This is a genomic window from Flavobacterium sp. LM4, from assembly GCF_002017935.1.
In the GTDB taxonomy this organism is placed as follows: domain Bacteria; phylum Bacteroidota; class Bacteroidia; order Flavobacteriales; family Flavobacteriaceae; genus Flavobacterium; species Flavobacterium chungangense.
This window is the reverse complement of the sequence record NZ_MUFW01000002.1, coordinates 576,716-692,058: the sequence shown is the minus strand read 5'-3', so window position 1 is coordinate 692,058 and position 115,343 is coordinate 576,716. Positions and strand designations below refer to the sequence as shown.

The 115,343-nt window shown below is 32.4% G+C and carries 90 protein-coding genes and 1 tRNA gene (1 of these 91 cut by a window edge); 78 read left to right on the top strand and 13 right to left on the bottom strand.

Annotated features, from left to right (window positions below):
* The first annotated feature begins 37 nt into the window (after positions 1-37).
* From BXU10_RS16800 to BXU10_RS16770, 7 genes are all read left to right on the top strand, one after another.
* Positions 38-1,408, top strand: a complete 1,371-nt coding sequence (locus BXU10_RS16800; protein WP_078228658.1) for a heme-binding protein — start codon at positions 38-40, stop codon at positions 1,406-1,408.
* 84 nt (positions 1,409-1,492) lie between these two features.
* The gene (locus tag BXU10_RS16795; RefSeq protein ID WP_078228656.1) at positions 1,493-3,211 is read left to right on the top strand and encodes an alpha-keto acid decarboxylase family protein; all 1,719 of its coding nucleotides are present in this window, start codon (positions 1,493-1,495) and stop codon (positions 3,209-3,211) included.
* A gap of 46 nt (positions 3,212-3,257) precedes the next feature.
* Positions 3,258-5,252, top strand: coding sequence for a hypothetical protein (locus BXU10_RS16790; protein WP_078228654.1), 1,995 nt, complete (start codon positions 3,258-3,260; stop codon positions 5,250-5,252).
* Between the two features lie 20 nt (positions 5,253-5,272).
* Complete coding sequence (locus tag BXU10_RS16785; RefSeq protein WP_078228652.1) at positions 5,273-6,787, top strand: ferritin-like domain-containing protein; 1,515 nt, start codon at positions 5,273-5,275, stop codon at positions 6,785-6,787.
* Between the two features lie 16 nt (positions 6,788-6,803).
* The gene (locus BXU10_RS16780; RefSeq protein WP_078228650.1) at positions 6,804-7,391 is read left to right on the top strand and encodes a hypothetical protein; all 588 of its coding nucleotides are present in this window, start codon (positions 6,804-6,806) and stop codon (positions 7,389-7,391) included.
* Positions 7,381-8,295 (top strand): DUF692 domain-containing protein, encoded by a 915-nt coding sequence (locus tag BXU10_RS16775; protein WP_078228648.1) that lies wholly within the window; start codon positions 7,381-7,383, stop codon positions 8,293-8,295. Before BXU10_RS16780 ends, BXU10_RS16775 begins: the two co-directional genes overlap by 11 nt.
* Positions 8,296-8,305: 10 nt before the next feature.
* Positions 8,306-9,145, top strand: a complete 840-nt coding sequence (locus BXU10_RS16770; RefSeq protein ID WP_078228646.1) for a DNA-binding domain-containing protein — start codon at positions 8,306-8,308, stop codon at positions 9,143-9,145.
* Between the two features lie 395 nt (positions 9,146-9,540).
* On the opposite strand, the gene BXU10_RS16765 is transcribed toward BXU10_RS16770, so the two are convergent.
* Both BXU10_RS16765 and BXU10_RS16760 read right to left on the bottom strand, forming a co-directional pair.
* Entirely contained in the window at positions 9,541-10,269 is a 729-nt protein-coding gene (locus BXU10_RS16765; RefSeq protein ID WP_031453289.1) for a LytTR family DNA-binding domain-containing protein, read from the bottom strand.
* A 10-nt stretch (positions 10,270-10,279) separates the two neighbouring features.
* A complete protein-coding gene (locus BXU10_RS16760) occupies positions 10,280-10,609 on the bottom strand; it encodes a hypothetical protein (protein ID WP_031453290.1) in 330 nt (109 codons plus the stop codon).
* Between the two features lie 466 nt (positions 10,610-11,075).
* Between BXU10_RS16760 and BXU10_RS16755 the strand changes: the two genes are divergently transcribed.
* Entirely contained in the window at positions 11,076-11,492 is a 417-nt protein-coding gene (locus tag BXU10_RS16755) for an adenylyltransferase/cytidyltransferase family protein (RefSeq protein WP_078228643.1), read from the top strand.
* 261 nt (positions 11,493-11,753) lie between these two features.
* On the opposite strand, the gene BXU10_RS16750 is transcribed toward BXU10_RS16755, so the two are convergent.
* Together BXU10_RS16750 and BXU10_RS16745 are read right to left on the bottom strand one after the other, a co-directional pair.
* Positions 11,754-12,956, bottom strand: coding sequence for an ATP-binding protein (locus tag BXU10_RS16750; RefSeq protein WP_078228641.1), 1,203 nt, complete (start codon positions 12,954-12,956; stop codon positions 11,754-11,756).
* Between the two features lie 265 nt (positions 12,957-13,221).
* Positions 13,222-13,611, bottom strand: coding sequence for a response regulator transcription factor (locus BXU10_RS16745; RefSeq protein ID WP_078228639.1), 390 nt, complete (start codon positions 13,609-13,611; stop codon positions 13,222-13,224).
* Between the two features lie 2,440 nt (positions 13,612-16,051).
* Here BXU10_RS16745 and BXU10_RS16740 point away from each other — a divergent pair.
* From BXU10_RS16740 to BXU10_RS16575, 33 genes are all read left to right on the top strand, one after another.
* Positions 16,052-16,465 carry a response regulator gene (locus tag BXU10_RS16740; protein WP_031453294.1) on the top strand — a complete coding sequence of 138 codons (414 nt, stop codon included), beginning with the start codon at positions 16,052-16,054 and terminating at the stop codon, positions 16,463-16,465.
* A gap of 9 nt (positions 16,466-16,474) precedes the next feature.
* Complete coding sequence (locus tag BXU10_RS16735) at positions 16,475-17,014, top strand: heme NO-binding domain-containing protein (RefSeq protein WP_078228637.1); 540 nt, start codon at positions 16,475-16,477, stop codon at positions 17,012-17,014.
* A gap of 5 nt (positions 17,015-17,019) precedes the next feature.
* Positions 17,020-18,939 carry a PAS domain S-box protein gene (locus tag BXU10_RS16730; protein WP_078228635.1) on the top strand — a complete coding sequence of 640 codons (1,920 nt, stop codon included), beginning with the start codon at positions 17,020-17,022 and terminating at the stop codon, positions 18,937-18,939.
* 4 nt (positions 18,940-18,943) lie between these two features.
* A complete protein-coding gene (locus tag BXU10_RS16725; RefSeq protein ID WP_078228633.1) occupies positions 18,944-20,077 on the top strand; it encodes an FIST signal transduction protein in 1,134 nt (377 codons plus the stop codon).
* Positions 20,077-21,132, top strand: coding sequence for an ATP-binding protein (locus tag BXU10_RS16720; protein ID WP_078228631.1), 1,056 nt, complete (start codon positions 20,077-20,079; stop codon positions 21,130-21,132). Before BXU10_RS16725 ends, BXU10_RS16720 begins: the two co-directional genes overlap by 1 nt.
* A gap of 737 nt (positions 21,133-21,869) precedes the next feature.
* Positions 21,870-23,954, top strand: coding sequence for an LruC domain-containing protein (locus BXU10_RS16715; protein WP_078228629.1), 2,085 nt, complete (start codon positions 21,870-21,872; stop codon positions 23,952-23,954).
* A gap of 329 nt (positions 23,955-24,283) precedes the next feature.
* On the top strand, positions 24,284-24,601 hold the full coding sequence (locus tag BXU10_RS16710; protein ID WP_078228627.1) for a histidine kinase: 318 nt from the start codon (positions 24,284-24,286) through the stop codon (positions 24,599-24,601).
* Positions 24,602-25,558: 957 nt separating this feature from the next.
* Positions 25,559-26,902 (top strand): UDP-glucose/GDP-mannose dehydrogenase family protein, encoded by a 1,344-nt coding sequence (locus BXU10_RS16700; RefSeq protein ID WP_078228623.1) that lies wholly within the window; start codon positions 25,559-25,561, stop codon positions 26,900-26,902.
* A gap of 7 nt (positions 26,903-26,909) precedes the next feature.
* Entirely contained in the window at positions 26,910-27,848 is a 939-nt protein-coding gene (locus BXU10_RS16695) for a UDP-glucuronic acid decarboxylase family protein (RefSeq protein ID WP_078228621.1), read from the top strand.
* A gap of 49 nt (positions 27,849-27,897) precedes the next feature.
* A complete protein-coding gene (locus tag BXU10_RS16690; RefSeq protein ID WP_078228618.1) occupies positions 27,898-28,284 on the top strand; it encodes a PleD family two-component system response regulator in 387 nt (128 codons plus the stop codon).
* 49 nt (positions 28,285-28,333) lie between these two features.
* On the top strand, positions 28,334-29,533 hold the full coding sequence (locus BXU10_RS25700) for a sugar transferase (RefSeq protein ID WP_078228616.1): 1,200 nt from the start codon (positions 28,334-28,336) through the stop codon (positions 29,531-29,533).
* A gap of 28 nt (positions 29,534-29,561) precedes the next feature.
* Complete coding sequence (locus tag BXU10_RS16680; RefSeq protein ID WP_078228614.1) at positions 29,562-30,311, top strand: TolC family protein; 750 nt, start codon at positions 29,562-29,564, stop codon at positions 30,309-30,311.
* A gap of 4 nt (positions 30,312-30,315) precedes the next feature.
* The gene (locus BXU10_RS16675) at positions 30,316-32,694 is read left to right on the top strand and encodes a hypothetical protein (RefSeq protein WP_078228612.1); all 2,379 of its coding nucleotides are present in this window, start codon (positions 30,316-30,318) and stop codon (positions 32,692-32,694) included.
* Between the two features lie 11 nt (positions 32,695-32,705).
* Positions 32,706-34,070 (top strand): lipopolysaccharide biosynthesis protein, encoded by a 1,365-nt coding sequence (locus tag BXU10_RS16670; RefSeq protein WP_078228610.1) that lies wholly within the window; start codon positions 32,706-32,708, stop codon positions 34,068-34,070.
* Positions 34,071-34,090: 20 nt separating this feature from the next.
* A complete protein-coding gene (locus tag BXU10_RS16665) occupies positions 34,091-35,572 on the top strand; it encodes an O-antigen ligase (RefSeq protein ID WP_078228608.1) in 1,482 nt (493 codons plus the stop codon).
* Between the two features lie 61 nt (positions 35,573-35,633).
* The gene (locus BXU10_RS16660) at positions 35,634-36,572 is read left to right on the top strand and encodes a phosphoribosyltransferase family protein (RefSeq protein WP_078228606.1); all 939 of its coding nucleotides are present in this window, start codon (positions 35,634-35,636) and stop codon (positions 36,570-36,572) included.
* Positions 36,573-36,623: 51 nt separating this feature from the next.
* The gene (locus tag BXU10_RS16655) at positions 36,624-37,820 is read left to right on the top strand and encodes a glycosyltransferase family 2 protein (RefSeq protein WP_078228604.1); all 1,197 of its coding nucleotides are present in this window, start codon (positions 36,624-36,626) and stop codon (positions 37,818-37,820) included.
* Positions 37,821-37,928: 108 nt separating this feature from the next.
* Positions 37,929-39,098: a glycosyltransferase family 1 protein gene (locus BXU10_RS16650; RefSeq protein ID WP_078228602.1), complete on the top strand. Its 1,170-nt coding sequence runs from the start codon at positions 37,929-37,931 to the stop codon at positions 39,096-39,098.
* Positions 39,095-40,309: a glycosyltransferase gene (locus BXU10_RS16645; RefSeq protein ID WP_078228600.1), complete on the top strand. Its 1,215-nt coding sequence runs from the start codon at positions 39,095-39,097 to the stop codon at positions 40,307-40,309. The genes BXU10_RS16650 and BXU10_RS16645 overlap by 4 nt, the downstream gene beginning before the upstream one ends.
* On the top strand, positions 40,300-40,914 hold the full coding sequence (locus tag BXU10_RS16640; RefSeq protein ID WP_078228598.1) for a DapH/DapD/GlmU-related protein: 615 nt from the start codon (positions 40,300-40,302) through the stop codon (positions 40,912-40,914). The genes BXU10_RS16645 and BXU10_RS16640 overlap by 10 nt, the downstream gene beginning before the upstream one ends.
* A 40-nt stretch (positions 40,915-40,954) precedes the next feature.
* The gene (locus BXU10_RS16635) at positions 40,955-41,962 is read left to right on the top strand and encodes an acyltransferase family protein (protein WP_078228596.1); all 1,008 of its coding nucleotides are present in this window, start codon (positions 40,955-40,957) and stop codon (positions 41,960-41,962) included.
* A 36-nt stretch (positions 41,963-41,998) separates the two neighbouring features.
* Entirely contained in the window at positions 41,999-43,189 is a 1,191-nt protein-coding gene (locus BXU10_RS16630; protein WP_078228594.1) for a glycosyltransferase family 2 protein, read from the top strand.
* 42 nt (positions 43,190-43,231) lie between these two features.
* Positions 43,232-43,807 carry a gluconate 2-dehydrogenase subunit 3 family protein gene (locus tag BXU10_RS16625; protein ID WP_078228592.1) on the top strand — a complete coding sequence of 192 codons (576 nt, stop codon included), beginning with the start codon at positions 43,232-43,234 and terminating at the stop codon, positions 43,805-43,807.
* A gap of 7 nt (positions 43,808-43,814) precedes the next feature.
* Positions 43,815-45,500, top strand: coding sequence for a GMC oxidoreductase (locus tag BXU10_RS16620; RefSeq protein ID WP_078228590.1), 1,686 nt, complete (start codon positions 43,815-43,817; stop codon positions 45,498-45,500).
* A complete protein-coding gene (locus tag BXU10_RS16615; protein WP_078228588.1) occupies positions 45,497-46,543 on the top strand; it encodes a beta-propeller fold lactonase family protein in 1,047 nt (348 codons plus the stop codon). The genes BXU10_RS16620 and BXU10_RS16615 overlap by 4 nt, the downstream gene beginning before the upstream one ends.
* 15 nt (positions 46,544-46,558) lie before the next feature.
* Entirely contained in the window at positions 46,559-47,599 is a 1,041-nt protein-coding gene (locus BXU10_RS16610) for a hypothetical protein (protein ID WP_223255488.1), read from the top strand.
* A 35-nt stretch (positions 47,600-47,634) separates the two neighbouring features.
* Positions 47,635-48,015: a glycosyltransferase gene (locus tag BXU10_RS16605; protein WP_078228584.1), complete on the top strand. Its 381-nt coding sequence runs from the start codon at positions 47,635-47,637 to the stop codon at positions 48,013-48,015.
* A complete protein-coding gene (locus BXU10_RS16600; RefSeq protein WP_078228582.1) occupies positions 48,005-48,586 on the top strand; it encodes a glycosyltransferase family 2 protein in 582 nt (193 codons plus the stop codon). The genes BXU10_RS16605 and BXU10_RS16600 overlap by 11 nt, the downstream gene beginning before the upstream one ends.
* A gap of 896 nt (positions 48,587-49,482) precedes the next feature.
* Positions 49,483-49,980 carry a hypothetical protein gene (locus BXU10_RS16595; protein WP_078228580.1) on the top strand — a complete coding sequence of 166 codons (498 nt, stop codon included), beginning with the start codon at positions 49,483-49,485 and terminating at the stop codon, positions 49,978-49,980.
* Between the two features lie 83 nt (positions 49,981-50,063).
* Positions 50,064-51,803, top strand: coding sequence for an ATP-binding protein (locus tag BXU10_RS16590; protein WP_078228578.1), 1,740 nt, complete (start codon positions 50,064-50,066; stop codon positions 51,801-51,803).
* Positions 51,790-52,536 (top strand): LytTR family DNA-binding domain-containing protein, encoded by a 747-nt coding sequence (locus BXU10_RS16585; protein ID WP_078228576.1) that lies wholly within the window; start codon positions 51,790-51,792, stop codon positions 52,534-52,536. Before BXU10_RS16590 ends, BXU10_RS16585 begins: the two co-directional genes overlap by 14 nt.
* A 217-nt stretch (positions 52,537-52,753) precedes the next feature.
* Positions 52,754-54,082, top strand: coding sequence for a beta-1,3-glucanase family protein (locus BXU10_RS16580; protein WP_078228575.1), 1,329 nt, complete (start codon positions 52,754-52,756; stop codon positions 54,080-54,082).
* Between the two features lie 431 nt (positions 54,083-54,513).
* Positions 54,514-55,338, top strand: coding sequence for a hypothetical protein (locus BXU10_RS16575; RefSeq protein ID WP_078228573.1), 825 nt, complete (start codon positions 54,514-54,516; stop codon positions 55,336-55,338).
* Positions 55,339-56,441: 1,103 nt separating this feature from the next.
* Here BXU10_RS16575 and BXU10_RS16565 read toward each other — a convergent pair.
* A protein-coding gene (locus BXU10_RS16565) for an IS3 family transposase (RefSeq protein WP_223255388.1) occupies positions 56,442-57,616 on the bottom strand; the annotation gives its coding sequence in 2 pieces (ribosomal slippage) (positions 56,442-57,361 and positions 57,361-57,616; 1,176 coding nt in all).
* A 464-nt stretch (positions 57,617-58,080) separates the two neighbouring features.
* Here BXU10_RS16565 and BXU10_RS16555 point away from each other — a divergent pair.
* From BXU10_RS16555 to BXU10_RS16510, 10 genes are all read left to right on the top strand, one after another.
* Complete coding sequence (locus BXU10_RS16555; protein ID WP_123922038.1) at positions 58,081-60,069, top strand: fibronectin type III domain-containing protein; 1,989 nt, start codon at positions 58,081-58,083, stop codon at positions 60,067-60,069.
* 4 nt (positions 60,070-60,073) lie between these two features.
* Positions 60,074-62,917: a SprB repeat-containing protein gene (locus tag BXU10_RS16550; RefSeq protein ID WP_078228567.1), complete on the top strand. Its 2,844-nt coding sequence runs from the start codon at positions 60,074-60,076 to the stop codon at positions 62,915-62,917.
* Between the two features lie 17 nt (positions 62,918-62,934).
* Positions 62,935-65,139: a T9SS type A sorting domain-containing protein gene (locus BXU10_RS16545; RefSeq protein WP_078228565.1), complete on the top strand. Its 2,205-nt coding sequence runs from the start codon at positions 62,935-62,937 to the stop codon at positions 65,137-65,139.
* A gap of 4 nt (positions 65,140-65,143) precedes the next feature.
* Positions 65,144-68,362 carry a deaminase domain-containing protein gene (locus BXU10_RS16540; protein WP_078228562.1) on the top strand — a complete coding sequence of 1,073 codons (3,219 nt, stop codon included), beginning with the start codon at positions 65,144-65,146 and terminating at the stop codon, positions 68,360-68,362.
* Positions 68,349-68,588: a hypothetical protein gene (locus BXU10_RS16535; RefSeq protein ID WP_078228559.1), complete on the top strand. Its 240-nt coding sequence runs from the start codon at positions 68,349-68,351 to the stop codon at positions 68,586-68,588. Before BXU10_RS16540 ends, BXU10_RS16535 begins: the two co-directional genes overlap by 14 nt.
* Before the next feature lie 206 nt (positions 68,589-68,794).
* Complete coding sequence (locus BXU10_RS16530) at positions 68,795-69,169, top strand: hypothetical protein (RefSeq protein WP_078228557.1); 375 nt, start codon at positions 68,795-68,797, stop codon at positions 69,167-69,169.
* 1 nt (position 69,170) lies between these two features.
* On the top strand, positions 69,171-69,419 hold the full coding sequence (locus BXU10_RS16525; RefSeq protein ID WP_078228555.1) for a hypothetical protein: 249 nt from the start codon (positions 69,171-69,173) through the stop codon (positions 69,417-69,419).
* Between the two features lie 121 nt (positions 69,420-69,540).
* A complete protein-coding gene (locus BXU10_RS16520; protein ID WP_078228553.1) occupies positions 69,541-69,867 on the top strand; it encodes a hypothetical protein in 327 nt (108 codons plus the stop codon).
* 251 nt (positions 69,868-70,118) lie between these two features.
* Positions 70,119-70,703 (top strand): hypothetical protein, encoded by a 585-nt coding sequence (locus BXU10_RS16515; RefSeq protein ID WP_078228551.1) that lies wholly within the window; start codon positions 70,119-70,121, stop codon positions 70,701-70,703.
* Between the two features lie 146 nt (positions 70,704-70,849).
* A complete protein-coding gene (locus tag BXU10_RS16510) occupies positions 70,850-72,196 on the top strand; it encodes a hypothetical protein (RefSeq protein WP_078228549.1) in 1,347 nt (448 codons plus the stop codon).
* 8 nt (positions 72,197-72,204) lie between these two features.
* Here BXU10_RS16510 and BXU10_RS16505 read toward each other — a convergent pair.
* A protein-coding gene (locus BXU10_RS16505) for an IS3 family transposase (protein WP_223255423.1) occupies positions 72,205-73,379 on the bottom strand; the annotation gives its coding sequence in 2 pieces (ribosomal slippage) (positions 72,205-73,124 and positions 73,124-73,379; 1,176 coding nt in all).
* A gap of 106 nt (positions 73,380-73,485) precedes the next feature.
* Between BXU10_RS16505 and BXU10_RS16495 the strand changes: the two genes are divergently transcribed.
* The 22 genes from BXU10_RS16495 to BXU10_RS25045 all read left to right on the top strand — a co-directional run bounded on the left by BXU10_RS16495 (position 73,486) and on the right by BXU10_RS25045 (position 100,832).
* Positions 73,486-74,508, top strand: a complete 1,023-nt coding sequence (locus BXU10_RS16495; RefSeq protein ID WP_078228547.1) for a hypothetical protein — start codon at positions 73,486-73,488, stop codon at positions 74,506-74,508.
* Between the two features lie 5 nt (positions 74,509-74,513).
* On the top strand, positions 74,514-74,909 hold the full coding sequence (locus BXU10_RS16490; protein ID WP_078228546.1) for a hypothetical protein: 396 nt from the start codon (positions 74,514-74,516) through the stop codon (positions 74,907-74,909).
* Positions 74,910-75,174: 265 nt separating this feature from the next.
* The gene (locus BXU10_RS16485; RefSeq protein WP_078228545.1) at positions 75,175-75,375 is read left to right on the top strand and encodes a hypothetical protein; all 201 of its coding nucleotides are present in this window, start codon (positions 75,175-75,177) and stop codon (positions 75,373-75,375) included.
* 337 nt (positions 75,376-75,712) lie between these two features.
* Positions 75,713-76,108 (top strand): hypothetical protein, encoded by a 396-nt coding sequence (locus tag BXU10_RS16480; RefSeq protein WP_078228543.1) that lies wholly within the window; start codon positions 75,713-75,715, stop codon positions 76,106-76,108.
* Positions 76,109-76,124: 16 nt separating this feature from the next.
* The gene (locus BXU10_RS16475) at positions 76,125-76,577 is read left to right on the top strand and encodes a hypothetical protein (RefSeq protein WP_123922037.1); all 453 of its coding nucleotides are present in this window, start codon (positions 76,125-76,127) and stop codon (positions 76,575-76,577) included.
* Positions 76,578-76,579: 2 nt separating this feature from the next.
* Positions 76,580-77,176 (top strand): hypothetical protein, encoded by a 597-nt coding sequence (locus BXU10_RS16470; RefSeq protein WP_078228540.1) that lies wholly within the window; start codon positions 76,580-76,582, stop codon positions 77,174-77,176.
* Positions 77,177-77,264: 88 nt separating this feature from the next.
* Positions 77,265-77,459 carry a hypothetical protein gene (locus BXU10_RS16465; protein WP_078228538.1) on the top strand — a complete coding sequence of 65 codons (195 nt, stop codon included), beginning with the start codon at positions 77,265-77,267 and terminating at the stop codon, positions 77,457-77,459.
* Between the two features lie 659 nt (positions 77,460-78,118).
* Positions 78,119-78,403 carry a hypothetical protein gene (locus BXU10_RS16460; RefSeq protein ID WP_078228536.1) on the top strand — a complete coding sequence of 95 codons (285 nt, stop codon included), beginning with the start codon at positions 78,119-78,121 and terminating at the stop codon, positions 78,401-78,403.
* Positions 78,404-79,148: 745 nt separating this feature from the next.
* Positions 79,149-79,586, top strand: coding sequence for a lipocalin family protein (locus tag BXU10_RS16450; RefSeq protein ID WP_189328107.1), 438 nt, complete (start codon positions 79,149-79,151; stop codon positions 79,584-79,586).
* 95 nt (positions 79,587-79,681) lie between these two features.
* Entirely contained in the window at positions 79,682-80,518 is an 837-nt protein-coding gene (locus tag BXU10_RS16445) for a hypothetical protein (RefSeq protein WP_123922036.1), read from the top strand.
* Positions 80,519-80,555: 37 nt separating this feature from the next.
* A complete protein-coding gene (locus BXU10_RS16440; RefSeq protein ID WP_078228528.1) occupies positions 80,556-81,854 on the top strand; it encodes an IPT/TIG domain-containing protein in 1,299 nt (432 codons plus the stop codon).
* 81 nt (positions 81,855-81,935) lie between these two features.
* Positions 81,936-83,279 (top strand): PKD domain-containing protein, encoded by a 1,344-nt coding sequence (locus tag BXU10_RS16435; protein ID WP_078228526.1) that lies wholly within the window; start codon positions 81,936-81,938, stop codon positions 83,277-83,279.
* Between the two features lie 7 nt (positions 83,280-83,286).
* Complete coding sequence (locus BXU10_RS16430) at positions 83,287-85,743, top strand: hypothetical protein (RefSeq protein ID WP_189328106.1); 2,457 nt, start codon at positions 83,287-83,289, stop codon at positions 85,741-85,743.
* Between the two features lie 82 nt (positions 85,744-85,825).
* Positions 85,826-90,499: a hypothetical protein gene (locus tag BXU10_RS16425; RefSeq protein ID WP_223255487.1), complete on the top strand. Its 4,674-nt coding sequence runs from the start codon at positions 85,826-85,828 to the stop codon at positions 90,497-90,499.
* 1,147 nt (positions 90,500-91,646) lie between these two features.
* Complete coding sequence (locus tag BXU10_RS16420) at positions 91,647-92,984, top strand: hypothetical protein (RefSeq protein WP_078228524.1); 1,338 nt, start codon at positions 91,647-91,649, stop codon at positions 92,982-92,984.
* 2 nt (positions 92,985-92,986) lie between these two features.
* A complete protein-coding gene (locus BXU10_RS16415; RefSeq protein WP_223255486.1) occupies positions 92,987-94,558 on the top strand; it encodes a DndE family protein in 1,572 nt (523 codons plus the stop codon).
* Positions 94,559-94,628: 70 nt separating this feature from the next.
* Entirely contained in the window at positions 94,629-95,249 is a 621-nt protein-coding gene (locus tag BXU10_RS16410) for a hypothetical protein (protein ID WP_078228522.1), read from the top strand.
* Between the two features lie 245 nt (positions 95,250-95,494).
* Positions 95,495-96,262 (top strand): ABC transporter ATP-binding protein, encoded by a 768-nt coding sequence (locus BXU10_RS16405; RefSeq protein WP_078228520.1) that lies wholly within the window; start codon positions 95,495-95,497, stop codon positions 96,260-96,262.
* A gap of 172 nt (positions 96,263-96,434) precedes the next feature.
* Positions 96,435-96,692 carry a helix-turn-helix domain-containing protein gene (locus BXU10_RS16400; protein WP_078228518.1) on the top strand — a complete coding sequence of 86 codons (258 nt, stop codon included), beginning with the start codon at positions 96,435-96,437 and terminating at the stop codon, positions 96,690-96,692.
* Positions 96,693-97,597: 905 nt separating this feature from the next.
* A complete protein-coding gene (locus tag BXU10_RS16395; protein WP_078228517.1) occupies positions 97,598-99,943 on the top strand; it encodes a phospholipase D-like domain-containing protein in 2,346 nt (781 codons plus the stop codon).
* Between the two features lie 271 nt (positions 99,944-100,214).
* Complete coding sequence (locus BXU10_RS16390) at positions 100,215-100,556, top strand: hypothetical protein (RefSeq protein WP_078228515.1); 342 nt, start codon at positions 100,215-100,217, stop codon at positions 100,554-100,556.
* Between the two features lie 120 nt (positions 100,557-100,676).
* Positions 100,677-100,832: a hypothetical protein gene (locus tag BXU10_RS25045; protein ID WP_189328105.1), complete on the top strand. Its 156-nt coding sequence runs from the start codon at positions 100,677-100,679 to the stop codon at positions 100,830-100,832.
* Positions 100,833-101,101: 269 nt separating this feature from the next.
* Here the strand turns inward: BXU10_RS25045 and BXU10_RS16380 are convergent, their stop codons facing one another.
* Positions 101,102-101,818 carry a hypothetical protein gene (locus BXU10_RS16380; protein ID WP_078228513.1) on the bottom strand — a complete coding sequence of 239 codons (717 nt, stop codon included), beginning with the start codon at positions 101,816-101,818 and terminating at the stop codon, positions 101,102-101,104.
* A gap of 202 nt (positions 101,819-102,020) precedes the next feature.
* Between BXU10_RS16380 and BXU10_RS16375 the strand changes: the two genes are divergently transcribed.
* Together BXU10_RS16375 and BXU10_RS16370 are read left to right on the top strand one after the other, a co-directional pair.
* Positions 102,021-102,203: a hypothetical protein gene (locus BXU10_RS16375; RefSeq protein ID WP_123922035.1), complete on the top strand. Its 183-nt coding sequence runs from the start codon at positions 102,021-102,023 to the stop codon at positions 102,201-102,203.
* Entirely contained in the window at positions 102,200-103,522 is a 1,323-nt protein-coding gene (locus tag BXU10_RS16370) for a recombinase family protein (RefSeq protein WP_123922034.1), read from the top strand. The genes BXU10_RS16375 and BXU10_RS16370 overlap by 4 nt, the downstream gene beginning before the upstream one ends.
* A gap of 196 nt (positions 103,523-103,718) precedes the next feature.
* On the opposite strand, the gene BXU10_RS16365 is transcribed toward BXU10_RS16370, so the two are convergent.
* The 6 genes from BXU10_RS16365 to BXU10_RS16340 form a co-directional block, all read right to left on the bottom strand.
* Positions 103,719-103,791 (bottom strand) — tRNA-Met (locus BXU10_RS16365).
* Positions 103,792-103,926: 135 nt separating this feature from the next.
* The gene (locus tag BXU10_RS16360) at positions 103,927-105,042 is read right to left on the bottom strand and encodes a PepSY domain-containing protein (protein WP_078228509.1); all 1,116 of its coding nucleotides are present in this window, start codon (positions 105,040-105,042) and stop codon (positions 103,927-103,929) included.
* A 457-nt stretch (positions 105,043-105,499) separates the two neighbouring features.
* Positions 105,500-106,459 carry an HTTM domain-containing protein gene (locus BXU10_RS16355; protein ID WP_078228507.1) on the bottom strand — a complete coding sequence of 320 codons (960 nt, stop codon included), beginning with the start codon at positions 106,457-106,459 and terminating at the stop codon, positions 105,500-105,502.
* An 8-nt stretch (positions 106,460-106,467) separates the two neighbouring features.
* The gene (locus tag BXU10_RS16350; protein WP_078228505.1) at positions 106,468-107,040 is read right to left on the bottom strand and encodes a hypothetical protein; all 573 of its coding nucleotides are present in this window, start codon (positions 107,038-107,040) and stop codon (positions 106,468-106,470) included.
* 76 nt (positions 107,041-107,116) lie between these two features.
* Positions 107,117-107,764, bottom strand: a complete 648-nt coding sequence (locus BXU10_RS16345) for a hypothetical protein (protein WP_123922033.1) — start codon at positions 107,762-107,764, stop codon at positions 107,117-107,119.
* A 390-nt stretch (positions 107,765-108,154) separates the two neighbouring features.
* Positions 108,155-109,210, bottom strand: a complete 1,056-nt coding sequence (locus tag BXU10_RS16340) for a glycoside hydrolase family 130 protein (RefSeq protein ID WP_078228501.1) — start codon at positions 109,208-109,210, stop codon at positions 108,155-108,157.
* Between the two features lie 466 nt (positions 109,211-109,676).
* Between BXU10_RS16340 and katG the strand changes: the two genes are divergently transcribed.
* The 3 genes from katG to BXU10_RS16320 all read left to right on the top strand — a co-directional run.
* Complete coding sequence (gene katG / locus BXU10_RS16335; RefSeq protein WP_078228499.1) at positions 109,677-111,950, top strand: catalase/peroxidase HPI; 2,274 nt, start codon at positions 109,677-109,679, stop codon at positions 111,948-111,950.
* A gap of 430 nt (positions 111,951-112,380) precedes the next feature.
* Complete coding sequence (locus BXU10_RS16325) at positions 112,381-113,415, top strand: LacI family DNA-binding transcriptional regulator (RefSeq protein WP_078228495.1); 1,035 nt, start codon at positions 112,381-112,383, stop codon at positions 113,413-113,415.
* Between the two features lie 217 nt (positions 113,416-113,632).
* A protein-coding gene (locus BXU10_RS16320; protein ID WP_369803417.1) for a GH92 family glycosyl hydrolase crosses the window boundary here: on the top strand, positions 113,633-115,343 show its 5' portion. The gene runs 581 nt beyond the window's last position; the window shows 1,711 of its 2,292 coding nt (coding positions 1-1,711); the start codon lies at positions 113,633-113,635; its stop codon lies off the right edge, out of view.

Here is a 115,343-nt window from a genome sequence, read left to right as displayed (position 1 = left end):
GTAACTAACCTGAAAAGGACCAAAATACATAAAAAAAATGGAAAATTCAAACGGCTTACAACAGCAAACATGCCCGTATCACGCTCAACAAGCAGCTGCAGCAGCGGTAACAGCACCATCAGCGGTAATTCCAGACATTACAACTCCGCTTGTATCAACAACGAATCAGCCGCCGGTTATTGGTACTTCTAATCTGGGACTTTTAAATAATTTTATTGGTACGTGGAATAGTCCTACGGGAGCAAATGCTACAGGTTACAATGTTATGCCTTTACCTCAAACAGATGCTCCAAATGGTTACATCACTAAAAACTTTCCTTATTTTGAAGAAATCTCATTTTCGGCTATAGCCGGCGGGGCACCAAATAGGGAAGGGCAATATACACAGGCAAGCAGTGTACTATTTTATGAACAAAGAGTGTACATTGCCAACAATGCCGATCCAAACGGAGCACAGCCCATTCAAAATACTTTAATTCATGCAGAGAACGGAACATGGCTTTATCACGTAATACAAAACCAGGTTGAAGGCCCTTATGGTCCTGGTTTTGTTCCAGATTCAAATCCAATTCCGGTACAAAATCCGGCAACGCAGTACAACAAACAAATTTCGGTTCCTCATGGAGTTTCGGTTTTAATGACGGGAGGACCAGTTGCTTCGGGAACAGGAAATCCGGTTTTTCCAAGCGCAGACAAAACTAAATTACCGTTTACAGATCCTGCTATAATTGATCCGTCAACGTATTTGACACAGCAATTGAATGCATTAAACAGCCAGGGGATTACTGTTGACAGTTACTCAAGTATTACAGTAAGTACTAGTAATGAAGGAGGTGCAGTAAGCAATATAAATTTTGAAAATTCCTTTGGAAAAGTGCTTTCCATGAACACCACTTGGTATGTTGAAAATTTAAGTAACGGAACGACTCAGTTACAATACATTCAAAATATTGTTTTACAATTTTTCATTAATAATATGCCAACTCAGTTTCTGCATATTGATGCGAATACGCTGCAGCTGGTAGAAACTTTTGTTCCGGTTAATGCAAATCAGACATGGCAGAATACGGGAGTTGCAGTACAGCCAGGTAATACAATAACAGTAAGTTACGAATCGGGTCTATGGACGGCAGATCCTCAAACGAATAATGGTAACCTGTATGACGCAAACGGATGCCCGGACATTATTGTAACACAATCAGGATATCCTGTTCAAAATGTAAATATGGGTGCCCTTATAGGACAAGTTGGAAATAACGCTCCATTTTTTATTGGAAATGGACCCGTTACAACTCCTGCTGGTCAAAGCGGACTATTGAAGTTATGCATCAACGATGATTTAAATGCTGAATACGGAGCCGGATTAGCGGATAATACTGGTAGTCTTCAGGTACGTATAAAAATTTAAAAGACTAACATAAATCTCTTCAGTTTTATTACTGAAGGGATTTATTACCGAAAACAAAATACTCCTAATTCTAATAACCAAAAAATGAAACCTGCCAAAGAATTTACGGTCGCAGATTATCTGCTAACCCGACTCAAACAATTAAATGTCACCGAGGTTTTTCAAATTCCGGGAGATTATGTAAAACATTTTACACAGGCTCTGGAATACTTTGACGGAATTGAAACCATTGGGACTTCAAATGAACTAGATGCTTCTTATGCGGCAGATGCTTACGCACGTACCAGAGGTTTAGCTGCCGTATCTTTACAATATGGAGTAAGTACTTTCAGTGCATTAAATGCTATTGCAGGAGCTTATGTAGAGCGCAGTCCTGTTGTTGTAATTAGTGCTACACCCGGAGCCGATGCGCGACAAATAGGTAGTATGTACAATGTTCTTTATCATCACTCTACAGGTAATCTCAATGCAGATCAGGAAGTGTATGAAAGAGTTACTGTTGCTGCCGAGACATTGAGTACTTCTGCAGGCGCTCCTGAAAAAATCGATAAATTACTTATCGCAGCGCTTACACATCAAAGACCAGTGTACATAGCATGTTATAAAGAAGTATGGGGCGAACCTTGTCCAAAACCTTCTAATAAAAAACTGGAGGCTGAAATCATAAAAAGCGAACCAGCAGCGCTTGAAAATGCGGTTTCTCAGGCGTGGTCACAAATTAGCCAGGCCAAAACACCTGTAATTTTTGCAGGTGTAGAGCTTTTGAGACATAAACTAACCAAGCAATTAGAAGAACTTATTAAAGCAAGCGGAATGTTGTACACTACAACTTCACTCGGAAAAACGGTTCTGGATGAAAAAGGGGATAAATTTATTGGTACTTATTCTGATCAGGCTTCAATACCAGAAGTTATTAAGATAGTCGAAGCTTCAGACTGTATTTTATCCTTAGGAACTATTATTACGGATGATTATTTATGGCTGGTAGAAAATAAATTTTCGGATATGATTCAGGTAACAACTCAGGAAACGAGAGTTGGTTATTTTACCTATTCGGGAGTAACTTTAAAAGACTTCATCGAAGCCTTGACAGAACGATTTAAAAAAGCTTCAGGATATCCTTTAAAAGCAATAGCTCCGGCTCAGCCAAAATTCCCGGAACCATGGCGATCTAACTCAGATCCTAAATACGATGTAACTCCGGAAGTAATAACGTTTAACCGCTTTTTTGAGCATGCTACATCTTTTCTGCAAAAGCAAAAAATGCTGGACGATATTGTAATGACTTTTGGTGTAAGTTCATCAATGTATGTGGCTACCAATATTTACGGATTATCTCAAAACGCCTATATTTCTTCGGCTGCGTGGCAGTGTATTGGTTTTGAAACCGGTGCAGCTTCAGGAGCCCAGCTCGGAAGTGGCAAACAGGCCTGGACTGTAGCCGGTGACGGTGGTTTTATGATGATCGCACAATCACTTTCGACTCTTGTAAAATACAACATCAACTCCGTAATTTTTGTGATGAGCAATGGAGTATATGCTATAGAACAGGTTTATGTAGACATGGACTCGTTTAAAGCAGGACCGGATCATAAATTTGACGAATTTGATATTCTTCCAAAATGGGATTATCAGGCACTTGCCAAAGCATTTGGTGCAAACAGCTATCGTGCTGAAACCGTTTCAGAGTTAGATGAAGTACTTTTAAAACTTAAGAAAAAAACAAATCTTCCAACCTTGGTAGAAATTGTGATTCCTCAAAAAGATCTGGCACAGCAAATGGCAAGACTGGGAAATGAATAAAACCATTATCTATAAAAACTACTAAAAATTTAAAAACCATACTATCATGAGCAAAAAAACATACTCTATTTTTGGAGCAGGTGCAGCCGGACTCTATACCGCGTGGAGATTACTTGATGGGAAATCTAAACTCAACAAAAACGAAAAAATGCTCGTTAAGGGCGATGTATTAGAACTTTACGACTGGGGGAAATACGATTTTTCTAAAAAAAATCCGGGAACAAGAGAACCTGGTGCACGTGTTTGTACATGGCATTATAAAGATGACAAAGACAATTCGTACCTTGAATTAGGAGGTATGAGATATTTATATTGGGATGGCACTCCTGAAGGACCGGGACATCGTTTAGTGACTAAAACCATAGAAGAATTGGATTTAAAGAAAGATTCAGTTCCGTTTAATGAATCAGCAGACCCATTGATGTCTTTGCGTTCTAAAAACATGTATATCTCAGATATTAATTCTAACCAGCCAGCTCCCTATTTCGCAAACAATTACGCTCAGGATGCTCCGCCAGATGATGGTTTTACAACGATACAATCTGTAGCGATCACGCAAACATCTGGGCCGACTACGCGAAGAGAATGGTGCAAATTTTATGAAGAAGGAAGAATCAATATTGACATGCCCGATAGTTCGATCTTTCAAAAAGGAGACTTATTAAAAGAAATTGGATATTGGAACCTTGGTTATGATATGCTTGGACAAGAAGGATTTGGTTATTTATCTGATGGTAATGGCTATAGTTCAAACGTAGTAAACAGTAATAGTGCTCAGTCATTTAATGTCAATGACGAGTTTCTTCCGGGAACAGAATATAAAACTTTAATAAAAGGATATTCCAGCTTATTTGACAGCTTATTTGAAGAAGTTGAAAAATTGGCAAAACAAAAAGGAATCACACTAAATTATTATCCAAATGTTAGGCTGCGTTCTATTGTGCACACTAAATCTGGAGTGAATTTTACAACTGCAACACGAAAAGATCCGGATGCACTTGCAGAAAGAAAAAAATGTGATGCCGCATTTCTTGCTATGCCTAGAGCAGCAATTGATTTAGTGGCGCAGGCAAGCAGATACAGTGATGATGAAGGAACGGATGTATTAAATCATGAAAAAGTGCAGCTGTATTTAGAGTCTGTATTAATGGAGCCTTCATACAAAATAGGGATGTTTTTCGATACACCTTGGTGGAGAACAACCGAGGCAGGAAGCCCAACTTATCCTGCAAAACTTACAAGTTATTTCTTAACACAAGAAGGAATTGAGAAATTAAAAAAAGAGAATTTCCCATCTAAATATCTTAAAGAAATAGAAAAGGCTAAAAACCCAGTTATTATAGCAAATACCTTTAATGATAAAGCCAGTTTTATAGCCGCTGTAGAAAACGCCATTCAGGAGCGTTTAACTTTTAAAGAAGAAAAACAAATTGCAGCTATTGCTGAATTAGATACTATTGGCCCAAGTATTACAGATATGCCTATTCGTCAAGTAGTTTATTTTGGTGATAACGCCAGAGACGGAAAAGGAAAAAAAGTGTACGGTATTTTGGCCAGTTATGATGATATTCTATACGCAACTTTCTGGAAAGCTCTAGAACTTGGACCAGATACAACGCGTGAAATTCCTGAGTCAAGAGATATACAACCGCTTGAAGGGCCAAGAGAAGCTACTCCTGTAATGGTAAAAATGCTTCGTTCACAGTTGGCATCATTGCATTTTGGACCGCAGGCTGATTATTCGTATGTGCCTGAACCTTTAGAAACAAAATATATGGACTGGTCGCTTCCTCCTTTTAATGCAGGATATCATGCCTATAAATCGCATTATAATTTAGGTGATGTGCAAAGAAAAATTAGAAAACCATCTCAGCTCGTTCCAAATACAGACTGTGAAATTTTTATTGTAGGAGAAACCTATTCAAATGATCAGGCTTGGGTTGAAGGTGCATTTTGTACTGCCGAATCTGTTTTGAATGATTTCTTTGGAATCGAACCTATTATTGACGAAAAATACTATCCATTTATCAGTCCGGAATAATCTATTTTAACCAAAAACAAATGAAAACCAAAAAACTTTTTAACTTTTCTAACTCGGTAACAAAAGAGAATATCAAAGAGGTAATGCAGCAGGCAATTGCACTGGAGCTTGCTACAATTCCCACGTATTTATCGACCTATTATTCGATAAACAGAGCACAGGATCAGGATAAACTGTATGCTAAACTTCATGCGCAGCTTTCACAATCCGGTGAACGTACCGCTGCCGAAATTGACGAACTGGCGCAAGAACTGAAGGTTGATATATTAGTTTATTCGAATAAATCGGCTGCCTTAATTATGAGCGTTGTGATCGAAGAAATGCTGCACCTGGCACTTGCCTGTAATGTAAAACAGGCGGTTTGTCAGACAGCACCAGATTTGTTAGGGATTGGAAAAGTACTAACATTTCCAACACAATTAGACGGACATATTCCTGAATTTCAAATTAATGCAGCAAAATTGTCATTGAAGCAGCTGACTACATTTTTACAAATTGAAAGCCCTGAACCATTTAAAGATCCTTATGCAAATGCACAATTGCTGGATACGGTTGAATATCAAACAATCGGTCGTTTGTATGAAATGATTATCAAATGTATAAAGGAGGATTTCCCGGGACCTTATAATTACAGACCCCAATTGCTTCCTCCGGATAATCCAAATCGTCCGAGACCGTATTATTCTCAAAATTCAATGAATACGGTACATTATGACAGAGAGCACAACCCTCAATTTGCTAATGCAGATGATAGCGGCGGACTTGTTGGAGTACATGACGCTCATTCGGCAATTGATGCGATAGAACGTATCATTGATCAGGGAGAAGGGAAAAGTAAATACAAGCAGCATACCTTAATTTGGGGCGAAAATAAAATGCCGGTACCAATGGATATTGTCGATGGCAAGGTAGAATTTTGGGAAGGCGATTATGATGATTCCGGGAAAGAACCTGCTCATTTTGCCAAATTTCTTGAAGCCTATACACTTGGCGGGCATTATCAGCAAAAGTTTCGTAACATTCAGGGCTTAGATGATTTCTTCAGCTATTTTGTATATGACACCGATGCTAATCCTAAAACAGCTGATTATAAAGCTTCGGGCAATCAGGCATTGGCATTATGTTCACAATTAGGGAATGCAGTTTTTGCTTATATTCTTTTAATGATTGAAGCCTGTTATTATAAAGACGAAAGTACACAATACGATTTATTCATTTTTGGTATTCATAAATCAATGATCTGGCTTTTGAGTGGAGTTGGTAACCAAATTAATCAATACACTTATACTAAAGGCAATCAGGCTTATAAAGGCGCTTTAACATTTGAACCCTTTTCGTTTGAACAAAGTTTCTTAAGACCAAAAGCACAAATCATGAGTTTAGTGGATCAATTGGCAAAAGCCGATCCTGTTAATTGGGGCTGGGCCATAAAAAGCGAAAACTATTTCCCGTCTTTACCAGACGTAGGATTGGATTACAGTATTGAAGCCGATATTCCTAAAGTACCAGGTACACCTTTTAGATACAATCATTAATATAAAAATATACAACATGTCAGAATTAGTAACAAAAGAACTTCATGTATGCATGGGGCTTAATTCATGCAAAAATGCGGGATATTCAGGAAATAATGATTGTGCAGGTCAGGGCGATTGCTCAACAGCAGTTGGTCATCCTTGCCACACGTTAAATGCTTGTAAAGGGCAGGGAGGCTGCGGGATTTTTGGAACTACAGAAGAACTTTGCCATCCCGGTGAAAATGATTGTCGTTATCAAGGCAGCTGCGGTGTGCCTATTTTGTCTTCTCGTTTTATGGCGCAAGGCCCTAATAAAGGACTTAGCGTTTGGCAATTGGCCAGAATACGCTTTGAAGAAAAAAGAAAAGAAAACGGAGAATCTTTTGGCGAAGCTCCACAGCAATACGGACCAAGCGATGAGTACGTAAACTCAATTCGTGGTACTTCGGGTGTAGATTATTCTTCTTGCGGACAAAGCGGTTCAAGATCTTGTTCCTACATCAGTAACCCTGCTGAAAGAAAAATTGCGGCAGCACAAAGAGTTTTGAAAATGGAAGAAGAAAGCGCTAAAAAATTACCAGAGAGTCTTTCAAATTGTCAACCCAAAAATAATGGACACTAGACTTGGATTACCCAATTTAGGATTGGGATTAGGACTCAGAAGCCAACATTTTGAACATATTCTGGAGAAAAACCCTGCCGTAGACTGGTTTGAGGTAATTTCTGAGAATTTTATGGATTCACATGGACGTCCGAGATATATTTTACAACAAATAGCAGAAAAATATCCCGTGGTAATGCACGGGGTATCGCTTTCTATAGGAAGCACTGATCCTTTAAATTTTGATTATTTAAATAGTTTAAAGCAACTGGCAAGTGAAGTCAGGCCAGCCTGGATCAGCGATCATTTATGCTGGACAGGAGTTTTAACGACCAATTCGCACGATTTACTTCCGCTTCCGCTAAATGAAGATTCATTAAAACATGTTTGTAACCGAATTAGACAAGTTCAGGATTATTTAGAACGACCGCTGATTGTAGAAAACCCAAGTACCTACGCATCTTTCAATAATTCAACTCTTTCGGAATGGGAGTTTTTACGAATCATGACCGAAGAAACAGCTTGTGGATTACTCCTTGATGTAAACAATGTATATGTATCTTCTTTTAATAATGATTTTGATCCCGTAGAATACATCAACGGAATTCCACATGATAAAATAGTTCAAATGCATTTGGCAGGTCATCAAAATTGTGGCAATTATATTATTGATACACACGATAGAGAAGTAAATAATCAGGTTTGGAAATTATTTCAACTAGCTTATCAATTAGCAGATCAGGCATCAATTTTATTAGAATGGGATGGTAATATTCCAGCTTTTGATGTGTACCATTCAGAATTACTGAAATCAAAACAATATATGGATGCAGCATTTGTTGGAGTTGAAAAAGAAATTTTTTCTATTGATAAAGAACAGGTTTCAAACCCATTGAATCTATTTGCGGTGAATAAATTTTTATAATACTCCAAAGATGCAGAAAACGGTAAAAATACCATTAAAAGACTTTCAGCAATGGATGCAGCAGCTTTTGGTCGATCCCTATCAGCAAACAGGAGTAAATCCTGATGATTTGCTTTCGAATGCCACAAATGCAGCTTCAATTGAAGATGTAATTTGTCATTCAGAAAAACTTACGGCTCAGGAACATTTAGCTATTTACCAGCGAAGTTATATTGCACGATTACGAAATTGTATGTCACAGCAGTTTAGTGCATTGGAATATGCTTTAGGAGAAGCGATTTTTTGTGCTTTCGCTGATGACTATCTTGCTTCAAACCCCTCAAATAATTACAATTTATCTTTTTTGGGAGCCCATTTTGCAGAATATCTGGAAAACAACAGACCCGATGCCAATGAAGATATCAAAGAAGACTGGATTGATTTTATGATTGAACTGGCCCGTTTTGAATATGCGATTGGTGTTCTTTTTGAAGAGAAAGCAGAAGAAAATTACCAGCTGGCAGCAATCGATACATCCGAAGAGCAACTAAAGTTGGTGCCTGTATTTACTTTATTTAAGTTTCAGTTTCCAGTCCGAAAGTACTATTATGAATTCAAAAATGGGAAAAATCCCGCTCTTCCTTTTGGAAAAGAAAGTTATTGTGTGGTGTTAAGGCACAAATTTAAACTGTCCATTTACGATCTGCACAAAGAGCAGTATGATTTTCTGTGTTTTTTAAAAGAGAATAAAAATATGATTGAGACAAAAGAATGGTTTAATATTCATTATAAAGAGAATACAGTCCAATTCGAACAGGTATGGAGCAGTTGGAAAGAACGCTGGCTGGATGCTCATTTTTTTAGAGTGTAACGAGATTTTATCAGCTAAATCCTAAAATCGACAGAAAATAAAAAAGCAAAATTCAATAATGCGAAGCATGCTTTTCTTTTTATTATAAGCTGGCGGATATAGAGTTAATAAAATTGTTAGAATGGGGTAAATAAAAAAGGGACAAAGAAGAAAATTTCTTCTTTGTCCCAAGTAGTAGCGGGAAGTATTCAATTATCTAACCAATTTTTTGAAGATTATTATAGTATTATAGCATGTGCTTCTTAATTTTAATTTTGGGATATTATGATAACTAGTTTGAAGAATAAAAAGTGAACACTCACTTTGAAGTATCAAACTATTAAAAGAATAGATTGACATATAATAAAGATTCGATAATGAATTTACTGTTTAAGTTGTTGTAAATCAATATGTATTTAAAGCATGTTAAGTCGCTTCATAAGCTCTGGTCTATTTGATCTACTCACCGGAATTACATCTTTTGCAATTAAAACACTATTATCTTCGATATCAATTATTTTTTTTATATTAATTATATAAGTTCGATGAACTTTTAAAAAAGAAGATACTGGAAGCTTATCTTCTATTTTTTTTAAAGTAGAATGTACAGTATAATTTTTATTTTCGGTTTTTATCAAAATATAATCTCCTTTGGCTTCAATTAAATTGATAGATGAAATGTTTATTTTTATAAGTCTTCTATGTATGTTTACATAAAAATCAGTAGTAGTATCACTAGGCTGGATTAAATTAGTATCTGACATTCCATTGGAAGAAGGGAGTATTAGTTTTTTGGCTTCTATTTTATTAATTGCTTTTAAAAATCGCTCTTCAGTAATTGGTTTTACCAAATAATCGACAATACATTTATATTCAAAAGCTTCGATGGCGAAATTTCTATCTGAGGTGATTAAAATAACTAAAGGTGGATTTTTAATGGTCTGGATAAAGTCAAAACCTGTAAATCCAGGCATATGAATATCTAAAAAAATAATGTCTATTGGAATAGTACTTTGATTAAGAAACTTTAAAGCTTCCATTGCATTTTGAAATTCATCTATAAAATTTAAAGCAGGATGTTTTGTAATCATCTGACCTATAATTGCCCTTGCAAATGCTTCATCATCTATTAAAATACAATTCATTTAGGTAAGTTTATAATGAATCGACAAAATCTTGCATTGTACTAAGTATTTCATCAAACTCTACTTTTAATACTTCTTTAAAAGCTACAGATTGTTTTTTTAAGCTAATTTCAAACTCTTCAGCAAGATAATAACTTTTTTCCATTCCCATAATGCTTATTTTATGTTTTATCTTATGAATAATTTCTGCAGTACCTGTAAAACAATTATTTTCAATTTTACTATGATATTCGTTTATTTCTAAAGGTAGCTCTTTTTTTAGGGTACTAATGATTAATTGCTTAAAAGCCATATCATCTCCCGAAAGATTATTTATATAGTTAAGATTTGGCTGTTCCATTAGTATTAAGAATTAAGAAAAATGGGATTATTTTATTTAAATTACTATCTATTCAAATTTGATTATAAAAAAAAGAGATTTATTCAAATTACATACGTGTCATGTATGGCTCTTAGTAAAAGTAGTAATTTTTTTTCAAAATAGATATTGTATATCTTTAATTTCCCTCTATTTTATGATAAAATACGTGGTAAATTCTCTTTTTTAAAATTATTTAAGCATAGAATTTGATTTCCAAATTGTTATTTGTATTGTACTACATTCTAAACTGTGATAGTAATATATCTATAGAAAACTACCACTGGCCGACATACTAATTCCATTTATCTAAAAACATAATGAGACATTTGTAATAGAAATATATTTGTATCAGAATTGAAACTTAAATTAAAGATTACAAGAGTTTTATGATTATTTTTTAAAATAACTTAACAAATTTTAACAATGAAATCAGGAAAGAAAAAAAATTGGAATTACATTTAGTTCATTCGATTTATTGCACGCGGGGCATGTTCGTATGCTTGAAGAGGCAAAAATGCATTGTGATTACTTGATTGTTGGATTACAGACTGATCCCACTATAGACCGACCAGAAAAAAACAAACCTATACAAACAGTAGTAGAGCGTTATATCCAGTTAAAAGCCTGCAAGTTTGTAGACGAAATTATTCCATATACAACGGAAATTGATCTGGAAGATATTCTTCAGGCACTACCTATTGATGTTCGTATTTTAGGAGATGAATATAAAAATGTGGATTTTACAGGTCGAAAATATTGCGAAAAAATGGAAATTCAGTTGGTTTTTAACAAGCGCAATCATCGATTTTCAAGTAGCGGGCTTAGAAAAGAAGTATATCTATGCGAAGCTATAAAATTGTAATAAAATTTCGAATTGGTAAATGAATAATTTTAAAAGCTGGTATTAATAGGAAGATTTTTTTTTGATTCTTTAACAGTTCGATTAAGAGTTTGTAAATTCTCGATATGCTAAACTTATAAAGCACTAGCTAGTTAAGTGTATAATCTTAATTTTAAACCATGAGAGAAAATCATAAAAATATGACTGAATTTTTAAATGGAAAGAAGTTCAATTGTTTTCTATACAGACTAATAACTAAATACATGTAAATTAAATCTTACTTTATTTTGGTAAAACAAAACAAAAACAAACACCTTTTTCATGATTCTCTCTATTCTTCAAGTAGATACTACCATTCATGCGATCTAATATTGCTTTAATTGTTGCTAAACCAATGCCAGCATTCTTAGCATATTTTGAATTTACAGTTTCAAACAATTCAAAAACTTTTTCCCAATATTCTTGTGGTATACCAGGGCCATCGTCTTCATAGAGAAAAGAAAAGTCAGTTTCATTTTCTGTTAATGTTATCCAAACATTACATTCTTTTTTATCGGTATGTTTTATCGTATTAGATAAAAGATTTTGAATAATTTGTACAAAACCTATTTTGGAATGTCTTATAACTGCATCACAATTAATGCAATTTACATGAATTGGAGTATGTAAAGCACCATTATTCAGTATATATTGAACTATATTTTCTACGTTAAAATCTTCAAAATAAATTTCATCATTATTAACCTTCGTATATTCTAAAATGCCATTAATTAAAAAGTCCATGTATTCATTACGAGAATAAATTAAATCAATCCATTCTTCGAGTTCAGTATCCTTAATAAGTGTTTTATAATCTTCCTTTATAAACATGATTAAGGAGTTTATACCACTAATCGGAACTTTTAAATCATGAGTAAGTCGATGAGCAAACTGATTCAACTGTGTATTTTTTCTAAAAATTTCATTGTTTAATTCTTCCAAAAATCTATTTTTTTTTCGGAGTTCAAGTTGTGAAATTACTTGATTTGCCAGTGCCTTTAAGGATTCCTTCTGGCTCTCTGTAAGATCTTCTCTTGGTTTTGTATCAATAACACAAAGAGTTCCTAAAGCATAACCATCCTTAGTATTTAAAGGGGCACCAGCATAAAATATTACATGAGGATCATTAGTACTCAATGGATTGTCAAAAAACCTTTCATCTTTAGTCGCATCCGGAACAATAAACAATTCATTAGGGGTATTAATTGCATGCGCACAAAAAGAAAAATCCCTGGGTGTTTGAGTTGCATCTAAGCCATGGTGCGATTTAAACCATTGCCTGTTGTGATCTATTAAACTGACCAATGCGATAGGTGTGCCACAAATTGCAGCTGCTATTTTCGTCAGGGCATCATATTCTTCTTCGGATATTGTATCTAGTATATTATAATCTTTTAAGGACTTTAAACGAAGGTTTTCGTTATTAGGAATTTCAGGTTTGTACATACAACGGAATTTTATATAATCGATTAAAATAAATCTTAGATATTCACGGAAATACACCATTTCATAAATCAAAAATACTAAATATTATTACTAATTTTCATATTTTCATAAAGTTAAATTTATCTCTAAAATAGGACAAAATAGGAAGGAAGCATAACTTAAGAGTTTTTTACGTTTAATTTCTGTTTAGGCCTGAAATTAAGATGCAAAAAAAATGCCTTAATGCTATTGTGTTAAGGATCATAGTATTTAAATCATGAGTTTGTTAATCGTTTTTTTGGGCAGTAATTAAACGTTTTATTCTAAGTAATAACTCATTTGGATTAAATGGTTTATACACAAAATCATCGGCTCCTAAATTGAAAGCTTTTAATATGATTCTTTCTTCTTCTACACCTAAACAAGAGAGTACGATTATTGGAATGTGTTCAAAATTTTCTTTTGAATAGTCAATGATTTCTAATCCTGAACGGAAAGGCAGAATTATATCTGTAATAATCAGATTAGGTAAAAACTCCGCAATTTTTTCTATTGCAATTATACCATTTGGGCATGATGTTACCTCATATCCATCTTTTTCTAAGATATACTCCAGAATTTTTGTTGTTAATACATCGTCTTCGGCTATTAATATTTTTAAGTTTGAATTTTTCATTTTAATTAAATTATTTAGTAATAGTTAAATAAATTTTTGAGTTATACGCTTAAGTAATTTTATAAATAATTCATTATTAGTTATTTTTATTAATTGTTATTTTAATGTCAATGTTTATAGTTGTTTATAACATTAGATGGAAAAACTAAATACAATTAGTTGATTATCAAAAAACAAATAAGTGTGTAACTCAATAAATTTTAATATTTGATTCTCTTTCATTTTTAAATCAGTTCTATTAGACTAAGGTTATGGTATATTGGGCTGGCTTTACAATCATTAAGTCTTTTTCAGTTTTTATTAATAGATCTATTTAAAAACGAACAACCGTAATTCATTCATTTCTTAATAAATTTTAGGCATTAATTATTTTAAATATCAAGGGTTAAACTTTTATAATTTTAATTTTTTAGTATTGATTTTGGCGTAAATCTGTTTTTATAAATATTATAGAACTGTTTTGTAAATCTTTTTTAATAATCTCATTAACAATTGGTAATTTATTTTTTTTATGCAATTAAATTGTAATGAACAAGGTTAAGTAAAGAATATTTAATTATTTTTTTTACAGAATTTAATTACAATTAATAATTTCGTAATAAGAAATATTAAAAGCTCCCTGGGGCGAGGAGCTTTTAAATTAACTAAAATTGTTTTGGATAATAATTTTATCGTTGGGGGACAATGTAATTATTACATTACAAATGTCGATTACTTTTTAGGCTTTTCTTTAACTATTAGATGATTAGCTTTTTGCTGTAGACCAATTGCGTTTGAAAATCGTTAAAAAGCATAATAGCGTATTTGTTTATTTTACAAGTGATCTAGTTTTTGTTAAAATCGAGTATGAGATTTCATTTTGTAAAAACAATAAAAAAGCTCCTTGTGGCGAGGAGCTTTTAAATTAGATTAAAATTGTTTTTGGATGATAATTTTATCGTTGGGGGGCAATGTAATTATTACATTACAAATGTCGATTACTTTTCAGGCTTTTCTTTAACTATTAGATGATTAGCTTTTTGCTGTAGACCAATGGCTTTTGAAAATCGTTAACAAGCATAATAGCGTATTGGTTTATTTTACAAGTGATCTAGTTTTTGTTAAAATCGAGTATGAGGTTTCATTTTGTAAAAACAATAAAAAAGCTCCCTGGGGCGAGGAGCTTTTAAATTAACTAAAATTGTTTTGGATAATAATTTTATCGTTGGGGGACAATGTAATTATTACATTACAAATGTCGATTACTTTTTAGGCTTTTCTTTAACTATTAGATGATTAGCTTTTTGCTGTAGACCAATTGCTTTTGAAAATCGTTAAAAAGCATAATAGCGTATTTGTTTATTTTACAAGTGATCTAATTTCTGTTAAAATCGAGTATGAGGTTTCATTTTGTAAAAACAATAAAAAAGCTCCTTGTGGGAGGAGCTTTTAAATTAGATTAAAATTGTTTTTGGATGATAATTTTATCGTTGGGGGGCAATGTAATTATTACATTACAAATGTCGATTACTTTTTAGGCTTTTCTTTAACTATTAGATGATTAGCTTTTTGCTGTAGACCAATGGCTTTTGAAAATCGTTAAAAAGCATAATAGCGTATTTGTTTATTTTACAAGTGATCTAATTTCTGTTAAAATCGAGTATGAGCTTTCATTTTGTAAAAACAATAAAAAAGCTCCTTGTGGCAAGGAGCTTTTAAATTAGATTAAAATTGTTTTTGGATGATAATTTTATCGTTGGGGGGCAATGTAATTATTACATTACAAATGTCGATTACTTTTCAGGCTTTTCTTTAATTATTAGATGATTAGCTTTTTGCTGTAGACCAATGGCTTTTGAAAATCGTTAACAAGCATAATAGCGTATTGGTTTAGTTTTCAAGTGATCTAATTTCTGTTAAAATCGAGTATGAGGTTTCATTTTGTAAAAACAATAAAAAAGCTCCTTGTGGTGAGGAGCTTTTAAATTAGATTAAAATTGTTTTTGGATGATAATTTTATCGTTGGGGGCAATACAATTATTAGATCACAAATCTAGGTTACTTTTTTGTTTTTCATTTTAACTATTAGACGACTAACAGTTTACTGTAGATCAACGAACTTTTTAAATCGTTAGTAAGTACAATCTAGTGTTTGTTTTGCAGGTTAACTATTTCTATTAAAATGGATTAAAAGTGGAAGATTTGGTAAACGGATAAAATAATCTTGGAATACTTGTGTAGCTTGGTATCAATGCAGTCATGTCATTTCTTTTTAAGCAGTATTTAGTATTATTTTTTTTAAAAGTATAATCTTATATATAGAAATAAAAAACATTTTTTTATTTCTATTTAACGATAAATTCATACCATTCGACTACAGTTTTGTACAATTTACCGAAATATATACAAAGTAATATAAAGCTATAATTAATTTTGAATACTAATTTTATACAAAAACTACATGTCAAAGCCATTAAATATATTATTAATAGAAGACGATGCTATTGAGATTATGAAATTTAATAGAGTTTTAGCAAACTTTGAGCAAGTTCATAAAATAATAGAAGCAAATAACGGCGAAGAAGCACTTACGATACTTAAAGATAAGGTAATTATTCCTGATATAATTGTATTGGATCTTAACATGCCCAAAATAAATGGAATAGAATTTTTAGGCATTCTTAAAGCTGATGATGTTTTAAAATACATACCTGCTATAGTATTAACCACTTCTAACAACCATAAAGATGTTTTAGAGTTTTACAGAATAGGTATAGCTGGATATATGCTTAAACCATTAAAATACGAGGAATATGTAGATAAAATAAAAAAAATGATTGAATACTGGAGTATAAACGAGTTAATATCTCAATAAAATAGCGTCATGTACGGAATAATTTATAAGGCTTTTGAGCAATACGTGATAGATACTTTCGATGTAGAAACATGGAATATTACTATTTCTAAAAGTTTAGTCTCTATGAATACTAAAACCATAGATCAGCCTTATAATGATGCTATTACTTTTGAAATAGCAAAACAATTATCAAAAAGCACCAATTTAGCTATCGATAAAATCCTTTTTCAATTAGGAGAGTACGTTGTAAAGATAACTCGTGAGAAATATCTGTTAATTATAGAGTCAAGAGATAATAACTTAAGAGATTATTTACTAAATTTACCTAGCTTTCATAACCGGATGTTGTTAATATACCCAAAACTAACTCCTCCTGAATTTAAAGTAACTCTTGTAAATGATACTATTTTAATGTTGCATTATTACACAAGTACGCCCGGAATGAAAGAGTATATACGAGGGTATCTTAACGGACTAGTAAAAGCATTTGAAAACAGTGTAGTAATTGAGCATGTTGTATCTAAGGACTTATATAAATTTGAGGATGTGTTTAAAATAAGCTGGTAATATGTATGGATTCAATTAATTTTACTCATGAGAGCTTTAATGAAGTCTTCCCTTTTTACATTTTGTTTGATCAGCAAATGAGTATTTATTCTTATGGAAAAAGCTTGAAAAAAGTTTTACCTTCCATACAACAACAAACCAAAGTTTCTGATTATTTCGCATCTAAAAGACCTTTTATGGAAAAGATAGATGCACAAACAGTAGCTGAAAACTTAAATCAACTAGTAATTTTAGAATGCATAGCAGGTAATAAATCTGTTATTAGAGGACAGTTTATTATTGTAAATAATTATTTTTTATTTATCGGTTCACCTTGGTTAACATCTGTTGAAGAGGTAAAAAAAAATAATCTGACCTTATCTGACTTCGCTAATTATGACCCACAGCTTGATTTACTGCAGATACTAAAAAATCAGGAAATAAAAAATCAAGAACTTAATGAATTACTTCAAATTAATAACCGTCAAAGAGAAGAGATTAATAGGGATCGGGAGGAGTTAAACCGGCTTTCATTAGTCGCAAGCGCTAACAAAAATGCTATAGTTTTTACTGATGCTGATGCAAAAATATTTTGGTGCAATGATGCGTATCACAAAATAACAGGGTTTACAAAGGAAGATATTCTTGGAAAATCGCCCATTGACGTAGGCAGGACTGTTAGTACAGATAAAGAGGCTATAAATAAAATGGTTGATCTTTTTTTAACTAGGGAATCATTTGATGTAGAAATTACCCATGGTCGTAAAGATGGATCTTATTTTTGGACTCGAACAAAAGGACAGCCTGTTTATGATAAAAACGGTGAATTATTGCAGTATTTTGCTGTAATTGAAGATATTACTGATGAGAAAAAGAATGAGGAACAATTAATTCTATTATCACTAATTGCAGAAAAAAATATAAATGCTGTTATAATTTGCGACAAAGAAGGAAAAATAGAATGGGTTAATTCAAGTTTTACAGCTATGTCCGGATATGATGCAGAAGAACTGATAGGTTTAAAACCAGGTAAGTTACTGCAAGGTGAAGAAAGTACTCCAGAAACAATAACTTATTTAAGCGAACAAATAAAAAAAGGAGTACCTTTTAGCTGTGAAATTATTAATTATTCAAAAACAGGAAAAAAATATTGGGTAAAAATTCAAGGTCAGGCTTTGTACAATAAATGGGGGGAAATCTCACGTTTTTTTGCTATAGAAGAAGATATCACAAAACGAAAAATACTTGAGCAGCAAAAGGAACATCTTTTAGCCAGTTTGGAGAAAAGTAATAATGATCTTGAAGAATATGCCCAAATTGTATCTCACGATCTTAAATCACCATTAAGAAGTATTAACTCTTTAATTTATTGGATAAAAGAGGACAATCAAGCTAAATTAGGAGAACAATCGATGCAGTACCTTAATTTGATAGAAGGTAAAATTGAAAAGATGGATCGGCTCATACAAGGAATATTAACATACTCAAAAATAAGTAATGAAAATGCTGAAGTTTTTCAACTTGTTAACACTTTAGAAGTTGTAGAAAATATTGTAAACACAATTGATATTCCTGGCAATGTACTCATACAAATATCAGATAAAATGCCTGTCATTAATGCAGACAAGTTCAGAATACATCAGCTTTTTCAAAATTTAATAGGAAATGCGGTCGTTTATAGTGACAAACCTGAGGGTATAATTGAAGTAAATGCAGAAGAACATGAATCACATTATATTTTTTCGGTTAAAGACAATGGCCCAGGTATTGCTGAAGAGCATTTTGAAAAAATTTTTAAAACATTTCAATCGCTTACAAATAGTGAAAAATCTACAGGGTTGGGCTTGTCAATAGTAAAAAAAATAGTTAATTATTACAAAGGTAAAATTTGGATAGAAAGTGAGTTAGGTTATGGTACCGTATTTTATATACAGCTAAATAAATAAAATTATGAAAATAGTACAAGCTTTTAAAAAAGATAACATTTCTTGGAATTATCTTACCGATAAAATTACCCTAAAGAATCCATTAGTACTGGTATTTGCAAATCGATTGCTACTTGAAGATGACCTTTTTTTAAAAGATATTAAAAGAGAATTCCCTTATGAGCATATAGTTTACGGCTCTACGGCTGGTGAAATTGCTAACATAAATGTGCTCGATGATTCCGCCACAGTAACAGCTATAGAATTTGAAAGAAGTAGTTTTGTGATTAAAACCGGTAATATTTTAGATTATAATAAAGACGGTGTTGCTCTCGGGAAAAGTTTATACTCAAGTATGCCAAAAGATAACTTAAAACATCTTTTTGTACTATCTGAGGGAAGTTTTATTAACGGGAGTTCTTTAATAAATGGACTGGAAGAAGCTATTGATTCAAATATATCCATAACAGGCGGTATGTGCGGTGATGACGCAAAATTTGAAAAGACCCTTGCGTCTTATAATGAAAATCCAAAAGAAGGAGAAGTTATATTAATTGGATTTTATGGAGAAACACTAGAAATTAGTTTTGCCAGTTATGGAGGATGGCAGCCATTTGGTCCAGAAAGAATAATTACACGTTCTGAGGCAAATGTTTTGTATGAGATAGATGGACAACCCGCATTAGAACTATATAAAAAATATTTAGGGGAAAAGGCCAGTGAACTTCCGCAAGCCTCCCTTTTATACCCGCTAAATGTTACACCTCCCGGAAAAGAAGATGCTCTGGTAAGGACAATACTTAATATTGACAATGACAGTCAATCCATGATCCTTGCGGGAGATGTGCCGCTTAACTCAAAGGTACAGCTCATGATGGCATCAGTAGATGGTATCGCTGAAGGAGCAAGTTTAGCAGCTCAGTACGCTATGAAAAACAGGGTTGCAAAACCAAGTTTGGCAATTCTTATCAGTTGTGTAGGGCGAAAACTTGTAATGGATCAACGTGTTGAAGAAGAAATTGAAGAAGTAAAATCAATTTTAGATAGTGAAACAGTTTTAACAGGTTTTTATTCTTATGGAGAAATGGCACCGTTTTTTGCAAGTACGAGATGTCAATTACATAATCAGACAATGACTTTAACACTTCTTAGCGAATAATGAACCTAAACTCCTTATTAAAAAGACAAATAACAAAACACCTGGGAGGTGCTATTCCTGATGGATTTGAGAGCTTCTTAAATGCAGTAAACAACTCATATATAAATTTTGATGAGCAAATTGCATTGCTTCAAAGAGCAATGAAATTTAGTTCAGACGAATTGTTTGAAGCCAATGAAAGATTGAGGGAAGAAGCACGTAATCTAAAAGAAGTCAATAATAATCTTGAATTTATTTTGAGTTCAATGAATCTCGATATAAATAATTATTCGTCTGAATCTGAAAAGGTTAGTGCAACGGAATACATAAAGCTACAATCTGAGGAAATAATTAAAATTAACGAGCAACGTGAAAAACTCCTCAAAAACCTTGAATTACAAAATCAAGAACTAAATGACTATGCACATGCAGTATCTCATGATTTAAAAGCCCCTTTAAGAAGTATAAATACACTTATAGAATGGTTTATTACTGATAATAAGGACAAACTAAGTAGTGATAATTTAGATTCATTAAATCTTATTTTGCTTAATGTGGAAAAAATGGATTTGTTAATAAAAGGAATTTTAGACTACTCATCGATTGATAAACTGCAATCCGAAAATAGAGTTGTTGACTTTAATGTACTTTTAGATGAAATTATTAGAACAACTTTACTACCTGTTAATTATGAAATAAAACGACATAATGAACTACCGAAGATATACGGTAATTACTACAGATTTAAACAGCTTTTTGAAAATTTAATTAATAATAGCATTAAATATAACGATAAAGAGACTGGAATTATAGAAATCGGATACAACATAAATAAAGATAACTTACCCGAGTTTTACGTAAAGGATAATGGTATAGGAATAGATAAAGCTTATGTCGATAAAATTTTCAACATATTTACAAAGCTGGATAGTTCGGGTAATTCATCAGGAATAGGACTTTCTATAGTAAAAAAAATCATCCAGTATTATAATGGAGAAATTTGGGTAGAAAGTGTTTTTGGTGATGGGGCTACATTTTTTTTTACACTTAATATTAATGAACCAGCCCAAACTTAACCATTTGTAATATTTTGAATGTGAAAACAAGAACTAATAAAAATGTTAAACGGCATTTATGAAATTAGTTGCAACTTTAATGTTTTGTGAATAAAAAGAGTTAAAAAGGATAAGTTAATTTGCCAAAAAAGATACATTTCAGTATGAAAAAGGGATAATGTTTTAGGCAAAATTAAATTCGATTTTCAACAAAATTTATTTGAAATCAGACTCACAGAACTTATCAATCCTTGATAGCTAATGGTAAAATTAGCACAAGAGATTTCTTAGGACAAGATGAAGGTTGAACCAAAATTTATATTCTAATTAAAGAAGACTTTTCTTTAAAGATGTGGGTGGAGATGTTCGTAATTTACTATTAGTGGGAATTGTATAGAATTTAAAGCTCAGATTTAGCCAAAATTAAAGGCAAATTGTTTTGGCTACAATTAGGGTTCAAATTTATTACTAAAAACAGAACCAATATTTTAATCGAGATATAAAAAATGGTTTTTAAGGTTTTACTGTATAATATTTATAAATCAGGTATTTATACGTGCTCTTTTTTTGCTATTTAAGTTGTAATTTTAATATTTGATTGGTGAATTTAGTGATTTCATAGTTGTTTAAAGTTTTTTTTATTTTAAAAAGTAATACTTTAAATACTACTTTCCAATAGTAAAACTTCACAATTAATAACAGTCATATTTTTCAATACTTTAATTCGTATTATATTTTATTCTTAAAAAGTAAAAATCATGAAAAATTTCAGCCTCTTAATTAAAAATGCAAGAAAGAATAATTATTCATTAATAATGAAATTATTAATAATAGCTGTTTTTTTGCTAAGTTCATGCAGTAAAGATCCCGCTGAACCTCCCACAGATCCAGATGATGTTGCAATTGATAATTTAAAAGCTTCTCCAACATTTGACTGGAAAAACACTAAAGAGGCCAAAGTAACCATTCGAACAAAGGATAATGAAGGAAATGCTGTTCCAAATGTTAAAGTTTGTGTTTGGACTAATTTTGAGGAAGAAAATGGTAAAGAAATTATCAATGGTGTAACCAATTTACAAGGGGAATTTGTGGTAGATTATACTTTCGAAGCAGATATGGCAGATGTTGTTTTAAAAACTGACTTTATCGGTTTTGTTCCAGAAACAAAAGTGCCAATAGAAAATGGCGTGGTTAATTTTACTTTTGGGGGCACAAGAAATACCCAAAAAAAACAAAAAACCAGCAGTAAAACCTATTATTCAAAACAAGAAACAGGACTTTACAGTAAAACGAATGCTAATGTGAAAATTAACTACATAGGCACTTATAAAACTAATGGAGTGCCAAATTATTTGATGGCTAAACCTGATGTAATAAATAAAGATTTTTTGACTGACGTAAACAATGCTTTGCCTGAAAATATGCCAGTTCCCACATATCATCCAGAATATCTTTTAGGGAATAGCCAGCATAATTTAGTAATTTTAGACAAAGCTGAAGTTTGGATTACCTTTGTATCCGAAGGTGCTGGATATAAAAATGTATTGGCATACTATACTTATGACAGAGATTTTCCACCTAAAACCGCGGCAGATATTAAAGAATGTTTTGTGATTTTTCCAAATGCCTCATTTGCTGGTTCAGGAGGTGGATTGTATTCTGGGGATAAAGTTTCTTTGGGTGTTTTCGAAAAAAATACAGTAATAGGCTGGATGTTGATGCGAAATGGTTGGAATGATACAACGAGACTATCAACAGAAGGTTTGGGTTTGTTGTACTCTAATTTAGAGTTAAATCCAGAGACAGATATCAAACATCGTCAACATACTGTCATGCTTTATGATGAAAAAAGAAGTCTGTTCTTACTTGGATTTGAAGATTTAATTCGCCCAGGCGGAGACAATGACTTCAATGACGCTGTTTTCTATGCCAGTGCAAATCCAATTAAAAACGTTGAAATAACGGACGTTCAAAAATTAAATGCTGAACGAATAGATACCGATAAAGACGGTATAATAGATAGTTCAGATGATTATCCAAATGATCCGAAATTAGCGTTTAATAACTTTTACCCAAGCAGCAGCATATTTGGAACACTTGCTTTTGAAGATTTATGGCCATCAAAAGGGGATTATGATTTTAATGATTTAGTGATTGATTATAATTTTAATAGAATTACAAATGCCCAAAATAAGGTAGTTAGTTTGAAAGGAAAATTTACAGTAAGAGCTATTGGAGCAAGTTTTCAAAATGGTTTTGGTTTCTCAATTTCTGGAGTAACTCCATCACAAGTTGCATCCGTAACTGGAACAAAATATACAGAAGGATACATAAAAACAAACGGTAATGGAACAGAAGCCGGTCAAAAAAATGCTACCATAATTGTTTTCGATAATGCATGGAAACACGGTTCTGGTAACACTAACTCCAGTCAGCCATTTGTTGCCTCAGAGCCTATTGAAGTTACCATAGATTTGGTTAATCCTATTGATGCTAGTACCTTCGGAATGGCTCCTTACAACCCATTCATCATAGTAAATAAAGAAAGAGGTAAAGAAGTGCATTTGGCAAATTACGCACCAACTGATTTAGCAGACCGATCCTACTTTGGAACTTCTTTTGATAACTCTCAGTCAGGAATAGGAAAATATTACAAAACAAAAGATAACTTACCTTGGGCTATTGATTTTCCAAATCGTTTTGAATATCCAATTGAAAAAGCAAAAATCGATGTATCTCACTTAAAATTTATAAATTGGGTTTTAAGCAATGGCGTAGACTATAAAAACTGGTATAAAAACGAATCTGGATATAGAAATAGTTCCAATATTTATAACAAATAGCAGGGATTAGATACATAATCCGAAGGTTTGCATCTGGTGGAATACTTCCTTTATTGTAGTAGCAAAACAAATTCCTTAAGTAATTAATGAGTTTCTGGAGTGTTCTTGCAAACTTGTTTACGAACCATATGTTCAGATAATTTTGATTAGATTCAAAAGAATAACAGGTCAAAAAAGGAATGATCGAAAAATAGCAATAATAAAATTAATTTTCGCTTTTAATTGCTTTTTATATGTCTTTTTGAGTTTGTCTATAGTACTCTCTTTCATCTGAAAGTAGGTGATAATTATGTATAACATTTATTTATTTTTCAACAAAAATATCAAGTATGGAACAACCGAATTTCACTTATATTTCGCAGCTTTCTGGAGGCGATAAAGTTTTTGAAGAAAAGATATTTAAAGTTTTAAAAATGGAGTTTCCAGACGAGAGGGAGACCTATCTAAATAATATTGCTAAAACTAACTTTGATTTAGCGGCACATAACGTACATAAAATTAAACATAAAATTAGTCTGTTAGGACTTGTAAAAAGTTATGAATTGGCATCAGAGCATGAGATAAACTTAGGCGAAGGAAATGCTGTACTACATGATAATTTTAATGAGATATTAAATACTATGACCCACTTTTTTGATAAAATCTAAAGCATAAACAAACAGTAGGCTATTAAAACAGCTGCATTGTTTACTTTGAGAATTTTATTGGTCTCAGATATAGTTTAAAACGATGTACTTTAGTGCTTTAGCTTCTAAAAAAATAGTCACAAATTGCACAAATTTTCACAAATTAATTAGTGCTAATTTATGGTAAATAAATAGGTACTGCAACCTTGCAGACTTTTAGTCTGCCAACCAAATCTATGGACTTTCAGTCCATGATGGTTTAGTTTTTTGATCGAATTTTCACTCTTTTTTTCTTATAAAAACAGATATCATTGGCCTAGCTAAGAAAAGATGTTTAAAAATGCGATTTTTTCTTATTCTCTTTCTTTTTAATTCAGTTTCAAGTTCATGAAATCTTTCCTGATTAAGGCTAATTCCTAATCTTAATGGGACTTCGACAAAAAGCTTTATATTCCAATTTTTATACAAGCCATTTATAAAGCAAGAGTAATGTTTCAAAAGTTCTTTCTGCAATTATATTATTTCTTTTATTTAAAACTTAATTTAAATCAGATTCTGCATTAGCTTCGTTACGAAGTCTTATGCAGAATCTGGGTTTAACTACTTTACTTACAATAAAACTCCTTACTAAAAACAATATATAGTTAAGAAAATTGATTCATGACTTAAAAAAGGCAATAAGGCTCAAAATTATTTCACTAATTGTAATTTTTATTAATAAAATAAATATCATAATTTTATTACAACACACCTGATCTAGAAAAATAATGATTGTAAATAAAAAAGCTGTATATTATTGGTAATGATGGATTAAATTGAATAATGTAATATTTTTTTTATTATATTTGAGTTAAGAAGAATTAAAATTTTCTCTAATGTGTCTATCTCAATAGAAACTAGAAGTTTCATTTTTCTTAGTACAATTCAAATGCAAATATTGGTTTTGAACATTTAAATAAACTATAAAATTTAAATATTATGAAAATTGTAATTGTTGGGAGTGGCTATGTTGGTCTTGTAACAGGGGCTTGTTTTTCTGAGGTTGGTATTGATGTTACCTGTGTTGATATAGACCATAACAAAATAGACAACCTTAATAAAGGTTTTATACCTATTTACGAACCTGGCTTAGAAGATATGATTGTCAGGAACATGAAAAAGGGGAGACTGGGTTTTACAACTAATTTAGCAGAATCTTTGCAAGATGCAGAAATTTTATTTATTTCTGTGGGTACACCTCCAGATGAGGATGGTAGTGCAGATTTAAAATATGTTCTTGCCGTTGCCAGAGAATGTGGAAAACATATTAAGGATTACTTATTAGTGGTTACAAAAAGTACTGTACCTGTAGGTACTTCTGCAAAAGTTAAACAAGCATTACAAGAAGAGTTAGATAAAAGAAATGTTACTATAGAGTTTGATGTAGCATCAAATCCGGAGTTTTTAAAAGAAGGAGCAGCGATTGACGATTTCTTAAAACCCGATAGAATTGTTGTTGGAATAGAAAGTGAAAGAGCCGAAGATTTGTTGAAGAGTTTATACAAGCCATTTACCCTCAATGGTCATCCAGTAATTTTTATGGACATTGTTTCTGCCGAAATGACAAAATATGCTGCAAATTCAATGCTTGCCACAAAAATTAGTTTTATTAATGACATTGCAAATCTCTGTGAAATTGTTGGTGCAGATATAAATAAAGTAAGAAAGGGAATTGGATCAGATTCGCGTATAGGACATAAATTTTTATATGCAGGAATTGGATATGGAGGTTCTTGTTTTCCAAAAGATGTTCAGGCATTAATAAAAACGGCAAGCGAATATAATTATGATTTACGAGTATTAAAAGCCGTTGAAGAGGTTAATAAAGACCAAAAATTAGTACTTTTTAATAAAATAATGAATTATTTTAAAGGAGATATTAAAGGTAAAACTATTGCATTATGGGGACTTTCTTTTAAACCACAAACTGATGATATGCGTGAGGCTCCTTCATTGAGCATAGTAAAAAAAGTTTTGGAAGCAGGAGCAATAGTAAAAGCATACGATCCAATTGCAATTAATGAAGCTAAACATCACTTTGGGAACAGCATTTTTTATTGTGAAGATCAATACGAAACGTTAATTGATGCAGATTGTTTGGCTATACTTACTGAATGGCCGGAATTTAAGTTTCCTAATCTTAAAATTGTTCACAAATTACTTAATACGTCTGTGATTTTTGATGGACGTAATATATATGATAGAGAGGAAATGAGAGAAAATGGTTTCGATTATTTCTGTATTGGTATAAATACGGCAAAAGATGTTATAAAATTAAAATAGTAAGGCTATGTCTCGAAAAAAAATTCTTATAACTGGCGGTGCTGGTTTTGTTGGATCTCATTTATGTGATCGATTATTAAACGAGGGAAACGAAGTGTATTGTTTAGATAATTTTTTTACTGGACAAAAACAAAACGTAGTGCATTTATTAGATAATCCTTATTTTGAATTAATCCGTCATGATGTTACGGCACCTTTCTTTATAGAAACGGATGAGATTTATAATTTAGCTTGTCCGGCCTCCCCGATACACTATCAGTACAACGCTATTAAAACAATGAAAACATCGGTAATGGGAGCTATTAATATGCTGGGACTCGCCAAACGAGTTAATGCTAAAATACTGCAAGCATCTACCAGCGAAGTGTACGGTGATCCATTAGTTCACCCACAGCCGGAATCCTATTGGGGGCATGTAAATCCTATAGGAGAGCGATCCTGTTATGATGAAGGAAAACGTTCTGCAGAAACCTTGTTTTTAAACTATCACAAGCAGAATAACGTTAAAATTAAAATCATCAGGATATTCAATACATACGGCCCGCGAATGCATCCAAACGATGGAAGGGTAGTTTCGAATTTTATTGTTCAGGCCTTGCAAAATCAAGATATAACAGTTTATGGACAAGGCAATCAAACACGAAGTTTTCAGTATGTTGACGACTTAGTCGAAGGTATGATAAGGCTAATGAACTCTAAAGATAGTTTTACAGGTCCCGTAAATGTTGGAAATCCAAATGAGTTTACAATTCTTGAATTAGCTGAAAAAATTATACAACTAACAGATTCTAAATCAAAAATTATTTACAAGCCTTTGCCTTCAGACGATCCCATGCAGAGACAGCCGGATATTTCTTTAGCCAAAAAAGAACTCGACTGGTCACCCAAGATAAATTTGGACGAGGGATTGATAAAAACTATAGATTATTTTAAATCAATTATTTGAGTCATACCAGACAGGTGAAATAGTTTAAAAATACTTAAAAGCAAAAATTATGAAAAAGAAAATTTTAGTAGTAGATGATGAAGTAAGTATTTGTCTTTTGTTAGATAACTTCCTTTCCAAAAATTATGAGATCGTCACAATTAGTAATGGGCTAGATGCTCTTCTATGGCTAGATAGCAACATCCCAGACTTAATTATTAGTGATATTCAAATGTCCAATATGGATGGCTATGAATTTTTAACAAAACTTCGCCAACGAGGATTTACAAAACATACTCCCTGCATTATGCTTTCAGGAAAATCAGAAAGCAAGGAACGCATAAAATGTTACAAATTAGGCGCTCAGGATTATCTCACAAAGCCTTTTAACCCGGAAGAACTGGATGAATTGGTTAAAAAAAACCTGTATCCAATTCATTATGCCATTGAGTGGTAAGGGGATTTCACCGCCTGAAATTAAAATTTAATTTAAAGACCTAATCAATATGAATCCCAATTTTAATATTTTATACATTGGAAATGTTCCTGCCTATTTTGATAACATAGAAAAAAAACATAAAGGGTCAATAATTACTTTAGAAAATAGTGCCAAGGCTACTAATTATTTAAACACTCAAAAGCATCCTGATGCTATTATTTGTGATTATAATTTAGCAGGAAACAATGGAATATATCTTTTTGATTGGATACGAAAAAAGGACGAATTTGATAGCATCCCTTTTATCCTTTTATCGAAGGATTTTAATGTTGATATTTACAAGTCAGCATTTAAAAAACAAATTGATGATTTTTATGTAACTTCTGTAACTTCGCCAGAAGATATTTTAAACAGAATTGAATTTCTTTGTGTCAATAAAAATCCTTCAAGAGTAAAAATAATACAAAAAGTCTCTGAAGAGAATTACATAATGCCTTTGTCAAAACGCATTTTTGATGTTTTTGTAGCATCTATGGTACTCTTATTGGCATCGCCATTTTTACTGCTTATTATACTTGCTATACGATTAGAATCAAAAGGGAAAGTATATTATATTTCAAAAAGGGTAGGGCGCAAGACATTTGACTTTTACAAACTCAGATCAATGCGTACGGGTTCAGACGAACTTTTAAAAAATTTAGCTCAGGAAAAAAATCAATACAAAAAAGAACCTGTAACAACAAACAATCCGCTGGATATTCCTTGCCCTAAATGTAGTGAACTGCCTGAAGGAGAATCATGTTCGCCTTTGATGTATATAGAAACTCACGTGATTTGTGACTATTGGTTTAATGTTCAAAAGCGGGAAGCTGCAAAAAATAATTCAACTTTTGTCAAAATTGTTGATGATCCCCGCGTTACTAAAGTTGGCAAATTCATTAGAAATACGAGTATAGACGAATTACCACAGTTAATTAATGTATTGAAAGGGGATATGTCTATTGTGGGTAATAGACCATTGCCTGTATATGAAGCTGAGTTATTAACAGCAGATGATATATCAAAAAGGTTCCTGGCTCCTCCCGGTATTACAGGTTTATGGCAGGTAGAGCTAAGAGGTAAAGGCGGACAAATGTCTGAAGAAGAAAGAATGCGCCTCGATAATGAATATGCAGATCTTTTTAAAGGCGATAATTATTCATTTTGGTATGATATAAAACTCATTTTAAGAACGATTCCTGCCTTGCTTCAAAAAGGCTCAGTTTAAAAAAAGGCTTACGCCCTAAATATTTTATATGAAAAAAAGATTGAAAATAATTATCATTTTTACTTTAACGGTATTTTCGTTAAACAGTGCTCAGGCACAAACAACAGAATATAATGAGGAGTCATTAAGCGATATTGAATTTAGCTTTCCTCCGCTTAAGGTTGTTATGGACTCTGTATTAAATCGAAATGCAATGCTTAAATTCAGAAAGAATCATATTGGTGTTAAAGAATCAACTTTGGAATCTGAGCGCATCTTTTGGACAAGAAATATAGGCGTTCAAGTTGATGGCAGGTATGGTACCTTAAACAATTTTTCTAACAGTGAAGATGGGATTTCTAACACTGCTTTTTCAACACTTTCAAGGCAATATAATTATAGCGTGGGTGTGTATTTAAAGTTTCCCGTATTTGATGTGTTGAACAGAAAAAATCAGCTCAAACTGGCAAGATTAGAAATTGATGAGGCAAAAAACATGACAAAATTTCAAGAAGACGAAATAAGACAAACCGTTATAAGACTATATCAAGACTTAATTTTAAAGCAAAAATTACTTCTAATAAAGTCCAAAAATTTAGGCAATGGAAAAGTGAATATGGAAATGGTTGAAAAAGAATTTAGAAATGGAGTTGTACCTATTGCAGAATATGTTAGGATAACTAGTATGACTTCAAATTTTGAGGCTGACTACGAATCGGCAAAATCTGAATTTATTATTGCCAAACAATTGCTTGAAGATATGTCAGGACTTGTATTTAATTTAACAAATTCAAATTAGAACGATGAAGATAATTGATTTTGTAAGATTAATTTTAAAACACTTGTTGCTTCTACTGCTAGTTCCAGTTGTATTGGCTTCAATGGTGATATTTCTTACTAAGAATCCAACTTTTGAATATTCTTCGCAAACTATTTTATATACAGGTATAGCCACTGGTTCCTCTATTGAAATGGATAAGACATTCAATTATCAGGCATCGAACGCCGCATTTGATAATTTGATTAATATTATAAACTCACGAGAAACTCAAGAAGAAGTTGCCATTAGATTATTAGCGCAGCACTTAATGCTTCCAAAGGCAAATCCTAGATACATTTCCAAAACTTTTTATGACCAATTAAAAAATAAAGTACCCGTTGATTTGTACAAGTATGTTGTCAAAGAAAATAAAAAAGGTACTTCGATAGTGGGCACAAATGATGATGATAAAGCGCTGTTTCCCCCAGAAATAAATAGGAGTGACTACGAAAAAACAGTGAAAAATTTAATGGCTTTAATGAAGAGCAGTAATAATAATTTTGTTTATGAACTACTCAATTATGAAGATGAACATTATTCTCTCAAAGCAATTTCTAAAATAACTGCTATTAGAATATCAAGTAGTGATTTAATAAAGTTAAGCTATACGGTAAATGATCCCGGTATTTGTCAGCAAACACTTGCTATTTATAACCGCGTTTGTATTAGTAATTATAAATACATTAAGGAGAATAGATCAGACGCAGTGGTGAAGTATTTCGAAGCTCAACTGGAAAACGCCAGACAAAAATTAACGGCAGCAGAAGATATTCTTCTCGAATTTAACAAAGCCTCTAATATTATTAATTACTATGAACAAAGTAAAGCTGTTGCGGTAGTTAAGGAGGATATGGATGTTGATTATAATAAAAAATTAGCTGATTTAGCTGGAATTGAGGCTTCCACTGTAAGATTAGAAGAAAAATTAAAAATACAAGAAGTTATTCAACAAAAAACAGCTAATATTCTTGAAAAAAAGAAGCAAATAGGCGATATCAATTTTAAAATAGCTTTGACTAAGGCTAAATTTGAATCTAGTAATAGTGAAGAAGATTTAGCAAAAATAGCCGACTTAAATCAACAATCGGAAGCATTAACAAATGATATAAAAAGAAATGTTGATGAACTGTATTCTTACCAAAATTCTATAGACGGTTTGCCATTAACTAAAATACTGCCTGAGTGGATGAATAATGTGGTTGAAGCAGAAAATATTAAAGCAAAAATTAAAGTTATAAATGGACAAAACAAACAATTTCAGGAAAAATATGCAAACTATGCACCAGCTGGAGCTACTATAAAAAGAATTGAGCGAGAAATTTCGGTTTCTGAGCAAGGATATTTAGAAATACTTCATGGATTAAATTTGGCAAAACTAAAATTGCAGGATAATGAACTTACCTCAAACTTGAAGGCCATTGACCCGCCATTTTATCCTTTGTCTCCTAACCCTACTAAAAGATCTATATTAATTATTGCAGCTGCCTTTTTAGGAGTTCTTTTTACAATGGGAATTATTTTTATAATGGAGTATTTTGATGATACTTTGAAAAACTCTAAAAGAGCAAGTAAAAAACTAGGCATGAATTCCTTGGGTATGATGCCTAAATTAATTTTAAACCCAGGAAGCATCAATTTACCCTACATACAAAAAAGACTAATTGAGATAATTACGCAAAACGTATTACAGTATTTTGGCACACATGGTTCAGAAAAAAAGACAAAAACCATAGTTGTATTTAGTACCCAAAAAATGGAAGGTAAAACAGTATTAGCGGGTAATATTGCTAAAACATTGAAGCAAGAGGGTAAAAAAATAGTACTGCTTACTTACGATGGAACAAAAAAAACAGTAAAAAAGCAAAAGAAATTTTCTGTTCTAAATAAAATTTTAGGATATACTGATCCGCGTATAGATTATGATAATCCTTTTTTAGCCGATCTATCTAGTTATCTTGATCCTTCAGAATACTATCCTTATACCATGGATAGCAGGTTTTATAATGCCCAAAATTTCTCAGACATTTTAGACCAAAATAACATTACGTTAAATTTTACACCAGACTTTGTAATTATTGAATTGCCAGCGCTAATCGATTATATTTATCCAATAGAATTACTTAATAAAGCAGATTTAGATATTCTTGTATGTCGTTCTAATCGAGTATGGTCAGATGCAGATCAATCTGCAATGAAAAATATTTTGGCAGCATCTGAGTCAAAAATTAATTTTATAATTAATGGTGTTACTATTAATGAAATTGAATCGGTTTTAGGGGAGTTACCTAAAAAACGAAGCTTATTAAGAAGAAAAATAAAAGCGATGTTCAAATTTCAATTTTTTTCTAAAAACCAAATTTAATTTAGTGATTAATGAAAACACTTAAAGCTATAGTGCGCGAAGATAATTTTCTGTCATTAACAGGAAATCTGGTCATTGCCGTTTTAGGTATCGGTGGTTTTGCATTATTAGCGAGAAGTTTACCATTAGAAGTTTTTGGCGAATGGGTTTTATTCATAACCGGAGGGTCTTTTATAGAAATGTTCAGATTTGGTATTACTAATACTGGCTTGATACGATTTTTATCAGGTGCTGATGAATCCTCTAGAATTAAACTTATAGGATCTAATGCATTAATAGGTTTTAGTGCAACGTTGGTAGTAGCTGTTATTTTAGTGTTTTGCAATGTCGTGTTCCATGATGCAATTAGTAAGTCTGGATATAATTTGTTTTTTAAATGGTATCCGCTACTGGCGTTTTTAAATCTGCCATGGAATAATGCACTAGTCGTATTGCAAGCCGACAGAAAGTACGATAAAATCTTATTCATTAAATCAATAAACAGCGGGTTGTTCTTTTTGGTAGTTTTATTTAGTTTCTTTTATATGAAAATGACGTTAAATAAATTAGTTATAGCGTTGCTTATTATTAATGCTTTAACTTCTTTGCTGAGTATAATTTTGGGTTGGGATGGAACCAAATTTATTACAAAAGCAGATAAGAAAACCAATAAAACATTACTGGATTTTGGAAAATACACAACATTCACATTATTAGGAACCAACTTGTTGAGAAGCGCAGATACCATTATTATTAGTTTAAGTCCTTTAGGCAGTGCTGCTGTAGCTCTTTATAGTATTCCTATGAAACTAACTGAATTGCAGCAAATTCCTTTACGTAGTTTTGTAGCTACAGCATTTCCTAAAATGTCTAAAGCCAGTTTACACAATCAAATAGAGGAAGTAAAAAACTTGTTTTATACCTACTCTGGAGCCTTAACCTATCTTTTTATGGGTATTAGTTTATTCACGTTTGTATTTGCTGAGTTTTTTGTATTACTCATAAGCGGGAGACAGTATTTAGAAACGGATCCTCAAACAGGATTCAATGTTGTGAGTATTGTTCGTGTATTCTCTATTTACGGACTATTATTACCTATTGATAGAATGACTGGCATAGGTTTAGACAGTATTAATAAGCCAAAAATTAATGCTATAAAGGTATTTGTTATGGTTCTGGCAAATATTGTTGGCGATTGTATCGCTATTTTTATCTTCAAATCTTTACTTCTTGTTGCAGTTGCATCTATAGTTTTTACCTTAATTGGCATTTGGATGGGAATGTATTTTTTGGATAAAGAATTGACTTTATCGTATAAAGAAATTTTTTTAAGTGGAATTAATTTTTATAAAAACCTTATTAATAAAATGACTAAACATAATTTGAAAGAATCATAAAAAACTAATAAAAAAGTAAATTGAATACAAGTAGTAATAATATAAATCCCTTTGATAAAGTATCTGGTTCCGCTGGTTTATATAGCCCAAAGGGACTTGTATTATTATTTTTAACAGTCCTGTTGATTGCAGTAATAATAACGAAATTAAAAATAGTAGGTATAGGGCTTTTATTTGCCCTTATGTTTGGTGCATTCTATTTATATAAATTGTTTACAAACCCTATTCTTGGTTTTTATACCGCCATTGGTCTTAATTTTTTGATACTTGGTTTAACGCGCTATGTAACAGGTTTACCCTTAGGTTTTGCTATAGATGGTGTTATGGTTTTAACTTTTTTAGCGTTAATTTTTTCCCGATTTAGAGAAAGGGTCGATTGGTCTCCAGCCAATAAAGACATTACATTTTTAGCAGGTATTTGGCTTTTATATTGCATATTTCAACTTGTAAACCCAGAAGCTAGAAGTGTCGAAGCTTGGATTGCGGGCAGAGGTCTGGGATTTTATTTCTTTTTCTTTATTATTCTTACGTTTATGCTCATCAATACCCATAAAAAATTAGATATCCTTTTATATGTTTGGGGTGTCTTTTCAATAATTGCGACCTTAAACGGAATGAAGCAGTTGTTTATTGGGGTCGATTTTGCAGAAAAAGCTTGGTTAAATGCCGGAGCAGCTCAGACTCATATCCTTTTTGGTAAATTAAGGGTTTTTTCATTTTTCAGTGATGCAGGTCAATTTGGAGGAAATCAAGGGTATACGGGTGTAGTAGCTGTTATTTATTCAATGACTAAAAAAGGGTTTGCCAAAGTATTTTTTATCATTGTTGGAATATTAGGATTCTACGGAATGTTGATATCCGGAACCAGAGGTTCAATTGCAGTCCCATTGGGGGGGCTAATGACTTTTTTTTTACTGAGAAAGAATATTAAAGTTTTGTCATTTGGCGTACTATTTCTTGCTATATTTTTTGTTTTTTTCAAATACACAACTATCGCCAATGGGAATGACCAAATAAGGCGAATGCGAAGTGCGTTTGATCCCAATGAACCCTCGCTGCAAGTACGATTAAACAATCAGAAAATACTGAAAGGCTATTTAGCATCAAGACCATTTGGAGGAGGTATAGGCCATGCTGGCGATAAAGCGCAGCGGTTTTTGCCAAATGCTTTTCTTTCGCATGTAGCTACAGACAGTTGGTACGTTTTAATTTGGGCCGAACTAGGTATTGTAGGCTTATTATTTCATTTGTTTATTTTGTTTTATGTAATGGGTAAAGCATCTTACAAAGTAATGTTTACAATTAGAGATCCAATAACCAAGTTAAAAATGAGTGCTCTAATTTCAGGAATGGCTGGTGTAATGGCAGCTTCTTATGGAAATGCGGTTTTAGGACAAATGCCTACTGCTCTACTCATATATGCAACTATGGCTATAATATCAAATCCTGAAACTTTTGAAACAGGTAATCAAGAAAATCAACCTGAAATAAGTAAAACATAAAATTTATAAAATACTAATTACTATGTAAAACTATACGTATCAACCATTAAACCAAAAAACTATGTACTACAGAAATGTAAAGGATTTAAATAATATCATACTTCAAAAATTAAGTATAATTCCTCGTGATTTTGATTTAATTGTAGGTGTTCCCAGAAGTGGCATGCTTCCGGCAAATTTACTGGCATTGTACCTTAATAGACCGTATACAGACATTCATTCCTTTTTAAATGGACATATTTATAAAGCTGGTGCGAGAAGCCAGTTTTTTGATATTTCAGAATTTAAAAACATACTTGTGGTTGATGATAGCATCGCTTCAGGATCTGCCATGGTGGAGGTTAAAGAAAGTTTAAAACATCTTGAAGATAAATTCAAGATCAAATATTGTGCGATTTATGTCATTCCAGGCAAAGAAAAAATGGTTGATTATTTTTTTGAAACGGTTCCGTTACCAAGATATTTTCAATGGAATATACTTAACCACACTACTTTAGAAAAATCTTGTTTTGATATTGATGGCGTTTTATGTGCAGATCCTTTACCAGAGCAAAATGACGACGGAGAAAAATACATCGATTTTCTGTTAAATGCTCCACCCTTGTTTATTCCAGGGAGTAAAATAGGAACTATCGTAACCTCTCGTTTAGAAAAATACCGCAAAGAAACCGAAACTTGGTTAGCGGCTAACAATATTAAATACAATGATTTAGTAATGCTAGACTTGCCCAATATGGAAGCAAGACAGCGTGCGAACAACCATGGCGATCATAAGGCAAAAGCCTATTTGGCTAAACCCTATGTACTGTTTATAGAAAGTGAATACCATCAGGCTGTAGAAATAAACAGATTATCAAAAAAACCTGTTTTGTGCACCGCTAATTTTGAAATGATATTTGAATCGGAATCATTTATGTATAATCTTAAAAGTGGCAAGCATTTGCCTTTCCTTAGAAAATACGCTTTAAAACTGAGGGATATACTACGAAAGTTTAAATAAAAAAAATTAAGTAATCTTAAGCCCATACGGTTCTAATTATAACTATTTATTATGTTAGTATTCAATATCATACAAATTATTTTGCTAGGTCTTTTGGGTTTGGCAACGTTATATGTTTTACTATTTTCTATTGCAAGTTTATTTTACAAGCAAAAGAAATATTCAGATAACGGGAATATAAAAAAGATAGCGGTTCTCATTCCTGGGTATAAAGAAGATGAAGTAATTGTTGAAGTAGCATACGCAGCCCTGCAACAAGACTATCCTTCCAATCTTTATGATGTTGTAATTATTGCTGATTCTTTTAAAAAAGAAACAATTTCAGAATTAAAGACTTTGCCTATAATCGTTATTGAGGTAAGTTTTGATAAAAGCACAAAATCTAAAGCTTTAAATAAAGCCATGGCAGCCCTCGAAAGGGAGTATGATATTGCTGTCGTATTAGATGCGGACAATGTGATGGCTAATGATTTTTTGAAGAAAATAAATGCAGCTTTCGAACATGGTTTCATTGCCGTACAAGGACATCGTACAGCAAAAAATACAAATAATTCCTGGGCGGTTCTTGATGCCATTAGCGAAGAAATAAACAATAATATCTTTAGAAAAGGACATCGAGTTTTAGGACTTTCTTCTGCAATAATAGGTTCTGGAATGGCTTTTAAATACGATTATTTCAAATCGCTTATGGCAACAGTTACTGCTGTTGGCGGATTTGATAAGGAAATAGAACTCAAAATGCTCAAAGAAGGACACAAAATTGTCTATCTCGATGATGCTGTAGTTTTTGATGAAAAAATACAAAAAGCGGAGGTATTTGGTAATCAGCGCCGCCGATGGCTGTCTGCACAATTGCATTATTTTAAAAAAGATATTTTAAGTGCTTGTAAAGACTTACTATTTAAAGGCAATATCGATTATTTTGATAAAGCGATTCAATTTATACAGCCACCTAGAATATTACTGTTAGGAGCTGTTCTATTATGCAGTATTGGTTTTGTAGTAGTGAATTATTTTCTAGATAATCAAAGGCCATACGCTAATTATTGGATTATTTTATTAACAGCCTGCATAATGTCTTTTGTTTTTTCAGTTCCAAAATATTTTTACAGCATCAGTACCTGTAAGGCATTAGCTAGTTTGCCAAAAGGAATGTTTATGATGTTGTTGTCTTTGTTAAAAATAAAAGGAGCTAATAAAACTTTTATTCATACGCAGCATACGTCAAGTTCAAAAAAACAAACTTGAAATTATGCTGTAAAACATACTAATTCAGAAATGTAAAAATGAAATCATAAATAATTACTTCTCATTTTTATCTAGATGTGGAAGCAATCAATCTAAAAAAAGAGCATCATGAAAATAGGTATAGAAGGGCAACGACTTTTTCGAAAAAAAAAGCATGGTATGGATATGGTCGCTTTAGAACTAATAAAGAACCTCCAGGATCTGGATCACGAAAATGAATATTTTGTTTTTGTAAAACCAGATATAGATCGAACTGCTCTTACAGAAACTTCGAATTTTAAGATCATTGAATTAAATGGCGGGCCATATCCTACTTGGGAACAAATTGCATTACCAAAAGCAGCAAAAAAATATGGCTGCGATGTTTTGCATAGCACAAGCAATACCGCACCTTTTTTTACGAGTATTCCGTTAATTACAATTCTTCATGATATTATTTACATGGAAAGCAGTTATTATAAAATACTAACAAGTAGTGCAAGTTGGTATCAGAAATTTGGAAATATATATCGAAAATTAGTCGTGCCGCGTGTTGTAAAAAGGAGTAAAAAAGTGATTACCGTTTCTCATTTTGAGAAAAACAGAATAGGTGAATTCTTTGGCATAAAAGGCGATAAAAAACTGGATGCTATTTATAATGGGGTAAGTGAACATTTTAAACCCATTACTAATAAAGAAGAACTGCATCGCGTAAAAGAAAAATACAATTTACCGGACAAATATTTCTTTTTCCTTGGTAATACCGATCCTAAAAAAAATACAAAAGGAACTCTCAAAGCCTTTTCCGATTTTTTAAAACAAACAGGTTCAAATCATAAACTCGTTATGCTGGATTATGACAAGACCGAACTTCTTAAAATTTTGATCGAAATTAATGATAGTAATCTTATTAATCATATTGTTTTGACAGGATATGTAGTTAATACTGATTTACCTTCAATTTATTCGCAATGCGATGTGTTTTTATATCCATCACTCAGAGAAAGTTTTGGGATTCCAATGCTTGAAGCCATGTCGTGTAACGTGCCTGTTATTACATCAAATACGTCATCGATGCCTGAAATAGCTGAAGATGCTGCCCATATTATTAATCCGTTTAATCCAGAAGAAATTACCCAGGGACTCATTAAAATTCTAAATAACGATGCCTATAGAGAATCTCTTTGCGATAAAGGTTTGGAGCGCAGCAAACAATTTTCTTGGAAAAATATGGCCAAAGAGTATCTAAAGCTTTATGAATTAATCCATTTAGAACATTCAAAAAACAATACACTATGATAAAAGGTAAAGACATAATAGTAGTAGGAATTCAAGCCTGGGATATAGAAATAGGTAGTAATTGTAAAAACATTGCACTTGAATTTTCTAAAAATAATCGTGTTTTATATGTGAATCCTCCAATGGATCGATCTACAATGCAAAAAGACAAGCACAAAGAGAAAGTTCAAAAAAGGATAAAAATAAAAAATGGATTGGAGCCCGATTTGTACGAAATTAAAGAAAATCTATGGAATTTATACCCCAAAAATTGCGTTGAATCCATCAATTGGTTGCCATTAGATGCTGTTTTTAAAATTTTAAATAAAAGAAATGCCCGTTTATTTTCAGCCGATATTAAATCGGCTGCACAACGATTAAATTTTAAAGACATCATTTTATTTAATGATAGTTCTATGTTTTTAGGCAGGCACTTAAAGGAATTTTTACAACCTAAAGTGTATGCCTATTACATGCGGGATTACCTTGTAAAAGTGCCTTATTGGCAAAAGCATGGTGAACGCATGGAACCCGAAGTTCTAAAAGAGGCAGATGTGTTATTAACTAATTCAGATTTTTTTGCAGATTTTGGTTTGCAGTACAATAACCACAGCTATATGGTTGGTCAAGGTTGTGATGTATCTCAATTTAGTGACGAAGCTGGCACAATTCAAGTTCCAGAAGAATTTAAAGGCGTGCCTTCACCGGTCATTGGCTATGTTGGCTCACTGATAAGTTTACGGCTCGATATCAAATTACTTGAATTTATGGCCGAGCAAAGAAAGAATTGGAGTATTGTCCTCGTAGGACCAGAAGACGAGGATTTTAAAAAATCTAAATTACATCAATTGCCCAATGTTTATTTTTTTGGAAGTAAAGATGGTGCAGAGTTGCCCGCGTATGTAAAGGGTTTTGATGTGGCCATCAATCCGCAATTAACTAATAATTTGACTATAGGAAATTATCCTAGAAAAATAGACGAATATTTAGCCATGGGAAAACCAATAGTTGCCACAAAAACTAAAGCAATGGAAATGTTTAAGGAGTTTGTCTATTTAGCCTCATCAAAAGAGGAGTACATCATTTTAACAGAAAAAGCTTTGGAAGAAAACTCGAATGAACTTGCTAAAAAAAGAGCTGATTTTGCTAAAAGCCACACGTGGGAGAATAATGTTAGTGCCATCTATAAAGCAATCATAAAAGCAACCAAACACAAAATAAAATGGGATTAAAAGAAAAAATAAAATCAAACGAACAGTTAAAAAAATTAGTTCATTGGTCGATACTTATTCCTAAGCAGACAAGACCACGATTATGGATCAAATGGTTTGTAAATCCTTTCTATCATAAAAAAGGAAAAGGGGCTCGAATTAGACCACGAACTAGAATGGATGTTGTGCCTTGGAACAAATTTGAATTGGGAGAAGATGCTACAATTGAAGATTTTTCGGCAATAAACAATGGCGTAGGCCCCGTAATTATTGGAAATAGAACAAAAATAGGATTGAGTAATACAATTATTGGCCCTGTAACTATTGGAAATGACATTCGGCTTGCTCAAAACATTACACTTTCAGGATTAAATCACAATTATGAAGATGTAAGTCTCCCTATTCATGTACAGGGAGTTTCTACAGCTCCTATAACCATTGGTGATGGCACTTGGATTGGTGCCAATGTGGTGGTTTTGGCGGGAGTAACCATTGGGAAAAATTGCGTTATTGCTGCGGGTAGTGTTGTTACAAAAAGCATTCCAGACTATTCGGTAGCAGTGGGTAATCCTGCAAGAGTTTTAAAAAAATACAATCACGAAACCCTGAAATGGGAAAAAGTGTAGCCAAACGAAATTTTTTAAACATAAAATAAATCGGATTAGCATGCATACTAAAGATTCAACTATAGAAACATTAAGGGGAGCTGTAATTATAATGGTAGTTATAGGGCATGTTATTGGTTCTGGATCAGATGGCGGTATGAAGGTAAATGACGATTCTTTTTTGCGATATTTTTACGACACCTTTATTGCCTCGATACAAATGCCTCTTTTTACCATTCTTGCAGGTGAAGTATATTCGCTAAAACCCGTTGCTCATAATGGATTTAAAACTTTTGTTTCCAAAAAAGCGATGCGCTTACTTGTGCCGATGCTAACCGTTGGTGTTTGTTATTTTTTATTGCAATATTTTACACCAGGAACAAATAATAAAGGGGATTTGTTCGATATATGGAAGTTAGTATTTTTTCCCTATACTTTATTCTGGTACTTGTATTCTCTTTTTATTGTTTTTGTTATTGTTGGGTTATTAGACATTTTCAATAAAATGAATACTGTAACTAATTTGCTAATTGTTTTTAGTGTATCAATAATTGCGTTATTACTTCGGGATTTATTTATTCCATTTGAGTCACCCAACTATTTGAGTTACAAAGGGGCATTATATCTTTTACCCTGTTTTGTTTTAGGTGTTGGTTTGAACCGATTTAAAGAGGTTTTTCAAAGTAAATGGGTCGCCTATTTGTCAGTAATTATATTAGTTATATGCGTTAGCATCCAGCAGTTGTCTTGGTTTAAGGTAATCAATTATGTTGTACACAAAGATGACTTTTTTTGTTTGCTGGTAGGTTTTACGGCAACAATCCTTTTGCTGCAGTCTAGGATAGAATCAGGTTGGTTAATCTGGTTTGGTTCTTTTGCTTACTCCATATATCTATTTCATGCATTTGGTACGGCAGGAGGACGAATAATTGCGCTGAAACTGCATATTAATTCGGTTTTTATAATCTTTGGATTGTCATTAACAGCGGGTATTATTTTCCCCATTATAGTAGAGAAAATTTTGGAACGGTCTAAATTGACAAGAGTATTGTTCTTAGGTAAAAACTAAATCGAATGATCAATTTTAAATGAAAACGATAAAAATATGATAACTTTAAAAATAGTGTTTTGGGTATTGTTGTTTGTAATAGTTTATACCTATGTTGGTTACGGTATTTTGCTATATGCAATTGTAAAAATCAGAAGGGTTTTTAAAATAGGGGAAAAATTTGAAATAGATTTGTCTTATGAACCAGAAGTTACCTTGTTTATTGCAGCCTATAATGAAAAAGATTATGCAGCAGCTAAAATGAAAAATACCTTAGAACTTGAATACCCGAAAGACAAATTAAACATTATTTGGGTTACTGATGGTTCTGATGATGGAACGCCTGATTTATTAAAAGGGTATCCCAATACAACGGTTTACCATTTAGACGAACGCAACGGCAAAATTGGTGCTATGAATCGAGGAATGGATTTTGTAAAAACACCAATTGTAATATTTAGTGATGCGAATACCAATCTAGGTAAAGAGTCTATTAGACGTATTGTTAATTTGTTTAGCAATCCAACTGTTGGATGTGTTTCTGGAGAAAAACGAATTGTGGATAAAGAAAGTGATGTGGCTTCTGGAGCAGGGGAAGGAATTTACTGGAAATATGAATCGACATTAAAAAAATGGGATGCCGAATTGTATTCGGTTGTTGGCGCTGCTGGAGAACTTTTTGCCATAAGAACAGAATTGTATCGTCATGTAGAAAAAGACACTTTGCTTGACGATTTTATTATTTCATTACGAGTGGCTCAAGAAGGCTATACCATTCAATATGATCCTGAAGCATATGCTATTGAAACAGCCTCGGCAAGTGTAAAAGAAGAATTCAAACGCAAAATTAGAATCTCAGCCGGTGGCATTCAATCTATTGTAAGATTACGCTCATTATTGAATATTTTTAAATACGGAACGCTTTCTTTTCAATACATATCGCATCGCGTTTTGCGCTGGAGTCTAACCCCATTATGCCTCATTTTACTCCTTCCAGTTTTAACAGTTTTAGCAATTCACGAAGGGATTTTATCTTTTGGATTTTATTCCATAGTATTTTGGTTGCAACTTCTTTTTTATGCAGCTGCTTTACTGGGTTGGTTTTTAGAAAATAGAGAAACAAGAGTCAAAATTCTGTTTGTGCCTTATTACTTTTTTATTATGAATTTATGTGTGGTTTTGGGCTTTTTTAGATATCTAAAAAAATCACAATCGGTAAACTGGGAAAGAGCTAAACGAGCTGCTTGATGGTGTAAGGGTTACGTTAAATGGTAAATTAAAAAAATTACAATGATGAACAGAAGAAAAGCTATCGGAGGAATTTTAGCCCTCACAGGAATTAGTATTGCTTCCTACAGTGGTTTTAAGTTTTTTTATGAAAATACTAAATCAGGCAAAGGGCAGCTTCATAATTATTTAAGTTTAATTTCAGAATTAGCAGATATCCTATTACCTCGTACACAAACACCTGGGGCAAAGGAAGCAAAAGTTCAAGATTATATTATTAGTTATATGGAATCCTGTTCGTCTAACAAGGAATATAACAATTTTTTAAACGGATTAAAGGACCTTCAAGAAACTTGTTTGAGTACTTACGATACTACTTTCGAAAAATGTACAATGCAGCAAAAAATAGAAATAGTACAAAATTTTGAGAATAATGCTGACTCTGGCGGCTTATTTTCAAAAATTAGTAACAAAATAAATGGGCGATCTTTTTATACGATTCTAAAAAAAGTAACCATTGAAGGCTATTGCACCTCTCAAATGGGAGCCACACAACTCTTAGGTTATGAACTCATTCCGGGTCGATATAATGCCATTACTACCATAAAATCAAATCAAAAAGCTTGGGCAACTAAATAGATATAGTATGAAAAACCAAACAGAAACAAATACTTTTGATGCCATCGTTGTAGGATCTGGTATAAGCGGCGGATGGGCAGCAAAAGAACTCACAGAAGGAGGATTAAAAACACTAGTATTAGAAAGAGGTCGTAATGTTGAACATGTAAAAGATTATCCAACTGCCTTTTTAAATCCTTGGGACTTTAAAAATAGATTTCATCTAACTACTAAAGAACTGGAAGAAAGACCAATTCAAAGTAGTCATTGCAATGCAACAGACAAGCATTTTTATGTAAATGATAGAGAGCATCCTTATATTCAAATGAATCCTTTTAAATGGATAAGAGGCTATCAAGTTGGCGGTCGTTCATTGACTTGGGGACGCCAGAGCTATCGTTTATCAGATCTTGATTTTGAAGCAAATAAAAAAGATGGAAATGGTGTGGATTGGCCAATTCGATATCAGGATTTAGCAGAATGGTACGATTATGTAGAGGATTATATAGGAGTTAGCGGAAGTAAAGACGCACTCCCACACCTTCCAGACGGCACTTTTTTAAAGCCCATACCGATGAATGCCATTGAGCAGCATTTAAAAGAAAAAACAAAGGAACATTTTTCAGATCGAATGGTTATAAATGGCAGAGTTGCTAATTTAACCGAACCTAAAAAAGGTAGAGGTCCTTGTATGTATAGAAATTTATGCAGCAGAGGATGTCCTTTTGCGGCCTATTTTAGTAGTAATTCATCAACATTATTAGATGCGCAAGAAACAGGGAATTTAACGCTTCGAGAAAACGCTATAGTAAAAGAAGTTATTTATGATGAAAAAACAAAGAAAGCGGTAGGTGTTATTATAATTGATGCTATAACCAAAGAAAAAATAACCTACTATGCGAAAATAATTTTTTTAAATGCCTCCGCAATTGCAACAGCGTCCATTTTATTGAACTCTGTTTCCAAAACGTTTCCTAACGGATTAGGTAATTCTAGCCTGCAGGTAGGACACAACTTAATGGATCATGTGGTAAACGAAGGAACGTACGGCACTTTTGACGGATTACTAGATAAGTATTATGAAGGTAGATCACCAGGAACAATCTACATCCCAAGATTCCAAAATTTGAATTTGCAAACAAAAAACACTGATTTCGTTCGCGGTTATGGAATTCAAGGCAAAGGCGAAAGAGAAAATTGGGAATCCAAACCCACTTCAGGTATTGGTGCATCATTAAAAGCACAATTACAAACTCCAGGGAAATGGACCATCTCGTTGGGCGGACGCGGTGAAGTATTGCCTAACTACGAAAACAAAATTACTTTAGATCCTCAAAATCTAGATCAATGGGGATTACCACTGGTAAAAGTACATTTTGAATATAGTTCTAATGAGTTAGCGATGATGGAACACATGACTAAATCGAGCGAGGAAATCTTAACAAAAGCAGGCTTTACCAACGTAGGCAGTTACAGAACAAGCCCTCCTCCAGGATCAGCAGTACACGAAATGGGAACCGCAAGAATGGGGAACGACCCAAAAACTTCAGTTTTAAACAAAAACAATCAAATGCACGATGTACAAAATGTATTTATCACCGATGGGAGCTGTATGACTTCCTCTGCCTGTCAAAACCCATCCTTAACCTATATGGCAATTACAGCTAGAGCGTGTCAATTTGCCATAAAACTATTCAAATCAAATCAGTTATGAAAAAAATAAAATACATAGTGCTCGTTATTGCTTTGCTGTTTGTTATCACCTCAATTACATCATATCTAGTAAAACGTCCTTCCTACACGATCCAAACCAGAGGAAAGCTCTATGTGTTCAGCAAATTAAGTAGTGATTATAAAGTTATTGATTTAAAAAACGGAAAAGAAGTAGTTGAAAATCCTATTGAAATTGAACCACATGAAGCCGTTGCAGTAACCAGCCAAAACAGAATTGTGGTTACTAATTATGGTAATCCTGACACCCCTGGAAATTGCATAACAGTGATCAATACAAAAACAAATAAGATCGAAAAAATCATAAGTCTTAAGGGCAGTCTAAGACCCCATGGAATTGTTTCTTTTCCAAATTCAACTAAAGTTGGAGTCCTTACAGATTTAGGAAATGATTTATCCATTGTTAACATTGAAACGGGTAGTGTAGAAAAAAAAATACCTACACAACAAGAGTTTAGTCATCTTCTTGTACTTCATCCTTTTAAATCATTTGCTTATGTAACTAATATAAAATCAGGGTCGGTTAGTGTTATTGACCTTGACTTGAATAAGGTAATACAAGTTATTCCTTGCGGTTTAGGAACAGAGGGGATTGATATTACACCCGATGGGTCAGAACTTTGGGTTACTAATAATAAAGACAATACGGTCTCTATAATTAACACTTCGACTTACAAAGTTATACATACTTTAACTACGGGTAAAGAACCTTTACGACTTAAATTCTCCATAGATGGAAAATATTGTCTGGTAGCAAATTCAAGCGGAGGAACAATTTCAGTTTTTGAGCAGCAATCTAAAAAACAAATCAAAACGATAATTATTAGAGGCAAAAATAATATCATAGAACGATTACTTTACCACACACCGCGTCCGGTTGGAATACTAATGCACCCCGATGGCTTATTTGCTTTTGTTTCAAACTCAAATGCTAACGAAGTTGAAGTAATTGACATGAAAACCTTCGAGATTGTTAGTACAATTGGCACAGGGAAAATTCCAGATGGATTGACTTTTATAAATTAATTTCATGCTATAGTTATGAAGCGCTTAAAATATATTGTACTATCGTTTGTCATTCTTTTTGCTATAATAAAGCTAGGGCTTTTCATTTTTAGATTACCCTCCTATACGATAAAAACCACTGGGAAATTATACATTGTAAGCAAGGTCAGCGAGGATGTTCAGGTAGTTGATTTGTTTACTGGAAAAGAAATAGAAGAAATTCCTATTGACATATTATCTCACGAAGCGGTAACCACAGCAGATCAAAAAAGAGTCGTACTAACTAATTATGGGGCTAGCGATGGCAACATTATTAAAGTCATAAATACAAAAACGAATGTAGTAGAAAAAACGATAGATTTAAAGGGAAATATAAGAGTAAATGGTATTGTAGCTTTTCCAGAAGCGAATAAAGTTGGAGTTATTGATTTTATTAGTAATACCTTATTAATAGTCAACATTGACACGGACAATATTGAAAAACAAATACCCACAAAACAAGAAAAGAGTCATCTCGTAGTGCTTCATCCCAAAAAACCAATTGCTTATGTAACTAATATCGATTCAGGTTCCGTGAGTGTTATTGACCTAAACCTAAACAAAGTTGTTGCAATTATTGCTTGCGGATTAGGGAGAAAAGGCATTGCGATAACCCCTGATGGATTAGAATTATGGGTGACCCACAATAAAGAAAACACCATTACAGTCATAAACACTTCTTCGTATAAAGTTATAGCCACTTTAAGTACAGGGAAAGATCCATTAAAGCTAAATTTTTCCATAGACGGAAAGTATTGTTTGGTTGCCAATGCGATTGACGGTGATATATATGTGTACAGCCAACAATCAAAAAAGAAAATTAAAACTATTGTCCTTCATGGTAAAACAACACTTTTAGAAAAGTTATTGTACCACACACCGCGTCCTGTTAATATTGTAATGCACCCAAACGGTTTGTATGCTTTTGTAGCAAATTCTAATGCTAATAAAATTGAAGTAATTGACATGAAAACTTTTACGGTTGTTAGCACCATAGTAACAGGAAAAGTACCGGATGCTATGGCATTTGTTGAATAAAAGAATAGTAATATTATTTAATTTATTGACAATTTATTTTTGTAGATCCACCAACTAATTTTAACCCAGATTCCGCATTAGACTTCGTAACGAAGCTAAATTATTCAATAAAAGCATCTGATGACGGAACACCAAATTTATTAAATGGGTATCCTAATACAACGGTTTATCATTTAGACGAAAGAAATGGAAAAATTGGGGCTATGAATCGGGGTATGGAATTTGTAAAAACACCAATTGTAATATTTAGTGATGCCAATACCAATCTGGGGAAAGAATCAGTTAGACGCATTTTTAATTTGTTTAGTAATGCTACTGTTAGGTGTGTTTCTGGAGAGAAACGCATTGTTAATAAAGAAAGTGATGTAGCTTCCGGAGCAGGCGAAGGAATCTTTGGAAATATGAATCGGCATTAAAAAATGGGATGCCGAATTATATTCTGTTGTTGGAGCTGCAGGAGAACTTTTTGCAATTAGAACACAATTATATCGTCATGTTGAAAAAGACACGCTGCTTGACGACTTCATCATATCATTACGAGTGGCTCAAGAAGGATATACCATCCAATATGATCCAGAGGCATATGCAATTGAAACAGCTTCAGCGAGTGTAAAAGAAGAGTTTAAACGTAAAATTAGAATCTCTGCCGGCGGTATTCAGTCTATTGTAAGATTACATTCCTTATTGAATATTTTTAAATGTGGAACACTCTCATTTCAATACATTTCTCATCGCGTTTTACGTTGGAGTCTAACACCTTTGTGTCTTATTCTCCTAATCCCTGTTTTATCTATTTTATCATTTAATGAAGGTATCATATCCTTTGAATTTTATTCTATATTATTTTGGATGCAGCTTTTTTTCTATGCAGCTGCTTTGTTAGGCTGGTTTTTAGAAAACAGAGAGACAAGGATTAAAATTCTGTTTGTTCCTTATTATTTTTTCATTATGAATTTATGTGAGATTTTAGGATTTTTCAGGTATTAAAAAAAATTACAATCAGTAAACTGGGAAAGGGCTAAACGGGCTAGTTAATTCATGCCATTTAATATATTCATTAGTCTAATTTACACATAAAAATAACTAAATCCACAGAGTTTTTCTATAAAAGTTTCTGCAATCTGATTTAATTCGAATTTAAGGTCATCCATTTTTGTGGAAGATTTGAAGAGATTGTCTTACTATATATAGCATTATCAACTGGTTTTGAATGTTCTGCTGGGATTGAATGGAAAATGTATTTAGTTTTGAGATGATTTTACAATGCAATTATGATTGATAATGTTTGATTTATTTGCTTAAAGTAAAAGGAGACAACCTTAACTTTTTGTGGCAAAAAAGGTATGATGTTCATGCTCATATCTTTGTTCGTCTCATTTAAATTTTACTTCGTTCCAAAAAAAGACCACTTCGTACCAATTTACTCAATAAAAGTTATCCTTTTAATTTTCTTTGTACAGTATTAAATTAATGCTTTTAAGCCAGATCAATTCGATTTGTTCCTGCGAAAGAAAAAAAATATTAGGGGACTCCGGTATTTTAAAATAGCCTACGTTCTTAAAAATTTGATTGTTAAAGTAAATTAATCAAATCTGACAAACAAAATGAAAAGTACTACCCAGGATTCGTATTTAGTTTTGGCGTTTGTATTTATGAATGTCAAACGCTATCAGGCGGCGAACGAGATCAACGGATCGGTTTTTTTATCCTATTGACAAGTGGTCTGTACTACAAATACAGGTTCAACGAAACTATTGATCAAGAAGTAGAATAAACAATAAGTAAGCAATTATATATTGTATTAGAACTATAAAACAGGCTCTTGTTAAAACGGAATCTTATTTTTTAATTTAATAGGAATTTTAATCTAAAAACAAATAATTATGAGTACAACAAATCAACAAGGTAGTTCTTGCGGGCCAATAGAAAAACCGGCCGGTTTTGAAATAGGAGTTCTAGCAAATGGCTTGGGATATCGAATAAATTTTCCTAACCCCAGACATAAAAAACCGCTACCTCCGATTGCGCAAGTAACAATAAATGAAAAACACGAGATGGAGATCAGTATTGTCGTATTTATTAGTCAAAACGCAAAAGTCACAGCTGATAAATTGACGGTCATACAGGATTTTAGTTATACTAACGATGGAACACCGTATGCTAATTTTTATGTATGCTATGATGTAGCTCCTGAACCATGTTCAACATTCGATGTTTTTCAATTGAGTTTTACAGCAAATCCTAATTGTTTTACTCCCAATAGTAAATGTAATTTACCAATACCTAATCTTTTAGAATTAAAGGAAATTGTTTGTTTTTTATGGGATGAAGATCCAACTGGTTCCAGAGGAACGGTAACTACAGTGCAAACTGGTGTATAACAATCAGGTAAGTAAATATAAAACAGAGGCTCAATTAGCCTCTGTTTTTTTATTTTGACTAAATTGCTAACAAAAATTAGCAAATGAAAGATGTTTCTAAAATAGTACTCTTTGTTTTTTTACTTTTTCCTCAATTGTTTTTTTCCCAACAAAATCATAGTGCTTTTGAAAGAGAAATAATAGCGAAAAGCAAAAAAATCATTGGTGCATCTAATTTTAATAAAGCACAATATTTCTTTTTGCAAAAAGAATGGGATTCCACTTTAGTTTACTCGATGAAACAGTTGAGTATCGGCCAAAGTAAGGAGATTAAAGATTTTTGCCATTTTTTTAGAGGATTTAGTTTTAAAGAGAAAAAAATTTTTAGCGAAAGCAAAAAGGAATTTGCTTCCATTTCTAAAGATTTTGAATTCTTTAATCACAGTAAAATGTTTCTCGGCGAAATAGTTTTGGAAGAAAAAAAATTCAACGAGGCTATTAATTACTTTCAGGAAATTGAAAAACTCCCCGATGATGCGCTTTTGGGGATAAAAAAAAGTAGTGTAAAACACAATCTGGGGCTGTGTTATTTGCATTTAAAAGAGTTTAAAAAAGCTGAACATTATTTACTGGAGAGTATAAAATTAGAAGAAAAACAAAATGATTCTTCAATATTGGTAGGCTCTTATGGAGATATTGCCACATTATACTATGACCAATACAAAGATAATCTGGCCATTCCTTATTTTGAGAAAGCGTATCATCTCTCCAAAAAAGTAAAAAATTACCAATTAAAGCAAAATGCAGCACTCAATATGGCTGTAGTAGAAAAAAACCGTAACCATTTTGCAAAAGCATTAATATACAGAGAAGAATATGATCAATGGAAAGATTCTTTGAACAATCAAAATAAAATATGGGAAGTTGCAGAGCTAGAGAAACAATTTGCAATAAAACAAAAACAAAAAGAAGTAGGTTTGCTTCAAGCCGAAAATAGAATTAAAATAGCCGAAAGAAATGGGTTCTTCTACTCATCCATTGTCCTGTTATTACTATTAGGAACGGCTGTTTATTTTTACAGGGAAAAAATAAAAACCAACAAAATCATCTTAACCCAGAAAGAGGCACTTGATGAATTGAATGATACTAAAGATACCTTGTTTTCTATAGTAAGTCATGATTTACGTTCCTCTGTCAATGCTATGAAAACCAGTAATACTAAATTACGGGAAAATTTAGCTACTAAAAATCTGGACGAACTGGATTCTCTTTTACATCAAAACAGTGCTATTGCAAATGGTACTTATAACTTATTGGATAATTTATTGCACTGGGCTCTGCTCCAGACAAAACAATCTTTCTTTGAGGTAACTTCCATGCGTTTGTATTTTATTGTAGAGCTGATGGCTTATAATTATCTCCCTTTAATATCTGAAAAAAATCTTGTTTTTGAAAATTTAGTTTCTAAGAAAGATATTGTTTTTGCCGATCAGGAATCTTTAAAAATAATACTGCGTAATTTTTTAGACAATGCGATTAAATTTTCAAAGGAGAATGGGATATTAAAAATTTATACTCAAAATACTAATGAGGACTATTGCGAGTTGATTATTGAAGATAATGGGATAGGCATGAGCGAAAACACACGAACATCTCTTTTGAAAGAAACCACATTAATGTCTAAAAAAGAGAATGCAGAAATAATTGGTACTGGTTTGGGAATGCAGTTGTGTAAATCAATGATCCAAAAAAATAACGGGAAACTGGATATAGAAAGCGAATTAGGAAAAGGAACAAAAATCATCGTATCTTTGGCTAAAAAGTACCACAATGGACAATATTAATGTATTAATTATTGAGGACAAACCATCAGAAAGTGATGCTCTAATAAAAGGATTACAAGCCAATAACTATACAATTGCAGGGCTGGCTACAAATCATAAAGATGCTTTATCCCTGTTTTATAACAATAAGGTTGACATAGTCATAATTGATATTTTTTTGAATGGTTTGCCCGATGGTCTTGCTTTTGCGGAAAGTATCAATGCCGATCCCAATGCTTCAAAGCCTTTTGTTTTTTTAACGAGTTCTACAGACAGAAAAATATTTGAACGTGCAAAATTGACAAAGCCGTTTAGTTATTTGATGAAACCATTTAATGAGCTTGAACTTTTATATGCTCTTGAGTTGGCTTTCGAAAAATTCTATGCCCAGGATGATGTTTTTTTGAGCGAAGAAGAAAATACAGTAATTAGCAAAGAATATTTATTTGTTAAAAAAGGTAAATTACTAAAAAAGGTCGATATCAGTGATATTATCTATATTGAAGTCGAAGAAAAATATTGTAATATTATAACAGAAAAAGAAAAATTTGTTATCCTTATATCATTAACCAAAATCTTAGAATTGTTTGACAGTACTGTTTTTTGCAGGACACATAGAAATTTTATAGTTAACACTAAAAAAATAACAGAGATTATTCCCTCAGATAATTTGATTATACTACAAGGAAACCATAGAGTGATACTAAGTGATAAATACAAAGATATCATTAACAAGACCTATATTTTGAAATAATCGATTTGTTCTGCTTTGTTCCAAAAAGACATCCATTCGACTGGTTTATTTTTTTTGCATTACGGTAAAACATCAGAAAATAATTTTTAGGACTGATTTTCTATTCTTATTCAAAAAAATCACGGTTTCGTTCCTTTTTTTTAAATCCGGATAATTTGCCATACTACCTTTATTGGACTAAAATTATAAATAGTTCATAAACTAAAAAAACAATAGTATGGCAACATTAAAAGTAATTTTCAAGAATAACAGCGGCTTATCTGATAAACTTGTATCAATAGGTTTTGTTTCCGGAAGTGATACAGCTCTATTTAGCATACACTACCCAGATCCAAATCAGTTACAACCTTTAGAACTCGAAATACAACCGTTAAATAAAGAAGCAGGAAAAGGGAACTGGTATTCTTTAACTGATTTGGGTGCAGGAGTGTCCATTCAAAATTTTAGTGGCAGGATTTATATATCGTATGGTCAGACATGGTCTGTTCTGAATGCGGGTTATGAGCCTGCCCAAAATATTACCGACCCAAATTTTTTTCTTCGCTATGATAAAATGGAATTAACGTTTAATGGAAATCCGACTGATGTAGCCGATTTAACCAGTATTGACTATTGGAGTATTCCCATGCAGCTAGAGACTTTTTTGCATAAGGCAATTGTACAAACAGATAATGGCATTAAAACAGGTAAAACTTCTCAAATGATTTATACACAATTAAGTGCTATTACAGCTACACCACAGTCTGGTTTAAGCAATGCTTTGCCTGCTCTTGTCCCTGGCAGTTTTGAACAGTTGCCAACGCAACCGGGAACTGGTTTTGCACGTGTTATTGGGCCTTCTTCTTATCCGCCAATTGGTGGTGTTCCAGTTACGCCTTATGATCTTTTTGAAGACTATCTTAACTCACTGATTCAAAATTTTGGACCCAATACGATGGTTGGAAAAGTGATACCCGGATTAGGAAATGGAATTATAGCCACAATTGCAGGTCAGTTTAATGGTGTTGGGCCAAATGTACCAACCACCGGGCCTCAAAGTGCCCAAGCTTATAATTTAACCGCTACAATTGACAATACAGGTGATATTACTTTAACCGGGACTATAGGCAGTGTAGTTGGGACAACAACTATCGTTTATAAAAAAAATGATTTAATCAATCCAAGTGGTATTTATGGTGCCAATGCCTCTTTTTCAATTAATGGAGGAACTTCACAAAATCCTGCAAACGACGTTTATGGGTGGATAACCGGAGATTTATTAGCAGGATTTAATATTGGAGCTATTGGTTCTGAAACAATAATTGGCAAAACAAAAGTGGGAGCGATGTCAAGTACTGATTGGTTTTCCATACCCAGTGCTTCACTATTTAGTGCTTTGCAAAATAACCCTTTGCACTACAACCAATATGCTGCTGTTTTACAAAAACTTTCTGATGCTTATAATTTTGCTTATTCAGATCGTTTTTCACCTGTATTGGTTTCAGTGAATCCTGCTGTTGCAGATACATTGCAAATTTCATTGCTTAATGTTACAGAAGACAATTAATTAATACATTTTTCTTTAATCCAACGAGGCTGTCCGAAAAGTATGGACAGCCTCTTTTTTATACTAAAATATTTGGATTCCTAATTGGAGACGAATTTTATTTGTGCAATTCTCAGAGGCTAGTTTCGACTTTTCGGACAGCCTCATTTTGTATATTATAATTAACAGGCGAAACCTATTTTGTTTTGTAAAAATATTGACAAAAAATTCTTGTTCCATAGTTTCGCCTTCTTATGGATGAAAAACTCATACTTATGGGATTTTTTTAATTTAAACTATTATACCACAATACTTTTACTAAAGAAATTAAAAAGCTAGCTAGTTTTATTTTTACTCATTTATTTAAAAGTGGAGTTCAGAAACCACTATAAAAACGGGGTGAAATCCGAAAAGCCTTATGAGTAGGAACTACTAAATAAATCATAGAAATTATGGAATCAAATAATCAAGTTCAGACAATAATGATGCTAACGCAAGGGGAAAATCCAGGGTATACTGTGACTGAATACTTAGAAAATCAAATCAATTCAAACAACGGGAAATTTACAATGAGTTTTTGTAACCTACCGTCAGACTTAAAACCTACAAAACTTGAGTTTCGTTTTATAAATGGAATTCCGAAAGACAACATTATAATGAATTTCAGTCAAGGTTGTCCTAATCCTGATTGGATTGTTACCGAATACATTACAAATCAAATCAATGCTAACAATGGCGATTTTGTAATGACTTTTTCCTTAAATGCTCCAGCAGACATTCAACTAAATAGTTTAGACTTTCAATTTGAAAACAATCAAAGTACAGCAAATGATTCGGTATTTCAATTGTCCGCTTTAAGTCAAAATGATCCAGGAGTAGCAGATGGCAACAAACTTTTTTGCAATGTAACCAGTATTACTGGCGGTACATTAAGAAGTGGTTCATTCCCTATTAACAGAGCAGTAGCTTTACCTATACCTCCCGGACAAAATGGTTCAGGACCAACACCAACTTGGTTTATTGTTCCAGATAATACAATTCAAGAGACTGCTTTCAATATAGAAGTATCTTGCCCAACAGATTCAAATTATCCTACAAAAAATATCCAAGTCAAAGCATCTGACGTTCTAAAATGGGCAGCTGTACCTTATGATGAAAGAGATAATCAAATTTATCAGGAAGGAGAATATGGTATTTTTGGTTTTGCGCAAGAAGGCCCTAATGGATTAATTTATACCATTACAGCTGGGGTTTTAAACCCACAATTACAAGGATAATAATTCATTTAAAAAAAGATTATTATTATTATTATTAAAAAGAAGCCATGAAAGTTTTCGTGGCTTCTTTTTATAAATTGGTAATGTATCAGATGGGTTAGAGGTTAATTATTCAATCTAAACATTTTTACAGATAATCAGAAATTTATAGTAATGTAGTGTGAAAATTTAAGAGTCTGTCTCAAAAGGGAGGCAGCTTTTTTTGGTACAAAAAAAGGAAAGCTTTCACTTTCCTAAATCTTACAATTTGATTAAATTGTGTTATGTGTATAGCTTCAAAAGTAGTCTCTGAAAATTACATTTCTAACCACATACCTGTGGTTTTGAGAATACAAATTTTGGAGATAATAAATACAATATATATGCGATTCAGTTTGATACCGAATTAAAGATGATTGAAAGCCAGATATACTCCAATGCCAAAAAAAATATCTAACCATAAAAGACATATCGATAAGGTAGTAGAAAAAGTCTCGAAAATCAGTAAATACTGGAGAGAGGGAGATACTAAGAGTAAAATCAGGATTCAAAACTTGGTATTTCCTGAGGGGCTGTCAATTAGGACTGAAAACAGGCTATATATAACCAATAAAGAAACCTTGTTTTTAGGTTAGTCTCAACATTTACAAGGCTTTAGGGAAGTAGTAAAAAACAAAAAACCCATCAAAAAATTGATGGGTTATTCTCTGTAGCCCTAACGGGACAATTCTCGAACCATTTCATCAATGATTTAAAAAAGATAAATGTTTATCTACATTAATTTTTAAATGAAACTCAATGAATATTTATTTTACTATGAAATGTGAATTAAATTAATCAGTAAAATTAGCAACTATTACTATGTTTACTTTATTCTGATAACTCCCGTTCGAGAAAATTAATTACATGGTCAAATTCATATATTTTGATTTCCCTGTCATCAAATTCATCTTTATTCAGATAAGATATGATACTTATGTGTGATTTGGAGACGATTTTAATGAGATAGAATGATTTTTATAATTAAATATAAGTACTTTAATTAGATTTTTACAATGTTTCTACACTCAAAGGACTTATCGATATATGTATTATGGATATGCAAACAAAAAGTAGAGAAAAAGTTAAGCTACATTTTTGTAATTAGTTAATTTATTAAATTCTTCAATAGTTTTATAGTTCAAAGCAGAGTGCCTTCTTTTTTTATTGTACCAAATTTCGATGTATTCAAAAATTTCAAGTTCCATTTGTTCTTTAGTAATTAGTTTATTCCCATAAATTAATTCTGTTTTTAGTGATTTGAAAAAACTTTCTGCAACAGCATTATCCCAGCAATCTCCTTTACGGCTCATACTTCTAGTGACAGTTTTAAAAGAGTCAAGCATATTAGTAAAGCTTTTATTAGCATATTGAATTCCTCTGTCGGAGTGGAATATTAATTCATTTGTAATTTTTCGATTTTTAAGTGCCATTTTCCAAGCTGTTAATGTAGTTTGTTTAGTACTCAAACCATTGCTTAGACTCCAGCCAATTATTTTTCTGTCGAACAAATCCAAAATAATTGTGAGATACAAAAATCCGTCCTTTGTTTGAATATATGTTATATCTGAAACCCAAGCTTTAGATGGTTCCTTCACCGTAAATTCTCTTTTTAAGATATTTGGAACAACAAAATGATTATGTTTTGAATTGGTTGTTACTTTAAATTTTTTACTCAATTTACTGTACAAACCTAATTGCTTCATGTATTTAGCGACTGTTATTCTAGATATTTGATATCCTATATTTTGAAGTTCTAAAGTAATTCTTGGACTTCCATATCGCTGTTTGGTATTAAAATATATTGAAGTTATTGCTTCTTTTATTAAAATCACTCGTTTTTGCCTTTCTGAAACAATCTGTTTTTTCCATTTATAGTAACTGCTGTTGCTTACTGCTAAAACTTTGCACATCTTTTCAATCGAATATATTTTTTCATGGTCTTTTATGAAAAGATAAATCATCGACCTCCCTTGGAAAAGATGCTTATTGCCTTTTTTAAGATATCACGTTCTAATTCTGCTTCTTTTAATTTTTTTTCAAGTTCATGAATTTTTTCTTGTTCGGGACTTAGTTTTAAATTGCCTTTTCCAGGAAAACTTCCCGTTCCAAATTCTTGATAATCTTGGCGCCATTTATAAAGCAAAGCAGCTGTAATACCAAGTTCCTTGGCAAGTAGAGAGATATTATCTCTTTCATAACTTAATTGGACTGCTTTCTCTTTGAAAATGCGGTCGTAATTTTTACGATTTTCTTTCATGGTCTAAAGTTAAGATTTTGTCCTTAACTAGAACTCCACGCTAAGTTAGCACATCCATTCTTTATATAGAGGCTATGTATGTTGTCGATTAAAAGCAGCTTAACTTTCAGTATATTAAATATTACAATATTAAAGATAAGAAATAAACAATTGTTGTAGCAATTAACGACGCAGAAATTAATCACATAATATTTTACTGAATTATAAATTGTCAGTAAGAAAATGTAAACTCCTTGGTATAAAATGTTTTAAATTAAAAAGGATTTGTCTAGTATGTTAAAATTTGAAAGTATTTTAATAAATAAATATTAACAATTTATAGTTGTTAGTTCATGTAAAGTATTATTTTTACACCTTTTTAACACGGAAATAAGTACACAATTTAAATGCCGAAAATTAGACTCTTTTTTATACTTTTTTTATTTATTTCATTAGGATTTTCACAAACTAAACAGGCTAAAGTCATGGTTAACGCCAGAGCCCAGAAAGACAAAATTTTGATCCGTTGGGCTGTTAATTCCCCAGCTGAATGGCAAAAAGCAAATAAAAAAGGATTTGTTATTACCAGAAGTACAGTGTTTAGGGATGGCAAAATTCTGCCAAAACCTGAAAAAATTCTTCTTACTCCAAAACCATTACTTCCAGAGCCGCTGGATTTCTGGCTTGATTTAGTACAAAAAGACAATAATGCAGCAATCATAGCGCAATCTATTTATGGAGAAAGTTTTGAGATCACTTCCGCTAAGGAAGGTGATCTTTCAAAAATAGTAAACATGGCTGATGAACTGGACCAGCGCTACACCTTTGCTTTATATGCAGCCGATATGAGTTTTACAGGTGCAGTAAAAGCGGGTTGGGGTTTTGTCGACACCAATGTAAAAGCGAATGAAGTCTATGCTTATCAGGTAAGTGTTTTTGAAAGTCCAAAAGTTAAAGAATCATCTTATATGATTGGTTTAAAAGACTATAGTATACTTCCGGCTCCAACTGATTTTATTGCAGTTCCCGACGATAAGAAAGTATTACTTTCATGGGATTATGAAACCTTCAAAAGGATTTATACTTCTTATATGGTAGAAAAATCTTCTGACGGAATCAATTTTAGTCCCATAGCAACTACGCCTTTAGTAAACTTAAATGATAAAGACGAGCATCCGTCTAAAACGATGTATTATATTGATACACTTAGTGTAAACGATAAAATTTATCAATATCGATTATACGGTATAACTTCATTTGGAGAAAAAGGAGAAATAACAAAACCAATTACAGCAACAGGAATGGCTGCTATAGTTACTGCGGCAAGGCTGACAGATTATAATATCATTAACTCAAATGAAGTTAATCTTGAATGGGAATACCCTGCAGCATCAGAAGGTTTTATTCAGGGGTATGAAATTAATTTAGCAGATAACGACCAGGGTCCCTATAAAGTTGTTTCTAAAATTATTCCACCATCCGAGAGAAAACTCAATTACAAGGAAAATTTATATCCCTCTAATTATTTCACCATATCTGTTGTTGGTAAAAACAATCAACGATTGACATCTCAAAGTATGTTAGTCCAGCCCGTAGATTCTATACCACCGGCAAAACCAATAGGGCTTGAAGGTGTAATTGATAGTCTTGGTGTCGTAAAATTAAAATGGAAACCCAACCAGGAAAAAGATTTGCGAGGATACCGAATTTTAAAAGCCAATAACGTTGATGAAGAGTTTGTAGATATTTATCATCAATCTTATGTTGGTAATGACTATAAAGACAGTGTGAGCCTGAAGATGACTAATAGCAAAGTCTACTATAGAATTGCTGCAGAAGATATGCGATTTAATATTTCTGACCCATCTGATGTTTTAGTTTTGGATAAACCGGATAAGATTCCGCCAGCAGCACCCATATTCAAAGATTACGATAATAAAGATGGCAAAGTACATCTAAAATGGATACGAAGTTATAGTGAAGATGTAGCAGGATATAGCCTAAGAAGGAGAGAAAAAGGACAAGAAAAGTGGCTGGAAATTAAGCAAATTAATGATACTATCCAGGAATTTACAGATGACAGGGTCGAGAACAAGAAAACATATCAGTATGCTATTTTGGCAAAGGATAAAAGTAATCTTTGGTCATCCTTAGATCATTCTGTCATAACAGTACAGGTTTTAGATTTTACACCAGTTAAAATAATTACATTTTTACAAGGAGTACCGGACAGGGAAAACAAAAAAATAATCCTGACGTGGAGCTATACTAAAAACAAAGGTAAAATTAAGGGCTTGAGTATTTATAAAAATGTAAAGGGATTGCCTCCAACATTGTGGAGAGAATTAAATGGTGATGTTTTTACTTTAGAAGACAAGAATTTAAAGATAAATATGGAATACGAGTATCACTTGATTCCCGATCTGGATAGTAATAGCCCTGCAAAAGAAGAAGTTTTAACCGTTGTTTATTGAGCTTATGAAGAAAATTTACGTATTGATAATTGTATTGGTTTCGGGATTTGGCTTTGGGCAAACCAAAGCAACTTATACCGTTGAATTTAAAAATTTAGATTATAGAGTTTATAGAAATGTAAAAAATCATACTTCTTCCCATTTCGATTTGACATTAAAATATACGGACGGCACAACCACAAAACTTTATGGAGCAGGTATTGGTGATAACTCGAGTACAAGTGATTATTCTATAAATACTTTCACCACTGAAAAAATTCCTAAATCGATCAACTACGATTTATTTGTAAATTTTTCGAGTACAGCCAATATAGGTGATAATTTTGATATTTCTACTTATCCTTGCATTACAGCTAAATCTTTTTCTAAAGCTTATGATGGAATGGATGTTTCTTTTGAATACGATATTAGACCTAATCTACAAATTATTCAGACAGAATATGATTTGCCAACAGACAAGCGTATTACGATTGCAAGTATTCCGGGATTTAACAGCAGTTACTATAATTGGCAATATTCATTAGATCCAACATCGGATCCTTCCAGTTGGACAGATTTGCCCCAATATAATGGAATGTCAAGTTTTTCAGCTAATGCAGTTGATATTTTAGGATCTAATATAATAAGTTATGTAGGCAAGCCAATTTACTTTAGGCAGAAGGCATGTAGTACTGTATCAAGCCATGTAAAATACGATGTACGTCTATCTGCACCAAAAATTAATTCTTTAACACGAGTTCAACCTACTTGCAGTGATTCTGAAGATGGATATGTAAAACTTGTATTTAACAGAACACTATTTTCGGGTGAACAATTAAATTATACGCTGCTTGATGTGGATACAGGTATGCCTGCTAATTATAATGGCATATTATCTATTGCAGCAGATAAAACTTTTGTTATTTCGGGTTTAAGAAAAGGCAATTATACGCTGCAATTAATAGGATTTAAAGATGGACTGAACACTTCTGTCGTTCCTCAAGATTTATTTGCACTTACAACCTTTACAATAGCATCTCCTCCTGTATTAGATTTTACACTAAACAGTACCAATGTGCAATGTTACGGATCTCAGGATGGTACTATAACTATCGCACCAACGGGAGGAACCCGTACTGTATCAGGCAATGATTATTATTCCTTAGATGATGGAATGAGCTGGATTCCTTTCCCTAATGATAAACCATACACAATTACCGGCTTGGCACCTGGCACATACAATGTGAAAGTAAAAGACATGAATGGATGTATTGCTAAGATTCAGACAGTGGTGAATGGTGAGATTCAACTTGGGGATGATAAAGTATTGCAAAAAACAATCTCGCAACCCGCATTACCATTAACACTCCATTACACATTCAAAAAAGATCCCACTTTTTACGGAGCTGCTAACGGGAAATTAACAGCCTCAATAAGCGGCGGAACGATCAATGATGATAAATCATATGATTATGAATGGAAAAACAGTTTTGGCGATATTATACCAGCAACAGCCCAATATAATACTTCTGATAAAACATACAATATTACATTAGAAAATGCTCCTGAGGGAGAATACAAACTAACTGTAAAAGATAAAAATTATAATAATGCCAGTAATAAAGCAGCATGTTCTATTATTGAATCTTCTCAAATACTATCTCAGCCAGACAAAATTGTAATTGCTTTAGCAGTAGCACAAGCTATTTCTTGTAATACTGCTAATTTAGATTCGGATGTAAATAAGTTCTCAGACGGAATTTTAAAAGCAACAGTTACTGGTGGTGTTCCTTTTGTAGCACCCGCAAACAATGGTTTGCCCTATAAGTTTATCTGGTCAAAATATAATACTTCAACAAATTTATGGGAGGAGTTGACAGATTATAAAACAGATACTGCAGATCAAATTTCGCAAGGAAACTATTCGCTAAACATTATAGATGCCAATGGAATAGTACAAGGAACTTATAATGCTACAGATTTAGTTACAGCAGTTCCAACAACAAAAGAAATTGCTGAGCCAACAAAATTAGAATTATCATTTACCTCCGGAAATGTTTCCTGCCATGAAGGCAATAACGGTTGGGCAACAGCAAATGTTACAGGAGGATCAGGTACTTATACGTATACATGGTACAATACAGGTAACAGAACTATTGACCAAAACAAAATAGCTCAGTTAACAGCAGGGGAATATTTTGTAGAGGTAACAGACGCAAAGGGCTGTTTTATAAAAAGTAGTATCATCATTAGTGAGCCAGCAGAAATGGTGAAAATTGACTACGAAGAAATTTTTACACCTACTTTTTCAGGAGCGACTAACGGAAGAATTATAGCCAGGATAACAGGAGGAACACCAAAGGATGATCAATCCTATAATTATCAGTGGAAAAATGCAGCAGGAGTATTACAAACGGCAACAGCTCAAATAAAAGCCGGCATTTATACCATTACACTAAATGGTGTTCCGGCAGATGACTATTTTTTAACGATTACTGATAAAAATTATAACGAAGCAACAAATCAAATTAGTAATTGTTCGGTCTTAGAATCAAAAGTGACATTGAACCAGCCGGATCCTTTAAAAGTTGTTTTTGAAATTGTACGCACTATTTCCTGTAACACAAGTAATGAATTTGGGAATGATACAGATACAACTCCAAAAGACGGAAAGCGTGACGAATCGCAAGATGGTATTTTAACAGCTCATGTTTCAGGTGGAACTCCGCTTGCATCTTCTGTAAATAATGGATTACCGTATTATTTTTATTGGAAAAAGCAACAGGCAGATGGCTCCTGGACAGCTTTACCTGACATCACAGGTGAAACAGCTGTAAACCTTTCTCACGGAAATTATGCCTTAACATAAAAGACAGAAACGGAATCATGTTAGGAACCTATATCAATAATCAGCTGACACAGGAAGTTGATGCGACCCAATTGATGCAGGAACCTCCAAAATTATCGGTTAGTATAACCAAAGGTGACGTTTTTTGTAATGGAGGAAACGACGGCTGGGCTACTGCAAATGTGGTGGGCGGAACACCTCCGTATGATTTCAAATGGTCGAATGAAGTAGAAATAGATAAAAATACTGTTTTAAAAGCAGGTGAATATTGGGTATTTATTACAGACGCCAAAGGATGTACTACGCAAGAAAGCATAACCATTTCAGAACCTGCAGCACCGCTTGCTATTAAATATACCGAAGTTCTTAATCCTGGTTTTTACAAAGCTACCAATGGAAAAATTGTGGTAGAAGTTACCGGAGGAACGATTTTCCCGGACAACTCCTATTGGTTTGAATGGAAAAACAGTAAAGGAATTGTACAAACTACAACCACAACGAATTTCAGTAACGGAGTTTATACCATTTCGTTAAACGGGCTTCCGGAAGAAAACTATAGCCTTACAGTTCGTGATGCCAATTATAATCCAGCCACAAATAAAATAAGTTGTACCGTGGCAAATGCTGTAACAGCTTTAGACGACCCGGATCCGCTTGAAGTTACGTTTGAGGTAGTTCGCACTATTTCTTGTAATGCCGGCAATGAATTTGGAAATGAGACTGACGCCAATCCTTTGGACAACCAAAGAGATGAATCGCAAGACGGAATTTTAGTGGCTCATGTTACCGGCGGTATTCAGTTACAAAATACTCAAAACAACGGATTGCCATATTTTTATACCTGGAAGAAGAAACAAAAAGACGGTTCGTGGGCAATCTGGAACGAGCATGACGAAACTGCCGAAAATCTGTCTGATGGGACTTATGCTTTGAATATAGAAGATGCCAACGGAATAAAACTCGGAACCTATGTCAATAATATTTTGACTAAGGAAAAAGATGTTACCCAATATATGCCAGAGCCGGAAAAATTAAAGTTAACCTTTACCAAGCTTGACGTTGGTTGTACTACAGGAAATGACGGTTGGGCAGAAGCACACGTTTCCGGCGGAACTCCGCCTTATACCTATGAGTGGACTAATGGGGAAACAACAGCAAAAATAGAAAAGATTACAACAAACAACTACTTTGTAATAGTAACCGATGCAAAAGGCTGTATCGTTCAGGGAAGCATTTTTGTTGGTGACCCAAAAGGAGTATTTACTACCGAAACAGTCAAAAATACTACTTGTTATAAAGGGAATGATGCTTCGATAGGACTTAATGTTACAGGCGGAAACCTGCCTTACAGTTATTTATGGAACACTGGTGCTACGACTAAAGACCTCAATAGCCTTACAGCAGGAAATTATGAAGTAGCGATCAGCTGTCCGGATTGCTGTGTGTATAAAAAGAGATTTGTTATAAAAGACCCGGAACCTGTTATCGTAAATATTGGTCCTGACAGAACTTTATGCAATGATCAAACCCTGGATTTAGACGCGACAATTGCAGATACAAATGCACAATACAGCTGGACTTCTACAAACGGATTTACCTCAGATGAAGCAAAAGTAATGGTATCAAAAGCCGGAACCTATCACGTAAAAGTAACTTCAGGTTTAGGATGTGTTAGCGAAGATGAAACCGTAATAAAAACAAGCCAGGCCATAATCAGTTCAGAGTTTCTATTGAGTTCACAAGCCTATTTAGACGAAGAAGTAATTCTGATTAATACCAGTAACCCCTTTGGCGAAGGTACAAACTGGATCATCCCAAAAGGAGTAAAAATTGTAGAACAAAAAGAAAAATACATAACATTAAAGTTTGATGCCGCAGGAGTTTATGCAATTGGCTTACAGCAAACGCAGGGAGAATGTTATGCGACATATACTAAAAATATTACGGTGGAGCAACGAAACACATTACCTGATACAGGCACAGCATCACAGTTTGTTATAGATTTTATAGTGACACCAAATCCGAGTAATGGCAATTTTAAAGCACTAATAACATTAGAAAATAGTAGTGATATAAACTTAAGGCTATTCTCGACAAACGGACAAAATACGATGATTCAGAAAAAAGAATCAGGAAAGAAAAAGTATGAAATAGATTTTCGGACCACATTAGAATCCGGCATGTATGTTTTAGTATTAGAAACAGGGCAGCAAACATTGGTTAAAAAAATTATCATCAATTAAGAAAATGAAGAACTTTTTAAAAAACATATTTATATTCATCTTGTTCCCCCTTTGGGGGCTAGGGGGCTTTGGCTTGGGTGTTTATGCCCAGCTTTATCCGGTGCAGATGACTCCTGTTTTTAATAGTCCGTATAGTGTCAAATTAGCTGATTATGTCACCAGTATGGATACCAAAATGCAGTTACTGATCAACCCTACCGATATTTCCATTTCGCAAAGACAGGTACGTCTTAAATTCTATATACAAGGTAACGGACTCAACATACAAAGCAGCGATTTTATACAAGGACAGCGGCCAATTTTTATAAATGGAGGTGAATTACAAACGTTAACAAACACTGACATTGCAGCCCTTTTCAGGCTTGAAAACCTGCAAGGGATTTCACCGGCACAATATGCCAACGGATTACCCGAAGGCATGTACAGTTTTTGTTTTGAAATGTACGATTTTGTCACCAACCAGAAAATATCACAAAAAAGCTGTGCCAGTTTATATCTAATACTAAACGATCCGCCGCTGCTCAATACGCCGCAGAAAAACGAACAAATTGCCTCGACAGAATTTCCAAATATTTTATTTACCTGGACACCACGCCAGATCAATGCCACCAATGTATCGTATAAGTTTGAGTTAAAACAGCTTATTGATCCAACATTAGATCCGCAAATTGCATTTCAGATGTCTCCTCTTTTATATGAGGAAACACTTTTTGCAACCGCTTTGCTGTACAATGTAAGCATGCCAATACTTGTTCCGGGAATGCGTTATGCATGGCGGGTAAAAGCGATTTCGACCACAGGACTTTCAGAGAATGCCATATTTAAAAATGACGGATACAGCGAGATTTATTCGTTTAAATATACATCCTCGTGTGCAGCCCCAACTTTTTTATTAAGCGAATCCCAGAGTTCTAAAAGTGTCAAAATCACTTGGCAAGGAACGCCGGAACATACACGCTATCAGGTACAATACAAAAAACAAGGTGTTCGTAATGCACAATGGTTTTCGACCAATAGTTTAAACACACAAAGCTTAATCACCAATTTAGAACCCGGTGTTACGTATGAGTTTAGAGTAGGTTCAAGCTGTGATCCCGCAACCGAAGGCGTTCAGTCGTTTACTTATTCCGGAATCAGCACCTTTACCACACCTACAGAGACAAGTGGCGTTGCGGCTTATAACTGTGGTATCATTCCTCAAATCAATATTCAGAACCAAAAACCGCTTACCAATTTAATACAAGGCGAAACGTTTAAGGCGGGCGATTTTCCGGTAACAATTTCTGAACTTAAAGGCGAGAACAGTCCTTATTCAGGACGCGGTTATATAATGGTTCCTTATTTAAATCAAATTAAAATAGCTGTTCAGTTTAGTAATATCACGATCAATACCGATTACCAATTGATAAGCGGTGTTGTTGAGACGAGTTATGATGCGAAGTGGAGTGATGTTGTTAATGGAAAAGAAATAATTGATGATGTAAAAGGTTTACTGGAAGGAATTGCGGATCTCTTTAATAGAGCCGATGAATTAGAAAAGCAAAAAGCGGCGGGTACAACTAGTGAAGAAGATTATAATAAGAATTGGAAAGAAATATATGCTGGTCTGGAAAAAGCTAAGGAACAATATAAAACATTAGTAAATGCTCCTGATATTCCAGAGGACTTAAAGAAAAAAGTTGCTGATTTAGATCCGGTTTTTGTTGAGTTGGCTTCTAATAATTATACAACGTCAGGCAATCAAAACCAGGAGAATTTAGCAAAAACAAACGCAGTTTTTGATGAAGTAAATAAGTTTTTTAGCGAAAAATGTGATGCTTCTTTAAAAAGTATTGTAGCCTTTTTAGCAACAGAAAAAGTTAACTATTTAAAATTAGTAGCTAGTGAAGTTTCAAAAACGACGGCATCAGTTTCAGGAAGCAAGACATATATGACTTCTATTTATGATGAAGGAAAAGGAATTTTAAAAATAACTCATTATAAGGGGTGGAGCATTAGTAATCCGGTTCAGAATTTGTTTTTGATTGAAACCAATGATGCAGAATTAAATAAATTAAAAATCACAAAATTTTGGTTAAGCTACGTCCCCAATAGTGTTGATGGATATGCAGCGGGAGTTGATGTAACAATTTATTTTAAAGATCCGGTACCAAATCCAGATGAACCTTTTTGTACACAAAAAACTACTATTGTTAAAGGTGTTTCTGCGCAAGCACAATTTTCAGATGCAATGGGACAAATGGTTTTTTACGGGGCTTTAGGTTTAGGTTCGGTAGAGGCATTAGCAAGCGTAAAAGCAACCGAATGTATTACAGGATTTACCCTTGATGCAGGCTTTCAAATGGGGATTAACGCCATTGTAAAAACATATCTAAACGAGAGCTTTACAACGAAACAATTAATAAAAGAAGTTTCCCTGCCAAGTGCAGCGACAAGTTGTGCAACAGCTGCTTTAGTAAATAAATGCGGAACTGCTTGCGCAGGTGTTAGCGGATTTGTAGTAGGTTTTGGTGATGATGTTTTGAACCAGTTAAAAAGCGGAAAAAGCTTATCAGAGGTAGAAATTAGCCAAAGTACCCTAAATGGTATTAAACAGGGAATTTTAAATATTATAGTCCAAAAAGTAATTACTTTTGGTATAGGTAAATTTTCTGCATGGAAGGGTAAATACACACCAAAACAGGTTGAAGATGCGTTGGAGGATTTGGAGAAGAATCCTGAAAAGTATGGAATTGATGATGCTGAGAATTTAATTACTAGAGAATCTTGGAATGGTTTTAAGAATATTTTTAAAGCTAACGCTGATGAAATTGCTGAGGCTACCACTAAAATTAAAAATCATAGATTAGCACAAAATGAAGGAACAAATGGGAATTATGGTTATCTTGAAGGTAAAATAGGTGATATTAGTAAAAATGGTGAAATGATTAGAAGTGGAGAGCCTGATAAAATTAATGAAATATTTGATGCTTTAAAAATAAATCCTAAACAGGAAATAGACGGTGCTAATTCATGGTTAAGAAATACAGACAGTGAATATAAGATGTTAAATAGATTAGCAAATGACTTAAATGTTATTAAAGGAAAAATTTATAAGGAAATAAGAGGAGAACTTAGGATTGTATCAGAGAGACCTTATTGTCCCTCATGCCAAGGTGTAATTCAACAATTTAGTGAAATGTTTCCAAACGTAAAATTAATATTAATAGATGGAATTAAATAAAATAAAAATAGCTACAGGAAATCCTACTATAGTAAAAAATATTATAGAAGATTTTAATAAAAGATATCAAACTAACTTTTCAATTGAATCAATAGAAGATTGGGATGGAGTCGAATTCGTAATTGTTAATGTAAATTCTTCCTCATTAGATGATATTTATCTTTTAGGTTTCTTTCATGGAATGGAAATTCAAGACCTTCGTCAAAAAGGAGAAATTGACTACTGAAGAATTATTAGATAAAGCAAAATAGTAAATAACAATCAGTTTACCAGCAAGTAGTTACTTTTGGTATAGGTAAATTTTCTGCCTGGCGAGGTAAATATAGACCAAAACAGATCGACGATGCTATAGAGGATTTACAGGCGCATCCTGAAAAGTATGGGTTAAAACTAAATAATGTTTTTAAATATGGAAAGTATTTTTTTTCAAAATTGAAATCAAATTCATCATTAACTGAAACTGAAAAATCTATTGCAGAAGAATCCCATCAAATATTAAACTCTTTAGAGTTCGAGAAAATAACAGATGGGTTTGCAAATAAAACACCTGTTCAAGTAGAAATTAATGGAAGGACAATTTCATATGATGATGCTCCTTTTTCAGGCATGACTTGGTTTGAAAAAAATGGTTTTAATATTGGTAGAGAGGCTTTTGAAAGTGAAAAAGAACTGATTAAAACTGTATTACACGAAATGCATCGTCTACGAACTAGCACTTTAAGAGGTAGTGGATCAGCTTCGGAAGTTACAAAAGAAACAAAAGCTGCTTTTGATTTTGCAGAAAAAACATTTAATTTATTTGAGTAAAATGGAAGAAAGAAAAAAATGGTTAGATGCGGTTGAGAAATTTAGAATCGACATAAATACAATTGTCATATGTCCGCACTGTGAAAAAGGAAATTTGATTGTAAATGATGTTGCTTTTGATGAAAGTGAAATAAATAAAGGAGGTGAGAGATTTATTGAATGTTTAACATGTGGCAAATTTGAAATTGTTTTATATAGAAGGCCTCCTGAAAATTGGTACTCAAAAAATAATACAAATGGTTTGAGTTAAATTAGAATTACAATTAATTCTAAGAAATCAATCTTGGTTTGAAAATGTTATATTCCATAATCAAGGGAAGATATTATCTAATCAAGAACTCACAAATGCAGGTATTAAATTAATTAATTATATGGAAAAAATCACAGAAATTTTTGGATTACAAATACACGCAATAATTCATTATTATAATGAAAAAAAAATATCAATAAGTTTTGATAATACTAATATAAGAATAGAATTTTATAATTGTCCCCTAGTTTTCGACTCAGGTATTATAGGAAAAAAAGTGCTAGTAGCCGAAAGGTATAAAGGAGAGATGAGTTTTGTACTTGTTTTTAGAGAAATGAAATTGGACGTCGATAATTATAAATATTTTATAATTAAAGGGCAAGAAGGGTTAGAGCATTATCAGAATCAAATAAGAATTGCGTATCAATCGATGGAGATAATTTTATAATAATTTATTGATTTTCCCTAATTCCAAACTACTAGGTTTTTTTAGCGATTTTAAAAACTTTCTAATGATAGTTGATATCAATCATTTTATAAAACCTTTACATAAACAGGATTTGGTGATGATGGATATGCAAACAAAAAAGACAGTATAAGTTAAGAAATAAGAAATTTTGTCTTGACTAAAAATAAAGTAAAACGTTCTTTGAAATATTAAAAAAAAACAGCCCTTACTCAGGTCGGGGTTACATCATAGTGCCTTATCTGGCTGATACCAAAATTGCAGTTGAGTTTAATAGTATCGTAATCAATACCGACTATCAATTGATTAGCGGTGTTGTGGAGACGAGTTATAATCCGGATTGGAAAAATGTTACCGACGTAGAAGATTTTACAGGCGAAGGTCAGGGCGGACAGATTGAAGAGACCGTTCCGTTTGAGGTTGATAAAATTGTAATCAATCCTAATGGCGATATTATAGTAAACGGTAAAGATGGTGAACAGGTAACCATTCCTGGTGGAAAAGATACCGTTATTACAGACAGTAAAGGAAATATTTACAATGTTGATAAAGACGGTAACGGAAGCAACGAACCTGCAATAGCCGCAGCAGGAGGCAAACCAACACCTGAAAATACCGATGGAGTAGATGAAAGCGGTCAGGCAACAGAATTCACGGCAAAAGGAATTTCGATTGCATTTAGCGGTAACGGCAGTAAATATGCTTTTGATGTACTACCAGACAAAGCACCAACTGCTTTAGAAAAGCTTTACAAAAAAGTAGGGAACGTTGCCCTGCCTTATAAAGCCGTTTTAAACGGTTATCAGATACGGTATTAGCTACAGTAACCCTTACAGATACAAATATACAACTGGACAGTATCGTATTTAAAACCCAAAACGGAGCAAATATAGACTTTAAAAGAACCGATAAAGTATTTGTATTAACAGTAAAAGGAAAGCTGAGTTATGCCGAAGAGCAAATATTGGCCACTATAAAGCAAGGTGATAGATGGAAAGTTATAGGAGCTTTTATGCTGGTGCATATTTCGTCAAAAGAAGTCAATGTAGCTTTAGTGCCTACAGATGCAGTTTCGCAAAACAAACTTGACGGAATTATTGCGAGTACACAGGCAATTTATGATAAAATTGGTGTAAAAGTAAACTTCAAAAAAGAGGGTATCTTAAACATTGATAGTGTTGTCTCAGGAAACACAATTCAGACTGAGAAAAATACACTTACATCAACTTATAGCACAGACCAGCAAAAAATAAACGCTTTGTACCAAAGCACAGAATCAAATTATGTGCTTTTTGTAACCGATAAAAATTCAAGTACCGGGCAGCAGGGTTATATGCGCTTGAATGGGCAGTTTGGGTATGTATTTAAATCAGGATTAACCAAAACTCCTGCGCACGAATTAGGACACGGAATCTTTAAACTGGAACATCCTTTTGAGACTTATAAAACAACTGAATCAAGTACTGATTTATTGATGGATTATAGTTCAGGAACAGTCCTGAACCATCAGGACTGGAAACAGGTTAATGATCCTGCATTTAAATTGTATGCGTTTCAGAGTCAGGCTAGTGGGGAACTAAATAAATATGCTCATCTTGCTTTAACCCCAAGTGGAGTTGTTATAGATGAGTTTTATCTTAATAATGAAAAAATTGTTATTGCTGTTGTAATAGCAAAAAACTACACAATTAAGACTGTTAAATATAATGACAAATTTTACGAATGGAATAGCACAGCTAAAGCCTTTACTAATGGTGCAGAAAAAATTATTGCTAAAAAAGTTTCTAAAACTATTGATAACAAAGTTAATTTATTCAGAACAAGAGGAGATGGATGTACTTATGATTATGTATTAGTTGAGTGGAATGCAGAAGACGAAAAGATTTCAGATACTGACAACAGAGTACAGGAAAAAATAAAAACTTTTACTGATGCCGACTGGAAACCTTCTCCTTTTGATATTAAAGATGCGTCTTGTAGTAATAATTTTGCCCAAGAGCTACTGGCACGTGATCAGAAGGAATGTTCATTGTCTGAAATACAAGATGGACTTGCTGAACTGAAGGCGGTAATGAAATTGACAGATGGAGAAAAAGTTGCTACATCTGTAAATAATGTCTGTATGTCTGCTATTAGAAATTTGACATACCCAGAAATAGAAAGTATTATCAAAATTATTGCGACACAGACGGTTATAAAAGAGCGTTCTGAACTGGCAATTTTACGTTTAATGAGTGCCATTAAAACAGATAACTATGCCAACTACTATAACTTTTTAGAGAAAGACACTGGATATGCAAACAAAAAGTAGAGAAAAAGTTAAGCTACATTTTTGTAATTAGTTAATTTATTAAATTCTTCAATAGTTTTATAGTTCAAAGCAGAGTGCCTTCTTTTTTTATTGTACCAAATTTCGATGTATTCAAAAATTTCAAGTTCCATTTGTTCTTTAGTAATTAGTTTATTCCCATAAATTAATTCTGTTTTTAGTGATTTGAAAAAACTTTCTGCAACAGCATTATCCCAGCAATCTCCTTTACGGCTCATACTTCTAGTGACAGTTTTAAAAGAGTCAAGCATATTAGTAAAGCTTTTATTAGCATATTGAATTCCTCTGTCGGAGTGGAATATTAATTCATTTGTAATTTTTCGATTTTTAAGTGCCATTTTCCAAGCTGTTAATGTAGTTTGTTTAGTACTCAAACCATTGCTTAGACTCCAGCCAATTATTTTTCTGTCGAACAAATCCAAAATAATTGTGAGATACAAAAATCCGTCCTTTGTTTGAATATATGTTATATCTGAAACCCAAGCTTTAGATGGTTCCTTCACCGTAAATTCTCTTTTTAAGATATTTGGAACAACAAAATGATTATGTTTTGAATTGGTTGTTACTTTAAATTTTTTACTCAATTTACTGTACAAACCTAATTGCTTCATGTATTTAGCGACTGTTATTCTAGATATTTGATATCCTATATTTTGAAGTTCTAAAGTAATTCTTGGACTTCCATATCGCTGTTTGGTATTAAAATATATTGAAGTTATTGCTTCTTTTATTAAAATCACTCGTTTTTGCCTTTGTGAAACAATCTGTTTTTTCCATTTATAGTAACTGCTGTTGCTTACTGCTAAAACTTTGCACATCTTTTCAATCGAATATATTTTTTCATGGTCTTTTATGAAAAGATAAATCATCGACCTCCCTTGGAAAAGATGCTTATTGCCTTTTTTAAGATATCACGTTCTAATTCTGCTTCTTTTAATTTTTTTTCAAGTTCATGAATTTTTTCTTGTTCGGGACTTAGTTTTAAATTGCCTTTTCCAGGAAAACTTCCCGTTCCAAATTCTTGATAATCTTGGCGCCATTTATAAAGCAAAGCAGCTGTAATACCAAGTTCCTTGGCAAGTAGAGAGATATTATCTCTTTCATAACTTAATTGGACTGCTTTCTCTTTGAAAATGCGGTCGTAATTTTTACGATTTTCTTTCATGGTCTAAAGTTAAGATTTTGTCCTTAACTAGAACTCCACGCTAAGTTAGCACATCCAAATTGCGCAATATACTGAATGGAGAAGCCTTACGACAAATATAGATAAGTTGTCATCTGCCGAGAAAAAATTAGTAACAGAACAAGAAGAGGTTTGGAAAGTTCTTGGATTTGTTGATAACGTAGGAGATTTATTAGCAAAATATCCAAATATTACCAAATATATCCAAGACATTAGAGTGAAAGTCTATTTTTCAAGTGATATACAATTAAAAAGTTTTGAAGAATTATTAAAAACAGCTGATCCGGATGTTTTAAGATGGATTGATCGTATGACAGAAGGCCAGATCGATGATTTTGCTGAAATGGTAAGAGGATTTAAAGATAATCCAGAAAAATTTAAATTAGCAATAAAATCTTTGGATAATTTTGTTGGTACTCCAGGTAGACCTGGTTTTGTTAAATTTTGGGTATTAACACCAAAAATGGAGGACGGTCTCAAAATAATTAGACAATTAAAAAATGAAGGGAAGCTTTTACCTACTGGTAACGCAACAGAAATTCAATTAGCAACAGCACAGAATTATACTGCGTGGGGTAATTTCCTGAATAATCCAATGAGATATGGTGATTATTTTGGCACCTACGCAGAAAGGGCATTAATACATTTAAAAGAAGGGCTGGCGGAATTGAGGAAAGTACCTGAAAGGAATATGAGTGGTGATAAAGTATTCAGTGGTAGAGGTTACTCTTTAGACGAATTTAATGATTTGTTTGTTGGAAAAAAAGGAAAAGAAGTAATCATCAATAAAGGTTTTGTATCTTCTTCTTTAGATGAAAAAGTGGCTACACATTTTGCAATTAAAACAGCTAAAGATGTTCCTAATCCTATAAAAGTTATTCGAAGAATAACTACTAAAACAGGAGTATATCTAGATGATTTGTCTGATTATGGGGAAAATTTAGGAAAAACGAGACATCCTTTATCTGAACCAATTGAGCAATTTCAAAAGGAAGTTTTAATGGAAGAAGGATATTTTAAACAAATAAGCGAACCTATTTCTTTTACTGGATCAGACGGAACAAAATGGTATTATATTGACTTTGAAGAATTAGGAAAACCTTTAAATTAATTAAAATGGAAAGAAGAATAATAAAACCCGAAGATTTTCCAATTGAATTTAATGAGCAAAATATTGAGATTTTAGCTAGAATGAAATTAAATCATCCTCCTCCTGTAAAATTCCCCCCCCCTATTGAATGGAGAATTTTAATACCTTTCTTGACTGAAAATGATAAAATATTGGTATCAAATAAGGTAAAAGAGATACAAGAAGAAATAGAGAAACAACGTTGGGAGTCTTTAACTCAAGAAGAACAAGCAGAAGAAAAACGTTCTAAAGAAAGAAGTTTAAATGAAGGATCTGATGTGTTCAGAGGTAATATATTGCAGCAAGAATGGGATTCTATAGATCTAGCAAGAATTGAAAAAGAAAAGAAGGAAAAAGATGGGCAAGATGAAAAACTTGAATAGGATAATTAATTGTAACTATCAGAACCTAATGTACAGTAATTTATGGTACTTTATGAGATTATATAAATTTTGAAGAATTAGGAAAACCTATAAATTAATATTATGAAAAGAATAAAACCTGAGGGTTTTCCCATAGAGATGAACGAAGAAAATATTGAAATATTAGCTAATATGTCTATTTAAGAGATTATATCTGAAGATTGGAGGCATATAACATTTAATATTTTAACTGATGATCAAAAGATTTTAATAAGCAACAAGGTTTGTGAAATTCAAAAAAAAAAAACGTAACCAAGACTGGGATTCATTGACAGAAGAAGAGCAGGAAGAAGAAAGAAGGAAAATAGAAGCCAGTTTGAAAGAAGGGCCTAATGCTTTTAGGGGTAATATTTTGCAACAAGAATGGGATTCTATAGAATTAGAAAGAATTGAAAAAGAAAAGAAGAAAAAAGATGGGCAAGATTAAAATTTAGAATATGATATTGATTTATCCCCCTTGCTGGCGCGAGCATCTTGCTCGTGAGCGCAAAGAGATGTGAGTTCATTCGAAATGAAAATAAGATACGTTCATTGAAATTTGGTTTTTAGAAAGTTTTTTAAAGTTAAATCATATTTATAATAATCCAATGGAAACAGGTTTTTACTAATATGCTAAATTGAAATATAGTTCAGTAAGAATTATGGAGATAGCAATTGACCAAAGTCCTTTCAGATTTCAAAGAAGCTCAAAAAGCGGGGAAATTAGATGAGATGGTAACTTCGTTTGAGATTTTCAGAAAAAATAATATTAAGAAACCGTGTTTATGAAATTAGATAGTCAGCACTTGTATAAAGCTTTAAAAAGTAATACCGAAATTCTTGCTACAGAATTAGAGGAACTTAACTATGGCAGAATGTTTTGGAAATTTGATTTTTGCATTGATAACCAAAAAATAAATAATTCACTATTGCAATGTGAATTCGAAGGACTTTTTGTAAACCTGGACCATTTTAAAATGGAATCGGAAAGCGGGAAATATATCTACATACCAAAATATAATCCTGTAATATACAATACCGAGTCTAAAGAATTTAAAGAGTATAAATCTCCTATCGAGCCTCAGAATAATGATTTTGTGAGAAATTATTTTTTTGATAATAATTTGATTATTCTACACGAAAGAAGTGTTTATAAAATCAATTCAGAAAATTGCCAATAAATATCCAACTGAGGTAATGCCTTTAGATGGACAACTTTGGGGTATAGCAGAGATTGAAAATGGTGTAATTAAACAAATGGAGGCTAAAGGAAATACATTCAATGATGTTGACTTTGTAATTACTACGAAGGGGGAGTTAAAAATAGGAAAGAAGCATCATTTTTTAGGAAATGCAAACGATGTTGAAGCTGCTGGTACAATAAAAACGGTTAACGGTAAATTAAGAAAGATTTCAAATTCATCTGGACATTATTTTCCAACTATTGATGAAACAAACAAATTTCCTGAAATTTTCAGACAGCTTGGTATAGATACTAAAGGAGTTTCATTAGAAATTATTGATGAAACAAACAAATTTCCTGAAATTTTCAGACAGCTTGGTATAGATACTAAAGGAGTTTCATTAGAAATAAAATATTTAGATGAGGCAGGCAATTTAAAAACTCAAACGAAATTTATTACTGAATAATTATGAATGAAATTGAATTAGCAAAACAACTTTACACTTCAGCACCTTTAAACAAATTCAGAATTCAAAAAATTATGAAAGAAAAAATAGATATATTATCTATTGATCAAAAAATTAAGATGTTAGTTTTTTCATTCAATAATTATGATAAAAATTATAATATGGAATTGTGTTTAACTTACACTCTTTTATGGAAAAACTTTAATGAAGTTAATTGGAAAACATTAATACTGGAAATGTTTCCAAGAAAAATAAAGTTTGAAGAGGGGAATATAAAAGAAATAAATACAGGATCTTATTTTGATATATTTTTGCTTAATGGAATTATAGGAGTTTCTCCATTTGAGTTTATTTTTAATGAACCTAAAATAAGTGAAAAAGAAAAGAAAGAGTTTTTAAATTATTTAAAGTTTTATGGTAAAGTACTTTTTTACTATGACGAACGAGCATTGATAGAGGATGTCGTTAATTTTTATGAATTAGAAGCATTTATTGATATAGTAAAGATGAAAGAATATATTCAAACAAATTTAATTTTCGAACCATCAATGAGTTATTCAGATTTATTAATTCGATATGGAAAAGAAAATAATTTATAAAAGTCCGCTGAATTACAAAAGCAAGGATATGCTAGTCAGATATTTGAAGATGCAATTAATTACTATAAAAGTCAAAATAAAGTCATAAATGGTATTGAAGGAAGATGGTTGCCAAAGTAATAGTTATGAAGGAGGAATGTCCACAAACTTAAAAAGTTTCATTGATGATTTTCTTTATAAAGGAAAAACATTTGAAGAAGCAGCTTTAAACGCTCCTACTGGCAAAATTGCAGAAAAAAATGGATTTACAAAAGCGATTGGGATGTTTAGACTTAGGAGGTAGTAAACCTTCTGAAATATATTGGGTAGAACTTAAATTTAAAAAGCCTTAATAATGAAAAAGCTATTCACAGACAATCATAAAAACATAATGACTTGTAGTGATTTTGAAATCAAGTTTAAAGATTATTTGGATTACATTGCATTGCATTGACAAATACTCATCTACATGATTTATTTTCAAAAAAAAGTCGATTTTTCAATACAAAACATTAATGATTTTCAAAAAAAATTAATGCTTTCTTTGAAGTATGGTTAAAAAAAGGATATAACTACAACTTGATTTTCAATGAGCAAAACATTACATCCTTTGTAGATTCTTTTATCATTAAATTTAAAACTACAGATATTGGTTAATTAACTATTTGCAAATTTCAATTTCTATAAAAAGATAAATTCTACAAAAGAGATTTTTTTGTTTATGATATTAACGATGATGAGGAAATGAAGTATAATTAAATAATTAAGAGTAATAAATAAAATATACTAATCCTTCCGGAAACATAATTAAATGGGAAGAACAATTAGAGCAAGGAATATCTTCATCTATTGTTTCTAAGAATGCAAGCTCAGAACTAGGTGATATCGTAGAAGGTAACGTTGGAGAGTTTGTTAAATCTAAAAAGAAGGTAGATGGAATTAAAAACATAAAATAATTTTAAAATGGAAAATATTGATTTTGAAACTAATCCAATTTGTAAAATAGAAGAAAAGAAATTTGATTGGGGAGAACCATATAATATATACACTCCCATTTTCAAAACAAACATTGAACATAATTTATCACTTTTAGAATTTTCGATTGAGTTATTTGGAAAAAATAACTTAAAAAAACAATTAACATTATTACATAATAAATTAACTAATCATGAAGAACTTAGTTCTGTTGAAAATTTAAATGAAGAAATTTTTAATAGAGAACATCTAATTGATTTAATAAATACATAATAATTAATGATAAATATACTGCTCCATGGGTAAAATATAGTTTATCAATAACAGAAATTGATTATATAAATTTATTAGCTGACATGTTAGATATGAATTTAAATTATGTAAAAGAAATTTAATTTGAAGATTATAATAAATGTGAAAATTATAAAAAAGCAAAGAGTAACAGAAATAAGTGATTAATATTTAGTGGGATTGATTTTGCCAATTCATTAGAAGAACTTAAAAAACTATTAAAATAATGGCGTACATACAATTCCTATCAGAAAAACTAAGCTCAAAAGAACAAATATACTTAGACATTATGTTGAGTGCATACAACATAAAAAATATTCTCTCGTCCTAAAAAAGTTTACATATTTAAGTTCATGCTAAATAAAATAAGATATGTTCATTGAAATAAATAACACATACAGTTTTATAATAGATTGGAATGGGTACGAAGTCGGGAGACTTCGCACAGATGGGGTATATATTGATGATATCTCGGATTGGGGTAAAAATTTAGGAAAAACAAATCACCTAACTGCAATTCCGGCAGTGCAAATACAAGAAGAAGTTTTATTGAACTCTGAAAAGATTAAATTATAGAGCAAAAATGAAGCAATTATAGAAACATAAATAGAGTAGTATAATTTAGTGTACTACAAAAAAAATCGCTAAAAGTAAAGGTGTGGGCTTCTAGTGGGTTTAACTAAATTACACCATAAAACAAATCTAAATTTTTTTAAGCATGAACAAAATGAAAACCATTTTTTTAACAGCCTTAGTGGTCGTAGGTACTTTATTTACCTCTTGTAGTAAAGATGATAATGACAGTCCATCAATTGTGGGGTCTTGGAAGACTTCTTCGAGTATAAGTGAAGAATTTAAAGACGGAGTTTCTCAAGGAAAAGAAAGTAATAGTATAGATGCCAATAACTATGAAATATTTACATTTAACAATGATAATACATTTTCTGATTACGAAGTATCTTCGAATGATTTCTCTTCAACGGATCCAGGGACTTATACTATAAAAGACAATATTATATCTTTAAAATACAGTGGTGATACTGATATTGATTCACTTTCTTTTACATTAACAAAAGATACCCTTGTCACAACTTTCATTGAAGAATATACCTCAGATGGAATTGCTTATAAATACGTAACTATAGTTACCTACATTAGGCAATAACAAACGTCAATTTATATTCAATTAAAAAGAAAATAAAACATTTTAGAACTGTCCTAAAAGACAGTTCTAAAATATAACCCCAAAATAAAATGAATATGAAAAGGATAGTTTTAACAGCAGTAGCCATATTGATTGGAATTGGCGCTTTCGCACAAAAAATCAAGATTGATAAAGGAGAAATAAAACTTGACGAAAAGACAATTGGTTACCTGGAAGGAAAAAAACCAGTTTTTAAAATATATAGTTTAGATAAAAGCTTTTCTGTGACAGCAGAATTAAAGAATGCTCCCAATGAAGATTCGATGAAACTGCCGTGGATAGAGATTAAAAACGAAGCCACAGGAAAAACGAACGAATTAGATTTTAAGAATAAAAGCAGAAAATTCAGTGCCTTTAATTATGATAGAAGTATCATCTATGAATTAATGGATAGAGGTTATTTTACTGCTGACGGTTTAATTAAAGATGCGATAGAAAGTTTTATTAATGGAGAGTCAACGGGTATTGCTGCAAAACGTTTAGGGGTTCAGGGTGATATCGATAAGGCAAGTCGTCTGGCTGATACCTATCAGTTAGCAATCGATGATAATGGTGTTATCTATAGCATAAAAGCAAAAAATGAAGACCCAAATGATAAAAGAATAGGTTATATCAAGATGACGTCACCATCGAATAATGGAGAGCTGAAATATGAAGTTTTAGATCTAGACAATCGATTAATAGCAACCTGGTTTGCAAAAGCAGCTATGGTTTCAGGATATGATAAATTTTTAAATCAAGAACTGATTACATGGGATAAAAAAGTTTTAAAAGCAACTTTTGACAATCGAGGAAATCCTATAGGATATAAAATGAGTAAAGATATTACCGCGATGAATATTGTACGTGTACTTGTTGGAAACGGCTACAGTTTAAGCAGTCAAACATTATAGATGAAAAATAGATTGAGTTAAAAATGAAAAACAGAAAATGAAAAACAGAATTTTATTCGTAGCCGTGTTGCAGCTTTTTTTAACCTTGAATAGTTGTAGTTCGGATTCAGGAAATGATACGGAGCCAACTCCGGAACCACCAGTCGTTGTAATAAAGACAGCTAAAATAACATCCTATTCAAAAAATTCAGGCGAAACCGGAGAAACGGTAAGTATTTATGGTGAAAATTTTTCGGACAAATTAAGTGATATCAAAATAACTTTTGATGGTGTTGCAGCAACAATTGTTTCGGCTTCAGCTACTGAAATTAAGTTTACATTACCTCAAACGGAGAAAGTATTACCAAAATTGGAGCTTACAATAGAGAATAGAACCGTAAGTAACGAAGTTAAAAATGATTATGAAGGGAATATTGGTATTCTGCCGACTCGTTCATTAACTGCATGGTTAGTACAGCAAACCCCATTAAATCTAGGAGATGGTGCTTTATATTTACAAATTATTAATAACAAGGTTATGTATCTAAATGGTGGGAAAACTCTAGATGGCGGGATTACCTGGAAATCATGGTCTAACAAAGTCTTTAGCGGATTTCATGTGACAACAAGCGGTGACGGTTGGTCTGCTGATGTTAGTAGTTATGGACTTTGGAAAGTTTCTGCTGGAGTAGATGCAACAGCCCCATTTGAGTCAACAAAAGGAAATACTTATTATACAGTTTTCGTAGAAGACAATATGCAAAATGGAACAATAGTGTCCCAAAAAGGTTTAGTATTAACTACGTCAAATGGGAATGATTTTACAAAAGAATATCAAGTAGAGGCAGAACAAATAAATCTTTTTAATTCTACCAAAATTGATAATAATCATATCTGGGCAATTGGTTATAAAAGTATAAAAGATGTAAATGGTTTTACAGGTAACAGACCTTTTATTTTGTTCAAAAATAATACAACAGATGGTTGGAAAGAATATCCTTTTATTAAAGAAGCCAATGGATATTTTGCTAGAGAGATTTGCTTTGTTGATTCAGAAACAGGTTTTCTTTTAGTAAATCACTACTATAATACCTTATTAGATGTTAAGTTGTTCAAAACAACAAATGGAGGAGATTATTGGACACAAATTTACAATGCTGAAAAATTTACAAAATTCGCTTTTAAAGATGCCAATAGAGGTTGGGCAATTTTGGAAAATAAAATTTACAAAACTGTAGATGGTGGAACTACATGGACTCTTGACTATACGCACGATCAGCCCATTAAAATTATTGCATATAAAGATAATGTTGTTTGGGCTATTTCAGCAAATAAAATAATCAAACGCTATTTATAATCCTTAAGATTAAAAAGGTTAAATAATAAAAAAAACCACTACAACCCAAAAAAAAGCTGTAGTGGTTTTAAAATAAACTGAATGAAAAAAACATTACTCTTCCTGTTATTTATTGTTATTACTTCTTGTTATCAGGAAACCGCTATAGCCATAGAGGGTGATTTTACGACTTCGTACGTCAATAATGACGAATCAATACCCGTACGAATTAAAATAGACAATAAAATTACCGGTGCAGATCAATATGAATGGACATTTGAAGGAGGCAATCCGGCTACTTCATCACAAAAAAATCCGGGCGAAATAGTGTACAGTAAACAAGGGACCTATACCATTAAATTAATAGCTACAAATGTAGATGGAGAAAGTAATGAATTCAGTAAAACCGTAATCATTAAAGAAGGTATTAATATTGAATTTACCCATGAAATAATCAAAAGCAATTATTCACCCGTTGAGGTTGTTTTAAAAAATACGACCATTGGAGAGGGATTAACTTTTACATGGGATTTTCAGGGTGGTGTACCTGCCACTTTTACAGGCAAAACACCTCCAAATGTTGTATTTACAACCCCTGGTGATCACACTATAACACTGACCGTTTCTAATGGTTTTGAATCAGAAAAACAAACTCAAACGGTAACTGTTGCATCTTCTTTAGTAAGCTTATTTTCGTATGAACCAAAGTTTGAAGATGATGATTACGAGGCTCCTGTAACGATTAATTTTACTAATAAATCGATTAGTGCCACAAATTATAAATGGACTTTTGAAGGAGGAAACCCGGCTACTTCAACAGAAGAAAATCCGACAGTTGTTTTTACAAGTGCGGGCAGTCATGAAGTTACATTGGAAGTCTTTAACGATAAAACAAGCCAGATTTATAAATCGACCATTGCAGTTTTGACAGATACCAATTTGCGTACTTTAACCAATATTAAATTGGGAATAAATTCGGCACATAACAATAATAATATTGGTGCCATGTTCTCAACAGTAACCAGACAGGTTTATAAAGCAGATGAAATTAACGATCAGAACAGCAGTTTAATAGATATTGTTTTTCAGGGGCTAAATGGCAATTTTACCTATAACAGATTTATATCGCCGGACCAGGCAAACAATTATGGATTTTTAGCATTACAAAATGCACAAAGCACCATTTTTATAAACTCTCAAAATTTGTGCAACTGTGGTTTGAATTTTACCGAAACACAGTTTGATGCAATGGTAAATGATACCCCGATAAAATCTTTAAATATAAGTTACAGTGCGGCAGGTGCACAGGAATTTGGCTTTACTTATCCAAGGATTATTTTATTCAAAACACAAGACGGAAGAAAAGGAGCCATCAAAATTAAGGATATGGTAAAGAACGGAACAAGTTCTTATATTTTATGCGATATCAAAGTACAAAAACAATAACCAATAAATGAAGAGAGAGAATAAGAAAATCTTGTTTTGGTTATGTATTGTTTTTGCCTGTTGTATTTGCAGGAAAGGATATGCTCAGGATGTAGATTTAGAGAATTTTTATAAACCAAATTTCAAAGTTACAGGTAATGTGAATGCAAATACAATGTACTATACCTCTAATATGCAAAATGCTAGTGAGCAGTTTACTTATTTGCTGTCAGGAAATTTAAATATTAGTGCTTTTAATTTTAGCGTTCCGTTATTTTACAGTATTACCAATCAGGGAAATAATTTAGGCTACACAGCCCCATTTGATTTTAACAGATTAAGTATTATGCCAAAATACAAATGGGTAAAAGCATATATAGGCAATGTGAGTATGACTTTTTCACCTTATACCTTAAGTGGTTTTCCGTTTAAGGGAGTTGGCCTGGAACTTACTCCAAGAAGCCCGTTTAAAATAACTTTAATGGGAGGACAGTTGTTAAAAGCAGTATCAGAGGAAAATGCATCAGGAGGAATTCCGGTATACCAGCGTTTTGGTTATGGAGCAAAAATAGGTTTTGAGCAGCCACAATATAAAATTGGCTGGATTGGTTTTTACGCCAAAGACGATGTTAACTCACTAAACATAACTAATGATAAAGGAGTAACGCCAAAAGAAAACTTTGTAAACAGTCTGATTTTTAGCACATCATTGATAAAAAATTTAAATTTAAATGTAGAGTATGCTTTATCTGTTTTAACGGATGATGTTCGAAGCAAAAATATTTCAGGAGGTAATTTCAGGGATAAGTTATTTTCCAGCAAAGAAAGTACCAGTTTTATGAATGCAGTTAATGTTAATTTTGATTATAATATTCAAAAGAGTACTGTAGGAATAACCTATGAACGTATCGATCCTAATTACAACACATTGGGAGCATTATATTTTAATAACGATTTAGAAAATATTGCATTGAGGTTTGCACGTCCTTTTTATCAGGATAAAATCACGGTATCGACCAGTTTAGGATATCAGAGAGATGATTTGGCAAAAGCAAAAAAACAGGATACTAAGCGGGTCGTTGGTTCAATAAATATGAATTACAGAGTAACAGACCAACTTAATATTACGGGCAGTTATTCGAATTTTTCTACTTATACGAATAAAAAATTAGACCAGTTCGAGCTTATAAACAATCCAAATGTTGTGCAGTCTGATACATTAGATTACAGACAATTGTCTCAGAATGCCAATGTGAATATGTCGTATGCTTTTGGACAAAAGAGGAATCAAAATTTAAATTTTAACTATAGCATTGCCGGTCAGGCCAATGAACAAGGCGGCGTCATACGAAAAGGTCAGGCAAGTACCGTTCAGAATTATAATTTGGCACATTCGGTAAATTTTATAGATATGAAAATTGCCCTGAACAGCTCCCTTAATTACACCAGTAATGAGGTAGCACAAAACAGTAATTCTTCAGTTGGGGCTTCAGTTGGAGCCTCTAAGAAATTATTCAAAGACAAGTTAAATACTAATTTTGGACTTCTTTATAATAATTCTCAGGGAAATACGAATTCGAGTTCTGTGTTTGGCGTTAAGTTTAACAATAGTTATGTCCTGCTTGGACAACATAATTTTAATATGAGTATAATTTCAATGTTTCGAAGCAGTTCTAATGCTAAGAAATACAATGATTTGACTGCTACATTAAATTATTCTTACTCGCTTGATAAAATAAAATTGCCAGCCAAAAAAGAGCCTAAAAAAGAAACGAAAATTGTTTCAGATCCTGTTCTAAAAATAAAATACAAAGAAAAGACCCATGAAGGAACCAGAAATGAAATCATAAAACAGTTGCAGGACCTTCAACGGGGATTACGACCAATGCCAAAGGAAGATTCTGATGAATTGCAACATTTGCTGATACTTGCTACTCTGACTCCTGATAATGAAACTTTTAAAGAAAAGACTTTAAATTATTTAAAAGAGTATGACTTAAATAATGACATCTTAAACAGATATAACAAATACATCCTTGAAACTGTAAAAAGTTTGGAAGAAGAGATGATCCGAAAAGATGAAGGTGTTGAAAATGATTATGTTATGGCTCTTGGAAGAGTGAATAAACATAAGATGTATGGCGTAAATGAACAAGATGTAACCGATAAAATAAGTTATAATTCTTATTTAAAATTGGTCGAACGAAAAAATAAAAAGCTACAGCCTTTATTAATTCATCGATGGATGCTTAATGAGATTTTGATACTTGCGAATACTGCTGTAGAAGAAATGGATAAAAACGAAAATCTTTCCAATTTTAATAAACAAGAGTTGAGTCATTTCTTTAAAATGATGAAAGATAAAAAACCGGATACACAAGTAATAGAAGAATTAAAAATCAAACTAATTCCGTTTTATCATGATTTAGCCATTAAAAATGTTAAAGATGATCAAGTTGAATTTAAATATTTACAGAATAATTAAGGATCACAAAAAGACGACCCTTTAAAATAACATTACAAGGATCGTTTCAAAAAAATTTGGCTAAAATATTAAAAAAGTTACTATGCTTTATTTTACAAAAAAACAGGATTATCTGCTTATGAAAAAGGTTGTAAAAATACATTTATCGGTTTTATTTCTCATGTTTTCGGTTGCTTTTTCTTATGGGCAGGATATTGCACCTCCAAAAGAACTAGGGGCAGCTTCAAGTGCTATAGAAAAGATCGAAGCTTCTGAACGATGGGTAGATAAATTTTCGAATCAGGATTTGGTAGAGTTGCCAATCGGAATTCGTAATACGGTAAATAATGTTCAATATTCTATTGGAATTACGAAAGCTGTTTTTTCACCCGAGTATACCACATTGACTGTTTTTTGCAGGGTTGATATTCCGCAAAAGGACAAAGACGGACAACCAATGCAGTTGTTCTTTGGTGCTGATAATGTAAAATTATCGCATCAGGGAGGCATTATGGGAGAAGCCAAATTAGTCTTATTGGGCAATGTTGACATTCCGTTTAGTGATAACAAATGGCAGGTATCATTATATGGCGGTTTTGATATGGCTACCGGAAATGTCAATGATTTAACTTATGTAACAATTGACTGCGATGGTTTTAAAGAAATGAAGATTTCAGGAGCTGTTGAATTTTCAAGAAACCTGATATTGCCAATTGATCCGGTAACTAAAACTGTAGACGAAGCAAAAACAACAGTTCCTAAAACATATTACAACGGAAAAACAGTTCAGATACCCAATAGGGTTAGAGGAGAGTTTAGCTTTATGGCAAGTAGCTGGAATGATATTCTAGTTGATGTAAGCATGCAGCCTTTTGTATTGAAAGACAAACGAAACGGAAAAGATTTTGATGGTAATTTTCAGTTTCTGGTCAGTAACGCAGTATTGGATTTAAGTGATTTAAAAAATGACCCAACAGTTGTTTTTCCGGAATATTATGCAAAAAATGCTCTTTTAACACCAAGTACGCAAGCATGGAAAGGAGTATTTATTCAGACTTTTGATGTAGGTCTTCCAAAAGAATTTCAAACTACGGATACTGCATCAAGTAAAGAAAGACTTCATGTAGGCGCACAAAACCTTATTATAGATAAATACGGGGTTTCTGGAACTTTTTATGCAGATAATGTATTCCCGCTGGATAGGGGAATAACCAGTCAGGAAAAATCATGGGCCTATTCCTTAGATCATATCGATGTAACGATTGCTGCCAATACCTTTGTAAAAGCAAATTTAAACGGTCAGATTCTTTTGCCAATAAGCAAAGCACCACAAGAGAAAAAAGAGACTGCAGCCGATAAACCGGCTAAAACTAACAGGGCAGGTTTGGCTTACAATGGATTTATATCCATGCAGGAGCAGCAGTTAATTGTAGTTACAAAAGATACCATAGCTTTTGATCTCTGGAAAGCAAAGGCTTTACTATTGCCTAACAGTTCTGTTGAATTAAAATTAGTAAATGGCAAATTTTTACCCAAGGCAAATTTAAACGGAACCGTTTCATTTGGAACCAACAAAGGGGCATCTGACGATAAGGAAGTAGAAGGAAAGAAAACAATTGATTTTAAAGGGATTTCTTTTGAAAACCTGCAATTGCAAACCGTTTCACCTATTATTTCTGTTCGAAATATGGGCTATAAAGGCACGGTTTCCTTTGGTAATTTCCCAGTTTCGATCGGTAATATAAATGTTGCTATTAACGAAAATGATTCCCGGATTGATTTTGATTTAGGAATTAACCTAATGGAAACTTCGGTTGGAGCCGGAGCAACGGCCCGAATTGGGATAAAAGGTAAAATGTATGATGACGGCCATAGGCAGCGAAGCCGATATGATGGTTTAGATCTTTCCGCCATTAATATTGACTGTAAATTTAGTGGATTAACCATTAAAGGAGGTCTTATCTTAATGGAAAAAGACCCAGTATATGGAAATGGATTTAGTGCAGAACTTGAAGTGGATGTTGCCGGTGTGGTTAATGTACAGGCAAAAGCTATTTTTGGTAAAACAACTTTTAGATATTGGTATTTTGATGCCGCTGTAAAATGGCCGCCAACTCCGGCGCCTTTTATGATTAATGGTTTTGGCGGAGGGGCGTATTATAAGATGCATCGAAATCCGGACATAGCCATTGGTGATTTCTCACCGTCAGGATTAAGTTATACTCCCGATGAAAAAATAAGCCTAGGAATCAAAGCCCTGATTTATTTTAGCATTGGTTCAGAAAGTGTTTGTGACGGTGAGGCTGGTTTTGAAATTGCTTTTAACTCAAGAGGAGGTATAAACAGATTGGCTATTTTTGGAAAAGCAAATGTTCTGGCTTCAATACCAGGGCTTAAAAATGTTACAGACCTAATGGGGAAAGTGGCTTCAAATGTTACTGCAAAGACAAGTTTTATGGGGGTAACCGATAAAGATCTAACGGGATCTTTTGCCAGCAAATATATTCCCGCAGCAAAAGAATCAATTCCTGGAGATTTATCAGCTCAGGTAGGTATAAAAATGGCAGCGGCAATAGAATTTGATTTTCAAAATCATTCGATGCATGCTACAACAGACGTGTACATCAATACGCCAGGAAATTTTCTTTCGGGAATAGGAGAGGGAGGAAGGGCAGTTTGGGGCGTTTTCCATAAAGACCCAGAAGATTGGTACATGTATATGGGAACTCCGGATGACAGATGTGGGGTCAAAATAGGTATAGCAGGAATGTACTTAAAAACGACAAGTTATTTTATGGCAGGAACAGTGCTTCCGGGAAGTCCGCCACCGCCACCTATTGTTGCACAAATTTTGGGTGTTGATGCCAAAGAACTGGATTATATGCGAGATGAAAATGCATTGGCAAATGGAGGAGGTCTCGCATTTGGGGCTAGTCTGGATTTTGATACAGGAGATTTAAGCTTCCTGCTTTTTTATGCCCGTTTTCAGGCGGGAATGGGGTTTGATATTATGCTCAAAGATTATCAGCAAGCCAGATGCTCTAATACAGGGGATCGGGTAGGTATAAATGGCTGGTATGCTAACGGACAATCGTATGCTTACCTGCAAGGAGAGTTAGGTATCAGAGTTAAATTATCATTTTTGAGATTTAAAATTCCAATTATTTCAGGAGGCGCTGCCGTTTTATTACAGGCAAAATTACCAAACCCCGTTTGGATGCGTGGTTACGTGGGTGGAAATATGAATATTTTGGGAGGATTGATTAAAGGGAAATTCCGTTTTAAATTTGAACTTGGAGAGGAATGTCAGTTTGAAAATCCTTCTCCATTAGGTGGTATCAAACTTATTACAGATGTAACCCCAAAGCAAAGTGCTACAGATGTGGATGTATTTGCTGTACCACAGGCCACATTTTCAACAAAAGTTAATGAAGCTTTTGTGATTCCGGAAGATGCTGGTGATGTTACCTATAAAGTAATATTAGAAAAATTTAAAGTTTTGGATGGAACAAAAGAAATTCCGGGAATTCTGGAGTGGAGTTCTATGAAAGACAGGGCTAATTTTGTTTCAGCAGATATTCTGCCTCCAAACAAAGAGCTTAAAGTTCAGGTTGAGGTTAGTTTCCAAAAAATGATTAATGGTGTTTTTGAGCCTATAAAAGTAGATGGAAAAATAGCCACAGAACTTGAAGAGAGATTATTTACAACGGGTGGGGCTCCAAATAATATTCCTCTTACCAATATTAAATATTCGTATCCGGTTGTAGACCAAAAATATTTCCTGGAAGAAGAATACCCAAAGGGTTATATTCAGCTTAAACGCGGTCAGGATTATCTGTTTGAAGATGGAAGCTGGGAAACAAGTATCAAGGTAGACCAGGAAGGAACTTCTAATTCAAGAGCTGCAGCTTTTAATTATAGTACCAGTTCAAATGAAGTATATTATGATTTGCCTAATATGGATCAGGACAAGAAATATAATTTTTCAATAGTCAGTAGTTTGAAACAAACTCCATCTGTAAATGCTCCATCTGCGACAAAAACAAATACAATTAGTGAGGAAGGTAATGACATACAAGTAATAGAAAACCAGGCTGATGCATTATCCAAAGCAGAAGGAAGTATCGAGCGTTTATCGTACTCGTTTAATACCAGTAAGTACAAAACATTCAATTCTAAAATGAATTCGATAAGTACTCAAAGTTATAATTTTGGCGTTTTGTATTCAGACGTTATCTACTTAACCAATACTATCTCGAGCCAGGAGGCATTTGATATTGTTGACCTGCAAGGTGTAGATTATAGTGATAATAAACCGATGATTAGCGCACAATCTAAACTAAATGATGAATATTATACAGCAGATATTTTTCCGTATTTGTATAAAGATTATCCTTTAAATGGCAGTTATGCCATAAGCAACAGGGATACAAATGAATTAGGAGTGATTCCTGCTAAAGCAATACCGCTCAGCGCATATTATATGACGAGTATAGAAAATAACGTAAACCAGTCATGGACAAAGGGTAATTTTCCGTTTAAGTACAATATGCCTTTGCTTTACAAACAAGATTGGATTGATTTGGATAATCAGATAATTAATGCCTATGTTAATGGAGATACCAGTGTTGAGTCGGTTGCAAAACGTTTTGTAAACTCTAATTTCCTATTTATGCGATATGGGAATTATGAAATAGTAATGAAATACAATCTACCAGGAGATAAACAAGCGAACGAGTTTACTTATAAGTATAAAAACATTAATAATTTTAGGTGAAAAATAAACCGTCTCAATATTACTGTTGAGATGGTTTTAGTAATTCCAGATTAATAGATGCCATTAAACAGTAAATGTTTAATGGCATTTTTGTTTTTATCACCCGTTTTATAAGAAGAAAAACATCCATTTTTTATTATTAAATAAAATGGGAGGATTTTATAAAACTTTAGCAATCAGCTATTGTTAATGATGTTAAAAACGACATAATGTAAATTTTTTAATTATTAATTTATGCTTTGAGTTTACAATAAAATCTTATAATATTTATTTGATAAAATAAAAGTTGCTTTTTATAAAGTGCAGAATGTTAAAAGTTAGTGGTTTTAATGTTGTATTTTTATTACAATTATGCTGAAAGAAGGGTAAAAATCGGAGGTGTTTTTTACTGTTGTCGTTAACAATGATAGACAAAAATGGAGGCTAATATATGAAAAGCTTCACAAGAAAAATTTGTAAGAATTAAATTGTTTTACATAAATGTATTTCTTCAGCATAAATCAATTTTAATAATTGTTTATTAAACTGTCCGTTTCTTTCTTGTGTTTATTTTTTATGTCAAGAAATTTTTCTTGTCTTTTTGGAAAGTAACTTCATTTAAATAAAATTTTCTATTAATTCGAATTAGTTCTTTTTCCAGAGCGACAGTTTTTTGATGATTATCAATTAATAAAGCAATTGATAATACTGTAGCAACTAAAAGGTACATATAAAATAATTGAAAGGGACTTATTTTTTAGTATTCTCATTCTATGGAATTTGGTGAAACATTATTCTTTTGAATAGTTTGGCTAGCGATAAAAATACTACAAATCGTACAATTGTTTTTATGAATAAATGTATTCTTAAAACAATTAAGAGTTTAATGAGCTCACAAACCTTTTATCTGTCTCTTCTTTCTTTTATTTTGTAATTGATAGGGTAAGTATTCGTTGAGCTGTTTGGATATGCAGTTTTAAATGATGCTTTAGGAAAAATTTTAGGATTAGATATATATGAAGATTTAATTCAAGATTTAGATTTTTACTCATATAGTTTAAGGAAGGAAGGAGCAACAAAAAACATTCAAGATCAAATAATTGACAGAGAAAAAGCTATTGAACTCAATCAAAATGACATCAATAAAATTGACGAAAATATTGCTGAATTGGTTAAAGAGATTTCCGAAATAAAATATAAAATTAAAGAATATGAAAACTTTATTAACCAAAACAGTAAGGATAATGTAGTACAATTCGATAGAGCATCATATTTAAAAAGAAAAGAAGAATTAGAAAATAAAGTGAGTGATTTAGAATTAGCTTTTAATGAATTAAGTGAATTAATTCCATTAGTTATGCTAGCTGGCAAACTTGAAGAAGTTAATGAACATTTAATACTGCAAGAAGAAAATCAAAAGGCAAAAAATTCAACCTCAGAAGTCTTATCTAAAATTGATCAATTCATAGAAAAACTTTTTAATCAAGCTCCTGAACCTATTAATAGTTCTCTGACATTAAAGGATAAAATGTTTTACTATGACAAAGCACAAAAATTAAGTACGGAACTTTTTGATGATAAAATTGAATATTTCGAATTGGATTTTGAACATGACCTTAATAACTATGAAAAAAGTTTAGTAAATAGTTCAATCAATGCTGTAAATCTTCAATCGAAAGAAGTTTTTGAAAACACGATTGATGCTTATAACATTAATAAAATCGAGTTAAATGAAATAAATCAAACCATTAGTAAGATAGACTCTGATTTAGTTGACGATTACATCATAGAAAAAATGATTGAAAAAGAAAAATCAGAAAGATTATTGAGTGAAAAGGATCAAAATATTGGAACTTATAAAGCAAATATTGATAAACTAAAAAAAGATAATATCCGATTGAATCAAGAGTTCCAAAGCTTAATTCAAAAGGTTGTTATTACTCAAATTAATAAAACTAAATTTGATAAAACCCGAGAATTTATAAGTGTATTACAATCATTTGTGGAATTACAGAAAAAAGAAAAAAAAGAAAGTTTAGAAAAAAATATACTTTCCGAATTGAAAAGCCTCTTACATAAATTACAAAATGATGTAGTAAATGCTAAGTTCATTTCAGATGTCTCTGTAGGTATTCTTCCCGATAACTCAGGAATGAAAATCACTTTATTTGACTCAAATGATAATGAAATTAAAAAAGAAGTTTTAAGTTCCGGAGAAAAGCAAATTTATATTTCTTGTTTAATAAAAGCAATTTTGAAAGAATCTGTACAAAGTTTGCCCATATTTATTGATACCCCTTTAGGAAGATTAGATGATGAGCATATTAAAAATATTTTACTTTATTATTATCCAGATTTATCAGAACAAGTTGTTATACTTTCAACAAATAATGAAATAACGCCTCGACGTTTTAAAGATATCGAGCATAGTGTTTCTAAAGCTTATTTATTAGAAAATGATGGCACAAAAACAAATGTTAAACGTGGTTATTTTAAAAGTTTATAATAATGATTAGATTTAAGATTGATAATGATAGTACGGATTTACTAGATAGAATTACTAATATTTATGGTTTCAAAAGAGATACAATTACAGCAAGAATAGCTATATCTTTTAGTTTAAATAAAGGATCTCATTTTGATCTGAGTTTAGAAAACTTGCCAATTAATGGGAGAGAATATACTCCTACAAGTAATTTTTTCGGCAAAATAATCGAGGGGGCAGATAATTATTTAATCTATAAAACCTTAATGGATCAGCACTATCAAAGTATATTATCTGAAAATGATTTTATCAAATTAATTAAATTTCATCTAGAAGAAGGTTTAAATATTTGGGTAAAAGAATTAGATAGTAATTCTATTTCTAATGGAAATCACATTGATTTTTTAATGAAAAATATCAAAGGTAATTTGGATTTAAGAAGAAATCTTGTTAAGATCAACAGTACTTCTAAATTAATTTCCAGTTTTGAATATAAAGAAGCTATATCATTTGTAATTGGAAATGATGAAGATGGATCTGACGTTGTAATAAAAATAAATGACCTAAAAGAATTTGATAATAGAAATATTGCTATTGCAGGAATGGCAGGTTCAGGAAAAACCCAACTAATAAAAGATATTTTATATCAAATTTCTAAAAACTCTAATAATCAATTGAAATTCATATTCTTTGATTATAAGGGAGAAGGAAATCCTGAGCAATTAAAAACTTTTCTAAACGCAACAAATTGTGAATTTATTGATATTGTAAAAGATGGTGGTATTAAATTTAATCCTTTTTCTTCTATTAGCTTAGATGAAAGGGAAAGACCCTTTAGTATAAATGCATTTGTAGACACGATTGCAACTTTTGTTCCTGGAATTGGAGTTGTGCAAAAAAACAATTTAAAAACCATATTAAGAGACCTTCTTGATGATAAAAAAGGAGAATATCCAACAATTAGCGAGTTATTTCAAAATCTTGAAGAATATTATGAAGTAAATAAAATAAAACCTGATTCCTTATATTCTGCAATACAAAATCTAACAGAAAACCTTTTTAACACTGATCATGACGATGTTTTAAAGAAAAGCCTATACTTAAATTTGCCTCCAAACTTATCTGATGTTTTGAGGCAATTATTAGTGTTTTTATTGCTTCGTTATTTTAGCACCTATTTTAGTTCCACAAATGATGTTGAGCCTATAAATGATATAATTCCTTTGAGATATGTTATCGTAGTTGATGAAGCGCATGTTTACTTAAAAAATAAAAACGCTAGAAAAGCATTGGAAGAATTATTAAGATTACTAAGATCAAAAGGAGTTATTGTAGTAATGCTTTCCCAAGGAGTAGAAGATTATAAAACTAAGGATTTTGATTTTGCATCCCAAGTTAAGCTTCCTATTTGTTTGAATGTTCAAAATAAAGACTACAAAATGATAGAGTCTTACGTAGGTACCCCAAAGAGTAAATTTAAATTAGAAGCTGAAATTCGAAAATTGGATTCTGGTTTAGGCTTAATTAATTTAAATGAACCTAAGATCATAACATTAAGACAGTTTTGGAAAACTGCCAAAAATGAGGGACTGTAATTAGGATTATTTATCAAATTACTTTAGATATAATTTCAATTCTTCAACTTACGTATTAAGGAATATTAAAATGGAACAACTTACAGACAAACAAATAAAAACTCGTTGGAGGGATGTTAAGAAGCAAATTAATGAACGACAACTATTAGCGTTTAGAGTTGGTATTCCCCTCGAAAGTTGGGACAATTATATGTACTCAATTCCTCCAAGTGATGAGATAAGTAGAATTTACTTAGCAATTCAAAATGATAGAACGCTGAAAACATCTAGAATTAGAGAAGGATTATCAAAAATTGTAGGATATAGAGAATCGGTTCAATTTAGTAAGAAAATCGGGGTCTCGGACGCTTCAATTAGAGATATTATTGAAGGCAAAAAAACTATGGCGGGATATGACATTATCAATAAGCTGGAACTATTTTTAAATACTGTTTTACAAGACTTTGAACTATCAATTGAAAATCCACTTACAATAAAAAGCTATTCGCAAGAATATATTGGGGATATAGCGTCTGAAATTAATATTGTTGCCAACAACTTGAAACAATATTGTTTTTCTCTAACTGAAATGGCTCGTAAACAAGAACTTGAAACAGATTGGTGGGGGAAAAAAATTAAAGCATCAAAACAAGTTGAATATTCTATAAGTAACCTAACTGAGCTTAAAGATAAAATAGATACATTTTGGTAAGTTTATATAGAAAAAGCTATTGATATTAAAAGATGAACAGCACAGATATTTAAAAAGAAATTAAAGCTAAAAATAATATAAACTAAATTAATTATCATTTACATAGAAGAACATTTTTTATTTGATGAAGCACAAATAATTAATCTTGGGGAAGATTTATTTATAGTTTAAAAGATGGAATAATATCTAAAACTGATAACGAACTTTATATTCACAATTTTTATAGCGAAGGAGCCATTCTATCATTGTCAGCCATTGTAGGTAAAAATGGAGCAGGAAAAAGCTCACTGCTAGATTTAGTGACTGAAATTATTAATAAAAGTTATGGTTATCGTTTTGTTTTAATATTTGAAGACAGTGATAAAGTTTTAGTACAAACTAATACTAACGTCAAATTTGATTTTGAACATGAAATATTTTCAGGAATATTTACTACTTTTTATTACTCTCCTTATTTAGATTTTAAAAATGAAAAAAATGGTCAAGATTTAAGCTTAGACAATATTATTGAAAAAGATTTAGACAATATAAATGACATTAGAAAATCTAGTGAAAAAGTAAATCCTTTGCAACAATTAAAAATGAGAAATTGGATCCGTCAAATGGAATTTATTAACTCCGATATTGGAAAGGAGTTTAGTGAAATATTTGATTTACCAACTAGTAATCTTAATAAAATTACATTTACAAGATATTTAATTGAAGTTGATCATGAAAAAGATGAAATAGAATTTGATAACACACCTATGGGTTTTAGAGAAATAATTCAGTTTATTTATAATAAAACAAGAAAGGAAGCTGAGGATATAAATAAAAACAGACCAAAAGGGTTTAGTTTAGTTAAACTTCAAAAAGATCTATTAAAAAATTATTTTTTAATGGATTTCCTCTGCTTATTTATTATCCAAATGGAAAAAGAAAATAAATATCTGCAAGAAGGATTCATTGATAATACTACAGAATTCATTAAAAATAGCAAAGAAAAATCTGCTCTTGAATCTTTTTTTAATTAAAAACAAGCAGAAAACTTATTTAGCTGACAGTTTCTTCAAATCATATAAAAAATGGTTCGTAAACAGGTTGGTAAGGGCCACCATTTATTATTGATTTTCGTGGGCTGTCAGGGTTTGCGAATGTTTTAAGCTGTATAGTTTTGTAGTGTAACAATTTCAAAATCACATAGTTATGATGGTCTATCTTATCACTCGTGAAGATTTAAACGAATTCAGAAATCTTCTGTTGAATGATTTAAAACAACTCATTCAACCTCAATCTCAACAAGCAAAGCAATGGTTAAAATCTTATGAAGTCCGAAAATTGCTGAATATTTCTGCTGGCACTTTGCAAAATTTACGGATTAATGGCACGCTCGCGTATACTAAAATTGGCGGTCTTATGTATTACAAATATTCGGACATTGAAAAAGTGTTGAATGGTAAATAATAAATAATTAAAAAACGACTTTGGAGTTTTTTTCTACCCTCTGTAAGGGCAAGTTGTTTTGAGGCACTAATCGAATTTCGAGTGCCTCAAAACACAACTTGCCGATTGCAGGAACGTTGCAATCTTTAATATTTATAAAAGGTAAATACTAAATTAAATAGAATATTTTAATCACGACTATCATGACCATATTTTGGCCATGATAGCCTTGAATAGTTAAAATTAAATAGATATTTAAAAAAAAAGAAAAAGGACAAAAAGAAAGCAGTCTTAAAATTGGACAATCAGACAGTTGAATTGCTATAAGTCCCGAAGGGCGGCTTTTTTTGAGGAACGAGAAAAAGCCGTTATGCGCACTTCTCTGGCTGTGTCCAATATCTTGCTTTGCTTTTTTTCTTTTTGAGAATGGTTTTTAAAAATCTGAGGTTTGAGTATATTTTGAAGGTGTACACTTTTCAAATCCAGAACAAAAATAGATCTGCTAAATAAAATTGAAGACACAGTTAAAAGTAAATTTATCTTAATCTAAAGCATTGAAACTTTCAAATCTTCCAGTAAGCGGTTCTAATTCTGAAACGCTAAAAACTCTTAAATTCTTTTTATAAGTTATTGAAGTTTGAGGTTTTAAATTCATCTTCTTCTCTTTTTAATATATTTAAAATCAGGTATTTATACGTGTGATGGGTTTGCTGTAAATATTTAATTTTATACGATAAAAATTATTTTGGAAGTAGAATATCTAAACATTTATATTTTGAATAAGATATTTAAAATAGTGACAGTATATCTCCATTAGGTTTTTCTAATAACTATTTAATAGTGGATATAAATAAGTTGGCAGTCATGCTAACATGACAGAATGTTACTCAAAGTAGTGTAGGACAAAAAACATAAATCATAATAAAATGAAAAGACAAGCTGTTAATCGGTTTCAAGCAGAATCATTGAGATTGACCAAAACTACAAAGGAAGGTATTCTTAAAAGTATTGAGAAGTCTTCAATACAAGAGCTAAAAAAAATTGCCCCTAACTTAGATGATAATATTGAAATGACATCTATAGTTGATAAGGCAGAATTGTTTTTGAACCAATCAGAGCCTCTTGATCTTAACGATGTCAATACAGAAGCTATAATTCTAAAGTTCGGAAGACCTGTTTTCTTTATTGAAAATAATACTCCTTTATTGACAGGAAATGACATTGAAAAATTCCAACAATTGATAAACAATGCAACTGCCAATCTACGTTTGACAGAGAAAATAAAATCCGTAGGACGAGTGGAAACAGAAAATCTTCCGGGTTATGATTGGTTGGGAACCGCTTGGCTTTTTGACGAGAATTTACTTATAACAAATAGACACGTTGCAAGCGAATTTGTAGCCAAAATAGGAACAGGATATAAGTTTAAAAGATTTGGTAACAATATTGTAGATTCAAGAATTGACTTTTTATGTGAATTCAACAATCAAAACTCTTCAGAATTTTCAATTCTTGAGTGCTTATATTTAGCTTCTTCTCAAGAACATGATATTGCCATTTTCAAAATTAAATCCGATAGTCTTTCAGGGCATATACCAATCAACATACTTGGCGGAAATCCTCAAATAAGAGAGGATATAGCAGTAATAGGCTATCCCGCATATGACAGTAGAACAAGTTCCATTCAGGACATGCAACGAATATATGAAGGTGTTTACGATGTTAAAAGATTAGCTCCTGGTAAAATAACCAATGTTTATCAAAACGAAGGAATTGCTTTACACGATGCTACTACATTAGGTGGAAATAGTGGTTCTTTAGTTCTATCACTTGAAACAGGTAAGGCTGTTGCATTACACTTCGCAGGAAAAGAAAGTAAAGGGAATTATTGCGTAGCATCTTCCACGTTAAAAAGGGTAATAGATAGAATTCCACGAAAAATTTACCCTGTAAATGGTTTTTCATCAGACGTGGTTTCTGCTTTTGAGAGCTTCGATGAAATGGTTGGCAGAAATTGTCGGTTAGAACAATATACAAAAATTCAGGTTCCAAGTTTCAAAATTAGCGGAAGATTCGTAACCTATGCCAGCCCTGATTCTACATATTATGCAACTCAAAAATTCTTTGAACAGGCAGAAGAGTCTATTTTAATTGGGATATACGATTTTTCTGCTGAACACATGGTTGCTTGTATTAAGGATGCTATTGACAGAGGTGTAACGGTTTCTTTGATGCTTGACATTGATAGCTCTAAAGAGCTAGAAGTGTATAAAAAACTCCAAAAATATGGAGTAGAATGTATTCCAGCCCCTTCATGTGCTAGTGAAAACATACATTATTTCTCAAGTTCTCATGAAAAAGTGATTGTAATTGACAATCAATGGACTTTAATACAAAGTGGGAACTATTCCGATAATAGTATTCCATACAATAAAGGAAATGGGGAAATAATAGAAGGAAGTTTTAAAAATGGGAATCGTGATATGGGGGTTGCTATTGAATCAAAGCCTTTAGCTAAGTTCTTTACTCAAATACTACGTGCTGACATGCAACTTGAAAGGTCGGCTGCGGGAGAAGAAAAAATTCAATCTCTCCTTTCAACGTCTGAATTTTTGATTGAAGCTCCAGCAAAAAGACCTTCTATTCTTTTCCCAAGTGAAGAGTTTAATCATACTCATAGAGTGCAGGTTCAACCAATATTGTCACCCGACAACTATATGAGTGAAATTCCTAACTTCATCAGAACTGCAAAAAAATCAATCAAAATTGAACAGCAGTATATCCGTGTTGGTCAGGTGGAAATAAGCAAGTTATTGCAAGCTATTAATGAAGCAAAAGAGAATGGGGATGAGAACTTTTCTGTCCAAATTATTGTCGCCCCCCCAAATCCAAGAGGTGGAGCAAAAGATGCGGAAAAAACACAAAAAGAAGTTGATGTATTAAGGGGAATGGGATTTGAGGTGCTATTGCTTTCAAATAAACATTTTGTTCATTGCCACAATAAACTCTTGATAGTTGATGATGAAGCGGTGCTTATAAGTTCACAAAATTGGTCAGATTCAGCAGTTGTGAAGAATCGAGAAGCAGGAATTATCATTTACGATAAAGAAATAACAAAGTATTACGGTAAAATTTTTGATGCAGACTGGACAATGAGTGAAGAATCCATTGAAGAAATCATTCCTACCAAAGAAGTGATTAATATTGAAGCATACAGTTCTAACGCTGGAAAATATATAATTGTTGATGCTTGTGATTTCCAAGAAGTATAGAAATAAATTCCCAAACATGAAATAGATAAATAAATTTTCTAAAATGAAGAAGCCTTGACCGCATTAAATTTTAAAGCTAAAGACGTATTGTAATAAAAGGACGGACCGCGAACACAGGTTTTGCGTCAGGCGGGCTGACATGCAAACTTGGAACTTTGTACTTCTGTCAAACTTTTAGTATAAATTGAAGCTTTGTACTCCGAAATCTGCCCAAACGCAAATTCCCAAAGTGTTAACTGCAAGGCTAAGTGACACCTAACAATAAAAAAATATGATACCAGAAGTAGCATGGGACTTGATTCCTGAAAAAATTGAAGCTCCAGAATGGGCTTTACGAATTGCCGAAAAATCAAATTTGGAAGGCAGACAATTAAGGGCATATTTATTTGCAGTAGAACTCATTTCGGATTTCTTAAATAGATTTGAAGATAAACACTACCTTAACACTTATTATTTTGAGAGATTTAGAGTGGTGGATATTTCAGCAGGCTTTATACCCAACTATTCAAAAAGAAGAAGACAGGATATAGACTTTTCAAGATATGAAGATTACGCTTTTGGGCTTATCATCGGAGTTGATGCGGACTATTATGATATATTTGCCAATAGTTGATGAGGCATTGATTTTTGATAACACAGGTGTAAAAGCTGAATTAATTGCGCAGAAAATATTAGGCTACGATATTGAAATTAAAAATGAAATTAAGTTCGACAAACTCAAAAACAGAGAAACATGGAAAGTCACAAAACAACAGCGACTCAGAAGAAGATTATAGACGCAATGGAAAAAGTTTATGAAAATTTAATTGAGTTTAAAAAGAAAAAAAACAGCGATCTGGTAGTCATGGAAAACGGCAAGATTGCAAGGATAAAACCTACTTCATTATAGATAATTATTTTAATCTATTTAAAGCTCTCAGAAATGGAGAGCTTTTTTTATAAAATTATAAGTAATGAAATATTATTTATTAGGAGATAATTGAACCTAATCTGGGTTTTGCTATTGTTGAAAATGTAGTGAACGTTTTTTATTTGATATTTTTCACAAGAAGCTGTTATATAGAAGGTTAATTTGTAATGAAAATAAAAAAGAGCAAGTAAAGGATGAAAAAATAGTTTTAACATCTATTGTGCAGTATAATTTAAAAAGTAATTTTTTTAAATAGTTTTATTTTTTATATATCCGACCCATTTTTCTACATCATTTTTTATTTCACCTGCATTATGTTTTGGATAGTGTTTTTTTACATATTCAATGAACTCTGTTTTAGTATTACCCGTTTCCCATTCCATAACACTAAGATAAAGCATAGGCCATTTTTTAGTCTGTAACATAAAATCGTATAATGCAAAATAGGGAGGTCCGTAATACAATGAATTCTCAATAAGTTCATCATAAAAAGATTTTGTAAAAGCCTTTTTCATGTCTCTGATAATCTCATAAGTGATACGGTGCCTGCTGCCTTCACGAATTGCTACTGCAAGGGCAGACATACTTTTGTCCTGAAAAAAAGTATAAAGATAATTACGAAATTCCTCTTCCATGATATCACAGAGATCCTGGCTGTAAAAAGCATATTCTTGTTTGAATAGTTCTAGAGAAAAATTATCGGAATGCTTGTTTTCGATAAATTCAATTACTTCCATTTCTAAGGTAATAATCTTTTCAAGAGAAGGACTTCCTATGAGTCCTGCAACAGCTATAATATACTTTGGTTTGGAAAACAATTCAAAAAAATTACTTTTAAAAAAGAGAGTCTTTCTTTCAAAAGTTACCTGCACATACAAAGGATGTGTCATGATTTTACCCAATGGAACTTGTTTCAGTTTTTCGTTGAAGTAGGTTTTATAGCTTATTTTAGATGGTTTGTTCATACTATTTTTTTACGAAATTTTGCCACTATGCTTGTTTAATGTCAAGCTACAGTGGGTTACAGATTATTATAAATAATTAAAATCAGTACAAATATAGATAAAGTTTTTATAAAATATAAAATTATAAAAACAATTTTATTACCTTAGCATTGTGAAGCTTACTAGCGAATGAGAAAGGATGGTGAACGTTAAAGAAAGTTGTATGGAAAATAAAGAAGTCAATGAAGAGGTAAATGAAAAAAGAAGAATCACTCCAGAGAGGGCCTTGGAAATGTTACAGGCTGATGGACTGGATGTAACGCTTGAACAAGCCAAGAATATTTTGGAATTTTTGCGTAAATTAGCTAATATTACAGTGAGCAAGTATTTAAAAAGAAGACAATGAAAATGATAGCAGACTTATATGTACGAGTAAGTACCGATGAACAGGCAGACAGAGGATATTCCCAAAGGAATCAGGAAGAAGTGCTTCGCAAATATTGTGAAATCAATTCTATTGAAATAAGAGATGTGATTTATGAAGACCATTCGGCAAAGACCTTTAACAGACCGCAATGGAATAAGCTTTTGCAAAATTTAAAAAAGCATAAAAACAAAGTTGATCTTGTCTTATTTACTAAATGGGACAGGTTCAGTCGTAACGCTGGGGATGCTTATCAAATGATTAATATCCTTAGGAAACTTGGTGTAGAGCCACAAGGTATTGAACAGCCACTTGATTTGACTATTCCAGAGAATAAAATGATGCTTGCTTTTTATCTTGCAGCTCCTGAGGTAGAGAATGATAGAAGGGCACTCAATACTTTTCATGGCATGCGAAGAGCAAGGAAAGAGGGAAGATATATGGGATATGCTCCGGCGGGATATGTTAACAAGGTTAAAGAAGACGGGACAAAATATATTACGTTTGACCAGCCAGAGGCATCTATCTTAAAATGGGCTTTTGAAGAGCTTTCAAAAGGAATTTTTAACACAGAGCAGGTACTTTGTATGGCAAAAGAAAAAGGACTTAAAGCAAGCAAAAATAATTTTTGGAGAGCCATTCGTAATCCTCTTTATTGTGGTAAAATCGTAATCCCAAAATATAAAGATGAAGACCTTACCTATGTAACAGGACAGCATGAACCCCTAATATCGCAAACGCTATTCTATAAGGTGCAAGATGTACTTGATGGAAGATCAAAAACATATCTGCCAAAAGCAATTACTACTAAACCATTTCCATTGCGAGGATTTTTTACTTGTCCGGAATGTGCAAAAATATTAACGGCAAGTATTTCCAAAGGGCGTAACAAATATTATCCTTATTACCATTGTAGTGCAGGTTGCAAATACAGGATCAATTCTGATACTGCTAACGAGGTATTTATAAAGAACTTAAAACAGTATGTTCCTATACCGGAGATAAAGAATCTTTATATTACTGTTTTGTCAGAATGTTATAGAGAGCAAACCAAAGACATATTTGAAGAAAAGCAAAAAATAATAACCCAACTAAAGGATTATGAAAAGAGACTTTCACATGCCAGGGATTTATTAGCGACCCAGCAAATTGATGCTTCAGATTATAGGGATATGAAATCTGATTATGGGGCTATAATTAATAGACTGGAATTAAAATTATCAGGCATCAATGTGGACGAACACGATATTGATGAAATATTAAAAGTTGGTATAGAAAACCTCTTGAAGCTCAATGAATAATTCTATGATAGCGGGGATTGGTCTCAATCAAGAGATTTAATTGGTTCGATTTATCCTGAGAATTTTACGATTTCAGAAAGCCAGCTTCGAACCACAAGAGTTAATGAAGTTCTGAATGTTATCTATTTGATTAACAGTAGAATATCAACAAATAAAAAAGGGACAAAGAAGACTTTTTCTTCTTTGTCCCATGTAGTAGCGGGAACAGGACTCGAACCTGTGACCTTCGGGTTATGAGCCCGACGAGCTGCCTACTGCTCTATCCCGCGATGTTTCGGGTGCAAAGATAAGCACTAAATACGGTTATCCAAATAAATTCCTGATTTTTTTTAATTTAAAACTGTAATTTTTAATAAATCGTTAATTTATAGTTATTTAAAAAATGAAAAAATTAAGATTATATTTTAGTGAGCTGCTTTCTTTTTTCGTTTTCCCAGCCAGATCAATAATCCTGTAGTAGGTAAGGTTACGGCAAAAAGACAAACCAAAAAAGCGATTATTTTAGTTGGATACCCATAAATGCTTCCTGTATGAATGGGATATATCAATCGTTTTAATTTATCTCCCTTGGAAAAAGATTCGTAAGGTCTGATTTCTATGTTTTTGCCTGTGTATTTATCAAAATAAAGCGAACTGGATTGATTTGGTATATTGAATTCTAAGTTTTCTTTTGAAACTAAGATACTGTTAACGGTATCTGCCGGCATCCTTATCTGGATGTTACCTTTATATGGAAAAATACTATCTGTTTTTTGATATATACTTTGGTAAAATGAGACTTTGTCAGACTGTGGATCAATTTTAGTTGGGTTTTCTACTTTAAGAGAAGGCCTTTCGGAAGTACCATTTGCTATAAAATACATTCCATCTTCAAACCATTTAAAAGACCATGTTAAACCCGTAAGTGCAATAATTAATAAAAACAGGAAAGTATAAAATCCAAAAGTCGAATGAAAATCCCAGTTGACTCTTTTGAAAGAAGCTTTCCATTTTACGGTAAGTCGCTGTTTTAGGTTTTTAACTTTTTTAGGCCACCATAAAATCAGGCCTGAAATCAGCATGAACACAAAGATTAAACAACTACAACCTGTAATGATTTCACCAATATCATGCATCAATAAGTGTCTGTGTATGTTTAAAATTACAGAGAAAAATCTGTTATCCTGTGCGATAGTTCCAAGCACTTTTCCTGTATAAGGATCTATTGAGAAAATTTGTGTTTCTCCATCGGTGTCTTTTCCTATGATAGTCATAGTACGTTTTGGATCATTATAAACTACAATACGGTTTATTTTTTCAATTCCATATTGTTTCTCTATCGCAGCTGTACAATAATCAATTGTTTTTTTTTCTTTGCCTACATTAGGAACAATATAAAACTCTGGATTTATATACTGATCAATTTCTTTTTCAAATACCAAAAGGCTGCCTGTTAAAGCTACCACAAATAAAACAAGGCCGGAAGCAAGTCCTAACCAAAGGTGTAATTGTCCAATTTTTTTCTTTACTTTTTTCTTCATTATTCTTTAAAGAATTTCAATAAAATGGTTATTAAATCTGGATTTCTGAATTGATTTTACATGAATGCAAATCTATACTTATTTAGACTAATTTTATAATGTTTTTATTGTCATTCTAAATAATTTCATCTTATACTATTTATAGCGCTACAGTATTTTACGTGTAGTCAAAATGGAGAGTGTACATCACAAAACACAAAATTTAACTAATGATAAATATTGGAGTAGACGGGAAGTACTTCAGGCAATAACAATTGTTTTGGGAAGTTTGTGATTTAAGTTTTAAAGCTGTTATACAAAAGGCTGTCCAAAAATAGGACAGCCTTTACTAATTTCTTATCGATATATTTTTTCTATGTTAGAAATTTAAATTTTCATTACTAATTAGAGTATTGGCATTATTTCAATAATAAATCTCAAAAATAAATTTTAAACAGGTTCTAAGAAATAATTTTTTCTATATTCCTACCGGACTCGATTTTTTATAAAAGCGTCGCTCTAAACTTAGAGATTTGATGGTAACTGTTTCTCTTTCAAAATTAAAATTAGTCAGGTTCCAGATGATCATGATGGCCGAAAAATAATAGAGGTTCAGCACTAAAGCAATTCCCAAATGCATGCTGATGGTAAGTATCATCCATGTTTTTTGCGTTTTAGGTATCCAGATAAAAAACGGATACAGCATTTCAATAATGATAGTAGACCAGCCAATAATAATTAAAATATAAGAGTGGTCTGCCATCCAGGAAAAATCAAAATTAAAATCCCTGTTAGCATATGGTAAATTAATGGCTTTCCAGATAGATTCACCATTGCGCCAGTTGTATCCCAGTAACTTATCAAATCCTGAAAAGAAATAAGCTATACTGATATGAATTTGAAACATTCTTTTTACAGGCATAAAATTGACTTCCGTAGCTTTCTTTTTTATGATAAAACGTAGTACTGAGCAATATGCATCAGAAGGTAATAAAATCAAATAAAATAAAGACATGCTGGTAAAAAAATCGACTCCGTAAATAAAAAACGAACTCCCTTTGAGCAAAGCAACCTGCAATAGCAGTAACATAAAAGCACTAACCCGGGAATAAAATCCTATTATGATGTTAATGCACAATGTTATAAACATTATTTTAGCACCTAAAATCACAGTGTTTTCTGCAATTCCAAAAGATTCAAAAAAATGAGTAATTTTTGAAAAAGAAATTAGCCAGTTCGGATGAAAAACAGACATTATATCCTGTGGAACAAGACTATTACTGGAAAAAAACATGTCAAAATCGCTTATGATAGATAAAAAATGTAACAGCGCCAATGCCCCAGTTGAGATCCTAAAGAAAGCCAGAAATTCGGGATTTCCTTTATTTACAAAAAATAGAGACTCAATTTTATTATATAAGATGGTGGCTTTTTTCATGGTTATTTTTATTTAATTTGACTAATTAAAATCAGGTTGTCTTTTTTCTCTCCATTTTTATATCTGTCTAAAGAAGGATAATCGTAGAGATAAAGTTTGGCTGTACATTTTGTCGCACCATAACTCTCTTTAAGGACGCTTTTTGCAATTTGTTTAAGCACCACATCCAAATATTTGTGATATTGGGATTCGTTTTTCTTTTTAGAAGCAACCACTTTGTCTATGAACATATTAAAAACAGAAGTATATCTCACAATACTTTCCTTACTCTTCCATTCCGGCATAATCCGTTCTTCCAGAATATTTCCGTTAGCGTCCTGCAATTCAAAAAGCAAGACAAAATCGCTTGCAACATTCGGCGCAAAAAAACCATACCCTGTATCAAATCCAGTGTAAGTCGTAAACATACTAACAGGTTCAAATTCTACAATTTTATTTGAAAGTTCATAAAAGAATGGTTTTTTATACTCTTCTTTATCATAATAAAAACCATAATAACCGTCAAAGGTTCCTTTTAATGCAATTGTAAAAACCATAAAGAGTAAAAGGAATATACCAAAAAGCTGCCATTTTCTTTTCATTTTCTATTGTATTTGATTGAAAATATTTTTTTATAAAAACAAGGACAAACTTTATCGATTGACCTTGTTTTGATAATTATTGGTATTGTTTGATAACATTAATAACCTGTTGATTTAAATTTTTATCAAAAGGTGTTCTGGTAGTTCTCATTAGCAATCTGCTAAACGCTTTGGTTCCCATGTAATCATTACAGATATTATTTTCATCAATTCCGACTACTGATAATTTGTTAAAAGTACTAATCTCTTGTTCAGATAGTTTGGTAGCTTTGGTTACAATTTTATTGCCCGCAATTCCAATATTACCATCCAATGAAGCATATTCGTATTTTGATAATATATTATCCAGTCTTGCTTTGATATCTCCATAATTGTTCCAATTGATATCAATTACATCAAAACAACCCTTATGGATGACATTCAATTTTGCGATTTTTGATACTCTGGTCAAAGTCTTTATTTGATTAACGTGCTGAATTATTTGCGTTTGAACGATATAATTTAAGAAGCCGGAACCTCCAAATTTCGTATATTCCTTATCAAGTGCAATAAGTCCGTCAATATCTGCTCTGGACATTTCCTTTGCATCTTTAATCAGGAAATTATTATCGACAAAGTAATTTCCATTTTCATTGTAGACCAACATTTTTTTGGGTTTGCATTGGGAAAATAATATTAACCCAAAGGCAATAACACCAATAATTAATAGTGTTTTTGTTTTCATAATTGTGATTTTTTCTGATGCCTACTCTTTTTTGGCTTTTCGGCTTTCTCCATTTTAAATGTTTGTATTTTATTAGTAACATAAAAGTACTTTTATTTAAAATATTGAAAAAGAGTGTATTAATCCATTTTTAAAGGGTATTTTTCCCCTTTATTTGATTTAAAGCAACTGAAGTATATTAATAGAGATGCAAAGTATGATCTCCATGGCTCTCTGCATTTGAGAGAGTTTTGAAGGAAGAGGAAAACACAAGTAAGCAGCGATTATATTCCGAAATTTCGAGTAGTGTTATCTTTATTAATAGTTTTAAACTTTTTTATCTACTGGAACATCTTACTTTAGATAGAGATTAAGGATAAGAGTATAAATAAGAATACAATAAAATGTTTATCAAAATTCAGGAATAAGATTTGATAAGATTTCTGTAATGGAGAAAGAGGCTCCGCAGACAAATTCATCGGCTGCTCCGTAATATATTGTAAGTTTATCTCCTTCTACAATATGACCATTCGTAAAAACTACATATCCAAAAAAACCACTCAGTTCGTAATTTTCCTGTGGCATCATTATAGGTTCTAGCGTTCGGGCAATTACTTTTGAAGGGTTTTCTAAATCCATTAAGAAAGCGCCAAGGCAATATTGGTGTTCTGAATTTGCTCCGTGATATATTTCAAGCCATCCTTTATCCGTTTTAATAGGTGCTGCACCAGCGCCAACTCTGGCACTATCCCAAAGTCCTTTTCTGGTTCCGACAAGAAATTGATGATTTCCCCAATAGATACCATCAGGAGATTCAGCCAGCCAAATAAAATTGCCTCCAATCTGAGGACTTGATGGGCGGTGCAGTGCATAGAATTTGCCATTAATTTTTTCTTCAAAAATGGCACAATCTTTATTATGGGGAGGAAATATCATTGATAGAGATTCGAAATTTTTCCAATCTTTAGTCGTGCGCAATCCTACACCCACACCATTAGAAGAAACAGCAGTGTAAGTGATATAATATTTATCATCAAGCTTGCTTACCCGCGCATCCTCTATACCAAATTGTTCCAATATTCCTGAACCAAACAAAGAACTATAACCCTCAGGATCATAAAAGTGAATACCATCATCACTGCATAAAAGACGTAAATGCGAAAGTGTTGTCAGGTAGTCAAGACCTTTATATTGAATTATTCTGGCATCTGTAGCAACGAGATCCGGATCATTAAGAGGGATCTCAATAATTTCTACTTTGCCCATTTCATTGATAACCGGAAAAAATATAACACCCTCTTTTTGCGCAATAGATTCGGCAACTCGTACTAAAAGCCATATTTTTCCCTTAAATGCAAAAACTCCCGGATTTAAAAGACTTATAATTTGTAAATCAGGAGTACTGGGATGCAGGTCTTTAGGCATCAATAAGGGGTTTTCAGGAAATCTGTGGGCAATATCACTCATTGAAATTTTTGTTTTAAGTAATAATGTAAGCTTAATTGTCGAGCAATTATTGATGTATTTTATGAGATTATAAAGAAAAGTTTTTCGATTTAAACTTCTTTATATAATATTGTTAGAGTATTATAATATTTTCATTAGCGGTACTTATAGGATCGTCTTTTAGATGACTATCTAATTTAATAGTCGGAATTTTTAAATTCATATTCGTTTAATAAAATGCAAAGAATAATCTGTTTTATTATTCGAATTAACCTGCACTGATAAAAAGAAGTCTATTAATTGATAATTAGATATATTTTTCATAATTTCAATACCCAATTTCTTAGGCATTATCTACTTTTCATGATATTATCAATAGATTTTATCTATGAAAGTAGGTTGATATAATATGAATCACGTATAAAGTTTCCTTGTTTAGTTCTTAAATTCGTTTTCGGTTAAATAATAAAAATCAAAAAAATAAATTATGGAAAATCAATCAAATGACATCAGCAAATGCCCTTTTCATAATGGCAGCATGGACAAAGCAGCCGCTTTAGGGACAAAGAACCGCGACTGGTGGCCAAATCAGTTAAAAGTAAATATCCTGAGACAGAATTCTCCGGTATCAGACCCAATGGGTAATAATTTTGATTATGCTGAGGCTTTTAAAAGTCTTGATCTTGAAGCTGTAAAAAAAGATTTACATGAACTCATGACAGATTCACAAGATTGGTGGCCTGCAGACTTTGGGCACTATGGAGGTCTTTTTATCAGAATGGCATGGCACAGCGCTGGAACTTACCGTGTGCATGACGGGCGTGGCGGAGCAGGTGCAGGACAACAGCGTTTTGCTCCCCTTAACAGCTGGCCCGATAACGTTAGTCTTGATAAAGCCAGAAGACTTTTATGGCCAATTAAACAAAAATACGGAAAGAAAATTTCCTGGGCAGATTTAATGATATTAACCGGTAATATTGCTTTGGAATCTATGGGATTTAAAACTTTTGGTTTTGCCGGAGGAAGAGCCGATGTTTGGGAACCGGATGAATCTGTTTACTGGGGTTCTGAGACAACGTGGCTGGGTGGAGATGATCGCTATAACGATGGTTCTGATGGTGTACCAAAAGATCACGGGGTAGTATCATCTGATGACAATGCAGATGGGCATGTTCATTCCAGAAATCTTGAAAAACCACTTGCAGCCGTACAAATGGGACTGATCTATGTAAATCCTGAAGGACCAGACGGTAATCCGGATCCTATTCTCGCTGCAAAAGATATACGTGATACTTTTGGCCGAATGGCAATGGATGATGAAGAAACAGTAGCGTTAATTGCCGGAGGACATACATTTGGTAAAACTCACGGTGCTGCCTCTTCTGATCACGTAGATAAAGAACCGGAAGCATCAGGTATTGAATTGCAAGGATTTGGATGGCAAAATAGTTTTGGTTCCGGTAAAGGTGCAGATGCCATTACAAGCGGATTGGAAGTTACCTGGACAAAAACACCTACACAATGGAGTAATAATTTTTTTGAAAATTTATTTGGCTTCGAATGGGAACTTTCTAAAAGCCCTGCCGGTGCACACCAATGGGTAGCCAAAAATGCTGAACCTATTATTCCTGATGCTTTTGACAGTTCAAAAAAGCATTTGCCAACCATGCTTACTACTGATTTGTCATTAAGGCTGGATCCGGCTTACGAAAAGATATCACGCAGATTCCTGGAAAATCCAGATGATTTTGCTGATGCTTTTGCCCGTGCATGGTTTAAACTTACTCACCGTGACATGGGGCCACGCTCCCGTTATCTGGGATCTGACGTTCCTCAGGAAGAATTGTTATGGCAAGATCCTATTCCAGAGGTTAATCACGCATTAATTGATGAGAACGATATTACACAGTTGAAAGAAAAAATATTGAATTCAGATTTAAGCATTTCACAATTAGTAGGAACCGCATGGGCTTCAGCGTCAACTTTTAGAGGGTCAGATAAACGCGGAGGGGCTAACGGTGCACGTATAAGATTAGCTCCGCAAAAAGACTGGGATGTAAATAATCCCGTACAGCTTAAACAGGTTTTAGATAAACTTGAAAGCATTCAAAGAGAATTTGATGCTACGCAACAAAATGGTAAAAAGGTATCACTTGCCGATTTAATAGTTTTAGCAGGTAGTGCTGGTGTAGAGAAAGCTGCAAAAGAAGCCGGATATTTAGTAAAAGTTCCATTTACACCAGGTCGAATGGATGCAAGTTTGGAGCAAACTGATGTTGAATCTTTTGGTTATCTGGAACCTAAATCAGATGGATTTCGTAATTTCCGAAAAACAAAATCATCAGTTTCTACAGAAGAACTTCTTATCGATAAAGCAAATTTACTGACACTTACGGCACCAGAATTAACAGTGCTTTTAGGAGGACTTCGTGTACTTGATATAAATTCTGACGGTACAAAAAATGGTGTTTTTACACATCGTCCGGGTCATCTTACCAATGACTTTTTTATCAATTTGCTTGATATGAGCACACAATGGAAAGCATTATCAGATGATAAAGAACTTTATACAGGAAATGATCGTAACACGGGACAACCGAAATGGATTGGAACACGTGCAGATCTTGTTTTCGGATCCAATTCAGAATTAAGAGCTATTGCGGAAGTTTATGCAAGTAGTGATGCACAGGAAAAATTTATAAGTGATTTTGTTTTCGCATGGAATAAAGTAATGAATCTGGATCGTTTTGATCTAATCTAAATACTTTACATTATTCATAGCTGTATTGCTTAAGATGTTTTGAGCTGCATTGTAATTCTTATAGCTGTTATTTAAAAGTTGATAACAGTTTGATTTACATTGAGTAAATGTTTTCATTAAGTGTAAGCTAATCATTTTTACTTTTAAATAAAGGGTATCAGAAATAAAAATCTGATGCCCTTTCTTAATTTGTGTAACACTGAAATTTGGCAGCATACTGATCAAATAATACTTCTAACGAAGAAGACATTATTCGCCTGCAGCATGATTTTAGACGTTAAAACAATTTGTTTATTAAAGGAGTACGACAAGTAAGTCAATACGATTTTTTATAAATGTTTAAATTCCACCAAATCAGATTTTAGCAATAGGCTTTAACTTTACTATATTTGAATCAAATTTGTGTTTAAAATTAAATGAGGATTTTTAAATGAAAAAAAAACCTGTTTCTATTAGAAATATTGCAGATGAACTTAAAATATCTGTTACAACGGTATCTTTTGTGTTAAATGGTAAAGCAAAAGAAAAACATATTTCTAAAGAACTTACTAAAAAGGTTTTAGACTATGCAAAATTAATAAATTACAGGCCAAATCAAATTGCCCAAAGTTTACGGACAGGTAAATCAAAAATTTTGGTTTTTATGGTGGAAGATATTTCAAATAATTTCTTCTCTAAATTAGCTCGTATTTTTGAAGACATTGCTTACGATAAAGGGTATAAAGTTATATTTTGCAGTAATGAAAATGATGATGAGAAATCCAAAGAGCTTATCAGCTTATTTAATTTTCGCCAAGTTGACGGGTTTGTTGTTGTACCTTCACCAGGCTTAAAAGATACTATTGAAAATTTAATTAAAGACAATATTCCGGTCATATTATTAGACAGGTTTTTTGAAGGATTAGATTGCAGTAGTGTTGTTGTAAATAACGAAAAAGCTTCTTTTGATGCGACACAGCATCTGATAGATAATCAATTTAAAAATATTGGTTTTATTACGATTGCTCCAGACCAGTCTCAGATGCAGGATCGTCTCACGGGATATATAAAAGCAATAAATAAAAATGGTTTAAAATCAATTACTCTTGAGATTCCTTATAATGAGGTTTATACAGTAAAAGGAAAAGAACGAATCAGGGATTTTTTTGATAAGGAGATCAATTTAGATGCTGTATTTTTTGCAACTAACTATTTGACACAAAAGGGACTGGAAATTTTTAAGGAAAATAAACCATCTTTAACAAATGATCTTGGAATTATTTCTTTTGATGATAATGATATGTATAAAATTTACAGCCCTACTATCACGTCAGTCTCTCAACCTCTTAATGACATAAGTGCTAAATTAATGGAAATTATGTTGCCTCTTTTGAAGAAAAAAGATGTAACAGAAACAGTTCACAAAGTCATGATTAATGCAGAACTTATTATTAGAGAATCTTCATTAACTAAAATAACTGATTAAAGAACTTTTCTTTATTTTTAACTAAGGAATTTGATTGTCAATAATAATTTGTAGGCAGATTTTTTTGTACATTATTTCACAACATCTAATCCATCGCTTTTATTGTCTAATGATATCTTATAAAATTAACATAAATTCATATTTAGTAAAATTTTTTGTTTTAACTAAAACGTTTTAGTATGTTTGTTATGATCTACATTTAAATAACTAAGCTTTGATAAAAATTAAATACACTTTTGCATTCGTGATTTTTGCTTTTGTTTCTGCTAATGCACAAAATACACAAGTAATTACACCACAACAGCCTATTGACTGGGTAAATCCTTTAATAGGAACCGATTCTGATTACGGAATTTCAAACGGGAATACCTATCCTGCAATTGCAATGCCGTGGGGAATGAATTTCTGGACTCCGCAAACCGCTAATATGGGCGATGGTTGGGCTTATACATATAAGTCAAGCCGGATTAAAGGTTTTAAACAGACGCACCAGCCTTCACCTTGGATGAATGATTACGGTCAGTTTTCGATTATGCCTGTTACAGGTGAACTGAAATTTAAGGAAGAAGACAGACAAAGCTGGTTTTCTCATAAGGCTGAAACCGTTACGCCGTATTATTACAGCGTTTATCTGGCAAATCATAATGTTACGACAGAAATCACGCCAACTGAAAGAGCTGCGAGATTTAGATTTACATTTCCGGAAACAGATAAGGCTTACGTTGTTATTGATGCATTTGATAAAGGATCTTACGTAAAAATTATTCCGTCAGAAAGAAAAATTATCGGTTACACGACCAAAAACAGCGGTGGAGTTCCGGAAAATTTCAAAAATTATTTCGTGATTATTTTTGATAAAGATTTTGAGGTAAATGCAACTTTTAACGGAGACGTTTTAGGGAATGCTTTAGAAATGAAAGCAGATCATGCCGGAGCGGTAATTGGTTTTAAAACAAAAACTGGTGAAAAAGTAAACGCTCAGGTGGCTTCATCTTTTATAAGTTATGATCAGGCCGAGCTTAACTTAAAAGAAATAGGCAATACTAATTTTGATCAGCTTAAAGAAAGAGGAAAAGCAGTCTGGAACAAAGAATTAGGAAGAATAAAAGTAGATGGCGGAACACCGGATCAAATAGGGACTTTTTATTCTTCTCTGTACAGATCGCTTCTTTTTCCGAGAAAGTTTTATGAATTTGATCAAAACAACAAAGTAGTACATTATAGCCCGTATAACGGAAAAGTTTTGCCGGGCTATATGTTTGTCGATACCGGTTTTTGGGACACTTTCAGGGCTTTATATCCTTTTTTAAACTTCATGTATCCGGAACTGAATACGCAGATGCAGGAAGGTCTTTCAAATGCCTTCAACGAAAGTGGCTGGCTGCCAGAATGGTCGAGTCCGGGATTACGAGATATTATGGTCGGAAATAATTCTGCATCCATTGTATCTGAAGCGTATTTAAAAAGCGATAAAGTAAAAAAATACGATATTGAAAATCTTTACAAAGCTGTAATCCATGGCGCTAATAATGCGGGTCCGCTGAAAGCCGTGGGACGCGCCGGAATTGATTCTTATAACTCTTTAGGATATGTTCCTCATGATGAAATCAACGAAAGTGCGGCCAGAACATTAGAGTATGCCTATGATGATTTTGCGATTTATCAATTGGCAAAAGCCCTGAATAAACCGCAGACAGAAATTGATTTATACAAAAAAAGGAGTTTAAATTACAAGAACCTTTTTGAACCGAAATACAACCTGATGCATCCTAAAAATAAAGATGGAAAATTTATGGAACCTTTTGATCCTTTTCAATGGTTTAACGGATTTACAGAAGGAAACAGCTGGCATTATTCATGGTCAGTTTTTCATGATGTACAAGGTTTGGTTGATTTGATGGGCGGAAAAGAAGTATTCGTTTCGCAAT

Bases quoted from the DNA above. Each gene is read 5' to 3' on its own strand.
- BXU10_RS16800 (WP_078228658.1), top strand. From the start codon at position 38: ATGGAAAATTCAAACGGCTTACAACAGCAAACATGCCCGTATCACGCT.
- BXU10_RS16795 (WP_078228656.1), top strand. From the start codon at position 1,493: ATGAAACCTGCCAAAGAATTTACGGTCGCAGATTATCTGCTAACCCGA.
- BXU10_RS16790 (WP_078228654.1), top strand. From the start codon at position 3,258: ATGAGCAAAAAAACATACTCTATTTTTGGAGCAGGTGCAGCCGGACTC.
- BXU10_RS16785 (WP_078228652.1), top strand. From the start codon at position 5,273: ATGAAAACCAAAAAACTTTTTAACTTTTCTAACTCGGTAACAAAAGAG.
- BXU10_RS16780 (WP_078228650.1), top strand. From the start codon at position 6,804: ATGTCAGAATTAGTAACAAAAGAACTTCATGTATGCATGGGGCTTAAT.
- BXU10_RS16775 (WP_078228648.1), top strand. From the start codon at position 7,381: ATGGACACTAGACTTGGATTACCCAATTTAGGATTGGGATTAGGACTC.
- BXU10_RS16770 (WP_078228646.1), top strand. From the start codon at position 8,306: ATGCAGAAAACGGTAAAAATACCATTAAAAGACTTTCAGCAATGGATG.
- BXU10_RS16765 (WP_031453289.1), bottom strand. From the start codon at position 10,269: ATGAATTGTATTTTAATAGATGATGAAGCATTTGCAAGGGCAATTATA.
- BXU10_RS16760 (WP_031453290.1), bottom strand. From the start codon at position 10,609: ATGGAACAGCCAAATCTTAACTATATAAATAATCTTTCGGGAGATGAT.
- BXU10_RS16750 (WP_078228641.1), bottom strand. From the start codon at position 12,956: ATGTACAAACCTGAAATTCCTAATAACGAAAACCTTCGTTTAAAGTCC.
- BXU10_RS16745 (WP_078228639.1), bottom strand. From the start codon at position 13,611: ATGAAAAATTCAAACTTAAAAATATTAATAGCCGAAGACGATGTATTA.
- BXU10_RS16740 (WP_031453294.1), top strand. From the start codon at position 16,052: ATGTCAAAGCCATTAAATATATTATTAATAGAAGACGATGCTATTGAG.
- BXU10_RS16735 (WP_078228637.1), top strand. From the start codon at position 16,475: ATGTACGGAATAATTTATAAGGCTTTTGAGCAATACGTGATAGATACT.
- BXU10_RS16730 (WP_078228635.1), top strand. From the start codon at position 17,020: ATGGATTCAATTAATTTTACTCATGAGAGCTTTAATGAAGTCTTCCCT.
- BXU10_RS16725 (WP_078228633.1), top strand. From the start codon at position 18,944: ATGAAAATAGTACAAGCTTTTAAAAAAGATAACATTTCTTGGAATTAT.
- BXU10_RS16720 (WP_078228631.1), top strand. From the start codon at position 20,077: ATGAACCTAAACTCCTTATTAAAAAGACAAATAACAAAACACCTGGGA.
- BXU10_RS16715 (WP_078228629.1), top strand. From the start codon at position 21,870: ATGAAAAATTTCAGCCTCTTAATTAAAAATGCAAGAAAGAATAATTAT.
- BXU10_RS16710 (WP_078228627.1), top strand. From the start codon at position 24,284: ATGGAACAACCGAATTTCACTTATATTTCGCAGCTTTCTGGAGGCGAT.
- BXU10_RS16700 (WP_078228623.1), top strand. From the start codon at position 25,559: ATGAAAATTGTAATTGTTGGGAGTGGCTATGTTGGTCTTGTAACAGGG.
- BXU10_RS16695 (WP_078228621.1), top strand. From the start codon at position 26,910: ATGTCTCGAAAAAAAATTCTTATAACTGGCGGTGCTGGTTTTGTTGGA.
- BXU10_RS16690 (WP_078228618.1), top strand. From the start codon at position 27,898: ATGAAAAAGAAAATTTTAGTAGTAGATGATGAAGTAAGTATTTGTCTT.
- BXU10_RS25700 (WP_078228616.1), top strand. From the start codon at position 28,334: ATGAATCCCAATTTTAATATTTTATACATTGGAAATGTTCCTGCCTAT.
- BXU10_RS16680 (WP_078228614.1), top strand. From the start codon at position 29,562: ATGAAAAAAAGATTGAAAATAATTATCATTTTTACTTTAACGGTATTT.
- BXU10_RS16675 (WP_078228612.1), top strand. From the start codon at position 30,316: ATGAAGATAATTGATTTTGTAAGATTAATTTTAAAACACTTGTTGCTT.
- BXU10_RS16670 (WP_078228610.1), top strand. From the start codon at position 32,706: ATGAAAACACTTAAAGCTATAGTGCGCGAAGATAATTTTCTGTCATTA.
- BXU10_RS16660 (WP_078228606.1), top strand. From the start codon at position 35,634: ATGTACTACAGAAATGTAAAGGATTTAAATAATATCATACTTCAAAAA.
- BXU10_RS16655 (WP_078228604.1), top strand. From the start codon at position 36,624: ATGTTAGTATTCAATATCATACAAATTATTTTGCTAGGTCTTTTGGGT.
- BXU10_RS16650 (WP_078228602.1), top strand. From the start codon at position 37,929: ATGAAAATAGGTATAGAAGGGCAACGACTTTTTCGAAAAAAAAAGCAT.
- BXU10_RS16645 (WP_078228600.1), top strand. From the start codon at position 39,095: ATGATAAAAGGTAAAGACATAATAGTAGTAGGAATTCAAGCCTGGGAT.
- BXU10_RS16640 (WP_078228598.1), top strand. From the start codon at position 40,300: ATGGGATTAAAAGAAAAAATAAAATCAAACGAACAGTTAAAAAAATTA.
- BXU10_RS16635 (WP_078228596.1), top strand. From the start codon at position 40,955: ATGCATACTAAAGATTCAACTATAGAAACATTAAGGGGAGCTGTAATT.
- BXU10_RS16630 (WP_078228594.1), top strand. From the start codon at position 41,999: ATGATAACTTTAAAAATAGTGTTTTGGGTATTGTTGTTTGTAATAGTT.
- BXU10_RS16625 (WP_078228592.1), top strand. From the start codon at position 43,232: ATGATGAACAGAAGAAAAGCTATCGGAGGAATTTTAGCCCTCACAGGA.
- BXU10_RS16620 (WP_078228590.1), top strand. From the start codon at position 43,815: ATGAAAAACCAAACAGAAACAAATACTTTTGATGCCATCGTTGTAGGA.
- BXU10_RS16615 (WP_078228588.1), top strand. From the start codon at position 45,497: ATGAAAAAAATAAAATACATAGTGCTCGTTATTGCTTTGCTGTTTGTT.
- BXU10_RS16610 (WP_223255488.1), top strand. From the start codon at position 46,559: ATGAAGCGCTTAAAATATATTGTACTATCGTTTGTCATTCTTTTTGCT.
- BXU10_RS16595 (WP_078228580.1), top strand. From the start codon at position 49,483: ATGAGTACAACAAATCAACAAGGTAGTTCTTGCGGGCCAATAGAAAAA.
- BXU10_RS16590 (WP_078228578.1), top strand. From the start codon at position 50,064: ATGAAAGATGTTTCTAAAATAGTACTCTTTGTTTTTTTACTTTTTCCT.
- BXU10_RS16585 (WP_078228576.1), top strand. From the start codon at position 51,790: ATGGACAATATTAATGTATTAATTATTGAGGACAAACCATCAGAAAGT.
- BXU10_RS16580 (WP_078228575.1), top strand. From the start codon at position 52,754: ATGGCAACATTAAAAGTAATTTTCAAGAATAACAGCGGCTTATCTGAT.
- BXU10_RS16575 (WP_078228573.1), top strand. From the start codon at position 54,514: ATGGAATCAAATAATCAAGTTCAGACAATAATGATGCTAACGCAAGGG.
- BXU10_RS16555 (WP_123922038.1), top strand. From the start codon at position 58,081: ATGGTTAACGCCAGAGCCCAGAAAGACAAAATTTTGATCCGTTGGGCT.
- BXU10_RS16550 (WP_078228567.1), top strand. From the start codon at position 60,074: ATGAAGAAAATTTACGTATTGATAATTGTATTGGTTTCGGGATTTGGC.
- BXU10_RS16545 (WP_078228565.1), top strand. From the start codon at position 62,935: ATGTTAGGAACCTATATCAATAATCAGCTGACACAGGAAGTTGATGCG.
- BXU10_RS16540 (WP_078228562.1), top strand. From the start codon at position 65,144: ATGAAGAACTTTTTAAAAAACATATTTATATTCATCTTGTTCCCCCTT.
- BXU10_RS16535 (WP_078228559.1), top strand. From the start codon at position 68,349: ATGGAATTAAATAAAATAAAAATAGCTACAGGAAATCCTACTATAGTA.
- BXU10_RS16525 (WP_078228555.1), top strand. From the start codon at position 69,171: ATGGAAGAAAGAAAAAAATGGTTAGATGCGGTTGAGAAATTTAGAATC.
- BXU10_RS16520 (WP_078228553.1), top strand. From the start codon at position 69,541: ATGGAAAAAATCACAGAAATTTTTGGATTACAAATACACGCAATAATT.
- BXU10_RS16490 (WP_078228546.1), top strand. From the start codon at position 74,514: ATGGAAAGAAGAATAATAAAACCCGAAGATTTTCCAATTGAATTTAAT.
- BXU10_RS16480 (WP_078228543.1), top strand. From the start codon at position 75,713: ATGAAATTAGATAGTCAGCACTTGTATAAAGCTTTAAAAAGTAATACC.
- BXU10_RS16475 (WP_123922037.1), top strand. From the start codon at position 76,125: ATGCCTTTAGATGGACAACTTTGGGGTATAGCAGAGATTGAAAATGGT.
- BXU10_RS16470 (WP_078228540.1), top strand. From the start codon at position 76,580: ATGAATGAAATTGAATTAGCAAAACAACTTTACACTTCAGCACCTTTA.
- BXU10_RS16465 (WP_078228538.1), top strand. From the start codon at position 77,265: ATGGTATTGAAGGAAGATGGTTGCCAAAGTAATAGTTATGAAGGAGGA.
- BXU10_RS16460 (WP_078228536.1), top strand. From the start codon at position 78,119: ATGGAAAATATTGATTTTGAAACTAATCCAATTTGTAAAATAGAAGAA.
- BXU10_RS16450 (WP_189328107.1), top strand. From the start codon at position 79,149: ATGAAAACCATTTTTTTAACAGCCTTAGTGGTCGTAGGTACTTTATTT.
- BXU10_RS16445 (WP_123922036.1), top strand. From the start codon at position 79,682: ATGAAAAGGATAGTTTTAACAGCAGTAGCCATATTGATTGGAATTGGC.
- BXU10_RS16440 (WP_078228528.1), top strand. From the start codon at position 80,556: ATGAAAAACAGAATTTTATTCGTAGCCGTGTTGCAGCTTTTTTTAACC.
- BXU10_RS16435 (WP_078228526.1), top strand. From the start codon at position 81,936: ATGAAAAAAACATTACTCTTCCTGTTATTTATTGTTATTACTTCTTGT.
- BXU10_RS16430 (WP_189328106.1), top strand. From the start codon at position 83,287: ATGAAGAGAGAGAATAAGAAAATCTTGTTTTGGTTATGTATTGTTTTT.
- BXU10_RS16425 (WP_223255487.1), top strand. From the start codon at position 85,826: ATGCTTTATTTTACAAAAAAACAGGATTATCTGCTTATGAAAAAGGTT.
- BXU10_RS16415 (WP_223255486.1), top strand. From the start codon at position 92,987: ATGATTAGATTTAAGATTGATAATGATAGTACGGATTTACTAGATAGA.
- BXU10_RS16410 (WP_078228522.1), top strand. From the start codon at position 94,629: ATGGAACAACTTACAGACAAACAAATAAAAACTCGTTGGAGGGATGTT.
- BXU10_RS16400 (WP_078228518.1), top strand. From the start codon at position 96,435: ATGATGGTCTATCTTATCACTCGTGAAGATTTAAACGAATTCAGAAAT.
- BXU10_RS16395 (WP_078228517.1), top strand. From the start codon at position 97,598: ATGAAAAGACAAGCTGTTAATCGGTTTCAAGCAGAATCATTGAGATTG.
- BXU10_RS16390 (WP_078228515.1), top strand. From the start codon at position 100,215: ATGATACCAGAAGTAGCATGGGACTTGATTCCTGAAAAAATTGAAGCT.
- BXU10_RS25045 (WP_189328105.1), top strand. From the start codon at position 100,677: ATGGAAAGTCACAAAACAACAGCGACTCAGAAGAAGATTATAGACGCA.
- BXU10_RS16380 (WP_078228513.1), bottom strand. From the start codon at position 101,818: ATGAACAAACCATCTAAAATAAGCTATAAAACCTACTTCAACGAAAAA.
- BXU10_RS16375 (WP_123922035.1), top strand. From the start codon at position 102,021: ATGGAAAATAAAGAAGTCAATGAAGAGGTAAATGAAAAAAGAAGAATC.
- BXU10_RS16370 (WP_123922034.1), top strand. From the start codon at position 102,200: ATGAAAATGATAGCAGACTTATATGTACGAGTAAGTACCGATGAACAG.
- BXU10_RS16360 (WP_078228509.1), bottom strand. From the start codon at position 105,042: ATGAAGAAAAAAGTAAAGAAAAAAATTGGACAATTACACCTTTGGTTA.
- BXU10_RS16355 (WP_078228507.1), bottom strand. From the start codon at position 106,459: ATGAAAAAAGCCACCATCTTATATAATAAAATTGAGTCTCTATTTTTT.
- BXU10_RS16350 (WP_078228505.1), bottom strand. From the start codon at position 107,040: ATGAAAAGAAAATGGCAGCTTTTTGGTATATTCCTTTTACTCTTTATG.
- BXU10_RS16345 (WP_123922033.1), bottom strand. From the start codon at position 107,764: ATGAAAACAAAAACACTATTAATTATTGGTGTTATTGCCTTTGGGTTA.
- BXU10_RS16340 (WP_078228501.1), bottom strand. From the start codon at position 109,210: ATGAGTGATATTGCCCACAGATTTCCTGAAAACCCCTTATTGATGCCT.
- katG (WP_078228499.1), top strand. From the start codon at position 109,677: ATGGAAAATCAATCAAATGACATCAGCAAATGCCCTTTTCATAATGGC.
- BXU10_RS16325 (WP_078228495.1), top strand. From the start codon at position 112,381: ATGAAAAAAAAACCTGTTTCTATTAGAAATATTGCAGATGAACTTAAA.